Annotated in this window: 112 protein-coding genes, 2 tRNA genes and 1 other RNA gene (1 of these 115 only partly in view); 62 read left to right on the plus strand and 53 right to left on the minus strand. The window is 66.8% G+C overall.

Annotation, left to right across the window (positions count from 1 at the left end):
• Window positions 1-191 precede the first annotated feature (191 nt).
• The gene (locus IC40_RS0100005; RefSeq protein ID WP_030132731.1) at window positions 192-1,514 is read left to right on the plus strand and encodes an HNH endonuclease signature motif containing protein; all 1,323 of its coding nucleotides are present in this window, start codon (window positions 192-194) and stop codon (window positions 1,512-1,514) included.
• 58 nt (window positions 1,515-1,572) lie between these two features.
• Here the strand turns inward: IC40_RS0100005 and IC40_RS0100010 are convergent, their stop codons facing one another.
• Window positions 1,573-2,637 carry a threonine aldolase family protein gene (locus IC40_RS0100010; protein ID WP_030132732.1) on the minus strand — a complete coding sequence of 355 codons (1,065 nt, stop codon included), beginning with the start codon at window positions 2,635-2,637 and terminating at the stop codon, window positions 1,573-1,575.
• Window positions 2,638-2,695: 58 nt separating this feature from the next.
• On the opposite strand from IC40_RS0100010, the gene IC40_RS0100015 reads away from it, so the two are divergent.
• The 3 genes from IC40_RS0100015 (at window position 2,696) to ligD (ending at window position 6,030) form a co-directional block, all read left to right on the plus strand.
• Complete coding sequence (locus IC40_RS0100015) at window positions 2,696-3,850, plus strand: acyl-CoA dehydrogenase family protein (RefSeq protein ID WP_030132733.1); 1,155 nt, start codon at window positions 2,696-2,698, stop codon at window positions 3,848-3,850.
• Between the two features lie 75 nt (window positions 3,851-3,925).
• Window positions 3,926-4,978: an ATP-dependent DNA ligase gene (locus IC40_RS0100020; RefSeq protein WP_030132734.1), complete on the plus strand. Its 1,053-nt coding sequence runs from the start codon at window positions 3,926-3,928 to the stop codon at window positions 4,976-4,978.
• A complete protein-coding gene (ligD, locus tag IC40_RS0100025; protein ID WP_030132735.1) occupies window positions 4,978-6,030 on the plus strand; it encodes a non-homologous end-joining DNA ligase in 1,053 nt (350 codons plus the stop codon). The genes IC40_RS0100020 and ligD overlap by 1 nt, the downstream gene beginning before the upstream one ends.
• On the opposite strand, the gene IC40_RS0100030 is transcribed toward ligD, so the two are convergent.
• From IC40_RS0100030 to IC40_RS0100045, 4 genes are all read right to left on the minus strand, one after another.
• On the minus strand, window positions 6,027-6,290 hold the full coding sequence (locus IC40_RS0100030) for a hypothetical protein (RefSeq protein WP_138158210.1): 264 nt from the start codon (window positions 6,288-6,290) through the stop codon (window positions 6,027-6,029). The genes ligD and IC40_RS0100030 overlap by 4 nt on opposite strands.
• A 676-nt stretch (window positions 6,291-6,966) precedes the next feature.
• Window positions 6,967-7,989 (minus strand): S1C family serine protease, encoded by a 1,023-nt coding sequence (locus tag IC40_RS0100035; RefSeq protein ID WP_030132737.1) that lies wholly within the window; start codon window positions 7,987-7,989, stop codon window positions 6,967-6,969.
• Between the two features lie 80 nt (window positions 7,990-8,069).
• A complete protein-coding gene (gene lucA, locus IC40_RS0100040; RefSeq protein ID WP_030132738.1) occupies window positions 8,070-8,804 on the minus strand; it encodes a lipid uptake coordinator LucA in 735 nt (244 codons plus the stop codon).
• Window positions 8,805-8,888: 84 nt separating this feature from the next.
• Window positions 8,889-8,974 (minus strand) — tRNA-Ser (locus IC40_RS0100045).
• A gap of 81 nt (window positions 8,975-9,055) precedes the next feature.
• On the opposite strand from IC40_RS0100045, the gene ffs reads away from it, so the two are divergent.
• The 3 genes from ffs (at window position 9,056) to IC40_RS0100055 (ending at window position 12,431) form a co-directional block, all read left to right on the plus strand.
• Window positions 9,056-9,150, plus strand: an RNA gene (ffs, locus tag IC40_RS27005) — signal recognition particle sRNA small type.
• Between the two features lie 28 nt (window positions 9,151-9,178).
• Window positions 9,179-10,465: an aspartate aminotransferase type Ic gene (locus IC40_RS0100050; protein WP_030132739.1), complete on the plus strand. Its 1,287-nt coding sequence runs from the start codon at window positions 9,179-9,181 to the stop codon at window positions 10,463-10,465.
• A gap of 28 nt (window positions 10,466-10,493) precedes the next feature.
• Window positions 10,494-12,431, plus strand: coding sequence for a DNA polymerase III subunits gamma/tau (locus IC40_RS0100055; protein WP_030132740.1), 1,938 nt, complete (start codon window positions 10,494-10,496; stop codon window positions 12,429-12,431).
• 10 nt (window positions 12,432-12,441) lie between these two features.
• Here IC40_RS0100055 and IC40_RS0100060 read toward each other — a convergent pair whose 3' ends face one another.
• Together IC40_RS0100060 and IC40_RS0100065 are read right to left on the minus strand one after the other, a co-directional pair.
• The gene (locus IC40_RS0100060; protein WP_030132741.1) at window positions 12,442-13,749 is read right to left on the minus strand and encodes a class I SAM-dependent methyltransferase; all 1,308 of its coding nucleotides are present in this window, start codon (window positions 13,747-13,749) and stop codon (window positions 12,442-12,444) included.
• The gene (locus IC40_RS0100065; RefSeq protein ID WP_030132742.1) at window positions 13,746-15,116 is read right to left on the minus strand and encodes an FAD-binding oxidoreductase; all 1,371 of its coding nucleotides are present in this window, start codon (window positions 15,114-15,116) and stop codon (window positions 13,746-13,748) included. Before IC40_RS0100065 ends, IC40_RS0100060 begins: the two co-directional genes overlap by 4 nt.
• A 70-nt stretch (window positions 15,117-15,186) precedes the next feature.
• Here IC40_RS0100065 and IC40_RS0100070 point away from each other — a divergent pair, with 70 nt between their 5' ends.
• Complete coding sequence (locus IC40_RS0100070) at window positions 15,187-15,624, plus strand: SRPBCC family protein (protein WP_030132743.1); 438 nt, start codon at window positions 15,187-15,189, stop codon at window positions 15,622-15,624.
• On the opposite strand, the gene IC40_RS0100075 is transcribed toward IC40_RS0100070, so the two are convergent.
• The gene (locus IC40_RS0100075) at window positions 15,621-16,355 is read right to left on the minus strand and encodes an Rv3717 family N-acetylmuramoyl-L-alanine amidase (protein ID WP_030132744.1); all 735 of its coding nucleotides are present in this window, start codon (window positions 16,353-16,355) and stop codon (window positions 15,621-15,623) included. The two genes, IC40_RS0100070 and IC40_RS0100075, sit on opposite strands and share 4 nt — an antisense overlap.
• 141 nt (window positions 16,356-16,496) lie before the next feature.
• Here IC40_RS0100075 and IC40_RS0100080 point away from each other — a divergent pair, with 141 nt between their 5' ends.
• A complete protein-coding gene (locus IC40_RS0100080; protein WP_019513638.1) occupies window positions 16,497-16,832 on the plus strand; it encodes a YbaB/EbfC family nucleoid-associated protein in 336 nt (111 codons plus the stop codon).
• Window positions 16,833-16,843: 11 nt separating this feature from the next.
• On the plus strand, window positions 16,844-17,455 hold the full coding sequence (gene recR / locus IC40_RS0100085; RefSeq protein ID WP_030132745.1) for a recombination mediator RecR: 612 nt from the start codon (window positions 16,844-16,846) through the stop codon (window positions 17,453-17,455).
• Window position 17,456: 1 nt separating this feature from the next.
• On the opposite strand, the gene IC40_RS0100090 is transcribed toward recR, so the two are convergent.
• Complete coding sequence (locus IC40_RS0100090; protein ID WP_030132746.1) at window positions 17,457-18,161, minus strand: type 1 glutamine amidotransferase; 705 nt, start codon at window positions 18,159-18,161, stop codon at window positions 17,457-17,459.
• Window positions 18,158-19,414, minus strand: coding sequence for a Mur ligase family protein (locus IC40_RS0100095; RefSeq protein WP_051644233.1), 1,257 nt, complete (start codon window positions 19,412-19,414; stop codon window positions 18,158-18,160). The genes IC40_RS0100090 and IC40_RS0100095 overlap by 4 nt, the downstream gene beginning before the upstream one ends.
• Window positions 19,415-19,487: 73 nt before the next feature.
• On the opposite strand from IC40_RS0100095, the gene IC40_RS0100100 reads away from it, so the two are divergent.
• Complete coding sequence (locus tag IC40_RS0100100) at window positions 19,488-20,477, plus strand: DEDDh family exonuclease (RefSeq protein WP_030132748.1); 990 nt, start codon at window positions 19,488-19,490, stop codon at window positions 20,475-20,477.
• Here IC40_RS0100100 and leuA read toward each other — a convergent pair.
• Window positions 20,459-22,291: a 2-isopropylmalate synthase gene (gene leuA / locus IC40_RS0100105; RefSeq protein ID WP_030132749.1), complete on the minus strand. Its 1,833-nt coding sequence runs from the start codon at window positions 22,289-22,291 to the stop codon at window positions 20,459-20,461. The genes IC40_RS0100100 and leuA overlap by 19 nt on opposite strands.
• Before the next feature lie 234 nt (window positions 22,292-22,525).
• Between leuA and IC40_RS0100110 the strand changes: the two genes are divergently transcribed.
• The 8 genes from IC40_RS0100110 (at window position 22,526) to IC40_RS27705 (ending at window position 28,748) form a co-directional block, all read left to right on the plus strand.
• Entirely contained in the window at window positions 22,526-23,332 is an 807-nt protein-coding gene (locus tag IC40_RS0100110) for a WXG100 family type VII secretion target (protein WP_030132750.1), read from the plus strand.
• Window positions 23,332-23,622, plus strand: a complete 291-nt coding sequence (locus IC40_RS0100115; protein WP_030132751.1) for a WXG100 family type VII secretion target — start codon at window positions 23,332-23,334, stop codon at window positions 23,620-23,622. Before IC40_RS0100110 ends, IC40_RS0100115 begins: the two co-directional genes overlap by 1 nt.
• A gap of 4 nt (window positions 23,623-23,626) precedes the next feature.
• On the plus strand, window positions 23,627-26,401 hold the full coding sequence (locus IC40_RS26715) for a TNT domain-containing protein (protein ID WP_030132752.1): 2,775 nt from the start codon (window positions 23,627-23,629) through the stop codon (window positions 26,399-26,401).
• Entirely contained in the window at window positions 26,398-26,961 is a 564-nt protein-coding gene (locus tag IC40_RS0100125; protein WP_030132753.1) for an Imm61 family immunity protein, read from the plus strand. The genes IC40_RS26715 and IC40_RS0100125 overlap by 4 nt, the downstream gene beginning before the upstream one ends.
• 65 nt (window positions 26,962-27,026) lie before the next feature.
• Entirely contained in the window at window positions 27,027-27,278 is a 252-nt protein-coding gene (locus IC40_RS27695; RefSeq protein WP_138158211.1) for a hypothetical protein, read from the plus strand.
• Window positions 27,275-27,541: a hypothetical protein gene (locus tag IC40_RS0100130; RefSeq protein WP_030132754.1), complete on the plus strand. Its 267-nt coding sequence runs from the start codon at window positions 27,275-27,277 to the stop codon at window positions 27,539-27,541. The genes IC40_RS27695 and IC40_RS0100130 overlap by 4 nt, the downstream gene beginning before the upstream one ends.
• 176 nt (window positions 27,542-27,717) lie before the next feature.
• On the plus strand, window positions 27,718-28,104 hold the full coding sequence (locus IC40_RS27700) for a hypothetical protein (protein ID WP_138158212.1): 387 nt from the start codon (window positions 27,718-27,720) through the stop codon (window positions 28,102-28,104).
• 23 nt (window positions 28,105-28,127) lie between these two features.
• Window positions 28,128-28,748, plus strand: a complete 621-nt coding sequence (locus tag IC40_RS27705; RefSeq protein ID WP_138158213.1) for an Imm61 family immunity protein — start codon at window positions 28,128-28,130, stop codon at window positions 28,746-28,748.
• 87 nt (window positions 28,749-28,835) lie between these two features.
• Here the strand turns inward: IC40_RS27705 and IC40_RS0100145 are convergent, their stop codons facing one another.
• The 7 genes from IC40_RS0100145 to IC40_RS0100175 form a co-directional block, all read right to left on the minus strand.
• Window positions 28,836-29,483 (minus strand): type II toxin-antitoxin system RelB family anti-toxin, encoded by a 648-nt coding sequence (locus tag IC40_RS0100145; RefSeq protein WP_019510693.1) that lies wholly within the window; start codon window positions 29,481-29,483, stop codon window positions 28,836-28,838.
• 17 nt (window positions 29,484-29,500) lie between these two features.
• Window positions 29,501-30,697, minus strand: coding sequence for an NAD(P)/FAD-dependent oxidoreductase (locus tag IC40_RS0100150; protein ID WP_030132757.1), 1,197 nt, complete (start codon window positions 30,695-30,697; stop codon window positions 29,501-29,503).
• Complete coding sequence (locus IC40_RS0100155) at window positions 30,694-31,989, minus strand: FMN-binding glutamate synthase family protein (RefSeq protein ID WP_030132758.1); 1,296 nt, start codon at window positions 31,987-31,989, stop codon at window positions 30,694-30,696. Before IC40_RS0100155 ends, IC40_RS0100150 begins: the two co-directional genes overlap by 4 nt.
• Window positions 31,989-32,684, minus strand: coding sequence for a protein glxC (locus tag IC40_RS0100160; RefSeq protein ID WP_030132759.1), 696 nt, complete (start codon window positions 32,682-32,684; stop codon window positions 31,989-31,991). The genes IC40_RS0100155 and IC40_RS0100160 overlap by 1 nt, the downstream gene beginning before the upstream one ends.
• Window positions 32,672-33,541, minus strand: a complete 870-nt coding sequence (locus IC40_RS0100165; protein WP_030132760.1) for a class II glutamine amidotransferase domain-containing protein — start codon at window positions 33,539-33,541, stop codon at window positions 32,672-32,674. The genes IC40_RS0100160 and IC40_RS0100165 overlap by 13 nt, the downstream gene beginning before the upstream one ends.
• A gap of 20 nt (window positions 33,542-33,561) precedes the next feature.
• Window positions 33,562-34,866, minus strand: coding sequence for a type III glutamate--ammonia ligase (gene glnT / locus IC40_RS0100170; protein ID WP_030132761.1), 1,305 nt, complete (start codon window positions 34,864-34,866; stop codon window positions 33,562-33,564).
• A gap of 128 nt (window positions 34,867-34,994) precedes the next feature.
• Window positions 34,995-36,248, minus strand: a complete 1,254-nt coding sequence (locus IC40_RS0100175) for an ammonium transporter (RefSeq protein ID WP_030132762.1) — start codon at window positions 36,246-36,248, stop codon at window positions 34,995-34,997.
• A gap of 202 nt (window positions 36,249-36,450) precedes the next feature.
• Here IC40_RS0100175 and IC40_RS0100180 point away from each other — a divergent pair, with 202 nt between their 5' ends.
• From IC40_RS0100180 to egtE, 12 genes are all read left to right on the plus strand, one after another.
• Entirely contained in the window at window positions 36,451-37,716 is a 1,266-nt protein-coding gene (locus tag IC40_RS0100180) for an aspartate kinase (protein ID WP_030132763.1), read from the plus strand.
• A 5-nt stretch (window positions 37,717-37,721) separates the two neighbouring features.
• Window positions 37,722-38,762, plus strand: a complete 1,041-nt coding sequence (locus IC40_RS0100185; protein WP_030132764.1) for an aspartate-semialdehyde dehydrogenase — start codon at window positions 37,722-37,724, stop codon at window positions 38,760-38,762.
• On the plus strand, window positions 38,759-39,853 hold the full coding sequence (locus tag IC40_RS0100190; protein ID WP_030132765.1) for a DUF4185 domain-containing protein: 1,095 nt from the start codon (window positions 38,759-38,761) through the stop codon (window positions 39,851-39,853). The genes IC40_RS0100185 and IC40_RS0100190 overlap by 4 nt, the downstream gene beginning before the upstream one ends.
• A gap of 48 nt (window positions 39,854-39,901) precedes the next feature.
• Entirely contained in the window at window positions 39,902-42,142 is a 2,241-nt protein-coding gene (treS, locus tag IC40_RS0100195) for a maltose alpha-D-glucosyltransferase (RefSeq protein ID WP_030132766.1), read from the plus strand.
• A 45-nt stretch (window positions 42,143-42,187) separates the two neighbouring features.
• Window positions 42,188-42,610 carry a hypothetical protein gene (locus IC40_RS0100200; RefSeq protein ID WP_030132767.1) on the plus strand — a complete coding sequence of 141 codons (423 nt, stop codon included), beginning with the start codon at window positions 42,188-42,190 and terminating at the stop codon, window positions 42,608-42,610.
• Between the two features lie 63 nt (window positions 42,611-42,673).
• Window positions 42,674-43,198 (plus strand): hypothetical protein, encoded by a 525-nt coding sequence (locus tag IC40_RS0100205; RefSeq protein ID WP_030132768.1) that lies wholly within the window; start codon window positions 42,674-42,676, stop codon window positions 43,196-43,198.
• Between the two features lie 21 nt (window positions 43,199-43,219).
• Window positions 43,220-43,870: a sensor domain-containing protein gene (locus IC40_RS0100210; RefSeq protein WP_372494000.1), complete on the plus strand. Its 651-nt coding sequence runs from the start codon at window positions 43,220-43,222 to the stop codon at window positions 43,868-43,870.
• Window positions 43,871-43,953: 83 nt separating this feature from the next.
• Complete coding sequence (gene egtA / locus IC40_RS0100215) at window positions 43,954-45,201, plus strand: ergothioneine biosynthesis glutamate--cysteine ligase EgtA (protein ID WP_030132770.1); 1,248 nt, start codon at window positions 43,954-43,956, stop codon at window positions 45,199-45,201.
• Window positions 45,198-46,478, plus strand: coding sequence for an ergothioneine biosynthesis protein EgtB (gene egtB / locus IC40_RS0100220; protein WP_030132771.1), 1,281 nt, complete (start codon window positions 45,198-45,200; stop codon window positions 46,476-46,478). Before egtA ends, egtB begins: the two co-directional genes overlap by 4 nt.
• Window positions 46,471-47,160 carry an ergothioneine biosynthesis protein EgtC gene (gene egtC, locus IC40_RS0100225; protein ID WP_030132772.1) on the plus strand — a complete coding sequence of 230 codons (690 nt, stop codon included), beginning with the start codon at window positions 46,471-46,473 and terminating at the stop codon, window positions 47,158-47,160. Before egtB ends, egtC begins: the two co-directional genes overlap by 8 nt.
• On the plus strand, window positions 47,157-48,095 hold the full coding sequence (gene egtD, locus IC40_RS0100230) for an L-histidine N(alpha)-methyltransferase (protein ID WP_030132773.1): 939 nt from the start codon (window positions 47,157-47,159) through the stop codon (window positions 48,093-48,095). Before egtC ends, egtD begins: the two co-directional genes overlap by 4 nt.
• On the plus strand, window positions 48,092-49,174 hold the full coding sequence (gene egtE, locus IC40_RS0100235) for an ergothioneine biosynthesis PLP-dependent enzyme EgtE (protein ID WP_036469091.1): 1,083 nt from the start codon (window positions 48,092-48,094) through the stop codon (window positions 49,172-49,174). Before egtD ends, egtE begins: the two co-directional genes overlap by 4 nt.
• Here the strand turns inward: egtE and IC40_RS0100240 are convergent.
• Window positions 49,164-49,793: a winged helix-turn-helix transcriptional regulator gene (locus tag IC40_RS0100240; protein ID WP_030132775.1), complete on the minus strand. Its 630-nt coding sequence runs from the start codon at window positions 49,791-49,793 to the stop codon at window positions 49,164-49,166. The genes egtE and IC40_RS0100240 overlap by 11 nt on opposite strands.
• 54 nt (window positions 49,794-49,847) lie before the next feature.
• Here IC40_RS0100240 and IC40_RS0100245 point away from each other — a divergent pair, with 54 nt between their 5' ends.
• The 7 genes from IC40_RS0100245 to IC40_RS0100275 all read left to right on the plus strand — a co-directional run bounded on the left by IC40_RS0100245 (window position 49,848) and on the right by IC40_RS0100275 (window position 57,976).
• A complete protein-coding gene (locus tag IC40_RS0100245; RefSeq protein WP_030132776.1) occupies window positions 49,848-50,732 on the plus strand; it encodes an alpha/beta fold hydrolase in 885 nt (294 codons plus the stop codon).
• Window positions 50,733-50,892: 160 nt separating this feature from the next.
• Window positions 50,893-52,164 (plus strand): NDMA-dependent methanol dehydrogenase, encoded by a 1,272-nt coding sequence (gene mdo / locus IC40_RS0100250; protein ID WP_030132777.1) that lies wholly within the window; start codon window positions 50,893-50,895, stop codon window positions 52,162-52,164.
• A 72-nt stretch (window positions 52,165-52,236) separates the two neighbouring features.
• Window positions 52,237-53,217, plus strand: coding sequence for an AAA family ATPase (locus IC40_RS0100255; RefSeq protein ID WP_030132778.1), 981 nt, complete (start codon window positions 52,237-52,239; stop codon window positions 53,215-53,217).
• Window positions 53,214-54,707, plus strand: coding sequence for a MadC family VWA domain-containing protein (gene madC / locus IC40_RS0100260; RefSeq protein ID WP_030132779.1), 1,494 nt, complete (start codon window positions 53,214-53,216; stop codon window positions 54,705-54,707). Before IC40_RS0100255 ends, madC begins: the two co-directional genes overlap by 4 nt.
• Before the next feature lie 103 nt (window positions 54,708-54,810).
• The gene (locus IC40_RS0100265) at window positions 54,811-56,007 is read left to right on the plus strand and encodes an iron-containing alcohol dehydrogenase (protein ID WP_030132780.1); all 1,197 of its coding nucleotides are present in this window, start codon (window positions 54,811-54,813) and stop codon (window positions 56,005-56,007) included.
• Window positions 56,004-57,332 (plus strand): MadS family sensor histidine kinase, encoded by a 1,329-nt coding sequence (locus tag IC40_RS0100270; RefSeq protein WP_030132781.1) that lies wholly within the window; start codon window positions 56,004-56,006, stop codon window positions 57,330-57,332. Before IC40_RS0100265 ends, IC40_RS0100270 begins: the two co-directional genes overlap by 4 nt.
• On the plus strand, window positions 57,329-57,976 hold the full coding sequence (locus tag IC40_RS0100275; RefSeq protein WP_030132782.1) for a MadR family response regulator transcription factor: 648 nt from the start codon (window positions 57,329-57,331) through the stop codon (window positions 57,974-57,976). The genes IC40_RS0100270 and IC40_RS0100275 overlap by 4 nt, the downstream gene beginning before the upstream one ends.
• 9 nt (window positions 57,977-57,985) lie before the next feature.
• Here the strand turns inward: IC40_RS0100275 and mftM are convergent, their stop codons facing one another.
• From mftM to IC40_RS0100305, 6 genes are all read right to left on the minus strand, one after another.
• Entirely contained in the window at window positions 57,986-58,861 is an 876-nt protein-coding gene (gene mftM / locus IC40_RS0100280) for a mycofactocin oligosaccharide methyltransferase MftM (RefSeq protein ID WP_030132783.1), read from the minus strand.
• Window positions 58,862-58,953: 92 nt separating this feature from the next.
• Entirely contained in the window at window positions 58,954-60,447 is a 1,494-nt protein-coding gene (locus IC40_RS0100285; protein ID WP_030132784.1) for a glutamate-cysteine ligase family protein, read from the minus strand.
• A 9-nt stretch (window positions 60,448-60,456) separates the two neighbouring features.
• Entirely contained in the window at window positions 60,457-61,203 is a 747-nt protein-coding gene (locus IC40_RS0100290; protein WP_030132785.1) for a methyltransferase domain-containing protein, read from the minus strand.
• Window positions 61,188-61,865 carry a hypothetical protein gene (locus IC40_RS0100295; RefSeq protein WP_030132786.1) on the minus strand — a complete coding sequence of 226 codons (678 nt, stop codon included), beginning with the start codon at window positions 61,863-61,865 and terminating at the stop codon, window positions 61,188-61,190. The genes IC40_RS0100290 and IC40_RS0100295 overlap by 16 nt, the downstream gene beginning before the upstream one ends.
• 20 nt (window positions 61,866-61,885) lie before the next feature.
• Window positions 61,886-62,572 carry a PadR family transcriptional regulator gene (locus tag IC40_RS0100300; protein WP_030132787.1) on the minus strand — a complete coding sequence of 229 codons (687 nt, stop codon included), beginning with the start codon at window positions 62,570-62,572 and terminating at the stop codon, window positions 61,886-61,888.
• A 64-nt stretch (window positions 62,573-62,636) separates the two neighbouring features.
• Entirely contained in the window at window positions 62,637-63,173 is a 537-nt protein-coding gene (locus tag IC40_RS0100305) for a PadR family transcriptional regulator (RefSeq protein ID WP_030132788.1), read from the minus strand.
• Window positions 63,174-63,239: 66 nt separating this feature from the next.
• Between IC40_RS0100305 and IC40_RS0100310 the strand changes: the two genes are divergently transcribed.
• The gene (locus IC40_RS0100310) at window positions 63,240-64,553 is read left to right on the plus strand and encodes a carotenoid oxygenase family protein (RefSeq protein WP_030132789.1); all 1,314 of its coding nucleotides are present in this window, start codon (window positions 63,240-63,242) and stop codon (window positions 64,551-64,553) included.
• A gap of 504 nt (window positions 64,554-65,057) precedes the next feature.
• Window positions 65,058-66,302: a hypothetical protein gene (locus IC40_RS28090; RefSeq protein WP_162179249.1), complete on the plus strand. Its 1,245-nt coding sequence runs from the start codon at window positions 65,058-65,060 to the stop codon at window positions 66,300-66,302.
• A gap of 145 nt (window positions 66,303-66,447) precedes the next feature.
• Here the strand turns inward: IC40_RS28090 and lfrA are convergent, their stop codons facing one another.
• From lfrA to IC40_RS0100330, 3 genes are all read right to left on the minus strand, one after another.
• The gene (gene lfrA / locus IC40_RS0100320; protein ID WP_030132791.1) at window positions 66,448-68,001 is read right to left on the minus strand and encodes an efflux MFS transporter LfrA; all 1,554 of its coding nucleotides are present in this window, start codon (window positions 67,999-68,001) and stop codon (window positions 66,448-66,450) included.
• Between the two features lie 9 nt (window positions 68,002-68,010).
• Entirely contained in the window at window positions 68,011-68,580 is a 570-nt protein-coding gene (locus IC40_RS0100325; protein WP_030132792.1) for a TetR/AcrR family transcriptional regulator, read from the minus strand.
• A gap of 64 nt (window positions 68,581-68,644) precedes the next feature.
• Window positions 68,645-69,478 carry an RDD family protein gene (locus tag IC40_RS0100330; protein WP_030132793.1) on the minus strand — a complete coding sequence of 278 codons (834 nt, stop codon included), beginning with the start codon at window positions 69,476-69,478 and terminating at the stop codon, window positions 68,645-68,647.
• 27 nt (window positions 69,479-69,505) lie between these two features.
• Between IC40_RS0100330 and IC40_RS0100335 the strand changes: the two genes are divergently transcribed.
• A complete protein-coding gene (locus IC40_RS0100335; RefSeq protein WP_030132794.1) occupies window positions 69,506-70,498 on the plus strand; it encodes a stage II sporulation protein M in 993 nt (330 codons plus the stop codon).
• On the opposite strand, the gene IC40_RS0100340 is transcribed toward IC40_RS0100335, so the two are convergent.
• From IC40_RS0100340 to ponA2, 13 genes are all read right to left on the minus strand, one after another.
• On the minus strand, window positions 70,495-71,817 hold the full coding sequence (locus IC40_RS0100340) for a DUF58 domain-containing protein (protein WP_030132795.1): 1,323 nt from the start codon (window positions 71,815-71,817) through the stop codon (window positions 70,495-70,497). The genes IC40_RS0100335 and IC40_RS0100340 overlap by 4 nt on opposite strands.
• A complete protein-coding gene (locus IC40_RS0100345) occupies window positions 71,817-72,770 on the minus strand; it encodes an AAA family ATPase (RefSeq protein ID WP_030132796.1) in 954 nt (317 codons plus the stop codon). Before IC40_RS0100345 ends, IC40_RS0100340 begins: the two co-directional genes overlap by 1 nt.
• Window positions 72,767-73,879, minus strand: a complete 1,113-nt coding sequence (locus tag IC40_RS0100350; protein ID WP_030132797.1) for a DUF4350 domain-containing protein — start codon at window positions 73,877-73,879, stop codon at window positions 72,767-72,769. Before IC40_RS0100350 ends, IC40_RS0100345 begins: the two co-directional genes overlap by 4 nt.
• Window positions 73,876-74,475, minus strand: a complete 600-nt coding sequence (locus IC40_RS0100355; RefSeq protein ID WP_030132798.1) for a DUF4129 domain-containing protein — start codon at window positions 74,473-74,475, stop codon at window positions 73,876-73,878. Before IC40_RS0100355 ends, IC40_RS0100350 begins: the two co-directional genes overlap by 4 nt.
• A 4-nt stretch (window positions 74,476-74,479) precedes the next feature.
• On the minus strand, window positions 74,480-75,520 hold the full coding sequence (locus IC40_RS0100360) for a DUF7847 domain-containing protein (protein ID WP_051644234.1): 1,041 nt from the start codon (window positions 75,518-75,520) through the stop codon (window positions 74,480-74,482).
• A gap of 32 nt (window positions 75,521-75,552) precedes the next feature.
• Window positions 75,553-75,768, minus strand: a complete 216-nt coding sequence (locus IC40_RS0100365; protein ID WP_030132800.1) for a three-helix bundle dimerization domain-containing protein — start codon at window positions 75,766-75,768, stop codon at window positions 75,553-75,555.
• Between the two features lie 60 nt (window positions 75,769-75,828).
• The gene (locus IC40_RS0100370; RefSeq protein ID WP_030132801.1) at window positions 75,829-76,614 is read right to left on the minus strand and encodes an acyl-CoA thioesterase; all 786 of its coding nucleotides are present in this window, start codon (window positions 76,612-76,614) and stop codon (window positions 75,829-75,831) included.
• Between the two features lie 60 nt (window positions 76,615-76,674).
• Window positions 76,675-78,153 (minus strand): amino acid permease, encoded by a 1,479-nt coding sequence (locus IC40_RS0100375; protein ID WP_030132802.1) that lies wholly within the window; start codon window positions 78,151-78,153, stop codon window positions 76,675-76,677.
• 112 nt (window positions 78,154-78,265) lie between these two features.
• Window positions 78,266-79,150 (minus strand): serine/threonine-protein kinase, encoded by an 885-nt coding sequence (locus IC40_RS0100380; RefSeq protein WP_030132803.1) that lies wholly within the window; start codon window positions 79,148-79,150, stop codon window positions 78,266-78,268.
• Between the two features lie 105 nt (window positions 79,151-79,255).
• Window positions 79,256-79,329, minus strand: a tRNA-Pro gene (locus IC40_RS0100385).
• Between the two features lie 308 nt (window positions 79,330-79,637).
• The gene (gene cds1, locus IC40_RS0100390; protein WP_030132804.1) at window positions 79,638-80,714 is read right to left on the minus strand and encodes an L-cysteine desulfhydrase Cds1; all 1,077 of its coding nucleotides are present in this window, start codon (window positions 80,712-80,714) and stop codon (window positions 79,638-79,640) included.
• Entirely contained in the window at window positions 80,711-81,658 is a 948-nt protein-coding gene (locus tag IC40_RS0100395; protein ID WP_030132805.1) for a metallophosphoesterase, read from the minus strand. Before IC40_RS0100395 ends, cds1 begins: the two co-directional genes overlap by 4 nt.
• 21 nt (window positions 81,659-81,679) lie before the next feature.
• Complete coding sequence (gene ponA2, locus IC40_RS0100400) at window positions 81,680-84,124, minus strand: transglycosylase/D,D-transpeptidase PonA2 (RefSeq protein ID WP_030132806.1); 2,445 nt, start codon at window positions 84,122-84,124, stop codon at window positions 81,680-81,682.
• A 219-nt stretch (window positions 84,125-84,343) separates the two neighbouring features.
• Here ponA2 and IC40_RS0100405 point away from each other — a divergent pair, with 219 nt between their 5' ends.
• The gene (locus IC40_RS0100405) at window positions 84,344-84,703 is read left to right on the plus strand and encodes a WhiB family transcriptional regulator (RefSeq protein WP_090558736.1); all 360 of its coding nucleotides are present in this window, start codon (window positions 84,344-84,346) and stop codon (window positions 84,701-84,703) included.
• A 55-nt stretch (window positions 84,704-84,758) separates the two neighbouring features.
• Here the strand turns inward: IC40_RS0100405 and bagB are convergent, their stop codons facing one another.
• Entirely contained in the window at window positions 84,759-85,880 is a 1,122-nt protein-coding gene (gene bagB, locus IC40_RS0100410; protein ID WP_030132808.1) for an ArsA family ATPase, read from the minus strand.
• A 33-nt stretch (window positions 85,881-85,913) separates the two neighbouring features.
• The gene (gene bagA, locus IC40_RS0100415; protein ID WP_030132809.1) at window positions 85,914-86,951 is read right to left on the minus strand and encodes an ATPase BagA; all 1,038 of its coding nucleotides are present in this window, start codon (window positions 86,949-86,951) and stop codon (window positions 85,914-85,916) included.
• Window positions 86,952-86,999: 48 nt separating this feature from the next.
• Between bagA and IC40_RS26340 the strand changes: the two genes are divergently transcribed.
• From IC40_RS26340 to IC40_RS0100430, 3 genes are read left to right on the plus strand one after another with little or no spacing between them, the layout of a single operon-like run.
• Window positions 87,000-87,161, plus strand: coding sequence for a Sp36 family protein (locus IC40_RS26340; RefSeq protein WP_023986385.1), 162 nt, complete (start codon window positions 87,000-87,002; stop codon window positions 87,159-87,161).
• Window positions 87,158-87,613: a RidA family protein gene (locus IC40_RS0100425; protein ID WP_030132810.1), complete on the plus strand. Its 456-nt coding sequence runs from the start codon at window positions 87,158-87,160 to the stop codon at window positions 87,611-87,613. The genes IC40_RS26340 and IC40_RS0100425 overlap by 4 nt, the downstream gene beginning before the upstream one ends.
• Window positions 87,614-88,396: an MBL fold metallo-hydrolase gene (locus tag IC40_RS0100430; RefSeq protein WP_030132811.1), complete on the plus strand. Its 783-nt coding sequence runs from the start codon at window positions 87,614-87,616 to the stop codon at window positions 88,394-88,396.
• A 57-nt stretch (window positions 88,397-88,453) separates the two neighbouring features.
• Here the strand turns inward: IC40_RS0100430 and crp are convergent, their stop codons facing one another.
• Both crp and IC40_RS0100440 read right to left on the minus strand, forming a co-directional pair.
• A complete protein-coding gene (gene crp, locus IC40_RS0100435; RefSeq protein ID WP_019510750.1) occupies window positions 88,454-89,128 on the minus strand; it encodes a cAMP-activated global transcriptional regulator CRP in 675 nt (224 codons plus the stop codon).
• A gap of 104 nt (window positions 89,129-89,232) precedes the next feature.
• Window positions 89,233-89,472 (minus strand): hypothetical protein, encoded by a 240-nt coding sequence (locus IC40_RS0100440; protein ID WP_030132812.1) that lies wholly within the window; start codon window positions 89,470-89,472, stop codon window positions 89,233-89,235.
• 105 nt (window positions 89,473-89,577) lie between these two features.
• Between IC40_RS0100440 and nth the strand changes: the two genes are divergently transcribed.
• From nth to marP, 4 genes are read left to right on the plus strand one after another with little or no spacing between them, the layout of a single operon-like run.
• Entirely contained in the window at window positions 89,578-90,342 is a 765-nt protein-coding gene (gene nth / locus IC40_RS0100445) for an endonuclease III (RefSeq protein ID WP_030132813.1), read from the plus strand.
• A complete protein-coding gene (locus IC40_RS0100450; protein WP_030132814.1) occupies window positions 90,339-90,995 on the plus strand; it encodes a TlpA family protein disulfide reductase in 657 nt (218 codons plus the stop codon). Before nth ends, IC40_RS0100450 begins: the two co-directional genes overlap by 4 nt.
• The gene (locus IC40_RS0100455; protein WP_030132815.1) at window positions 90,988-91,761 is read left to right on the plus strand and encodes an NUDIX hydrolase; all 774 of its coding nucleotides are present in this window, start codon (window positions 90,988-90,990) and stop codon (window positions 91,759-91,761) included. Before IC40_RS0100450 ends, IC40_RS0100455 begins: the two co-directional genes overlap by 8 nt.
• Window positions 91,758-92,948: an acid resistance serine protease MarP gene (marP, locus tag IC40_RS0100460; protein ID WP_019510755.1), complete on the plus strand. Its 1,191-nt coding sequence runs from the start codon at window positions 91,758-91,760 to the stop codon at window positions 92,946-92,948. The genes IC40_RS0100455 and marP overlap by 4 nt, the downstream gene beginning before the upstream one ends.
• Here marP and IC40_RS0100465 read toward each other — a convergent pair.
• Both IC40_RS0100465 and IC40_RS0100470 read right to left on the minus strand, forming a co-directional pair.
• Window positions 92,936-93,886 (minus strand): alpha/beta fold hydrolase, encoded by a 951-nt coding sequence (locus IC40_RS0100465; RefSeq protein ID WP_030132816.1) that lies wholly within the window; start codon window positions 93,884-93,886, stop codon window positions 92,936-92,938. The genes marP and IC40_RS0100465 overlap by 13 nt on opposite strands.
• Before the next feature lie 10 nt (window positions 93,887-93,896).
• Complete coding sequence (locus IC40_RS0100470; RefSeq protein ID WP_030132817.1) at window positions 93,897-94,400, minus strand: phage holin family protein; 504 nt, start codon at window positions 94,398-94,400, stop codon at window positions 93,897-93,899.
• A 112-nt stretch (window positions 94,401-94,512) separates the two neighbouring features.
• On the opposite strand from IC40_RS0100470, the gene IC40_RS0100475 reads away from it, so the two are divergent.
• Entirely contained in the window at window positions 94,513-95,214 is a 702-nt protein-coding gene (locus tag IC40_RS0100475; protein WP_042510094.1) for a S1 family peptidase, read from the plus strand.
• Between the two features lie 14 nt (window positions 95,215-95,228).
• Here the strand turns inward: IC40_RS0100475 and acs are convergent, their stop codons facing one another.
• Window positions 95,229-97,202: an acetate--CoA ligase gene (gene acs / locus IC40_RS0100480; protein WP_030132819.1), complete on the minus strand. Its 1,974-nt coding sequence runs from the start codon at window positions 97,200-97,202 to the stop codon at window positions 95,229-95,231.
• A 125-nt stretch (window positions 97,203-97,327) separates the two neighbouring features.
• Between acs and IC40_RS0100485 the strand changes: the two genes are divergently transcribed.
• Complete coding sequence (locus IC40_RS0100485; RefSeq protein WP_042510093.1) at window positions 97,328-98,113, plus strand: hypothetical protein; 786 nt, start codon at window positions 97,328-97,330, stop codon at window positions 98,111-98,113.
• A 388-nt stretch (window positions 98,114-98,501) separates the two neighbouring features.
• On the opposite strand, the gene IC40_RS0100490 is transcribed toward IC40_RS0100485, so the two are convergent.
• Window positions 98,502-99,377: an HAD-IB family hydrolase gene (locus IC40_RS0100490; protein ID WP_030132821.1), complete on the minus strand. Its 876-nt coding sequence runs from the start codon at window positions 99,375-99,377 to the stop codon at window positions 98,502-98,504.
• Window positions 99,378-99,788: 411 nt separating this feature from the next.
• Between IC40_RS0100490 and ssd the strand changes: the two genes are divergently transcribed.
• From ssd to IC40_RS0100525, 7 genes are read left to right on the plus strand one after another with little or no spacing between them, the layout of a single operon-like run.
• A complete protein-coding gene (gene ssd, locus IC40_RS0100495) occupies window positions 99,789-100,853 on the plus strand; it encodes a septum site-determining protein Ssd (RefSeq protein WP_030132822.1) in 1,065 nt (354 codons plus the stop codon).
• On the plus strand, window positions 100,850-102,007 hold the full coding sequence (locus tag IC40_RS0100500; protein WP_030132823.1) for a TadA family conjugal transfer-associated ATPase: 1,158 nt from the start codon (window positions 100,850-100,852) through the stop codon (window positions 102,005-102,007). The genes ssd and IC40_RS0100500 overlap by 4 nt, the downstream gene beginning before the upstream one ends.
• Entirely contained in the window at window positions 102,004-102,786 is a 783-nt protein-coding gene (locus tag IC40_RS0100505; protein WP_030132824.1) for a type II secretion system F family protein, read from the plus strand. The genes IC40_RS0100500 and IC40_RS0100505 overlap by 4 nt, the downstream gene beginning before the upstream one ends.
• Window positions 102,783-103,331, plus strand: coding sequence for a type II secretion system F family protein (locus IC40_RS0100510; protein ID WP_030132825.1), 549 nt, complete (start codon window positions 102,783-102,785; stop codon window positions 103,329-103,331). Before IC40_RS0100505 ends, IC40_RS0100510 begins: the two co-directional genes overlap by 4 nt.
• Window positions 103,332-103,350: 19 nt before the next feature.
• Window positions 103,351-103,554, plus strand: a complete 204-nt coding sequence (locus IC40_RS0100515; RefSeq protein ID WP_030132826.1) for a DUF4244 domain-containing protein — start codon at window positions 103,351-103,353, stop codon at window positions 103,552-103,554.
• Window positions 103,555-103,613: 59 nt separating this feature from the next.
• Window positions 103,614-103,874 (plus strand): TadE family type IV pilus minor pilin, encoded by a 261-nt coding sequence (locus IC40_RS0100520; RefSeq protein WP_234882666.1) that lies wholly within the window; start codon window positions 103,614-103,616, stop codon window positions 103,872-103,874.
• Window positions 103,843-104,226 (plus strand): Rv3654c family TadE-like protein, encoded by a 384-nt coding sequence (locus IC40_RS0100525; protein ID WP_030132828.1) that lies wholly within the window; start codon window positions 103,843-103,845, stop codon window positions 104,224-104,226. Before IC40_RS0100520 ends, IC40_RS0100525 begins: the two co-directional genes overlap by 32 nt.
• Here the strand turns inward: IC40_RS0100525 and IC40_RS0100530 are convergent.
• The 3 genes from IC40_RS0100530 to IC40_RS0100535 all read right to left on the minus strand — a co-directional run bounded on the left by IC40_RS0100530 (window position 104,207) and on the right by IC40_RS0100535 (window position 107,983).
• Entirely contained in the window at window positions 104,207-105,310 is a 1,104-nt protein-coding gene (locus IC40_RS0100530; RefSeq protein ID WP_030132829.1) for a PAS domain-containing protein, read from the minus strand. The genes IC40_RS0100525 and IC40_RS0100530 overlap by 20 nt on opposite strands.
• Window positions 105,311-105,354: 44 nt before the next feature.
• A complete protein-coding gene (locus IC40_RS27710) occupies window positions 105,355-105,525 on the minus strand; it encodes a hypothetical protein (RefSeq protein WP_157837290.1) in 171 nt (56 codons plus the stop codon).
• Window positions 105,526-105,619: 94 nt separating this feature from the next.
• Window positions 105,620-107,983, minus strand: coding sequence for a DNA 3'-5' helicase SftH (locus IC40_RS0100535; RefSeq protein ID WP_042510092.1), 2,364 nt, complete (start codon window positions 107,981-107,983; stop codon window positions 105,620-105,622).
• 257 nt (window positions 107,984-108,240) lie between these two features.
• Here IC40_RS0100535 and IC40_RS0100540 point away from each other — a divergent pair, with 257 nt between their 5' ends.
• From IC40_RS0100540 to topA, 3 genes are all read left to right on the plus strand, one after another.
• Window positions 108,241-108,444: a cold-shock protein gene (locus tag IC40_RS0100540; RefSeq protein WP_006243848.1), complete on the plus strand. Its 204-nt coding sequence runs from the start codon at window positions 108,241-108,243 to the stop codon at window positions 108,442-108,444.
• 105 nt (window positions 108,445-108,549) lie between these two features.
• Window positions 108,550-109,131: a hypothetical protein gene (locus IC40_RS0100545; protein WP_030132831.1), complete on the plus strand. Its 582-nt coding sequence runs from the start codon at window positions 108,550-108,552 to the stop codon at window positions 109,129-109,131.
• 111 nt (window positions 109,132-109,242) lie between these two features.
• Window positions 109,243-112,089 (plus strand): type I DNA topoisomerase, encoded by a 2,847-nt coding sequence (gene topA / locus IC40_RS0100550; protein ID WP_030132832.1) that lies wholly within the window; start codon window positions 109,243-109,245, stop codon window positions 112,087-112,089.
• 10 nt (window positions 112,090-112,099) lie between these two features.
• On the opposite strand, the gene IC40_RS0100555 is transcribed toward topA, so the two are convergent.
• The gene (locus tag IC40_RS0100555) at window positions 112,100-113,686 is read right to left on the minus strand and encodes an adenylate/guanylate cyclase domain-containing protein (RefSeq protein ID WP_030132833.1); all 1,587 of its coding nucleotides are present in this window, start codon (window positions 113,684-113,686) and stop codon (window positions 112,100-112,102) included.
• An 80-nt stretch (window positions 113,687-113,766) separates the two neighbouring features.
• Between IC40_RS0100555 and IC40_RS0100560 the strand changes: the two genes are divergently transcribed.
• Window positions 113,767-114,459, plus strand: the 5' portion of a protein-coding gene (locus IC40_RS0100560; RefSeq protein WP_030132834.1) for a DNA polymerase III subunit delta'. 519 nt of this gene lie beyond the right edge of the window; the window shows 693 of its 1,212 coding nt (coding positions 1-693); it begins with the start codon at window positions 113,767-113,769; its stop codon lies beyond the right edge, outside the window.

Raw genomic sequence — 114,459 nt, forward strand, 5'->3', positions numbered from 1 at the left:
ACCGATGTCCTGATGCAGAACTGTCACCGATGTCCTGAGACATAGCATCCCGATCCTCGGATTCTGGTGAGCCGCAGACCGCGACTCCGGTCGCCGCGAGGTTCGACGGTCCCTGTTCCGGGGGATCGAGCGGGCTGTGCTTGTGGGGTGGTGCCCCTTGGTGGGTGCTGTGGGGGAAGTCGGTATCCGTTATGGACGCCACGTATCTTGACGCGTTTGTTGACGCTTTGATCGACGAGCTTGTTCCGGTGTCGCCGGAGGATGATGTCGGGCCGAGTCTGGGGCGGTTGGTGGATTGTCCGCGCCCGGTGGTCGATGACGAGGCCTTGCTGGGTGTGTTGGCCGCGGCGGTGTCGGCCCGCAACCTGCTGGATGTCGTGATCGCCTCGGCGGTGGCCGCGGCCGAGCGGGTCGGCGTGCCGGGGCGGCGGCACCTGCGCACGGGCACCGATCTGCTGAGGTTGGTGGGGATGGCCCCGGGTGCGGCGGCGCGGGCGGTGCGGGTGGGCCGGATGGCACCTGGGTTGCCGGCGCTGACGGCCGCGCAGCGGTTGGGTGGGATCGGTATCGAGTTCGCCGACGCCGTCGGCAAAGGCGTCACGCATATCGAGTCGCGAACGCCGTTGTCCGACGACGATCGGGCCACGGTGGTACGCGCGTTGATGGTGCAGACCACCCCGGCCGAGGTGGCCGCGAAGGCCCGCGCGATCGCCCTCGACCGCGCCGCGGCGCTACCACCTTCTGAGCGTGCGGTGCCGGTCGCCGAGGACACCACCCTCAACCAGATGACGCTGGTGCAGAACACCGAGGGCCGCTTCGAGGCCACCCTCGATCTGGACATAGCGACTGGGGAAGAGCTGTGTGCGGCGTTGGATCCGTTGTGCCGACCGGTGCCCCTGCCTGACGGCACACCGGACCCACGGCCGATCAACGCCCGGCGGGCGGAGGCGATCGGGCAGGTGCTGCGTACCTATTTGTCGCAGTCGAGGCGTCCGATGTCTGGTGGGGTGTTGCCGCACGTCACCCTCATCCGGCCCGCGGTCTCAATGGTGAGTGGTGACGGGGTGGTGGATCGGTTGGGGTTCGCCGGCCCGGTCTCCGCGGCGACCGCGGAGCTGATCGCCTGCGATGCCACGCTGACCTCGGTGATCGTCGACCATTCCGGGGTGCCGTTGGATGTCGGGCGGGCAGAAAGACTGTTCACTCCGGCCATCCGTAAAGCGTTGGCCGTCCGCGATGGTGGGTGCGCCCATCCGGGGTGCGGGCGACCGGTGTCCTGGTGCGATGCCCACCACATCCAACCCTGGAGCCAGGGCGGCACAACCAGTGTGGACAACGGGGTGCTGCTGTGTCGGCTACACCACACCCTCATCCATCACGGTGGTTGGCAGGTCTACCTCGGCCGCGACCGCCACCCGTGGTTCATCCCACCCCACACACCCGGCGGGCCCGAACCGGCACACCTGCGGTCCCACGCCCGCCGCACCATGACCGACCTACCGACCGCCGCATAACCCAAAGCCACAGCGCACCTTGACAACTGAACAGAGAAGCCGCGTCGCCGGAGTCGACTTAGCCCCGCTGCAACTCCGCCCGGATCACGCTGACGAAGTTGTCGACATCCTCGGTGGTGGTGTCCCAGGCGGTCATCCAGCGCACCTCACCGCGGGCCCGGTCCCAGTCATAGAAACGCACCTGTCCGCGGATGCGATCGGCCGCGTCGTTCGGGATGGTCGCGAAGATGGCGTTGGCCTCGGTGTCTTGCGTGAACGCGAGTCCGGGAGGCGGGTCGGCTTCCAGGACGGCGCGCAGTCGGGCCGCCATCGCATTGGCATGTCGCGCGCTGCGCAGGCCCAGCTCGTCATCGAACAGGCTCAGCAGCTGCGCAGAAGCGAAGCGCATTTTGCTCGACAGCTGCATGGTGAGCTTTCGCAAGTAGACCAATCCCGAGACGCGGTCGGGGGCCAGCACCACCACGGCCTCGGCGGCCAACAGCCCGTTCTTGGTGCCGCCGAGACTGACCACGTCCACGCCGGCATCGGTGGTGAACTCCCGGAACGGGACGTCGAGAGCGGCGGCCGCATTCCACAACCGCGCCCCGTCCACATGCACCGACATCCCGTGGGAGTGGGCAAACTCGGCGATGGCGCGGATCTCGTCAGGGGTGTAGAGCGTGCCCATCTCGGTGGACTGGGTGATGCTGACGGCCAGGGGTTGGGCACGGTGCTCGTCACCCCAGCCGTATGCCTCTTGAGCGATCAGGTCGGGGGTCAGTTTGCCGTCCGGCGTCGGCACCGTCAGCAGCTTGTGGCCCATCACCCGTTCCGGGGCGCCGGCCTCGTCGGTGTTGATGTGGGCGGTCTGTGCCGTGATCACCGCACCCCAGCGCGGAAGCAGACCGGTCAACGCCACCACATTGGCACCGGTGCCGTTGAAGACTGGGAAGGTCTCGGCGGCCGCACCGAAGTGGTCGCGGATGACCTCCTGCAGTCGGACCGTATACGCGTCCTGGCCATAGGCGATCTCGTGTCCGCCGTTGGCGGCGGTGAGCGCGGCGACGACCTCGGGGTGCACACCCGCATAGTTGTCGCTGGCAAAACCCCGCCGATCGGGATCGTGAAGTGTGGTGATGGGCACGGGATCCATCCTCCCAGCGGTCGCGGCCGGCCCGCTGCGTAGCCGATACATTGCTCTCATGGTGCTCGCGGCCGAAGAAGAGGCGATCGTCGAAACCGTCCGAGAGTTCGTCGACAAGCAGGTCAGGCCGGTGGTGCGCGAACTGGAGCACGCCAATACCTACCCCGAAGACCTCATCGGGACGATGAAGGAGATCGGAATCTTTGGGCTCTCCATCCCGGAGCCCTATGGATTCGGCGCGGTGTCCATGCCCTGTTACGTGCGTGTCGCCGAGGAATTGGCGCGCGGCTGGATGAGTCTGGCCGGTGCGATGGGCGGGCATACCGTGGTGTCCAAGCTGATTCTGCTGTTCGGCACCGAGGATCAGAAGCGGCTGTATCTACCCCGGATGGCCACCGGCGAGCTACGGGCCACGATGGCGCTCACCGAGCCCGGCGGTGGCTCGGATCTGCAAGCCATGCGCACGGTGGCACGCCGCGATGGCGACGACTATGTGATCAACGGGTCCAAGACTTGGATCTCGAATGCGCGCCGCTCGGATCTGATCGCGCTGCTGTGCAAGACCGATCCGGACGCCGACCCGGCACATAAGGGCGTGTCCATCCTGCTGGTGGAGAAGGTGCCCGGATTCAGCATTTCCAAGGACCTACCCAAACTCGGCTACAAGGGCGTCGAGGCCTGCGAGCTGAATTTCACCGACGCGCGTGTCCCCGTTGCCGCGCTGCTGGGTTCGGACGAAGGTAAGGGCTTCGCGCAGATGATGAAAGGGCTTGAGGTGGGCCGACTTCAAGTGGCCGCGCGGGCCACCGGCGTCGCTCGGGCGGCTTTCGACGATGCCCTCCGGTACGCCCAGGACCGGGAGAGCTTCGGCAAACCGATCTGGGAGCATCAGGCCGTCGGCAACATGCTCGCCGAGATGGGCACCAAACTGGCCGCGGCGCGGGCGCTGTTGCTGTCGGCGGCAGAGAAATTCGACTCGGGCCAGCGGGTGGACATGGAGGCCGGCATGGCGAAATTGTTCTGCTCGGAGACGGCCATGCAGATCGCATTGGACGCGGTGCGAGTACACGGTGGGTACGGCTACTCGACCGAGTACGACATCGAGCGCTACTTCCGAGACGCCCCGCTGATGATCGTGGGGGAGGGCACCAACGAGATCCAGAAGGGCGTCATCGCAAAGCAACTCGTCAAGCGCGGCGGACTGAGCATCTGAACCGCATGTGATCACGACGTTTTGTTCCAATCGGTGCTGCGATGAGATTGCCGGGGTACCCGGGTCTACGTGAACATGAATGTTGTGGATCTACCGGTCATGCCACCGCTGGAGCCGATGCTGGCGAAGGCGCAGACCTCGGTGCCCACCGACCCGGGCACGTGGTCCTATGAGCCCAAGTGGGACGGTTTCCGGGCGCTGGTCTTCCGCGACGGTGACGCCGTGGTGCTGCTGTCACGCAGCGGCAAGGACCTGGGCCGGTACTTCCCGGAGGTCGTCGAGGCCGTGCGTGCTGAGATCACACCGCGGTGCGTGCTGGACGGTGAGATCGTGGTGCCGCGGGATATCGCGGGCCGGACCCGGCTGGACTGGGAGTCGCTCAGCCAGCGCATCCATCCCGCCGAGAGCCGCATCACCAAACTGTCGAAGGAGACCCCGGCCCATTTCATCGGCTTCGATGCGCTCGCCCTCGGCGACACATCGCTGATGAAGGAGCCGTTCCGGCTGCGCAGGGAAGCGTTGATCGACGCCGTCGACGAGCGGGACTGGTGCCACGTCACCCGTACCACCGAGGATGCCCGCCTCGGTGCGCAGTGGTTGCGCGAGTTCGAGGGTGCCGGTCTGGACGGGGTGATCGCCAAACGAGTCGAGGGTCCCTATCTGCCGGGTAAACGGGAGATGGTGAAGGTCAAGCACCATCGCGACGCTGACTGTGTGGCCATCGGCTATCGCATGCACAAGAGCGGCGAAGGTATCGGATCCATCCTGCTGGGTCTCTATCGCGATGACGGTGAACTCCAGATGGTCGGTGGGGCAGCCTCGTTCACCGCCAAGGCGCGGTTGTCGTTGTTGGCAGAACTCGAGCCGCTGCGCATCGGCGACGACGTCCACGACGGTGAACCGAGTAGGTGGAACTCGGCGGCCGACAAGCGGTGGATTCCGGTGCGACCGGAGAGGGTGTGCGAGGTGGCCTATGACCAGATGGAGGGCAACACCGGTGAGCGCCGATTCCGGCATGCCGTGAAGTTCATGCGCTGGCGCCCCGACCGCGACCCGTCCAGCTGTACCTTCGATCAGCTCGACGTCCCGATGAACTACGACCTGCGCGACGTATTGGAGACCCGATGATGGCACGTCCTGCGACAGAACTCGACGTCGATGGAGTCGCGGTACGGCTCACCAATCCGGACAAGATCTACTTTCCCGCGCTGGGCGCCGATGGCGCGAAGGGCAAGGTGGTCGATTACTACCTGGCAGTGGCCGAGCCGATGGTGGCGCTGCTGCGTGATCGCCCGGTGCACCTGCAACGTTTTCCCGACGGTATCGACGGCGAGGAGATCTACCAGAAGCGGGTACCGCAGAAACACCCCGACTACCTGCAGACCTGCACCGTCACCTTTCCCTCCGGGCGTACCGCGGACGCGTTGAAGGTCACCCACCCGTCGGCCATCGCGTGGGCGGCGCAGATGGGGACCGTCACCATCCACCCGTGGCAGGTACGGTGCCCGGACACCGAGCACCCCGACGAACTACGCATCGATCTGGACCCACAGCCCGGTACCGGATTCGCGCAGGCGCGCGAGATCGCCGTGGACGTCCTCAAACCGGTGCTGGACTCGCTGGGCCTGGTCGGATACCCCAAGACGTCCGGAGGGCGCGGTGTGCACGTGTTCGTGCGCATCCGACCGGACTGGGACTTCATCGCGGTGCGACGGGCCGGCATCGCGCTGGCCCGCGAGGTCGAGCGCCGTGCCCCCGACGCGGTGACCACCAGCTGGTGGAAGGAGGAACGTGGCGAGCGGTTGTTCATCGACTACAACCAGAACGCCAGGGACCGGACCTTCGCGTCGGCGTACTCACTGCGCAAGACTCCGATCGCGACGGTGTCGATGCCGTTGAGTTGGGACGAACTGGCCGACGCTGATCCCGATGACTACACCATCACGACCGTGCCCGACATCGTTGCCCGGCGCGAAGACCCATGGGCCGGCATCGACGACACCGCGCATTCGCTGGAAGGGTTGTTGGAGATGGTCTCCGCCGATGAGCAGGAACGGGGTCTCGGGGACTTGCCCTACCCGCCCAGCTATCCGAAGATGCCGGGCGAACCACCGCGTGTGCAGCCGAGCAAGAAGGTCGCCGAGCACTGGGATGCCGACGGAAACCGGGTCACCGATTAGCGGAGCGGGACGACTCCGGCACCGACGAGCTCCTGCGTTTCGGTCTTCAAATGCGAGGCGGCGCTGGAGGCGACCGCGACCGAGCTGAACTCGGCCGCACCGAGCAAGAGCAGTGGCCACATGGTGCCCGCCACGGCGCTGAGGAGCAGTCCGTGCGGAACGGGATTGGCGGGGTCGTTGAGGCGTCGGCTGGCCATGAAGATGATGGCGGTACTGACCACCCAACCGATCAGGTACGCGACGACTGCCGTTTCGACCACGGTGTCTCCCCTCTCACCGGCGAAGCGGATCGTGCCGGCCACAATCCTGGCCGGCGATGTTCAGCTAAATGTAACCCCCGCCTGATCTTGGCGGAAGGGCTGTGCAGATCCTGTGTTTGCCGACATTTGCCAGGTCAAAGAGCCAAAAGGGTCTCCAGCAACCTCTCAGTCCGTTGCCAGAGCGCGCCTTGCCGGAGGTGGAAACCGGAGCTGTCTTCGAGCCCACGGCAGCGGCACCTCGTGGCCTTCGCGCCCGCTAGGACTGCCGCATCCGGGTGCCGACCGTGTGAACGCTCGCTGCCGGAACTCGAATAGCGGTTCCGACCCGACCACGGTTCGCGCCGCAATGTCTGAAACTGCTGTTCAAAGCGCTTCTGGGCGCTTCATGTCGCGTACGGTGAAGTACCGCGTCCCCGGCAGGGCCGGCGTGTGAGAGGCGTGCTCGTTGCCGCGGGTGCGACCGGGCCGTCGACCTGGGGACAGGGGCGGGTCGCGCCGCTGATCGCTGTGCGCGCCGACACCTTGTCCGGATGATGTCGCGTAGCTCACCTGTCATCGCCGGAGCGTTGCCAGCAACGGCGCCGCGGTGCCCGCGCGACAGGCCGGAAACATTGGTGGATTTCCACATGCGACATCCGTTTGCCGCGTGTCGCGGGTCGATACGGACCTGTCGAGGTCAGGCACCCGCCAGCAGGGCGGCCTTGCCGAGCCGATGTTGGCCGGCCCGGTCGACCCAGGTGAGGTCCAAGACGTCGCCCGGATAATGCCGATCGAGCACACGCGTGAGATCGGCGGCGGACTCGATCCGCACACCGTCGATCGTAAGGATCACGTCCCCGTTCGCCAAACCTGCGCCCGCCGCGGGCCCGTCGGGCATCACATCGTGGACGAGGACACCGGGGAACGACTCGTGCTGCTCGGCGCTGCTGACCCCGACTCCGAGCAGTGTGGGCGGACCGATGTGCACCGTGTCGGAGGGCGTGCCGGATCGGATCTGGTTGGCGATGCTCATCGCCTCGTTGATCGGGATGGCATAGCCCTCGCCGCCGGGACCCATCCGGAAATTGACCGACGCCGCGGTCGTCACGCCGACGATCTCTCCGGCACCGTTCACCACGGGTCCTCCGGAGTCGCCGGCGCGCACCGGTGCGGCGAATTCGAACAGACCGGTCATCTCGGTCGCTGTGCCGGACAACTCGTCCTCGGCGCTGATCGTGCGGCCGAGGGCGGAGATGGAGCCGAACTCACGGGTCAGTGGATTGGCGCTGCCCTGGGCATTTCCGATTGCCACCACCGGCTCACCGACGACCAGACGCGCCGAATCTCCCACCGGTGCCGGCGCCAGTCCGCCGGCGCCGCGGAGTTGGAGGACGGCGATATCGCGGCCGCGGTCATATCCCAGAATGTCGGCGCCATAGGTGGCGCCGCCGACCACCGCGCTGATCACGTCTGCACCCTGGACGACGTGGTAATTGGTGAGGACCTGGCCGCCGGGATCGAGCACGATGCCGGTGCCGGTACCAAGGATGTGCTGGTAGTCGACGATGGTGTCGATGCGGACCACCGACGGCTCGACCCGGTCGGCCGCGGCCGCGACATCAAGGGGTTCGGCGCCCGCAGAGCCGGGCGCAACCAGCAGGGCCAGTGATAAAGCCACCGCCGATGCCGTGATCCAACGTGTTACGTGGACTATGCCCATGTGCCGCCCATTCTGCAGGTTCTAGCTCAATACTGACTGCACCAGCGCGAACTGTCGACGTCAGCCAGGCGCAGAGCCCGTCAGTTCTCGGTCGCGACGCCGCCTCGGGTGCGGGTCCGGCGGGTCTTGCCGGTGGGCCGGCGGTTACGCAGCTTGCCCGCCGGTTCATCCGTGGCTTCCGACTCGTCGGTCGCTTCCGGCTCGGTGGCGTCAGCCGTCTTCTCGTCGGACTCGGTTTGGTCGGACTCGGTTTGGTCGGCCTCGGCCTCGTCCGTGTCGGCCTTGGGGGCGTCTGCGTCGGGCTCGGCCACCGCGGTCTCCTCGACGGCTTCCGTCTTGCGGCCGCGACCACGCTTCTCGCGCTTGGGGGCCAGCGGTTTGGGCGGCGGGGGCGGGAGTTCGGCGACGAAGGCCAGGTAGAAGGCGAACGCGCCGAGCAGTGCGAGCGCCGCCGCGGCACCGTAGATGCCGAACAGCCATTGGCCGACGTTGTCGAGGTCCAGCCAGATCTCGCTGATGCCCGCGCCGAGGATCAACAGACCTGCCGCGACGTGCCCGACGATCGACCACACCCGCAGCTGCAGGGCCAGGGTCGGGGTACCGAGTTCGGGCTTACGGGTTCGCTGCAGCGTCAGCAGCACCGGCAACGCAGTGAGGAGCACCAGCACGCCGCACACGATGCGCATGACGGTGCCCAGCGTCGCGGGCCACTGGCCGGTGAGCTCGAACCAGCGGGGCAGGACGAAGAGAAAATAGAGAGCGCCGGCGATCACCAGCGACGACGCGTGCCACAGCGATGCGATACCGCGCCGCATATTCCTCCCTAGACGTCCCCCTGGACGATGTTTGTGGTCCCGGGGCGTGACCGCGATGTTCTCGATCACGCCCCGGACCAACGGCGGAGGATAGGGGATTTGAACCCCTGAGGGCTATTAACCCAACCCGCGTTCCAGGCGAGCGCCATAGGCCACTAGGCGAATCCTCCGTCGGCCATGGTAGCCGACCGCCGGGCGACCTCCGACCAGCCACCGGTCTTGCCGATCTGCGCGGGGTACTACACTCGTCACTCGGACCCCGCGCGGCGTCCATCCTGTGAACTCCCCCAGGGCCGGAAGGCAGCAAGGGTCAATGGGCTCTGGCGGGTGCGCGGGGTCCCCTTCATGTTCACGGCTTGTCGGAAAGGCCCGCAGTGTCGTATGAGTCCCTCGGCCGTGACGAACTGTCTGCGCAGCACGAACTGCAGCAGCGCAACTATGCGGAGCTCACGGCCCAAGGCCTGAAGCTCGACCTCACCCGCGGTAAACCGTCGCCAGAGCAGCTCGACCTGTCCAACAGGCTGCTGGAGTTACCCGGGAACGACCGAGACGCCTATCGGGACGGTGAAGGCACCGACACCCGCAACTACGGGGGGCTGCACGGATTGCCGGAACTGCGCGCCATTTTCGGTGAGCTGCTCGGTATCCCGGCGTCCAACCTGATCGCCGGGAACAATGCAAGCCTGGAGTTCATGCACGACGCGGTCGTGTTCTCCCTGCTGCGCGGCGGTGTGGATTCGCCCCGTCCGTGGTCGCAGGAACCGGGCGTCAAGTTCCTCTGCCCGGCCCCGGGATACGACCGCCACTTCGCCATCACCGAGAGCTACGGCATCGAGATGATCCCGGTTCCGTTGCGCGAGGACGGACCCGACGTCGATCTCATCGAGGAACTGGTAGCCCACGATCCCGCCGTGAAGGGCATGTGGTGCGTGCCGGTCTACTCCAACCCGACCGGCACCACCTACTCACCGGAGATCGTGCGCCGGCTCGTACAGATGCCGACGGCCGCCCCGGACTTCCGGCTGTTCTGGGACAACGCCTACGCCGTGCACACCATCACGACCGAGTTCGTCGAGCCCGTCGATGTGCTCGAACTGGCGGCCGAGTCCGGCAACGAGAACCGGCCGCTGGTGTTCGCCTCGACATCGAAGATGACCTTCGCCGGTGCCGGTGTGAGCTTCTTCGGGGGCTCGGACGCCACGATCGCCTGGTATCTGCAGCACGCCGCGAAGAAGTCGATCGGTCCGGACAAGGTCAACCAGCTGCGCCATCTGCGGTTCTTCGGTGACGCCGACGGCGCCCGGGCCCACATGCAGAAGCATCGCGAGCTGCTGGCGCCGAAGTTCGCGCTGGTCGCCGAGATCCTCGAAGACCGGCTCGGCGATTCCAAGATCGCCAGCTGGACCGATCCCAAGGGCGGCTATTTCGTCAGCCTCGACGTCCTCCCGGGGACCGCCAAGCGGACCATCGCGCTGGCCAAGGACGCCGGTATCGCCGTCACGGCCGCAGGTGCGGCGTTCCCGTACGGAAAAGACCCCGAGGACAAGAACATTCGTATCGCGCCGAGCTTCCCCTCGGAGTCCGACCTGCGTTCGGCGATCGACGGTCTGTCGACCTGCGCGCTGCTGTCGGCCACCGAAGCGCTGCTGGCGCGCGACTAGTCGGCCGCGCTGGGTAACCTGGGCGACCGTGGCGCTCTACCGCAAGTACCGACCCGCAAGCTTCGCCGAGGTCGTCGGCCAGGAGCATGTCACCGACCCGTTGTCGACGGCGCTCTCGGCGGGCCGCATCAATCACGCCTACCTTTTCTCCGGTCCGCGCGGTTGCGGTAAGACGTCCTCGGCCCGCATCCTGGCGCGCTCCCTGAACTGTGAGCAGGGGCCCACCCCGACGCCGTGCGGGGTGTGCGATTCCTGCGTCGCGCTGGCCCCGAACGGCCCGGGCAATGTCGACGTGGTCGAGTTGGACGCCGCCAGCCACGGCGGTGTCGACGACACTCGTGAACTGCGTGACCGGGCGTTCTACGCGCCCGCGCAGTCCCGGTACCGCATCTTCATCGTCGACGAGGCGCACATGGTCACCACGGCCGGGTTCAACGCGCTGCTCAAGATCGTCGAGGAGCCGCCGGACCACCTGATATTCGTCTTCGCCACCACCGAACCGGAGAAGGTGCTGCCGACCATCCGGTCGCGAACCCATCACTACCCGTTCCGCTTGTTGGCGCCCAAGACCATGCGCGGTCTGCTGGAACGGATCTGCGCCGACGAGGGCGTGACGGTGGACGACGCCGTCTACCCCTTGGTGATCCGCGCCGGCGGTGGTTCTCCCCGTGACAGTCTCTCGGTGCTCGACCAGTTGGTGGCCGGTGCCGAGGGTAATCGGGTGGTGTACCAGCGGGCATTGTCCCTGCTGGGTGCAACCGATGTCGCCCTGATCGACGAGGCGGTGGACGCGTTGGCCGCAGGCGATGCGGCCGCACTGTTCGGCGCCGTCGAATCGGTGATCGACGCCGGCCACGATCCGCGACGTTTCGCCACCGACCTGCTCGAGCGGTTCCGCGACCTCATTGTGATGCAAGCGGTTCCGGATGCCGCCGACCGTGGTGTGGTGGATGCACCCGACGGTGTCCTTGAGCGGATGCGCGATCAGGCCACCCGGCTCGGTGCAGCGACCCTTGCCCGCTACGCGGAGGTCGTGCACGCGGGACTCGGCGAGATGCGCGGCGCCACCGCGCCCCGGCTGCTGCTGGAGGTGGTCTGCGCACGGCTGCTGCTTCCGTCGGCACATGACACCGAATCGGCTCTGCTGCAGCGCATCGAGCGCATCGAGACGCGGCTGGACATGGCCATCCCGGGCGCGATGCCGAATGCGGCGCCCGCCGAAACGCCACCGGCGCCGGCCCGACAGTTCGTGCGTGCCAGCCGCGCGCAGGCACAGGCCGAGGCCGAGACCAAGCCCAAGTCCGAGGCGCAGGCGGCCCCGGCTCCTGTCCCGCCGCCGCGGCCCGCGCCCGTTCCGGAACCGACCCCTGTTCCGGTTCCCGAGCCGGCGCCCGTGCCTGTTCCCGAACCCGAGCCGCAACCGCAACCGGAGCCCGCACCGACCCCGCCACCCAGACCGACCCCGCAGCCGGTTCCCGAACCGACCCCGCAGCCGCCTGCCCCGGTGCCGCCACCGGTTGCCGCCGCGGTCGGGGAGCCCGATGCCGCTGCCGTGAGAGCGTTGTGGGATACGGTGCGCGAGAAGGTCAATGCTCGCAGCAAGCCGGTCAACGCGATGCTGGCCGACGCGATCGTCCGTGCGGTCGACGGCGACACCCTGGTCTTGAGCCACCGTGCCCCACCGCTGGCCAAACGGCTCAACGAGCAGCGCAACGTCGAGGTCATCCGCGAGGCGCTCAAAGATGCGCTGGGAGTCGATTGGTCGATCCGCTGTGTACCCGACACCGGTGAGCCGGTGCCCTCCGACACCGAATCCGCGGCGCGGCCGGACCCCGCCGCCGAGGAGGAGCGGATGCTTGCCGAGGCGAGCGCCGATACCTCCGAGGTCGTTCGTCGCGATCCCGAGGAAGTGGCCATCGAGCTGCTGCAGAACGAACTCGGGGCGCGCCGGATCGAGAAGGGCTAGACAGAGACGGTCAGGCCGTCCACCACGGGCGCAGCGGCAGACCGCCGTCGTCGCCGTGATCGTCGGTCTTGACGGCCAGAACCTGATGTAGCTGAACGACATTGGATTCGAAGCCCAGACGTGAACCGGCCATGTAGAGCCCCCACACCCGCGCGGTCGACAGGCCGACTTCCGCGACCGCCTCATCCCAGTGCTCGACCAGGTTGCGGCACCAATCGCGCAGTGTCATCGCGTAGTGGTGACGCAGGTTCTCCTCGTGGACGACTTCAAGCCCGACGTTCTGTGCCTCGGTGATGATGCGTCCGGAACCCGTCAGCTCCCCGTCGGGAAAGACATACCGGTCGATGAAGAAGCCGGCCGAGGCGTCGGCGCGGTTGTCGGGCCGGGTGATGCAATGGTTGAGCAACAAGCCGCCAGGGCGCAATCGGGCCTGCAAAAAGGCAAAGTACGCCGGGTAGTTGGCCACCCCGATGTGCTCGGTCAGCCCGATGGAGGACACCGCGTCGAAACGCGATTCGGTGATATCGCGGTAATCGCCGTGGCGCACCTCGGCACATTCGGAGAGGCCCTCGTCGGCGGTGGCGCGCTGGGCCCAGCCGGCCTGCTCGGCCGAAAGCGTCACTCCGAGCGCGTGGACACCGTGCCGCGCGGCGTATCGGACCATGCCGCCCCAACCGCAACCCACGTCGAGCAGGCGATCGCCGGGACGCAGCCGAAGCTTCTCGAACACCAACCGATACTTGTTGTCCTGGGCCTGCTCCAGGGTCGCCGACTCGTCCGGATAACACGCACAGGTGTAGGTCATCGACGGGCCGAGCACATACCGGTAGAACGCATTTGATACGTCGTAATGGTGGTGGATAGCGTCCGCATCACGAGACTTGCTGTGCCGCAACCCTTCCGCGACGCGGCGCCATCGTGGTAGTGCCTCTTGGGGCGGCGGCGCCACCGGCAGGAGATGTTCCAGGCCGATCGAAGCGATGATGTTGGCCAGCACCCGCGCAGGTGGCCGCTTGAAGGCCGACGAGGCTGCCAGCGCGCGCAGCAGCTCGTAGGGATCGCCGGGGTGCACGCCCACCGGCTCGATATCGCCTGCGACGTAGGCGCGCGCCAGACCGAGTTCGCCGGGGGCGGTGGCCAGGTATGTCGTGCCGCGCGGGCGTCGCAGGTCCAGTCCGACGACGGCGTCATCGGGTCCGGTGGAACTGCCGTCGTAGGCGGTGAATTTCAACGGCAACTGTCCCGCCGCGAAGATCTCCAGGATCTCGGCAAGGCTGAGCCGGCTCCGATCGGGGGCACGGTCCTTGTAAGTGGTCATCGTCGTTGTACCGCTTTCGCGTACAGGTCGAGCAATCGGGACTGCGGGTCATAGGTCTTCTTCACGGTCCGATACGCCTCTCCACCATAGAGTTGGTCGAATTCCTCTGGGCTGAAGAACGATTCCGAGTACAGCGATTTGTGTCCGTCGAGTTCGGCGACCTTCTCCTCGATGCGCCGGTTGGTGAATCCCGGTGTGGGTCCGGCCGGTACCGACGACCAGAACCCGATGTTGACGTAGGTGTGCTGCGGACGCAGCGGGTAAAGCGGCCAATGCTCGTCGGCGCGCAGTCGCAACGGGCACAACCAGATCGGCTCGATCGGCACGTTGTCGAGGAACCAGTCCAGGAACGGCACGCACTGTTCGACGGGCACCTCGACGTCCTGCACCACGCGTTCCCGGGGAGGGCGGCCGTGATGCTTCTCGATGCGGTCGGCGATGTGGAAGCGTTGGTCATAGCCGATCAGTTTCCAGTAGAAGCTGCTACGCCGGTAGCGTCGCGGCCACAGCCTTCTGACCAACGGATGCTGGGCGCCGAAAGCCCGTGAACACCAGAACCAGTCGGTGTCCCAGCGCCACAGATAATCGGCGATGGTCAGCCGGTCGTGATCGATGTTCTGGATGGATCGGTAATAGATGTCGCGGCCGGTGTAATCGCTGACCGGGCCGGGCGTTGCGGTTTGCGTGCCCAGGCAGAGATAACTCTCGGTCGCGCTGAACACCACCCCGTCGAGGTAGTGCACGGCGGTGCCGTCGTGATCGCGGGTGTCGATGATGCGTTCCATCGTCGACACCAGATCGGTGAGCGAGTCGAAACGCAGGTGGCGCATTGCGACGAACGGGAGCACGGGTTCCAGTTCGATCTTCAACCTCACCGAATAGCCCAACGTGCCATAGGAGTTCGGGAAGGCATGGAAGAGATCGGGGTGCTGGTCGCGGCCTGCGGTCACGATCTCCCCGCCACCGGTGAGGATGTCGAGCTCGAGCACCGACTCATGCGGCAACCCGTTTCGGAAGGACGCCGACTCGATACCCAGTCCTGTGACGGCGCCACCGAGGGTGATGGTCTTGAGCTGGGGTACCACCAGCGGCGAAAGGCCGTAGGGCAGCGTGGCCGCGACCAGATCCTCGTAGGTGCACATGCCCGAGACATCGGCCGTGCGCGCCAGCGGGTCCACGGCGATGACGTCGGTGAGGCCGGTCACGTCCAGTCCTGGAGCAGCCGAGGTCTCCCGCGTCCGGAACAAGTTGGACGTGGGTTTGCTCAGCCGCACAGTCGCTGTCGCGGGGATGGCGTGGTAACTCGTCAGCAGTCGCTGCACGCCCGCCTCGTGCACAGCTTGTGCGTCCGCCGCACCGACAGACACACATATACGCTAGTCCTTGGTCGCGGACCTTGCGACCGGACAGCTACGTGATGACGGGAGTTTTGCACTCATGGGACAGGTCAGCGCCTCCAGCACTGTGTTGATCAACGCCGAGCCGGACGCTGTGCTCGCCGCGGTCGCCGATTACCAGACGGTGCGGCCGAAGATTCTCTCCTCGCACTACAGCAATTACGCGGTGCTGCAGGGGGGTCAGGGCGCGGGCACGGTGGTGACCTGGAAGCTGCAGGCCACCGAGTCGCGCTCACGCGATGTCAAGGCCAGCATCGACGTGGCAGGCAAGACCGTCATCGAAAAGGACGCCAACTCGTCGCTGATCACCAACTGGACGGTGGCACCGGCGGGCACCGGGTCAACGGTCACCGTCAAGACCTCGTGGACCGGGGCCGGCGGCATCAAGGGCTTCTTCGAGAAGACCTTCGCGCCGCTGGGTCTGCGCAAGATCCAGGCCGAGGTGCTGGAAAACCTGAAGAAGGAACTCGAGGCCTAGCCGGGCTTGTTGGCCAGCCAGGTCGCGATCCCGCGGGCCACGGCTTCGGCGAGCTTCTGGCGGCCGGCCTCGGACTCCATCAGCGCCGAGTCGGCGGGATTCTTCATGTTGCCCAGCTCGACCAGTATCGACGGGAACTGGGCCAGGTTCAGACCGGCGATATCCGACCGCGGGTTCAGCCCGCCGGAACCGATGTAGTTCGACGGCGGGATACCGGAGCCCTGCAGTTGGTCACGCATGATCGTCGCGAATTGGACCGACGGACCCGCCTGCACCGTGTTCAGCGGTGGCGAGGAGTAGAGCACGTGGAATCCGCGTCCGGTCGCGGGTCCGCCGTCGGCGTGCACGCTCACCACCGCATCGGGACGCAGGGAATTTGCCATCGCGGCGCGCTCGTCGATGCACGGACCGAGGGCGTCGTCATTGCCGCGGGACATCGCGGTACGCACGCCGTTGGCGTTCAGGATCGCCCGGATGCGCAGGGTCACGTCCCAGTTGAAGGTGTGCTCGGGATAGCCTGAGTCGCTGGTCGTGCCACTGGCCTGGCAGTCCTTGGTCCCGCCGCGCCCGTTGGGGACCTGCCGACTGATCGAGGCGTCGTTGGCACCGTTGTGGCCGGGGTCGAGGAAGACGATCTTGCCCGCGATGCTGTTGGGGGCGGCCACGGCGGTCGGGGCAGCGCCGGAGGCTGCGACGAAGACGAGCGTGGCCGCCAGGGCACCGACACGCATGCTCTTGGGGACGTGCACGCCGCCACGGTAGTCGCGGTGGCGGCTAGTGTTGAGGGGCAAATCGTGTTGGGTTCGTAGCGCAACGAAGTCGAGACCGAGCCGCAACCAACCCGCAGTGCCAGCTTTGAGAAGGGATCCCCGATGCAACCCGGTGGTGGTCAGCCCGATATGTCGGCACTGCTCGCACAGGCTCAGCAGGTGCAGCAGCAGTTGATGGAGGCGCAGGAGGCGCTGGCCAATGCCGAGGTGCACGGTCAGGGCGGTGGTGGTCTGGTGCAGGTCACGATGAAGGGCAGCGGTGAGGTGATCGGCGTCGCGATCGACCCGAAGGTCATCGACCCCGCCGATCCGGAGACGCTGCAGGACCTCATCGTCGGTGCGCTCGCCGACGCGTCCAAGCAGGTCACCATCTTGGCCCAGACCCGGCTCGGTCCGCTCGCCGGTGGGCTGGGCGGCTTCGGGATTCCCGGAACGTAACTTGTACCGCCATGTTTGAGGGACCTGTTCAGGACCTGATCGACGAGCTCGGCAAGCTGCCAGGAATCGGTCCCAAGAGCGCGCAGCGCATTGCGTTCCATCTGCTGTCGGTCGAACCACCCGATATCGACCGGCTGACCGCCGTGCTGGGCCGCATCCGCGACGGAGTGACCTTCTGCGCGGTGTGCGGCAACGTCTCCGATGCCGAGCGCTGCCGCATCTGCAACGACCAGCGACGCGACGCGTCGCTGGTGTGCGTCGTCGAGGAGCCCAAGGACATCCAGGCCGTCGAGCGGACCCGCGAGTTCCGTGGCCGCTATCACGTACTGGGTGGCGCGCTGGATCCGCTGTCGGGGGTCGGGCCGGACCAGTTGCGTATCCGCGAACTGCTCAACCGCATCGGTGAGCGGGTCGACGGAGTCGATGTCGCCGAGGTGATCATCGCCACCGACCCCAATACCGAGGGGGAGGCCACGGCCACCTACCTCATGCGCATGCTGCGCGATATCCCCGGGCTGACGGTCAGTCGGATTGCCTCGGGCCTGCCGATGGGCGGCGATCTGGAGTTTGCCGACGAGCTGACGCTGGGCCGTGCGCTGGCGGGTCGCCGCGCGATGGTCTAGGTCAGACGCGACGCGGGGCGGCGAGCCGTTCCTTGCGTAGCAGATCGACCTCCGGCAGCTGCAGTGGTGGCAACTCACCGACCACCTGGGACAGCAGATGGTCGGCCAGTTCCGGATTGCGCGCGAGGCACGGACCGTGCAGGTAGGTCGCGACGACACTGCCCTGCACGGCACCGTCGTATCCGTCACCGGCGCGGTTGCCCGCACCCTTGGTGATGGCCGCCAAGGGCTCGGCATCGGTACCGAGAACCGTTCCACCGCGGTGGTTTTCGAAACCGGTCAGCGGCTGGGTCAGTCCCGGTATCAGCGGTGTGGACGCGACCTCACCGATGGTGCGGGCGTCCTGCGGCGAGGTCGTCACGTCGAGCAGACCGACACCGTCGACGCGCTCACCGGCCGAGGTCTCATACCAGTGGCCGAGCACCTGGATGGCCGCGCAGATCGCCAGCACCGGCGCACCTCGCACGGCGGCGCGCTGCAGACCCGGATAGCGGATCAGGTGCTTGGTGGCCAGCCGCTGGGCATAGTCCTCGGCGCCGCCGAGGGTGTAGATGTCCAGCGAGTCGGGAACAGGGTCGGCCAGGGTGATCTCGATGATCTCGGCGTCGATCCCGCGCATCGCGAGGCGCTGACGCAGCACCACGGCATTACCGCTGTCACCGTAGGTGCCCATCACATCCGGTAGTACCAGGCCGATCCGAATCATGAGACCCGCCGATTCAGCTGCAGGAAGGCGGTGTAGTTCGCGATCACCTCGACATGTCCGGGGGGACAGGATTCGATGGCCGCCACCGTGTCGTGCACCAGCGTGTGTTCGACGCCGGCGTACCCGAGCCTTACGGCCAGATCCGTGCCGCGTTCGCCGGCCGCGACCACCTGCGTCTGCTCGAAATGCTCGAACCGCACATCCCACAACCAGGAAAGGTCCTCGCCGTCGGGTACCTGTCCGTTGACCGAAATGACAACGCCTGCAGCATCTTTGTCGATCATCGACAGCGCCTCCTGCCAGCCGGCGGGGTTCTTGGCCAGCAGCAGCCGCGCGGTGTGGTTGCCGATCCGCACGGTCCGGTAGCGCCCGGCAACTTCGTCCACCGCGGCGACAGCGGTGACGGCGGCGGCCGGGTCGGCGCCCAGTGCGACCGCCGCCGCGACGGCCTGGGTGGCATTGCCGCGGTTGGCCGCGCCGGGCAGGGCCAAGGCCATCGGTGCCGTGAAGCCTTGGGGGCCATGGATATCGGTCTCGTCGAAGGACCATTGGGGCGTGGGCCGCTTGAAATCCGTTCCGGTGGAGTACCAGTGGTTCCCGTCGCGGACGATGATCTCACCGCTGCGCGGGCAGCTCACCGAATCGCCGGCCCACGATCCGCCGGCAGCCACCCACACCACGTTGGGGCAGTCGTAGGCCGCTGAGGTCATCAGCACGTCGTCGCAATTGGCGATGACGACCGCGTCGGGATGTCGCGCCAGCCCGGCGCGCAGGGTCCGCTCGATGTGATTGATTTCACCGACCCGGTCGAGCTGGTCTCGCGACAGATTCAACAGGATGATCACCGCGGGGTGCACCGCATCGCTCACATGCGGGACGTGCATCTCGTCGACTTCCAATGCGGCCAGCTCCGCCTTGCGGGTACCGGCGAGCGCCGCGACGAGTCCGGCGTCCATGTTGGCGCCCTCGGCGTTGGTGGCCACCTGGCCCATGGTGGCCAGCGCCGCGGCGGTCATCCTGGTGGTGGTGGATTTGCCGTTGGTGCCGGTCACGACGACAATCCGGCGACCAGCGCCGAGTTGGCCGAGGATGGACTTGTCGATCGACATGGCGACCAGGCCGCCGATCATGGCGCCCGCGCCGCGGCCGGTCACTCTCGACGCCCAGCGGGCGGCCGCTCCCGCCCCCAGCGCCAACCGGCCCCTGGGGCTGATTGCCCGGTGGCTGCGCTCCTGCTCGCCGGTCGAGACCATGAAGCGGATTTTAGGTGCCCGACACGCGGCAGTGCGATCCGGTGTTGTCGGACCACCGTGCAACCCTGGGGTCATGAGCCAGTGCTGGGGTCGGCCTGCGGCCGACGCGGGCGCCGGATGGGCCGTCGTGGACGTCGAGACGACGGGTTTCCGGCCGGGCCAGGCTCGGGTGGTCAGCGTCGCTGCGCTGGCGGTCGGCGACGACGGCAACGTCGAGCACAGCATGTCCTCGCTGCTCAATCCCGGGGTCGATCCCGGACCGACACATGTGCATGGCCTGACCTCCGACATGCTGGCGGGGCAGCCGACGTTCGCCGATATCGTCCCGCAGCTGACGGCGGTCCTGCACGGACGCACGCTGGTCGCACACAACGTGGCCTTCGACTACGCCTTCCTGGCTGCCGAGGCGGAACTGGTCGGGGCGCAGCTGCCCACCGACACCGTGATGTGCACCGTCGAACTGGCCCGCAGGCTGAACCTGGGCACCGAGAATCTTCGGCTGGAAACACTGGCGAGGCATTGGGGTGCCACCCAGTTGCGCCCGCACGACGCCCTCGATGACGCCCTGGTGCTGGCGCAGATCCTCAAACCGGCATTGGTGCAGGCGCGTGAACGTCGATCGTGGCTGCCGATCCGGCCTGTGAGTCGACGCATCTGGCCCAACGGTCGGGTCACCCACGATGAGCTGCGCCCGTTGAAGGTGCTTGCCGCCAGGATGCCCTGCGCCTTCCAGAATCCGGGCCCCTATGTCGCCGGCCGGCCGCTGGTGCAGGGCATGCGCGTGGCGTTGTCCGCGGAGATGACCCGCACCCACGAAGAGGTCATCGAACGGATCCTCGATGCGGGGCTGGCGTACGCCGAGAACGTCGATCAGCAGACGTCGCTGGTCGTCTGCAACGCCACGGAGCCGGAACAGGGTAAGGGCTTCCAGGCGGCCGATCTGGGCATTCCGTTGGTCGGTGATGCCGAGTTCATGGCGATGATCGACCGTGTGGCCGGCGGCACCGATGTCGAGCCGTTCGTCGATGCCACCGCCGACGGAGATCAGTTCGCGTTGTTCTGACGCGCCGCCCGGTTCACCGCAGAGACCACCGCCCGCAGCGACGCGGTCGTGATCGAGGTGGCGATACCGACACCCCACACCGTGCGGCCGTCGATGGATGCCTCGACATAGGCAGCGGCTTGGGCCTCCTCGCCGGAGGACATCGCATGCTCGGAGTAGTCCAGCACGTTGACGTTGAACCCGATGGCGCCTACGGCATCCACGAAAGCCGCCAGCGGTCCGTTGCCGGCACCGACGATCTCGCGTTCCTCACCGTTGACCTTCACGACCGCGGTGATGGTGTCGGTGCCACCGTCGACCTCGGCGGCGTCCACCTTCTGCCGGATGCGTTCCAGCGGAACGATCGGCTGCAGGTACTCCTCGGAGAACGCGTCCCAGATCTCCTTTGGCGAGACCTCGCCGCCTTCGCCGTCGGTGATCTGCTGGATGGCCTGGCTGAACTCGATCTGCAGCCGACGCGGCAGCGCCAACCCGTGGTCGGCCTTCATGATGTAGGCGACGCCGCCCTTGCCGGACTGCGAGTTCACCCGGATCACGGCCTCGTAGGTGCGCCCGACGTCCTTGGGGTCGATCGGCAGGTACGGAACCTGCCACAGGATGTCGTCTACATCCGAATCTTGTTCGTCGGCAGATACTTTCATCGCGTCCAGGCCCTTGTTGATGGCGTCCTGGTGGCTTCCGGAGAAGGCGGTGTAGACCAGATCGCCACCGTAGGGATGCCGCTCGTGCACGGGCAGCTGGTTGCAGTACTCGACCGTGCGGCGGATCTCGTCGATATTGGAGAAGTCGATCTGCGGATCCACACCGCGGCTGAACATGTTCAGGCCCAGCGTCACCAGGCAGACGTTGCCGGTGCGCTCGCCGTTGCCGAACAGGCAGCCCTCGATCCGGTCCGCTCCGGCCTGGTAACCCAATTCGGCTGCCGCAACCGCGGTTCCGCGGTCATTGTGCGGGTGCAGACTCAGGATGATGGAGTCGCGCGGAGCCAGGTGCCGGTTCATCCACTCGATCGAGTCCGCGTACACGTTGGGGGTGGCCATCTCGACGGTGGCCGGCAGGTTGATGATCAGCGGTACATCGGGAGTGGGCTTGACGATGTCGGCGACGGCGTTGCAGACGTCGACGGCGTACTCCAGCTCGGTGCCGGTGTAGGACTCCGGGGAATACTCGAAGCGCCACTTGGTGTCCGGGTACTTCTTGGCCTCCTCGACGCACATCCGCGCGCCGTCGGTGGCGATCGCCTTGACCGCGTCACGGTCGGCGCGGAACACCACGCGGCGCTGCAGGATCGAGGTCGAGTTGTAGAAGTGCACGATCACCTTGGGAGCGCCCGAGCAGGCCTCGAAGGTACGGGTGATCAGTTCCGGCCGGCACTGGGTCAGCACCTGGATGGTGACATCGTCGGGGATGGCACCCTGCTCGATGATCTCGCGGACGAAGTCGAAATCGGTCTGACTGGCCGAAGGGAAACCGACCTCGATCTCCTTGTAACCCATGCGCACCAGCAGGTCGAACATGCGGCGTTTGCGGGCCGGGCTCATCGGATCGATCAGTGCCTGGTTTCCGTCACGCAGATCCACCGCACACCAGGAGGGCGCTGTGTCGATCACCTTGTCCGGCCAGGTCCGGTCGGTCAGGCGGATCGGTTCGACCTCTTCGGCGAACGATCGGTACCGGTTGACCGGCATGGACGAGCCGCGCTGGGTGTTCCACGCCGGCTGGCCGGGGTTGGGGGCGCCCGCTGGGGTGTTGATGGTGCGCACCGACGAGAAGGCGTCGGGAGAATCTACTGAGGACTTGCTGAAGCTGGTCATTGTGGTGGCTCCGGGGTCTTGTGGTTGCTATCAGACCGGCGCATCGCGAAAACCCGCGACGGGAAGCCAGTCTGGATCAGACCCCGTCGCGGCGTCCGAGAAGGAGCACCCGCTGCACGTCGGCAACTGTACTCCGGGTGGCCCGTCAGCCAAAACGGCGTCCCCGAATTGGTGCGATCCAGCGGAGTGAACCCGGCTTAGGGTGCTAAGGGAAGCGAACCAGTTGGGGGTGAGATGAGCGGGTCGGTCGAGGTGGTCACCTCGGAACTGCACGTCGCGGCTGGTCGATTGCGCGCATCCGCTCAGCGCCTCCAGGACGGTCTGTCGTCGGTCGACCTGGAGACCAGCAACCTACTGTCATCAGGCTGGAAGGGCGAGGCCGCCACCGCGTTCGGGAAGTACTGGGATCAGTGGCACAACGGGGCGGGGCAGGTGGTCCGCGCGCTGCAGACCATGTCGGATGCTCTGGATGAGGCGGGCCGGGTCTACGCGGCCCAGGACGAAGAGGCCGGTCGAGCGCTGGAGTCGTCCATGCAGGGCGGTAGCGGCAGTGGTGGCGGTACCGGCAGCGGAGGTGGGACCGGGGGTGGCAGTGCGGCGGGTGGCGGTGCGCCGGCGGGCGCTGCGTCATCGACCGGCGGCTCGGCTGCCCCGGCCGGCGCGTCGAGCGGGCAGGCCAGTGGTGCCGGGAGCCTGGCCGACTCGATGAATCTCGGCCAGGTGGTGCAGCCGTTGTCGCAGCTGGGAGCGATTCCCGCGCAGATGGCAGGCCAGTTGACCGCGGGCCTGGTCCAAGCCGGGCAGATTGCGGCCGGGGCGGCCCAGCAGGCGGTGCAGGCGGGTATCGAGATGGCGCAGCAAGCCGAGGCTGCGGCCGCTGCGGAGGCCGCCAAGGAAGAAGCCGAGGAAGAAAAGCCCGAGGCACAGGCACCCGAGGGAGCATCCGCCGGTACCGAGCCGGGTTCGGCAGCGCCGGTGGAGCCCGAGCGTGCGGATCCTGACACGTCCGGTCCCGAGTCCGCACCCGGTAGGAGGTTGTGATGACGAAGCTGGTGGTGGACTTTCCACAGTTGCAGGGCGCCATCGACCATATGGCGGAGTTCGGCCGCGAGGTGGCCGAGGTACTCGAGGAGATCGACCAGGCAGTCGCCGCGCTGCGCGCCAACTGGGAAGGGCAGGCGTCGGACACCCAGGCGCAGACCCAGCAGCAGTGGGAGGACGGGGCCGAGCAGATGAAGAAGTCGCTGGAGTCGCTGCGCCAGGTCGCTGACAACGCGCGCAAGAACTACGCCGACGCCGTCGACAAGAACGGAAAGATGTGGGCGGGCTGAGTCGGTGCGGATCGAGGTAGAACCACAGACCCTGATCGATGCCGGCAAGAACGTCGGTGCGCTGGGGACTCAACTGGGGGCGCTCTCGGATGCGCTCGGTCAGGCACTTTCCAGTGGCATCGCATCCGGCGGCGATCCGGCGGGACTGAGTTTCGGCATCAAGTACAGCCGCCAAGCGGACGACTTCGGCAAGCTTCTGGCGCAGATTACCGATGCGTTCAACAATGTCGGCGTCATGTTGGAGGCGACGGGGTTCAACTACCAACATGCCGATCAGGCTTCGGTCGCCGGTGGTGCGGGCCCGACAGGAAGTGTCAGCGGGCAACCCGAGAAGACCGCGGTGCCCGACGCGCCCTACGGCCCCAATGGAAGTCTGGTCACGCCGCCGGGGAAGTGGTACGTGATTCAGCCGTTTATCCGGATGATTCCGGTGATCGGCATTGCGGCGGGGGTTGCACTCACCTGGCCCTCCGGTAATTCCGGGATGATGAATGTGACTGCTGCGCAATGGCGCAACATTGCACGGGGGTTGAGAGTTTTCGAGCCGGCACTCAATGCGTCCAAGGCAAGCGTCGGTGCGCAGAACATTCCCGAGGGTGCGGACATCGCGAATGCGTTGTCGCAGATTGGCAGTTCGGCCACCAATTTGGCGAGCGCTGCCGATGAAATCGCCACTTCGGTAAGTGATTTCGCCAGTAGTGTGCAGCAGACCCAGGATGCGATCCGTGACCTGCTGAATCGGATCTCGCTGGACGGTTTGTGGGACACGGTCACGGGCCTGCTGTCCGGAGACGGCGACAAGGTGCTGCGCGAAATCGCCGACGATGTCAGTACCGTGCTGGAGAACTTCCAGAGTCAGGTCAAGGGTGTGCTCGGCCTCCTCGATGAGCTGGGGACCTTGCTGGGAGAAGCTTCCGATGCACTGAACAGATGGGCACGACCGATTCTGGTCGAGACTTTCGGCGAAGGTGCGGGTAATGCGATCGCCAATGTCATGGACCTCTACACCGATATCCAGGTCGGCGGCGCGGTGGCGGTCATCGGTCTGGTGTCCGGCACCGTGGCGCTTGCTGATCTCGACACGTGGAAGAACCTGGCGGACACCGCGATCATGATTGCGAAGGATCCGAGCAAGATCGACGATGTCCTCATACAGTCGGGCAGCGAATTCATCGCACTCGATGAGTGGAAGGGCGAGAATCCAGGCCGGGGCTTCGGCGAAGCCGTGGGGAACATTGCCACCCTGTTCATTCCCGGCGGTGCGCTCGCCAAGGGAGGCGCGGTGGCCAAGGGGCTGGCCGCAACCCGCAACCTGCTGGAGAAGGGCGAGCTCGGCCGGCTCGGTAGACTACCGGGATTGGGCGGTCGCGGCACTCCGGATCTTCCCGACCTGCCGGACAATCCTGGCGCACCTCACGTTCCGGAGTTCACTCCGCCGCCTGGAGTTCCGCCGTCGGTGGTGAATCCGCCGGGCGGAAGCCCAGGGTCTTCGGGTTCGCCCAACGGCAGTCCACCGGTGCGACCGCAGACCGGTGAACCGGCTGGGCCGTCGTCGCCGGGCGGTGGGTCCGGCCCAGGGACAGGAAACGCGCCGTCGCCCAATGGTTCTGGGGGCAATGCGAATGGTGCCGGCCCGGGCTCTCCGTCGACGGGTGGGCCGGCGCCCACCGGTGGCAGTCCGACCCATGGTGGCGGTGCGGGGTCCGGCGGTTCAGCATCGGGTGGCCCTGTACCGGCAGGTGGGTCGCCAACCCATGGCGGCAGTGACGGATCGAGCGGTGCGGCCTCAGGGGGTTCGTCATCAAACGGCCCTGTGCCGACGGGTGGTTCGCCCATTTCTGGTGGGGATGCACCTGCGGATGGCTCGCACTCGTCGCCGCCGGCCGAGTCGCCCGGCTCGGACGGACCGACCAAGTCCGGTGGTGACGATGGGCCGGGCCCGGTGTCCAGCGGCGGCGGGTCGGAGTCCGGAGGTGGTTCGCATTCCGGCGGAGGGGAAGGACCGGGGAGTTCGTCGGAATCGGGCGGAGGTGCGCATAACTCAGATGACGGGATGTCTCAGCGTCCCGACGAATCGCATTCTTCGAGCGGTGACGGATCTAGCAGTCCGACTGACTCCTCTCCGAACCATGCAGAGCCCGGAGATCACCATGACCCGGTGCGGACGCATGACGCCGAAGGACCGGGATGGGAGCGTCTACCAGATGAGTTCACCGGTCAAGAGCCTTATGAACCGTGGCAGTTTCCAGACGATCCGGTTGATCCGGATCGGATCACACCTGCCGTTGCGGACCTGATGCAAGATCCTTCTGCTCCGTTCGGTCGGGATGCGAACGGGGATCCTTACTCCGCTCGCAGCTATGCGGAGGAGTTCAACAAGCTGGGGCCTAAGGGAGAGCATTGGGTTAACTTTCCCGATAATGGAGGCGCGGTGGCGGGGACGCGAGTGGCCTACAGCGATTTCGAACAATTCGTCAAAGACTACGGAAATCAGTTCGACCGGATCGGCGACGACAAAGGCAAGTATCTCGGGCTTATCGAGAATGGTCGCCCGGCCAGCTGGGAGGAACGCGCAATGCATGTGGATAGTTTGCGCCAGCCGTACAACACATACACATTGGACCACCTGCCCGAAGGCTGGAAGATCGAAGTATCGGAAATTGCGTCCGGCGTAGGACAGCCTGGGGGAGGGCTGCAGGTCAGGATCATGGACGAGAATAAGCAGTTCTGGCCGATAGAACAGCTACTCACAATCGACGACGGAGTGATACGACGATGACCCAAACGTTCGATCTATCGCAAGATCTGGTGGAGTGGGCCCAGCAGGCGGGCTACCAAGTGACCCAAGGGTCGACACCGGCGAGGATAGATACTGCCGGTGGAGATGATCGGTCAGTTGTGTGGGCGAACAATGGCGAGATTCGCTACTTCATTGGGCAGCAAGCCGGCGGGTGGTACATCGTGACTTCCTCGGATCGAATGGCGCCGGAGGAGTTGGTCTTTGCGGCCGAGTCGATGGACATGATCGAGCTCTACTTTTATGGAAAGTGTGGACTGTCGATTCGTTCGTCATTGGGCCTTCCAATATTGAGGTACCCACGGTCCGCAGATGAGGTAGCGGCTGGCTACGGCATCGGAACTGCCACCTTGGAAGGGCGAGAGAGCCTCGCGCTGATCGACGCCGTGGGTTCTCCGGTCGCTATCACTGCGTCCGGAAAGATCGTGGGTACAGCGGAGTTGGTGTGCCTTTCCTACTATCTCGCGTCGTCTGTGGAGGCGCTGAAGGCGTCGTACTTAGATCCTTCGGGGCGCCCGCTTTTTACTGTCCGGGAATCGTGAGCAGGTTCGGTCAGTGACCATGCCAGTACGAAGCTCTCACGTAGGGCCTATGCGGGGCGGCGCTGATGAACCTGACTGAACTGCGCAAGGCGCTGGCCGCGATCGGTGTTCCTTCGCCGTTAGTTGCACTCGGTCGTCATGCTGATCTCGCTCGGTGCGTAGAGAGGTCTGATGAGGGACAATGGGAAGTGTTCTCGTACAAGCGGGGGAACAAGAATAGCCTGGCGTGTCTGAACACCGAATCTGAAGCTTGTTATCAATTGCTTGGCCGCTTGGCCTATAGTCAGTTGCTCGCCGGTGCGATCGGAGTCCGGTGACCAGCTTTCAGGACACCCACTTTTCGAGCGTCGATCGCTATGCGCTGGGAGTCGACACCAAGTCCGGTTGCCACTACTTTGCGATTCCGGTCAGCAACGGTGTGCTCGACTACGAAGAGCTTTCCGCGGTCACGCCGCCAGCATACAAACTGTTCATTCAAAATAGCTTTGCAGCAGCGAGATTCGCGCAAGAGTGCCGGCGCCGGGAACGCGGCGATTTGCTGCTGCAGCACCCCGGTACCAATTGTGGAACTCCGTTCTGACCATCGTGGACATTTCAGGCGATCCTGCTGCGATCAGCGCGGCATTACGATCGACAATACGTAGGGGGCAGGATCTTTCGGCACCATACGCACGAAAGTGGGAGGTGGGTGGCTGCGCTGCTACGAGGTCGCTGTACGTATACCCGTACGACGCCCTAGAAGTGTTCAGTACCGCCGTGAGTGATTTGGATGCCTCAGTTACGGCATCTACCAATGGGCTCTTGGTGTCGCGCGGATATACCCGGGCATGGATCGCAATCAACCGCAGTATTCGGGGAGAGGGCCCGCCCGACGCATACCTGATCGGCAGACACGCAGACCTGCTACCAGCGTATGTGGGGAACTCACCTCAAGTGGTCACGCAGATGCTGCAGCGCATCGCTGAACCAGCGGAACCGGTGCCGGAGTCACCAGAGCTCGTTATCGGCTTCCCCGGCATGACGGATCGAAAGATGACATACGTCGGCAGTTGGCGGTGGAACATTCATGGCGAGGCGCGAGACGACGAGTTCATCAGCCGCGCGGCGGTTGCGACGGTGGAAGCCATCAGGGCTAGAACCTAGCGATATCGAGTCGGTGATGCCCAGTGATTGATGGCTTTCCTTCCGAATACCGGCGAACGGTGCGCGCCTGGTACGAATGGCAAAGCTGCTATCTGCGGTCGCGAGGGCGCGTTCCTGGTGATGAAGGCCGGACTCCCGCCAAGTGGAAAACTGTTGGTGAGGTTTTTTGGGGCGCGGACCCACCTCGTGTACAAGACGGCATCTTCACATTCGGCAGTGCAGCAGGCGATCTGAAGTATTTCGTCGTCGCTGAGGCGGAGGCGTTCTTCATCGATGTGGAGGAACGTGGTTCGCGAGAACGGTATTGGATGTTTAGTCAGTTCGATGATCTCGAGAAGTACCTGCTGTTCATGATCAGCCAAGCTGCGCTCACCGATGCCAGCGGCGGATCGCTTCGAGCCCGATGGCAGAGGGAGGGGGCGGACCAGCGGGTCACTCTTTCGCAACCCGACCCCGAAAACTCTCCCGGAAGGATGTCCATCACCGTGAAGGGCGAAAGAGTCCCACGGTGCTGGATGGGTCGAGGCGATGCGATCACCTTCTCACACGGAATTGCGATGTCATACGAACAACTCGAGCGCTTGGTCAGAGAGGGATTATCGAGCGACGGCTTGCAAAGAAACGGCGGGGCCGAAGCTCATTAGCCACGCAATGTTCCGCTGAGAGCGTCGTCGCGCCTATATATCCATGACGGCGCTGTCAGGGGAACATTAGGGCCGGTAACCGCAGAACTACACCTGCGAATCCGGGAATGCGATGACCGACAGGAAGCGGATCGGCAACTCCACCAGGTCCACCGGGCCGTGCGCGCCCTCGCCGTCGATCTGCAGCGAGTCCCCGGGATGCAGCGTGTACACCGACCGGCTGTGGCTGTAGTCCATGACGCCTTCGAGCATGTAGATGAACTCGGTGCCGGGATGCTGGAACAACGGGTAGGTCTGACTCTTCTCGGTCAGCGTGACGTGCAGGCATTCCAGTCGCTTGTGCTCACCGCGCAGTGAGCTCAGCAGCTGGTACTCGTGGCCCTGCTTGGTGCCGTTGCGCACGATCGCCGCTCCGGTACCGGCTTTGACGAACGCCGCGGGCCGCTCCACATCCGCGCCGCGGAACAGGCTGGTCACCGGGACGTCCAGGCCGCGGGCCAACAGCGCCAAGGTGGACAGACTGCACGAGGTCTGCGCGTTCTCGATCTTGGACATCATGGCCTTGGAGATCCCCACCCGCGCCGCCATCTCGGCGACGGTCAGGCCGTGCTGCTGACGCAGTTGGCGCACGTTGCGACCGATCGCGGCCTCGAATTCCAACTCCTCGACCGGCTCCTGCGGGTCCCGCTCGCGGGCGGTCCCGGACTGGTTGCGAAGGAGCGGAACGTCGCTCACGGTGTGCCCCCTGTGCTCTAGCGCATCTCCCCGGCTCCGACGTACGGATACGGGCTCCTGAGCAGTGTGCCATCGGCGAACCGCGACAGTGCAAAGTCGGTCTCCGGAATGCGCGGGTCGGAGCTGGCACCCTCGGTCACCAGGTCGGCCACCAGCCGCCCCACCGCGGGGGCAATCTTGAACCCGTGCCCGCTGAACCCGGCCGCGACAATGAGGCCGTCCAGCCCACCGGCGGAGATCACCGGGTTCCAGTCCGGCGTGACGTCGTAGCAGCCGGCGTAGCTCCCGGAGATCGACGCGTCGACCAGGCCGGGGAAGCGGTCACCGACCTTCTGCACGGTCATCTCGACGAAGCTGTCCGTGGCCCGGTTCAGGTAATCGTCGGGATCGGCATCCTCGCAGTGTGCGAGATCGCTGTTGCCGAACAGGATCTCCCCGCCCAACTCGGGCCGCACATACTGCAGGGAGACCAGATCCGAGAACACCGGCACCGGCCCCAGGTTCAGCCCGGGGGAAATCGTGACGATCTGTTCGCGCACCACGCGGATCGGCACCTCGACGCCGACACCGGCCAGGAACGGTCGCGTCCATGCGCCGGTGGCGACCACGACGGTGCCCGCGGACACCTCCGTCCCGTCGGCCAGCCGGATGCCGGTGACCCGGTCACCGTCGAGCAGTAGCTCGGTGACGTTGGCGCCCTGCCTGATTCGTACACCGGCGGCACGGGCGGACACGGCGAAGGCCTGCGCCGTTTGGTAGGCGTCACCGTAGCCGCCGCGGGCCTCCCACCCGAACGCGGCGAACGGCTCGAGGTTCGCCGACGGCCACATCGCGGCCACCTCGTCGGCGCCGATCTCTTCGGTTTGTACACCGACCGCGCGCTGCGCGGCCAGGCTGCTGCGTAATGCCTGGACATTGGGTTCGCCGACGCCGACGACGTACCCGGTCTGCCGGAAACCGATGTCGGTCGCGTGCTCACCGAGGAACTGTTCGGGCTTCTCGAAGACGTCGAGGCTTGAGGTCGCCATCGCCGCCAGTGAGCTGACCCCGTAGTGACAGCGCACGATCCCGCTGGACTTACCGGTCATGCCCGAGCCGACCGTGTTGCGCTCGGCCACAAACACATCGGTGACCCCGCGCTGGCTCAGCGCCCACGCCGTCGCGGCGCCCTCCAACCCGCCGCCGACGATGACGACGTCTGCGGTGTCACTCACTGGCCCGGTATCCAGTTCGTTCCGGCCAACGGCACCCGGGCCATGGCGGCGGCCTCGATGGTGATGGCCACCAGGTCCTCCGGTTCCAGATGGGTGACGTGGGCCTTACCGCACGCCCGGGCGATGGTCTGCGCCTCCATGGTGAGCACCCGCAGGTAGTTGGCCAGCCGCCGGCCGCCCTCGATCGGGTCGAACCGGGCGGCCAACTCGGGATCCTGCGTGGTGATCCCCGCGGGGTCGCGCCCGTCCTGGAAATCGTCGTAGAAACCGGCCGAGCTGCCCAGCTTGCGGTACTCCTCCTCGTAGCGGGGGTGGTTGTCGCCCAGCGCGATCAGCGCCGCGGTGCCGATGGCGACGGCATCGGCGCCGAGCGCGAGCGCCTTGGCGACGTCCGCGCCGGTGCGGATGCCGCCCGAGACGATCAACTGCACGCCGTGCCGATGCACGTCGAGTTCCTGCAGAGCCTGCACGGCCTGGGGGACAGCGGCCAAGGTCGGGATCCCGACGTGTTCGATGAACACGTCCTGGGTGGCGGCGGTTCCGCCCTGCATACCGTCGACCACGACCACATCGGCACCGGCGTGGACGGCCAACTTCACGTCATAGTAGGTGCGGGTGGCACCGACCTTGACGTAGATGGGCTTCTCCCAATCGGTGATCTCCCGCAACTCGTTGATCTTGATGGTCAGATCGTCAGGGCCGGTCCAGTCGGGATGTCGGCACGCGCTGCGCTGGTCGATTCCTTCGGGGAGGGTCCGCATACCCGCGACGCGCTCGGAGATCTTCTGTCCCAGCAACATTCCGCCGCCGCCGGGCTTGGCGCCCTGGCCCAGCACGATCTCGATGGCATCGGCCTTGCGCAGATCGTCGGGATTCATCCCGTACCGCGACGGCAGGTACTGGTAGACCAGGTTCTTGCTCTGACCGCGTTCCTCGGGTGTCATCCCGCCGTCTCCGGTGGTCGTCGAGGTGCCTGCCTCGCTGGCCCCGCGGCCGAGCGCCTCCTTGGCCGGTCCGGACAGTGCGCCGAAGCTCATTCCGGCGATGGTGACCGGGATATCGAGGTGTAGAGGGTGTTTGGCGTGGCGGGAACCGAGCACCACATCGGTGCCGCAGCGCTCGCGGTAACCCTCCAGGGGGTAGCGCGACATCGACGCCCCCAGGAACAGCAGGTCGTCGAAATGCGGTAAGGGGCGTTTGGCACCCCAGCCGCGGATGTCGTAGATGCCGGTCTCGGCGGCACGCTGGATATCGGCGATGGTGTTGCGATCGAAAGTGGCGGATTCACGCATCAGTAGGCACTCGCATTGTCGACGTGGAAGTGGTACAGATTTCGGGCCGAGCCGTACCGGCTGTATTCGGACGTGTCATCGGAATATCCGGCTGCGGAGAGCAATTCAGCAAGCTCGGTGTGGTGCTCGGGACGCATGTCCTTCTTGATGCAGTCCGCGCCGAGTGAAGCGACCGCGCCGCGGACGTAGATGTGCGCCTCATAGATCGAGTCACCCAGTGCCTCACCGGCATCGCCGCGCACCACCAGCCTGCCGGCCTGGGCCATGAACGCGCTCATGTGACCGATGCTGCCGCCCACCACGATATCGACGCCCTTCATCGAGATGCCGCAGCGGGCGGCGGCATCACCCTCGATGACGAGCAGACCGCCATGCGCGGTGGCTCCGGCCGATTGCGAGGCGTTGCCCGTCACCCGGACGCTGCCGCTCATCATGTTCTCGGCCACACCGGTGCCGGCGTTTCCGTTGATGACGATCTCGGCGTGCTGGTTCATCCCGGCCGCGTAGTAGCCGACGTGTCCGTTGACGGTCACCCGCACCGGGGCGTCCAGCCCGACGGCCACATTGTGTGCGCCGTCGGGATTGTCGATGACGTAGGCGCTGCCGGGACTTGCGTTGTGCAGTGCCTTGTTGACCTCGCGCAAAGGTGTCGTGCGAAGGTCGTAATGCACTGACTGGGTCATCATCTCGTCCATGCGTAGACCACCTCCGGCTCCGGTTCCCAGATCTTTGCCGCCTCGACCCCGGGTAGCCCGGACAACGCTCGGTACTCGCTGGCCATGGCCACCCAGTCGGGCGTCTCGGCGATCACCGCCGGCTTACAGGCGATGGCATCGCGCACCACGGCGAACGAATCGTGGTTGGACACCAGCAACGTGTAGAAACCGTCGAAGGTGGCGCACAGTTCCTTCAGTGCGGTCTCGACATCCCGGCCGTCGGCCAGCTGTTGTGCGACGAAACGAGCGCCCACCTCGGTGTCGTTCTCGCTGTCGAAGACCACCCCCGCGCGTCGGAGATCGCGTCGGATCGTGGCGTGATTGGCAAAGGATCCGTTGTGCACCAGGCATTGTTGCGGTCCGACGGTGTAGGGGTGGCAACCCGACGGGGTCACCGCCGATTCCGTGGCCATCCGGGTATGCCCGACTCCCTGCCACCCGTGCGCCGCGGACAGTCCCCAGGCCTCGGTGAGCGCGCGCGGATGACCGACACCCTTGAGGACCGCCAGATCCGCACCGAAGCCGGCGATCAACGCCGTCGGGTACGCCGCGCGCACCCGTTCCAGCAGATCCTCCGACGGAGTGTCCGCCGCGAGCAGGTAGGTCGAATCGACCTGCACGACCTCGACATCGGGGCCGAGGTCGGGCGCATGGTCCAGGTCGGTCACCGACACACACCCGCGCCCCGGCGGCGACCACGCCGGATTACCGTAGACCGCGACTCCGGCCGAATCGGCTCCTCGATCGGCCATTTCGCCCAGCATCTCCGAGAGTAGTTCCCCCAGCTGGGGGTAGAGCTCCGGAGTGCGCAGGTGCAGTCCAACTATCCCGCACATACGTTGTCTTCCTTGTCTTCTCAGAATGCCGTCAGATACGAGTCGATCTCCCACGGCGTGACGGTGCCGTGGTAGGTGAAGAACTCCTCGCGCTTGATGGTCGCGAAGTAGCCGGACACGCCTTCGCCGGCCGCGTCGAGCACCCCGGCGACCACCGGGTCGGCGTCGAGTTCGTCGATGGCGTGCAGCAGTGTGGGCGGCAGGTTCGCCGGCCCCTGGGCGCCCACGGTGCCCGGATCGAGGCTGCGCTTGATGCCGTCGAGTCCGGCGCCCAGTGCGGCGGCGATCGCCAGATACGGATTGGCCGAACCGTCTCCGCCGCGCAGTTCGATGCGCTGGTTGTCCGGTACCCGGATGTAGTGGGTGCGGTCGTTACCGCCATAACTGGGCTTACGGGGCGCCCACGAGGCCCCCGAGGTGGTGCTGGTGGCCCCGGTCCGCTTGTAGGAGTTGACCGTCGGTGCGATGACCGACTGCAAAGCACAGGCGTGATCCAGGATGCCCGCGATGAACCCGTAGGCCGTCGCCGACAGTCCCAAGCCCTTATCGTCGGTGTCACAGGGGAACGCCGGTGTGCCCCCACTGGTGAGCGACAGGTGGAAGTGCAAGCCCGATCCGGTGCGATCGCCGAACGGTTTGGGCATGAAGGTGGCGATCATGTCGCGTTCGGCGGCGATCATCGACAGCAGGTAGCGCAGCGTGACCACGCGGTCGGCGGTCACCATCGCCTCGGCGAAGGCGAAGTTCTGCTCGAATTGCCCGTTACCGTCCTCGTGGTCGTTGGCGTAGTTGGACCACCCCAGGCTGTTCATCGCCGTCGAGATGTCGGTCAGGTGCTCATACATCCGGGTGACACCGCGTGCGTCGTAACAGGGTTGTGCCGCTGTGTCATCGGCGTCGGCGGTGACAAGACCGCCTTCGGGAGTGCGGCGCAGCAGGAAGTACTCGACCTCGGCGCCCACCCACGGTTCGAAACCGGCGTCGGCGGCCTGGGCCACCAGGTTCTTGAGGATGACCCGCGGTGCGTACGGCCACGGCGCACCGTTGACATGAGGGTCGCAATGCACCAGGGCCAGCCCTTCTTTGATGAAGGGGATCGGCGTGAACGACGACGGGTCCGGGATGGCGATCAGGTCGGGATCCTTGGGTTCTTGGCCCATGGCGCCGACGGCGTAGCCCGCGAAGCCGACGCCCTCGGTCGCCAGCTGGTCAACAGCTTCGACGGGAACCAGTTTGGCGCAAGGCTTTCCGCGCAGGTCGACGAACAACGCGAGGATGAATCGGGTGCCGTGTTCTTCGGCGAGGGTGGCGAGATCGGTGGTCATGGTTACCAGAACTTTCGTCATCTTGTTATGACTCGTCTCTTTGTAAGAAACAGAGTATCACTGTGTGAAACACATGCAAGCCGAGGAAACCCCGACGACCCGAAGTCGCCGGGGAATCATCGGGAACCTCAGGCCAATTCGAACTCGTAGGCCGAATCGCGGTGGAACGTGGCGTCGATACCCTTCTCCTCCTCATCGGGGGAGATGCGGATGCCCATGGTCTTCTTGATGGCGAAGGCGATGACGAAGGCGATGCCGAACGAGTAGGCCATCACCGCGCCCGCTGCCACGGCCTGCTTCCAGAGCAGATCGATACCGCCGCCGTAGAACAGCCCGTTGACGCCGTTGGGCATCCCCTCGCTGGCGAACAGGCCGATCAGCAGCGTGCCGATGACACCGCCGACGAGGTGCACGCCGACCACATCCAGAGAATCGTCGTAGCCGAACTTCTCCTTCAGCCCGACCGCGTAGACGCAGATGGCTCCGGCGATCCCGCCGACGAAGATGGCGCCGATGGGCGTGACCGCGCCGCACGCCGGGGTGATGGCGACCAGGCCGGTGATGGCGCCCGAGGCTGCACCGACGCCGGTGACGTGTCCGGTCTTGATCTTCTCGACCGCCAGCCAGGCCAGGATGGCCGCGCAGGTTGCCACGAAGGTCGTCACCATGACGATGGCCGCCGAATTGCCCGCCGCCAGTGCCGAACCGCCGTTGAAGGCGTACCACCCGGCCCACAGCATCCCGGCGCCCAACAGGGTCAGCGGGACGTTGTGCGGCTTGCGCAGCTGGCCGAACATCGCGGACTTGCCGAGCACGATGGCCAGCGCCAGGGCCGCGGCGCCCGCGTTGATGTGCACCGCGGTGCCGCCGGCGAAGTCGACCGCGCCGAGGGTGTTGGCGATCCAGCCACCCACCGAGTTCTCGGTGACGACACCGTCGAACGCGAAGACCCAGTGCGCGACCGGGAAATAGACCAGCACCGCCCAGACCGCCGCGAAGATCATCCAGGCGCCGAATTTCATCCGGTCGGCCACCGCGCCGGAGATGAGGGCGACCGTGATGGCCGCGAAGAGGGCCTGGAACAGCGCGAACAAACTGATCGGCAGTCCGGACAGGGTGGTCATGGATTCCAGCAGGTTGGTCATCCCTGCGAATTCGGTGATGTTGCCGACGAAGCCCCCGATGGACGTGCCGAACACCATCGAGAATCCGAACAGCACCCAGAGCAAGCCGACCACCGCGACGGCGCCGAACGTCATCATCATCATGTTGGTCGAGCTCTTGACCGAGACCATGCCGCCGTAGAACAACGCGAGGCCGGGGATCATCAGCGTCAGACCGATGATGCAACACAGAATGAAGGCCGTGGTTCCTGTATCCATCTACATCTCCTGGAATGCGCGGCCCGAGCGGGCCGACCACTGGCAGTAACCTCCGTTTCTGTTACGTCAACAGCATCGCCGCGTTGCGCGCCGGTAAACGGTTTCGGGCCCCGGCGGTGCGGCCACAACGGTGGAGGTGAAAAAGGGATGCGCTGACCCCTTATCCTTGTCAGGACATCCCCGGCTGGTCGAGAGGTACACAGTGGCGCTCGTCGTGCAGAAATACGGCGGATCATCGGTTGCAGATGCCGACCGGATCCGGCGCGTCGCCGAGCGCATCGTGGAGACCAAGAAGGCGGGCAACGACGTCGTCGTGGTCTGTTCGGCGATGGGGGACACCACCGACGACCTGTTGGATTTGGCCCGCCAGGTATCCCCGGCCCCGCCGGCGCGCGAGATGGACATGCTGCTCACCGCCGGTGAGCGGATCTCCAACGCGCTGGTCGCGATGGCCATCGAGTCGATGGGCGCCCAGGCGAGGTCCTTCACCGGGTCGCAGGCCGGCATCGTCACCACCGGCACCCACGGCAACGCCAAGATCATCGACGTCACCCCGGGCCGGCTGCGCGATGCGCTGGATGACGGTGTCATCGTGCTGGTCGCCGGTTTCCAGGGCGTCAGCCAGGACAGCAAGGACGTCACCACCATGGGCCGCGGCGGCTCGGATACCACCGCCGTCGCGCTGGCCGCCGCGCTGAACGCCGACGTCTGCGAGATCTACACCGACGTCGACGGCATCTTCACCGCCGACCCCCGAATCGTGCCCAATGCCCGTCACCTGGACCACGTCTCCTTCGAGGAGATGCTGGAAATGGCCGCCTGCGGGGCCAAGGTGCTGATGCTGCGTTGCGTGGAATACGCGCGCCGCTACAACGTTCCGATACACGTCCGCTCGTCGTACTCGGATAAGCCCGGAACCATCGTCAACGGATCGATCGAGGACATCCCCATGGAAGACGCCATCCTGACCGGAGTCGCCCACGACCGCAGCGAGGCCAAGGTCACCGTCGTCGGCCTGCCCGATGTACCCGGATACGCCGCCAAAGTGTTCCGCGCGGTCGCCGACGCCGACGTCAACATCGACATGGTGCTACAGAACATCAGCAAGATCGAGGACGGCAAGACCGACATCACCTTCACCTGCTCGCGGGAGAACGGCCCGTCGGCGGTGCAGAAACTCACCTCTCTGCAGAGTGAGATCGGCTTCACCCAGGTGCTCTACGACGATCACATCGGCAAGGTGTCCCTCGTCGGTGCCGGGATGCGCACCCATCCGGGCGTCACCGCCACGTTCTGCGAGACCCTGGCCGAGGCGGGTATCAACATCGAGTTGATCTCCACCTCCGAGATCCGGATCTCGGTCCTGGTCCGCGATACCGACCTGGACAAGGCCGTGGCCGTGCTGCACGAGGCCTTCGGTCTCGGTGGTGACGAGGAAGCGATCGTGTACGCAGGATCGGGGATCTAGTAACCATGGTGAACATCGGTGTGATCGGCGCCACCGGCCAGGTCGGCCAGGTCATGCGCAAGCTGCTGGACGACCGCAACTTCCCGGCCAGCTCGGTGCGGTTCTTCGCCTCGCCGCGCTCGGAGGGCAAGAAGCTGACCTTCCGCGGCCAGGAGATCGAGGTCGAGAACGCCGAGACCGCCGACCCGTCCGGGCTGGACATCGCGCTGTTCTCGGCCGGCGCGACCATGTCGCGTGTGCAGGCACCGCGGTTCGCCGCCGCCGGTGCGGTCGTGGTGGACAACTCCTCGGCCTGGCGCAAGGACCCGGACGTTCCGTTGGTGGTCAGCGAGGTCAACTTCGACCGGGACGTACGCGGTGTCCAGCTCAAGAAGGGCATCATCGCCAACCCCAACTGCACCACCATGGCCGCCATGCCGGTGCTCAAGCCCCTGCACGACGAGGCCGGCCTGACCCGGCTTATCGTGTCGAGCTATCAGGCCGTCTCCGGCACCGGTCTGGCCGGTGTCGAGGAATTGGCCACCCAGGCGCGTGCCGTCATCGACGGTGTCGAGCAGCTGGTGCACGACGGCTCGGCGCTGGATTACCCGGCCCCGGTCAAATACGTTGCGCCCATTGCCTTCAACGTGGTCCCGTTGGCCGGGTCGTTGGTCGACGACGGCTCCGGTGAGACCGACGAGGACCAGAAGCTGCGCAACGAGAGCCGCAAGATCCTCGGAATTCCCGAGCTCGCCGTCAGCGGCACCTGCGTGCGGGTTCCGGTGTTCACCGGGCACTCGCTGTCGATCAACGCCGAGTTCGCCGAGCCGCTGTCGGTGGCCCGCGCTCAGCAACTGCTGGCCGGCGCCCCCGGTGTGTCACTGGTCGACGTGCCGACGCCGCTGGCTGCCGCCGGTGCCGATGACTCGCTGGTCGGCCGCATCCGTCAGGACCCCGGCGTGCCCGACGGTCGCGGCCTGGCATTGTTCGTCTCCGGCGACAATCTGCGGAAGGGCGCCGCGCTGAACACCATCCAGATCGCCGAACTGCTGGCCGCTCAGTTGTGATCCGCGGCACGGCGGCGGTCCTGGTGGCTGCCGTGGTGCTCGCCTCCCCGGCGCACGCCGATCTGCGGCTGCAGCCCGGCCAGGTTCTGATGCTCGGACCGGTCGCCGGAACCGGCACGGCCACCGGGGATTACGGTATCGGCGCCACCGATCTGTGTGAGTTCATGGAATTCCCCAGTCGGCTGCTGCAGGTCTGTGGTGACAGTTTCGCCGGGCAGGGCGTCGGCTACGGCGGCTGGTACTCCCCGGTCGCGCTGCATGTGGATCCGGATTCCATCACCGGCGTCCTGCGCGTCACCGGCGTGTCCGGCGTCGACACGCCGCTGCTGGCGGATCCGACCCCGCCCGGCGCCTCCCAGCTGCCCGCCGGTGTGGTGGCGATCAACCGGGAGAACTATCTGCTGGTGACCACCACCCAAGCGCTCCGGCCCGCGTCGTCGCGTTTGGTGAAAGCCGATGCCGCACAGGGTAACTGGGCAACTGTCGCGGGTTCACAACGCCCCGCCGGGTACGCCGGCGGCGGCCAGTCGCAGATCAGCGGCTACTACGATCCGGTGCCGACGCCGGAATCCGAACGTGGCTGGGTGTACATCGTCGCCGACAACTTCGACAGGACCGCGCCGGTCACCCTGTATCGCGTTGCGCCTCAGCATTTCCCGGATCGTGCCGCATGGCAGGGTTGGTCGGCCGAGCGCGGATGGGGTGGCGACCCCACCCCGCTGTGGGGTGACCGGATCGGTGAGATGAGCATCCGGCAGATCGACGGTAGGACCGTGTTGTCCTACTTCAACGCCAGCACCGGCAACATGGAGGTGCGGGTGGCGAACGACCCGACGCAACTCGGATGGGCGCCGGTCACCACCGTCGTGCGCGCGGCGCCCTGGCCCGAGCGGCCCGAGGAGCTGCCCGCCCCGGACGACAACCGGCTGGCCCAGCCGTACGGTGGGTACATCTGTCCGGCATCGACGCTCGAGGAGCTCCGGGTGTTCGTCAGCCAGTGGAACACCTCACCGCGCGGCGGAACGCCGTACCGGGTACTCCAATACGCGGTCAATCCGCGTCAACCTGCGGAACGTTTCAGTGCCGGGTAGGTATGGCAATACTGGGGCAGGGGCCGTGTGGCGCCCGGGAGGAGACAGATGTCATCGCAGGCAGCCGAGCCGACAGATTCTGCGGCCGAGGGGCAGGCCAACGAGCCTGCCGATATCACCTTCGACGAACACCTGCATCCGGCCCGCCCCCGAACCCTGCGATCCCGGCCGCGGGTCCGCAGCCCCTTCGTGCGGCGGTCGTTGGCCCAGGACGGATCACCCACCGGCGACAACCCCGCGTACGTGTCCTGGCTGCTCTCGCAGTCCATGCTGTCGGACGCCAACGAAATCAGCCAGCAGTTCTCCGGGCAGGGCTCGATGTGGCAGAACCCGTTCGCCAGGCCCAACCCGCGCGGTGCTGTCGACACCGCCTCCGTGTGGTTCACGGCTTATCCGCTCTCGCTGATCACCCGACCGGACGAGTCCTTCCTCAAGGCGATGGCCGATGAGGAAATGTGGAAGGCGTTCGCGGAGATCGGAATTCAGGCGGTGCACACCGGTCCGGTGAAACGTGCCGGTGGTATTTCGGGTTGGCAGCAGACCCCCAGCGTTGATGGACACTTCGACCGGATCAGCACGCAGATCGACCCGGCGTTCGGTACCGAGGACGAGTTCCGGCAGATGTGTGGCACCGCCAACTGGTACGGCGGCACCATCATCGACGACATCGTGCCCGGCCACACCGGTAAGGGCGCGGACTTCCGGCTCGCCGAGATGAAGTACGCCGACTATCCCGGCATCTACCACATGGTCGAGATCGACGAACAGGACTGGGAGCACCTGCCGGCCGTACCTGCCGGTGCGGACTCGGTGAACGTCGACTCCGTCACCGAGGACTGGCTGGACAAGGCCGGGTACATCATCGGCAAGTTGCAGCGCGTCATCTTCTACGCCGAGGGCATCAAGGAAACCAACTGGAGCGTGACCCGCCCGATCGTCGGCGTCGACGGTATCGAGCGACGCTGGGTGTACTTGCACTACTTCAAGGACGGGCAGCCCTCGATCAACTGGCTGGATCCCAGTTTCGCCGGTATGCGGTTGGTGATCGGTGATGCGCTGCACTCGCTCAGTGATCTCGGCTCGGGCGGTCTGCGGTTGGACGCCAACGGATTTCTGGGGGCGGAGAAATCGGCAGAGGATGACGTCGGCTGGTCGGAGGGCCATCCGCTGTCGCAGGCGGCCAACCAATTCATCGGCAGCATGGTGCGCAAGCTCGGCGGATTCACCTTCCAGGAGCTCAATCTCACCATCGACGACATCCGAGACAACAGCCTCGCCGGTTCGGATCTGTCCTACGACTTCATCAACCGGCCCGCCTATCACCATGCGCTGGCGACCGCGGACACCGAGTTCCTGCGGCTGACTCTGCGGACCACACTGGACACCGACGTCGACCCGGCGTCACTGGTGCACGCACTGCAGAACCACGACGAGTTGACCTACGAGTTGGTGCACTGGTCGGCGGGCCACCGCGATGACCACTACACCTACAAAGGCCAGGACGTCACCGGTGAGCAACTGGGACAGGCGATCCGTGACGACCTCACCCATACCCTGACCGGACCGGATGCCCCGTACAACCTGGTGTTCACCACCAACGGCATCGCCTGCACCACAGCGACGGTGATAGCCGCGACGCTGGGCTACTCGGATCTGGTCGATATCGAAGATATCGACCGGATCAGGCGGGCCCATCTGCTGTTGGCCATGTTCAACGCGCTGCAGCCCGGTGTCTTCGCGCTGTCGGGATGGGATCTCTGCGGCATGTTGACGCTGCCGGCCGACCAGGTCAGCGAGCTGCTGCGCGGTGGTGACACCCGCTGGATCCACCGTGCCGCCCACGATCTGATGGGTGTCAATCCGAACGCGACGCACTCCAGCGAGGGCATGCCGCGCGGAACCAGTCTGTACGGGTCGATACCCGAGCAACTGGCCGACGAGACCAGCTTCCTGCGCCAGCTGCAGGCGATCCTGCGGGTGCGGACGCACTTCGGCATCGCCACCAGCCGCCAGATCGACATCCCTGAGGTGTCCCACCGCGGAATGCTGGTGATGGTGCATCAGCTCGATGACCCGCACCAGCTACAGCTGACGGTGCTCAACTTCGCGAACGAGGAGATAGCCGGCACCGTGCGGTCGGAGTTCCTGCCGCCGCAGGCGGTGGTGACCGACATGTTCAGCGGTAAGACGCTCGCGCACGTCGACGATCTGCACAGCTTCCCGGTCGAGATGCCGCCGCACCACGGAATGAGCCTGCTGGTGGAGCTACCGCTCACAGCGGATTCATAAGTGGCAACCAGCCAGGGCATCGGCTGGCCTCGGCATCATGAATCCATGAGCGAAAGTGAGCACGCCGATAACCCGACCGCGCCGACCGCGGTGCAGGCATCACCGCCACCGCCGCCCCCACCCGTGGCGCCTCCGCCGCCGGTGCATCCGGAGCGGGCACGTCCGAACCGGCTGATCCAGGTGGCTGCCTGGGTGGGCATCGTGGCGGGCACGGTGTTCGTGGTCGCAGTCATCTTCTTCTCCGGTTTCATCCTCGGCAAGAGCTCCGACGGTGACCGGCACCACGGGCCGCCCCGCGACGATATCGAGATGTTCCACCGGGGCGGTCCGCCCCCGATGGGGCCGCCGCATGTGCTGTTCCCCGGCGGTCCGCGCTTCCAGGGCGGCCCGGACTTCGAGATCGGACCACCCCCGGGTGCGGGTCAAGGCCAAGGCCCGATGCCCGGGCCGACGACCGTACCGCGCTGAGAACCTTAAGAAACATCTGTAACTCTTGGCACTCGCGGCCCAGTCGTGAGAGTGTCGCTAACCATGACACGCCGAACTTCGCGCCTTGCCGCGCTGATCGGAGTTTTCGTGGTAGCGGCGACGCTGGTGGCGTGTGGCGGTCGCGAACCCGATATCGCGGCCGCCACCGTCTTCGCCGTGGGTGACTGCGTCCAGATCGACGCGGGTCAGGCGCCCGACCCCGACCCGGCCCGCGCCACCGAGACATCGTGCACCGCGGATCCCAGCTACACCGTGGGCGCCACCACAGACGCCGCCGGTGAGTGCCCGACCGCCGAGTATCAGCATCTGCCCAGCGGTTACGCCGACCCGTCGACCGCGCGGTTGTGCCTGGTGCCCAACCTGGTGGCCGAGCAGTGCTATCTGATGGAGATGCCGATCGGGCTGGTCGAGAAGGCCGATTGCCGCGACCGCGGGCAGGGCGTGCTGGTGCAGGTCACGCAGCGGCTGGACGTCCGTGACCAGTCGGCATGCCCGGCGACCGCGGGCACCTATGCCTGGCCCTACCCGCAGCCGGCCCGCACCTACTGCACCCAGACGCTGTTCTGATCCGCTGGCATGATCGGTGCCATGCGCCAGACCTACGCCGTCGCGGTCATGGTGGGAGCCGTCCTGACGAGCCTCGCCGCGGTACCGGTGGCCTCGGCCAGGCCGTCGGATCCCGGGGTCGTCGGTTACGCCGTGCTGCCGAAGGGCTCGGTGAGCAATATCGTCGGCGCACCGCTGGCCTGGGAGGCCGAGTTCACCGCGCCGGGCCAGGCCTTCTACGTCGACAACCCGGCCTGCAACAACTGGGCCGATATCGGCCTGCCCGATGTGTACGCCGACCCGGACCTGGCCTCCTTCAAGAGTGCGCTCGCCCAGACATCGGCGACGGACACCACCCGCCTCGTCAAGCAGGCCGTCGGGGTGTTTGCGACCAACGAGGCCGCCACACGGGCCTACCAGCGCGTCACGGACCGGACGACCGGCTGCGCAGGCCAGACGACGGCCATGCACCTGGACAATTTCGTGACGCAGGTCTGGACGTTCACAGCGGGGACGGTCACGCCGACCGACGCGGTTTGGGTCAAACAGGAGGCGGGTATTGACCGTCGGTGCTTCACCCAGACCCGGTTACGGGAAAACGTTCTGCTGCAGGCGAAAGTCTGTCAGCCGGGAAACGGCGGACCGGCGGTGAACGTGCTGGCCGGAGCCATGCAGAACACCCTGGGCCAGTAGCGGCGAACAAATCCCTGGGAATATGTCAGACCCTTCTGGAAGATTGAGTGAGACAGGGTCCTGATCGGGGAGGGGTGGTTCCGATGTCGGCCACCACTACGTGGGATGTGGATTGTCCGTCCGGACAGACCGCGGCCGCGATCGCCGCATCCTGTCTGCACGACGGTCCGGTGGGCACGGTCGGGATGGAGGTCGAGGCGCACTGCTTCGACCTGACCGATCCGATGCGCCGACCCGGCTGGGAGGAACTGAGCGTCCTCATCGCCGCGGCACCGGCACTACCCGGGGGCAGCGCCATCACCGTCGAGCCGGGTGGGGCCGTCGAACTCTCCGGCCCGCCGTGTGCCGACGTGGTCTCCGCGATCAGCGGCATGACAGCCGACCGCCGCGTGCTGAACACCTACTTCGCCGAGCACGGATTGGGATTGGTGTTGCTCGGAACCGACCCGCTGCGGCCGACGCAGCGGGTCAACCCCGGAGCCCGTTACCAGGCTATGGAGCAGTTCTTCGCCGCGACGGGTACCGGCGCGGCCGGCGCGGCCATGATGACCTCGACGGCGTCGATGCAGCTGAATGTGGAGGCCGGCCCGCGGGCGGGGTGGGCGGACAGGGTTCGGTTGGCGCACGCGCTGGGACCCACCATGATCGCGCTGTCGGCCAATTCGCCGCTGTTGAACGGCGAGTTCACCGGCTGGCGCAGCACCAGGCAGCGCGTCTGGGGACAGCTCGATTCGGCACGTTGCGGACCGGTGCTCGGCGACCGTGGTGATGATCCGGCGGCCGACTGGGCGAACTATGCGCTGCGGGCGCCGGTGATGCTCGTACGCACCCCCGAGGCGGTTCCGATGACGGAGTTCGTCTCCTTCGCCGACTGGGCCGACGGACACGTCGTGCTGGGCGGGCGGTCTCCGACCACCGAGGATCTCGCCTATCACCTCACCACGCTGTTCCCGCCGGTGCGCCCCCGCCGCTGGCTGGAGATCCGTTATCTGGACAGCGTCCCCGACGCGGTCTGGCCTGCGGTGGCCTTCACCCTGGCGACCCTGTTGGACAACCCAGACGCAGCCGAGATCGCAAGGGCGGCAACTGAATCGGTCTCTTCGGCCTGGGACCGGGCGGCGCGGTTCGGACTGGCCGACCCGCAGTTGCACACCGCGGCCCGCCGTTGCGTGGAAGCGGCGGCCGAGTACGCGCCCGCCGAACTGGCCGTACCGATGCACCGGCTACTGATGAATGTGCACGAGGGGCGAAGCCCTGCCGACGACTTCAGCGACCGGGTACAGCTCCGGGGGTTGGCGTCGGCGATCACCGAACGTGTGGGGGATGAGTGAGCACACCTGACCTTTTGGCCGCCGAGCTCACCAGGGCGCGTGATCGCACGCTGGCGCTGGTGGACTTCGACGATGCCGAGTTGTTGCGGCAGTACGACCCGCTGATGAGTCCGCTGGTGTGGGACCTGGCCCATATCGGTCAGCAGGAGGAGTTCTGGTTGTTGCGGGGCGGGAACTCCGCCGCCCCGGGCATGCTCGCGCCCGACGTCGAGAAACTCTACGACGCCTTCGTCCATTCCCGGGCCAGCCGGGTCGACCTGCCGTTGTTGCCGCCCACCGACGCCAGGGCCTATTGCCGTGATGTGCGCAACCGTGTGCTCGACACCCTGGAACACAGCACCGAACTGTTCCCATTCGGCCTGGTCATCTCCCACGAGAACCAACACGACGAGACCATGCTGCAGGCACTGAATCTGCGCTCGGGACCACCGATCCTGCCCGCTGGATCTCCGTTGCCGGTCGGCAGGGGCGGCGTGGTGGGCACGTCGGTGCTGATCCCCGGCGGTCCGTTCACCCTGGGGGTCGATGCGTCCGCTGAACCGTACTCGTTGGACAATGAGCGCCCCGCGCACACCGTCGAGGTCGACGCCTTCCGCATCGGGCGGGTCCCGGTCACCAATGCCGAATGGCGTGTGTTCATGGCCGACGGTGGGTACCGGACACGGCAGTGGTGGTCCGATGCCGGTTGGGCGCATCGGACGCAGGCCGCCCTGGTGGCACCGGGATTCTGGAACGACGACGGTAGCCGTACCCGGTTCGGCTATCGCGAGGACATCCCCGGCGACGAGCCGGTGCAGCACATCACCTATTACGAGGCCGAGGCGTATGCCGCGTGGGCCGGTGCGCGGCTGCCCACCGAGATCGAATGGGAGAAGGCATGCGCCTGGGACCCGACGGCCGGTATGCGGCGTCGATATCCCTGGGGGGCAGCCGAACCCGACGCCGAGCGGGCCAACCTGGGTGGCCGGTCATTGCGGCCGGCACCGGTGGGGGCGTACCCCGCCGGCGCGTCCGCCTACGGGGTGGAACAAATGCTCGGTGACGTCTGGGAATGGACCTCCTCGCCGCTGCGGCCGTGGCCGGGATTCAGCCCGATGATCTACGACCGCTACAGCGTTCCCTTCTTCGAGACCGCCACATCGACAGGGGACTACCGCGTGCTGCGTGGCGGCGCGTGGTCGGTGGCCGGGGATATCCTGCGGCCCAGCTTCCGCAACTGGGACCACCCGATCCGGCGGCAGATCTTCTCGGGCCTGCGGTTGGCCTGGGATGTGTAGACATCTGGGCTGGCTCGGGGCGCCGGTTTCGGCGGCCTCGGTGGTTCTCGATCCGCCCAGCGGACTATTGGTGCAGTCCTATGCGCCACGGCGGCAGAAGCACGGCACCATCAACGCCGACGGGTGGGGTGTCGGGTTCTTCGACGAGGGCCCGCGGCGATGGCGGAGTGACAAACCGCTGTGGGGGGACGCCTCGTTCGCGTCGGTGGCCCCGGCGCTGCGCAGCGGATGCATCGTCGCGGCGGTGCGTTCGGCCACGGTGGGCATGCCGATCGAACCATCGGCATCGGCGCCGTTCACCGACGGCAGTTGGCTGCTCTCGCACAACGGTGTCGTCGACCGCGAGGTGCTCCCCGCGACCCGGGATGCGGAATCCTCGGTCGACAGTGCGGTGTTGGCGGCGCACATCTTCCAGCGCGGCATGGCGGTCCTCGGGGAGACCATCGCCGAGATCGGCGCCCGCGATCCCGGCGCGCGGCTGAATATCCTGGCAGGGGACGGTTCGCGGCTGCTCGCCACGACGTGGGGCGACACCCTGTTCGCGCTGGAACGGGCCGACGGCACCGTGCTGGCCAGCGAACCCTACGACGACGACCCGGACTGGCTCGACATCCCCGACCGGCACCTCGTCGAGGTATCGGCGACGGGCCTGATGCTCACCCCTTTGGAAGGACCACGATGACCACCCACCTGGAAAACTCGTTGCGCCGAGATGTGGCCGAAGGTCTGCGTCGGAACCCGAAGTCGTTGCCGCCCAAGTGGTTCTACGACAGCGTCGGAAGTGATCTGTTCGATCAGATCACCCGGCTGCCGGAGTACTACCCGACGCGCACCGAGGCGAAGATTCTCGGTGAGCACGCCGCGGACATCGCCGAGGTATCTGGTGCGGACACCCTCGTCGAACTGGGCAGCGGCACCTCGGAGAAGACCCGGTTGTTGCTGGACGCATTCCGCGCGCGCGGTGTGCTGCGCCGGTTCATCCCCTTCGATGTCGACCCGTCGGTGCTCGGCGCGGCCGCGACGGCGCTGCACACCGAGTATCCCGATCTCGAGATCGACACCGTGTGTGGCGATTTCGAGCAGGACCTACCGACGATCCCCAAGATCGGCAGGCGGATGGTGGTGTTCCTCGGCTCGACCATCGGCAACCTGACCGCGGGACCGCGCGCCGATTTCCTTGCTGCGGTGGCCGATACGATGCAAACGGGTGACTCGCTGCTGCTTGGCACCGATCTGGTCAAGGATGTCGATCGGCTGGTTCGCGCCTACGATGATGCCGCCGGGGTCACCGCGGCATTCAACCGCAATGTGCTGGCTGTGGTGAACCGCGAACTCGGTGCCGACTTTGACCCATCCGCGTTCGCCCACGTGGCGAAGTGGAACGACACCGAAGAACGTATCGAGATGTGGTTGAGGTCAACATTGGCTCAACGGGTTCACGTCCGCGACCTGGATCTGACGGTCGACTTCGAAGCCGGTGAGGAGATGCTGACCGAGGTCTCGTGCAAGTTCCGGCCCGCCGGCATCGCCGATGAGCTGGCGGCTGCCGGTCTGACCCGCACCCATTGGTGGACCGACCCCGCCGGCGATTTCGGTGTGTCCCTGGCGGTCAAATGAGCCTGGCCGAGCAGTGGCGTGCCGCTCGGGTGCCGGTGGCCGGTGTGCATCTGGACAGCGCGGCGTGCTCGCGGCAGAGCAACGCCGTGATCGAGGTGGCCGCGGTACATGCCCGACACGAGGCCGAGGTCGGCGGTTACGTCGCCGGTGAGGCCGCGGCTCCCGCCCTCGATGCGGGACGGGCCGCGGTCCGGGCGCTGGCCGGTATGACCGAGGCCGAGGTCGTCTTCACGACCGGATCGAACCATGCACTCGACCTCCTGTTGAGCAGCTGGCAGGGTCCCCGGACGGCGGCCTGCCTGCACGGCGAGTACGGCCCGAACCTGACGATCATGGCGGCCAACGCGTTCGAGGTCCGGTTGTTCCCGGTCGACGAGTCGGGCCGGTTGCGCATCGACGCTGCGGCCGGTGTGCTGCGTGCCGATCCGCCCGCGCTTGTTCATCTGACGGTGCTGGGCAGCCACCGCGGGATCGTCCAGCCGCTGGCCGAGCTCGCGCAGGTGTGCCGCGATCTCGGATTGCCGTTGGTGGTGGATGCTGCGCAGGGACTGGGACACGTCGACTGTGCGGTGGGGGCCGACGTCCTCTACACGTCGTCGCGTAAATGGCTGGCCGGGCCCCGGGGTGTCGGTGCGCTCGCGGTGCGGCCCGAACTGTATGCACAGTTGGTGCCCCGGTGGGCCCCGATGGAGCTGCACGAAGCCAATATCGGTTCTCGGCTGGGCTTTTCGCTGGCGCTGGGTGAGTATCTCGCCGCTGGACCTGCCGACACCCAAGCCCGGCTTGCCGAGATCGGTGCGCTGACCCGCGGCGTCCTGGCAGATATCGTGGGCTGGCAGGTCGTCGAGCCGGCCGCCGAGCCCAGCGCGATCACCACGCTGCGTCCGCTCGAGGGCGCCGAGCCGGCAGCGGTGCGGGCACGGTTGATCGCCGAGCACGGGATCATCACCACCGCATGCGAAGTGGGTCGGGCACCTCACGAGATGGACGGGCCCGTGCTGCGGGTGTCACCACACGTCGACGGCTCGGCAGCGGATCTGGAGCGATTCGCCGCGGCGTTGATGGCCGTCAGTTCGTAGTGCCGATGATCGAGCGGACGGCAGCCTCGTCGCCGTCGATCTCGATCACCCCGAGGGCGCGCGCATCGTCGATGGTCAAGGCCCCTGCGGCCAGGCCGAGGATGTATTCGGGCGCGCCGTGCAGCGTGCCGGCCAGTTCGCGACCGTCGGGTGTCCCCACCGTGAAACCCGCGCGGGAAGCGTTGAGCTGCAGAGCCATATCCTCACCGGCGAGACCGATCGACACGGCGGCACGGACCTTCACGCGGGCGGCCAGCAGGGCCGGGATCGCGACTGTCAGCCACTCGTGGCGGAACGTGTCGCCCTCGGGTCCGCGCACCATCAACGGGGTGGACCAGCGGATCAAGCCCTCGATGGGTTCGCGCAGTTCGGCGCCCCAGGCAGTGAGGGCGTATTCGACAGTGCTGCCGTCGCCGAGCCGGCGCTCGACGACGCCCGCCGATTCCAGTTCGCGCAAGCGGTCGGCGAGCAGGTTGGTGGCGATCCCCGGCAGCCCGGCGACAAGATCACGGTAACGGGCCGGTGCGATCAGCAGCTGGCGGACGATGAGCAGATTCCATCGATCGCCCACGATTTCCAGTGAGCGGGCCAGCCCGCAGTATTGGCCGTATCGACGCATCGTCCATTCTCCAATCGCTTGAGAAAATAAAGTGTATATGAGACGGTCAAGTGTATGACCGATACTGCGAATCGCGTCCGACCGGATTGGGTCGACGACGAATTGTTTCCCTTCGAAAGTCACTTCGTCGATATCGACGGGAATTCCGTGCATTACATCGACGAGGGTTGCGGCCCCATCTTGCTTCTGCTGCATGGCAATCCGACGTGGTCGTTCCTCTGGCGTGATGTCGTGCGGGAACTGCGGCGCGACTACCGCTGCATAGCGCTGGACTATCCGGGATTCGGGCTGTCGACGGCCCGGTCCGGCTACCGGTTCGCGCCGCAGGAACACGCGGAGGTGGTGGCGTCCTTCGTCGACGAGCTCGCCCTGGACGATGCGACCCTGATAGGGCAGGACTGGGGTGGACTGATCGGGCTGGCCGTCGCGCAGCGTCGCCCGGAGCTATTCCGGCGTCTGGTCCTGGCCAACACCTGGGCGTGGCCGGTCAACGGCATCCTGCACTTCGAGGCGTTCGGGCACATCATGGGCGGACCGCTGACCCGTCTGCTGGTCCGCCGGTTCAACCTTCTCGTCAGCGCCTTCATCCCGGTGGGACACAAGCGCCGCAAGCCCTCCGATTCCGAGATGGAGCACTACCGACGAGCGCTGGACACTCCGGCCCGTCGGCAGGCGAGCGCCGTGCTCCCCGGTGCGGTGCTGTCCTGTCGCACGTTCTTCGCAGCGGTCGAGGCCGGACTGCCGGCCATCGCGCACCTACCCACGCTGATCATCTGGGGCGATGCCGATATCGCCTTCCGCCCCCAGGAGCGCGAACGGCTGGAACGCGAGTTCCCCGATCATCAGACCGTGATCGTCAAGGGTGCCGGCCTCTATGTGGAGTCCGACGCGCCCGACGAGTTCGTCGCCGCGTTCCGCGGGTGGTCCGCACGCCCCTAGAGCGCCTCTGCTGACAGGTGGGCCATGACCTACCCGATCGGACGGTTTCGGCGTTCCGGACGGCGGGTCCTGAGCCGAAGCCATTGTGACGCGGACCACGCGGGTCCACGGTGGGATCTACCGGGTGCACCACCCGTCCGATACCGCGAGGAGTCGTCCGATGGCCATTGAGCTGAACCAGATTTGGGATTTTCCGATCAAGGAGTTCCACCCCTTCCCCCGTGCCCTGCTCGGTGTGGGCGCACACGACATCATCGGTGTGGAAGCCAAGAACCTCGGCTTCAAGCGCACCCTGCTGATGACCACCGGCCTGCGGGGCTCGGGCATCATCGAGGAACTGACCGGCAAGATCGAATACCAGGGTGTCGAGGTCGTGCTCTACGACAAGGTGGAGTCCAACCCCAAGGACTACAACGTCATGGAGGCCGCCGCCCTCTATCAGCAGGAAAAGTGCGACAGCATCATCTCCATCGGCGGTGGCTCCAGCCATGACGCCGCCAAGGGTGCCCGCGTCGTCATCGCCCACGACGGTCGCAACATCAACGAGTTCGAGGGCTTCGCCAAGTCCACCAACAAGGAGAACCCGCCGCACATCGCGGTATCCACCACGGCGGGAACGGGTTCGGAGACCTCCTGGGCCTACGTCATCACCGATACCTCCGATATGGAGCACCCGCACAAGTGGGTCGGCTTCGACGAGGCCACCATCGTCACTCTGGCCATCGACGATCCGCTGCTCTACTACACCTGCCCCCAGCACTTCACCGCGTACTGCGGCTTCGACGTGCTCGCCCACGGCAGTGAGCCCTTCGTGTCCCGGCTGGATTTCGCCCCGTCGCTCGGAAATGCCCTGTACTCGGTGGAACTCGTCGCCAAGCACCTGCGCGAGGCCGTCTTCGAGCCGCGCAACCTCAAGGCGCGCGAAGGCATGATGAACGCGCAGTACATCGCCGGGCAGGCATTCAACTCCGGTGGCCTCGGCATCGTGCACTCGATCAGCCACGCCGTCAGCGCGTTCTTCGACAGCCACCACGGTCTCAACAACGCCATCGCCCTGCCCCGGGTGTGGGAGTACAACCTGCCCTCGCGCTATGAGCGCTATGCCCAGTTGGCCACGGCGATGGGCGTCGACACCCGGAACATGACCACGGTGCAGGCCGCCGATGCTGCCGTGGAGGCGGCGATCCGGCTCTCCCAGGATGTCGGCATCCCGGACAACTTCTCCGCCGTCCGCACCGACTCCTATGACAAGAACCGGATGAACACCGGCAAGTACGCGGGTCGTGGCGAGGTCATCAAGGGTGACGACAAGACCGTGCTGGCCATCTCCGAGCACATCCAGGACGACTGGTGCACACCGGGCAATCCGCGCGAGGTCACCGTCGAGTCCATGATCCCCGTTGTCGGACACGCCATCAATTCGTCCTACTGATCCGGTGCCGCGGCGGGGGCCGATACGTCCACCTCGGTCTGCCCCCGCCGTGCACCCCACCCGGAGGTTGCCGTGACCACCGCATCTCTGCCCCGATCCGAAGAACCCGTGTGCGACGACCCGGTGACATTCACCGGCGCAGCCGAACTGGCCGAGGCGCTCCGTCATCAGGATTACGTCATCGACGACGACCTGGCCACCGTCGTACACCTGGCCACCGCGCTGGACCGGCCGTTGCTTCTGGAGGGCCCGGCCGGGGTCGGCAAGACCGAACTGGCCAAGGCGCTGGCCGCGGCGGGCGGCAGGCGGCTGATCCGTCTGCAGTGTTACGAGGGCCTCGACGACAACCGGGTGCTCTACGAATGGGATTACGCCAAACAGCTGCTGCATGTGCAGATGGGCAACGGTGGAGATGTCTACACCGAGGAGTTCCTGTTGCGGAGGCCGTTGCTGGAGGCGGTGCTCTCCGAACAACCGGTGGTGCTGTTGATCGACGAGGTCGACCGCACCGAAGAGGCGATGGAGGCGCTGCTGCTCGAGGTGCTGGCCGAACGCCAGGTCACCATCCCCGAGATCGGCACCTTCACCGCACGGTCGGTGCCCTGGGTGGTGCTCACCTCCAACGACACCCGCGAACTGTCGGCGGCACTGAAGCGCCGGTGCCTGCACTACCATCTGGGTTTCCCTACGCCACAACGGGAACGGGAGATCGTCGGGGTGCGGGCCCCCCAGGTCGAACCCGCGGTCGTCGCCGATGTCGTCGAACTGGCAAGGACTCTGCGCGAGCTTCCGTTGCGCAAGAGTCCGTCGATCTCCGAGGTGATCGACGGTGCCAGGGCAGCGGCGCTGCTCGGCACCGACGTCGACCGCACGGTGCTGCTCTCGGCGCTGGTCAAGTTCACCAGCGACCGCGATATCGCGTTGCGGCACTTCACCAGTGAGCCGGCACCGACCTCGATGCCGGCAGCATCGGCGGCCGAGCGGGCGACCGTGGCAGCCAGACCGGCTAACACCACCACCTCGGCGTTCCGGGGCAGGGGTGGGCGACGGTGACACCCGCGCAGCTCCTGGACTGGGTCGCCGCGGTGTTCGGGCAACTGCTGCGCCGAGCCGGGGTGGCGACCTCCCCGGCCGAGGTGATCGAGGTACGCAGGGTGCTCGCCATGCTCGGCGCCGCCGACCGGACCGCGCTGCGTGCCGGACTGCGGGCAACATGCGCCAAATACGAGCGGGAACAACACGGATTCGAGCGGGCCTTCGCCGCGATGTTCGACACCCACCCGGTCGAACCCGACGATGCGGTGGCGGGCCCGAGCCGTGCACATACCGGTTCGGGCCTGCCCGACCAGCTGGAGATCGATGACGACACTTCGATCGGCAGATATGCCGAGTACAACGAACGTGCCGCCGAGGTCGGTCAGCACTTCGATACGCCCGAGGCCACCAAGGGATTCAATCCGCACAAGGACGATGACGACTTCAGCGTGACCGGCGCCGACGATCGGCTGACCGTATCCGCCGAATCCGACGGCGGCCGGCGCGGCATGCGTTACACCGTCGAGGTCGACCGCGCCGCCGCGGCGATGGCGGGTGATCTGGCGGACTCGGTGGCGCCGATCGTCGCGGGCACCCTGAGTTTCGACGATCCCGATGCGATCCTGGCGTGGCTGGATGCCTATGACCCCGCCGCCACCTACGGCGGTGACGCCGGCGAACCGCTGACCGCCGAACAATTGCAGCAACTGACCAAGGCCGTCGAAGGATGTGTCGAGGCATTGGCGCAGCGGGCCGGTCTGGTCGCCGAGCCCGCCGAGCCCGATCACGGAGCCGAGGTCGGCCTTGCCGCCGATATCGACCTCGCCTGCCACGAGGTGCTGCGCCGCATGCGCGGCGCGCCGCGGCCTCGTCCGCGCGAACGCGGTCGCGGACGCCTGGACATGCGCCGCACCGTGCGGGCCAGCATGCGCACCGGCGGCGTTCCGTTCCGCCTGATGACCAAGACGCCGTTGCCGGATCGGATCCGGCTGCTGGTGATCGCCGACGTCTCACTCTCGGTGCGCCCGGTCACCGCGTTCACCCTGCGACTGGCCCAGGCCATGCACCGGCGCGCGCACCGTTGCCGGGTGATGGCGTTCGTCGACCGGCCCGTCGATGTCACCGACATCCTGTTGCGGGCCGGCGGCGACGACGCGCTGGCGGCCGTGTTGGCCGACGGCAGGCTGGACCTGCAGGCCAGCAGCGACTACGGGCAGGTCTTCGACGAGATGCTCGCCGGCCAGGCCGACGCACTCGATGCCCGAACCGCGGTGTTGATCGTCGGCGACGGCCGCAGCGGGGGACTGGCCCCGGGGGTGGATCAGTTGCGGGCGCTGCGGCGGCGGGTGCACCGGCTGGCTTGGGTGACACCGGAACCACAGCGATACTGGCGCCAGGCGACCTGCGCGATGCCCGATTACGCGCAGGTGTGCGACCAGGTCGTGGTGGCCAACGATGCCGATCAGCTCGTCGCCAAGGCCGCTGAGCTGGCCCACGCGCTGTCGTGACCCCGTCGCTGCGCTCGCCCGGGTACCTACCCGATCGGGTAGGTCGGTACCTGTCCACCTGCACATTGGTTGTGCCGTAACGGCGACGTAGGCTGGGCGTGTTATGTGGATCACACAACAGGCCAGTGCGACGGTGGCGGACCGGGTGCCCACCCGGCTGCTCAAGTTCCACGCACCCGAGATCGTCTTCGGGATCGACTCCATGGCCGAGGCCGCGCACTCCGCGCTGCGCCTCGGCGGTATGCGGCCGATGTTGGTCACCGATCCCGGTCTGATAGAGGCGGGCTGGGTCGACGAACTCGTCGCGCAGCTGCGCGCGCAGGGTGTGCAGCCGCAGGTGTGGAGTGCGCTGACCCCCAATCCGAAGGACCACGAGATCACCGCGGGCCACGAGTTCTACCGCTCCCAGGGCTGTGATGTGCTGATCGCCCTCGGCGGTGGCTCGGTGATCGATGCGGCCAAGGGCATCGCGATCCTGTCGGCCAACGGCGGGGACATCCTGGACTATGCGGGTGTCGACAAGGCAACGATGCCGATCCCGCCGCTGGTGGTGCTGCCCTCCACCTCGGGAACCGGTGCCGACGTATCGCAGTTCTGCATCGTCACCGACACCACCCGCAACACCAAGATCACCATCCTGGGCCGGGCACTGGTACCCGATGTCACCATCATCGATCCGCGGCTGCTGACCACGATGCCCGAATGGCTGAATGCGGCAACGGGTTTGGATGCGCTGACACACGGTATCGAGGCCTTCGTCTCGCTGGGGCACAACCAGCTGACCGACCACCACGCGCTGCGCTCGGTGGTGATGGTGACCGAGAACCTGGTCACCACCATCGACAGACCCGACGACATGAGCGCCCGCGTGCTGATGGCCCAGGCGTCCCTGGAAGCCGGATTGGCGTTCACCAACGCGATCCTGGGCGCGGCGCATGCGATGAGCCACCAGGTCGGCGGACTGCTCGACCTGCCGCACGGAGTCATCAACGGCGTGCTGCTCCCGCATGTGGTCCGATTCAACGCCGAGGCCGATCCCGCGCCGTTCGCCACCATCGCCGGTTGTCTCGGGATTGCCGACACCCGGGCGCCGGCACTGGAATCGGCACTGGCCCTTGCTGATCGACTGCAGGAGTTGGCCCGCCAGGTCGGCGTCCCGCGGGGTCTGTCGGACCTCGGCGTGCGCGAGGAGGACGTGGCGGTGCTCGCGCGCAATGCCATGGCCGACGCGTGCATCACCACCAATCCGCGCGCGGCCGACGAGGATCAGCTGCGGGCGTTGTTCCGGGCCGCGCTGTGAGGGCACGCGCCCCGGACCTGGAACGGCTCACCGGGGTACGGTCGGGAAAACCCACCTTCTATCCGGAGTTCCGGGTTGCCGCCCAACGCACCGAACGGGTCATCGCCGCCCTCGACACCATCTCGCGGGCGCTGGTGCAGACCGTCAACGGGCCGGAGAAGCTCGTGCGGGCCGCCGCCGACGCCGCCCGCGTGCACCTGGGCGCGGAATGGGTGCTGCTCGCCCTCGCCGACGGCGCACTACCCGAGGCCCGGCCACGACATCTCATCCTGGACGCGGACGGAAACGCCTATTCGTTCGAGGGTCTGTCCGGGGCCAAGCATCCCGTGCCGCACCTGCCCGACGCGGTGCTCAACCGGCTCAACGATGTTCTGCGTGGCCAATTGGCCCAGTTCCGGTTACCGGTCATCGAGTTGCACCACGCGCATGTACCGATCGAGCTCGACGGCGGCGTCATCGGTGCCTTCGCGGCGTGGACACCGACCAGCCGCACACTGGACGGCACCGACGAAACCGTCATGCGCATCCTGTCCAGCCAGACCGCGGTGGCGCTGCACAACTGCGAGTTGTTCCAACGATCCCAGGCACTGTTGGCCCAGTCCGAGGCGCGCAACGCCGAACTGCTGGCGACCCAGCGCGAACTCGGTGCCGTGCAACGGCATCAGGTGTTGGACAACGAACGTCACCGCATCGCGCGTGAATTGCACGACAGCGTGACCCAGACGGTGTTGTCGGCCGGTATGCAGATCGAGGTCTGCCGCAGCGAGATCGGGGCGCGCGGGGGTGACGGTGATCTGGTCGAGCGGCTCGATATCGCCAAGACGTTGACCCGTTCTGCCACCGAGCAACTGCGATCGGCTATCTATGCGCTCAATCACCCTGAGGATGCCGGCCGATCCACGCTGCCGGAGATGTTGGAGCAGTTGGCCACGGTGCACATGCCCGAAGACCTTCGCGTGACGCTCAAGGTCGAAGGCACGGTCGCCGAATTGCCCAGTGACATAGAGCATGCGCTGCTGCGGGTGGCGGGTGAGGCGCTGTTCAACACCGCCATGCACGGTGCGGCCACCAGGGCCATCGTTCGGTTGCGGTACCGATCCGATTCGGTACAGCTGTCGATTTCCGACGACGGGACCGGTGATCCGGACAAGCTGCGGCTGATGTTGCGACTGGCCGCTGCCGCCGATGTCGACGGCCACCACCGCGGACTGGCCAACATGCTGGCCCGCTGCCGGGAACACGGCGGATCCTTCGCGGTGCAGCGGTCCCGAATCGGTGGTGTCCGCGTGGTCGCCACCATCCCCAGGGAAGGACATCACCGATGACGCTCACGCGCGTGATCAGGCTGGCCTTGGTCGACGACCACGCCATCCTGCGCCAGGGTCTGCGCTCACTGCTGGAACGCGAAGATGACTTAGTGGTGGTGGGGGAGGCATCCTCGGAACCGGAGGCCGCCGCCATGGTGGATGCGGTTCAGCCCGACGTCGTGCTGTTGGACCTCAAGCTTTCCGCCGGTTCCGATTTCGAGGGACTGTCGTTGTGCGCCAAATTATCTGCCACCCACCCCGACCTGGGTCTGCTGGTGCTGACCACCTTCCTCGACGAGGATCTGGTGGTGCGCGCGGTACATGCCGGCGCCCGCGGGTATGTCGTCAAGGATGTCGACACCACCGAATTGGTGCGCGCCATCAGGGCCATATCCGCCGGCGAGAGCGCCTTCGATTCGCGCAGCGCCGCGGCGGTGGTGCGCTCACTCAACGGCCGGGGTGAGGCCCGTGAGCAACTTACCGACCGCGAGGTCGAGGTACTCAGGTTGCTTGCAGCGGGACTGTCCAACGCGAAAATCGGTGAGCAGCTGTTCATCTCGGCCACCACGGCCAAGTTCCACGTCAGCAACATCATGCGCAAACTCGGTGTCAGCCGTCGTGCCGAGGCGGTGTACGCCGCCAGCAAGCGCGGGTTGATCTGACTGCGTTGTCTAGTCCCGATCGAGCACCAACCATCCACCGTGGTGCTCGGACACCGTGACGTGCAGCCCCCGGTGACGGGCGGCCAGCGCGTGCAACGCGGACACGTCGAAGCGCCGGATATGGCCGTAGCAGGCCTGCGGCTCGTCCTCGAACGGGACAGCGACGACGACTCGGCGGCGGGCCAACCGCAACGCCTCGTCGAGCACGTGCGCACCGGCATCTGCGGCGAGGTGTTCGAGCAGATGTAGGACGGTCACGGTATCGGCGGTGCTGTCGGGCAGCGGAACTCGTGTCGCATTGCACACCAGCGTCTGCACGGGGCGGTCCAGCGCCGTGGCGACGCTGTCCAGCAGGCCCATGGTCGGTGCGCTCAGATCGGTGGCCACCACCTGATGACCGGACCGCCGCATTCGCAGCGGAAAGAAACCGAAGCACGAGCCGAGATCTAGCAATCGCTCACCGACGACCAACTCCTCGGCGCGCGCATGGATCGGGGAGAAGGTGGCGCCACCGGATTCCAGTGCATACAGCGAGTTGCGGTAGAAGCGCACCCAGGCGGCCAGACCGCCGGGCACGGTCGACCGGATGATCCCGGTGAACACCGCCTCGAAATCGGCTTGCGAGTGCAGTAGTCCGCTCGGACCCAGTTCACCGGTCAGCCAGAGCGTCAGTTCATCGGACAACTGCTCCGGGGTCAGGTCGTGCTCGACGGTGAGCAGATCCCCGCTGCGGTGTGCGCAGAATCGTGGCGTGCACACCGTCTGGTCGCCCGCCCGATGTGGTCGGCGACCGCGAACCACGTGTACTCCGTCTGCGCTCCACGAACCGGCCGGGGTGGGGGCCAGTGGATCGACCTGCGCCGGTCCGAGCAGCGTAACTGTCATGGTGGACAACGCTATTGACAGCGGCCTGCATATACCACGCACCGAGTGGTCGGACTTTCCTGCCCGATCGGCCAGGTGTCTGGTGAACGAACCTAGGGTGTCGGTATCTCCCAGGTGTGGACCGGGGTGTTGGAGTGCATGGCTTCGCAGTACAGCCGCAACATTTCCGCCAGCGCAGCGGGGCGCGCCAGACCGCGCTCCTGCAGCGCGTGCACGGTGCTCGTCTGCCAGGTCGCACCATTGCGTCCACTCTTGGCCCGACCTTCGATGACGCCCAGGTAGCGGTCGCGCACCTCGGCCGACACGCCCCACCGGCGCAAGCCCTCGTGGGCAAGGGGGAGCAGCTCACGCAGGACGAGCTCGTCCGGTGTCACCTCGCCCAGACCCGGCCAGTACAACCGGGCGTCCATACCGTGTCGCGCCGCAGCGGTGAAGTTGTGTTCGGCGGCAGCGAAACTCATCTTGGTCCACAGCGGTCGTTCGTCATCGGTGAGTGCGCGCAACGTCCCGTAGTAGAAGGCCGAGTTGGCCAGCATGTCGATGACGGTCGGGCCCGCTGGCAGGACCCGGTTCTCCACCCGCAGATGGGGTTTGGCCTCGGCGCCGTCACCGACGATGTCGTACACCGGCCGGTTCCACCGGTAGATGGTCCCGTTGTGCAATCGCAGTTCGGCAAGTTGCGGGGTGCGGCCCGCGGCCAACGTGGCCACCGGATCCTCGTCGGAGAGCTCCGGCAGCAGCGACGGGAAGTACCGCACATTTTCTTCGAAGAGGTCGAATATCGAGGTGATCCACCGTTCGCCGAACCACACCCTCGGACGCACGCCCTGGGTCTTGAGCTCGTCGGGTCGGGTGTCGGTGGCCTGTCCGAACAGCTCGATGCGGGTCTCGGCCCACAGCTCGTGGCCGAAGAAGTACGGCGAGTTGGCGCCGAGGGCAAGCTGTGGCCCGGCGATGACCTGCGCGGCGTTCCAGTTCTTGGCAAAATCGGCCGGTGACACCTGCAGATGCAATTGCATGCTCGTGCAGGCGGATTCGGGCGCGATATCGGCCGATTGCAGGCACAGCCGCTCGGGGCCGGCGATGTCGATGTCGATATCCTCGCCGCGGGCGGTGAAGATCGAGTCGTTGAGCGCCTGATACCGCGTGGAGTCACTCATCCACCCGGACTGCAGATGCTCCGACAGCAGCGTCGGCAGGATGCCGATCATCACGATGTGTGCGCCATGGGCGTTTGCCTTGGCCTCGGCGGCGTTGAGGCTGGCGCGCACCTCGGTCTCCAGCTCGAGCGCGGACTGACCGGGCAACGGCCGTGGCGGCACGTTGAATTCGATGTTGTAGGCGCCGAGTTCGGTCTGGTACGCGGGGTCGGCGATGGCCGCCAGCACCTCCCGGTTGCGCAACGTGGGCTGGTACTCGTCATCGACCAGGTTGCACTCGATCTCCATGCCGGTGAGTGGGCGGTCGAACTCGAAACTGGATTGCGACAGCATCGTTTCAAAGACGTCCAGGCACAGTTGCACCTTGCGCCGGTACTCCCGCCGCTGTTCGCGGCTGAACTCCGTGCCTGAGATCTCCTCGCCCACAGGTCGAGACTAGCGCCGGGTGGCCACCGCGATCTGTGGTCCGAACAGACTGTTGCGCAACTCGATGTCGACACCCGCATGATCGGCCAGTGCGCGCAACGCCGACGGGCTGTAGCTGCGCAGCGAACTGATGACACCGTCGTGCACGAACGGGATGAACGGGGCCAGCGGCAGCATGGTCGCCAACCGCAACACATGCACCGGGGCCGGCGGCCGTGGCAGGTCGATGATCAGCAGTTTGTCGGCGACTCGGGTGCCCTCGGCCAGCACGGCGGCGGCAGCGGCCGGAGGCAGATGGTGGAAGGACAATGCGAAGACCGCGAGCGCGAACTGCCGATCCGGGGTGTCGATCGACGTCGCGTCCACCACCCGCACCATCGCCCGCGGATGCTCGCCGAGTGGACCGGCGGCCATCACCGCCACCGCGTCGTCCGCGACGTCGGTGACGGTGACATGGGCGCTCGGATGGAATTCGAGCAGCTTCGTCGCGAGTGCACCGTGGCCCGCGCCGAGTTCCAGGATTTGCGGGTCGGGAACGTCGGCGATCTCTTCGAGCGCGATGGCCGCGAACTGCTCATGGCTGCCGAAGACCCGACCGGTCCAGTTCAATGCATCGACGACGCTGCGCCTCACGCCGGGATCGACATCGCTGCGGTCCAGGTATTCGGATCGGTCGGTCCACAGCAGGCGGTCCAGACACGACGCGTCGGGTCCCCCTCGCGGCATCTCGTCGATCCCGGTCACTGGGGCTTGCATTCCTTCAAAAGGGTTCCCAGCACGTCGAAGTACTCGGTGCTGATCAAGGCCTGGCGGGCCCAGTCGCCGTCTGCCGCGGCGGCAGCGATCTCGTCGGCGATACCGGCCAGCCGCTGAGCCCGGTCGCGGATGCCACCCGCGGTGACCTTGTCTGCTTCGGTGTGGATCCGCTTGGACCAATCGGCGACCTCGCCAGAGGTCGGGCCGCGGCCCGGAATCCCTGGCTGCGCGTATCCCGACTCCACCCACGCCGTCGTCATCAGCGGCTCGGCCTGGCGGCAACCCTTGCCCGCCACGTAGCTCAGCGCCACCGAGGCGACGATCACGGCCACGGCCAGACCGATCGCGATCCTGGCCAGCCGCACGGTGCGGGGTTCTGCGTCGGGAACGACACGCCGCCACAAGAAGTGGGTGCCGATCGCCGCGGCGCAGGCTGAGACTGTCAGCCCCGCCGCGGCGACCGGCTTACCGACACCGGCGGCCGAGTCCATGGCGGCCATGGTCACGATGCCGGTGGCGACCACCAACATGAACAACCACATGGCGCGCCGGCGCTCGTAGGCGTCGGCGTCGCGGAAGCTGACGCCGAGGACGCCACCGGCTGCGGTGAGGATCGCCGCCGCGACAGGCACCAAGTAGTTGACGAGAGTGTCGGTGTTCATCGTGACCCGATGCTAGCGAGTCACTCCTCGCCGAGGATCTGGTAGACCTCGCGCCGGGCGTTGTTGACGATGTCGAGAATGCGTTGCTGTTGGTCGTCGCTGGCGGCATGGTTCGCCTGCGCGACCGCCCCGAAGAGCTGGCCGAGCGCGGCCCGCAGATTCATCTCGTTCGGGTCGGCATCACCGGCGATCTCCTCCCACGGTGGGGTTTGGATCTTCTCGGCAGCGGCCCGGCCTTCCTCGGTCAGTTCGAAGGTCTTCTTGCTGCCCGCACTCTCGGTGGGGACGATCAGGCCCTCGTCGACGAGCAGTTGCAGGGTGGGGTACACCGAGCCCGGGCTGGGCTTCCACAGGTCGTTGCTGCGGGCGGCGATCTCCTGCGTCATCTCGTAGCCGTGCATCGGCCGATCGGTGAGCAGGGCGAGGATGGCCGCGCGGACGTCACCGCGCCTGCCGCGCCCGCGACCACCGCGCCCGCGGTGTCCGCCGCGGGGACCGGGGCCGAAGCCGAAGCCCGGACCGAACGAGGGGCCGAAGCCGAAGCCGGGACCGAACGGTCCCTGCGGGCCACCGGCCTGGGCGCGAACCTGCTCACGGAATTCGCGGCGGGCATGCCGGCGATCGAAGCCGAAGCGGCCGGGGGAGGCACCGAAGGAGGCGGCACCGAATGGGGAGTTCTCGGAGTGAGAGTTGAAAGGCGTGTTCATTGATGTTTCCGTTTCGGTAGGGAAATGCACGATGCACTTCGATACGTGGACGATATATCGGAAACTATCGAGATGCAACGTTCGATTCGACGATCGCGGATTCCAACCACCGCGCCCACTCGGCCTGCATCGCCTGGAAGCGCAGGCCGTACTGCAGGGCCGCGAATCCGAAGAAGTCCTTGACCGGCATATCGCGACAGGCCGGGCTGTCGCGCAGCGCGGTCAGTCTCGCGAGTTCGGACTCGGCATGCTCGGCGAGGCTGCGGACATGCTCGGCCGCCTCGGTGCGTGGCAGTTCACCGAGCAGGAAGACGCGTAAGAGTTCGGGGCTGCGATAGGGCGGATCGTCCTGGGGGCTGGCGATCCAGCGCAGGAGTTCGGATCGCCCGGCTGTCGTGACGCGATAGAGCTTGCGTCCCCGCGGGCCGATCTCGGCCACCTCGATCAATCCGTGATCGGCCAGCCGGTTCAGCTCTGCGTAGAGCTGGCTCTGGGTGGCGGGCCAGACATTGGCCATCGACATCTCGAAGCGCTTGAGCAGGTCATATCCACTGCCCGGTTGTTGTACCAGCATGCCGAGGGCGGCCATTCGCAGACTCATGCAGAGGAGCGTAGCTGCCCTCATTCCACTGTTGACATGTCACTAGTGGAATGTGATGGTGGAAGCATGTCCTCAGGCTCAGCGTTGCCAGAGACCGGTGACTTCTTCCGGCGTGGCAACTACGCACCCGTTGCCGATGAACTGACCGCCTCGGATCTGCCGGTCCGCGGGGCGATCCCGCCGGAGCTGAACGGCTGGTACCTGCGCAACGGGCCCAACCCGCGGGAGGCCGCCGGGCACTGGTTCACCGGGGAGGGGATGATCCACGGTGTGCGCATCGAGGACGGTGCGGCGAAGTGGTACCGCAACCGTTGGGTGCGCACCGACAGCTTCGATGTCGACATCCCGGTCTACAACCCCGATGGCACACGCAATCTACGGTCTTCGGTGGCCAACACTCACGTCGTCAATCACGCCGGCCGCACTCTCGCCCTGGTCGAGTCCTCCTTCCCCTATGAGATCGGCAAGGAGTTGGAGACGTTGGGCGCCTACGACTTCGGCGGAAAGCTCACCGATTCCATGACCGCCCATCCCAAGATCTGCCCGATCACGGGAGAGATGCATTTCTTCGGATACGGCAGCCTCGTCGCCCCGTATGTCACCTACCACCGGGTGGCCGCGGACGGCGAGCTGATCATCGACCGTCCTGTCGACGTCGGTGCGCTCACGATGATGCACGACTTCGCGATGACCGCCGAACATGTCATCTTCATGGATCTGCCGGTGGTCTTCGATATCGACATCGCGGCCAAGGGTGAGGGTGAGATGCCCTATCGCTGGAGCGACGAGTACGGCGCACGCTTAGGTGTGTTGCGCCGCGACGACCCTTTCGGTGAGATGCGCTGGTTCGATATCGACCCGTGCTATGTGTTCCACGTCGCCAATGCCTTCGACAACGCGAACACCATTGTGCTGCAGGCAGTTCGATATCCGGAGCTGTGGCGCAACGACGGCGGTTTCGCTGAACAGGCGGTGATGTGGGAGTGGCGCATCGATCTGGATCGGGCGGTCGTCTCGGAGCGCCAGATCGACGACCGGGCCGTCGAATTCCCACGAATCGACGATCGGCTGGCCGGGCTGCCTGCTCGCTATGCCGTGTCGGTGGGGCAGACCGAGTTGGTGCGGCACGACCTCGGCACCGGTTCGGCGGTCGTGCACTCCTTCGGGACATCGGTGTCCGGTGAGGCTGTCTTCGTCCCGGGTCCCGGGCCTGCCGACGAAAGCAACGGCTGGTACATCAGCTATGTGTACGACCCGACCCGCGATGGCAGTGAAATGGTGATCCTCGATGCCTCCGACTTCGCCGGTGATCCGGTTGCCACCGTCATGCTGCCGCAACGGGTGCCCTTCGGGTTCCATGGAAACTGGATCGACGCCTGACATTCGTCTCATCATGTGAGACACGCGATCCGTAGCCGGTGCCGGCCGTTGGGGTGGTGCGGCTACGCCGGCATCCGCGCCGGCCGCCGTTGCTGAAAGCGGCCATCGGAGTACGGCTCGTGTCCGATGGGATGGCGGTGGCTTTTTACAGAAGCATCAGTGGTGTACACCACTGACATTGTCGAGTGTGCGCCAGATCACGCAGGTCAGTACCGGTGAGTAACCTGCCGCGGCAAACGGGCGTATGGCGCCCCGCGACCTTGCTAAGGGAAGGAATTAAATTCCAGGTGGCACTATTTCCGTAGCAAAGGACCCTGATTGCTGGTGTCGCTACGGCCCGCAAAAAGCGCGTTCAACAGCAACGTTACGAATTCGTATGCTGACGATATGGGAAATTTGTCCGTCCCTGAAACTTCACATATCCGCCTTGACCGAAACTTACTTGCGGGTAAGTTCTGTCCGGTCCGGGGGATCTGCGTGAAGGGATGGCAAAGAAGAATGTCCATGCAACTGACCATGAAGCCGTATGTCACGGCCGGCGTCGCACTCGTTGGGGCCAGCGTGATCGCAGTGGCGCCGATCGCGCCAAGGGCGGATCTGCACCTGCCCACCGTCAACCTGACCGCCTCGATCGACAACCCGATCACGGTTTTCACACCGGTCGTACATGCTGCCGGCGATCTGATCAGGGAGACGTTGCAGACCGAATTCGCCGATCCGTTCCCGATCCTGCGGCAGATCTTCGCCAACCAGGAGTACACCGTCCGACAGTTGCTGGCCGCGGTCAACGGCGGCGGAGCCGCGCTCACCGAATTGGTTCAGGGGCTGCCGGCTGCCCTGCAGGCCGCCGGAGCGATCCTGCGCACCGGTGATGTCAACGGCGCGATAGACAGCTTGGTCGCCAGCGGGCTGAATCCGATCCTGAACTTCATCACCGGCGTCACCGTGCCGCTGCAGGCGGCATTGGAACGGCCCTTTGCGGTCGGGCAGGAACTGGTCGCGGCGGCGTTCGAGTCCGGGCTCGCACTCACCGTCGCCCTTGCTCAAACCTTCATCGGGATCGGGTTTCCGGTCGGTACCACCCCGGTGCTGCAGAACTTCGTGAATGTCACTCAGTCGATATTCGAGTCGATTGCCACATTGGATCCGATCAACGTGATCAATGCCCTCCAGAACGGTGTGGCCGATGTGCTGCTCAACACGATCACCCATATCAGCGATTTCATGGTCCAGACGGTGCCCTACATCCGCGGGGTGATCGTCGACGCACTCAAGGCGGGTCAACCGGCGACCGTCAACCGCACCGCCGAGGTCGCCAGTGTTCCCGAAGCGACCGCGGACACGGTGACCATCTCCATTCCCGGTACCGAGACGACCGGTGGCGGCGGTGCGCAGGCCGTCACACCTGTCGGCAATGCCGAGGTGCCGGCGAGTGAAGAGCCCGCGGCCGACGAGCCCGATCAGGAGTCGGCGTCCGATATCGGCGGCGGCATCGAGGATGCGTCGAAAGCAACGGACACCGACGCCGAGGACACCACGCCCGACCTGAAGAACGATCTCAAGGACGAGCTGAAGAATGACATCACCGATGATGTGAAGGGCGACACCAACTCAGACCAGGCTGAGTCCGCCAAGGGTGAGTCGGACCAGGGTGAGTCCGACAGGAACGAAGTGGACTCCGAGAAGGGTGATTCCGGCTCGTCCTCGGACTCGGGGTCGAGCGACTCGGGTTCCCGGGCCGCTGCCTGAGCCGACACGTCTGCGCAGAGAAGTCTCCCCCGTCGCTTTCGGCGGGGGAGACTCTCTGCGTATCAGCGGGCCTGTGCCATCGTCACCACTGTGCTCACCGGGTCCCGCCTGGATTCGTGGACCGCGTGCAACGACGGCCGCACGGTCACCGGTCTGCTGGGTGCGGGGCTTGCGGTGTGCGCCGGAACGCGACGATGACGACGACCGCAGCGGTCAGGGCAAGCACTGCGGCGATTGACGCCGTCGGCGCGATACCCGAGTCGAACGCCTGGTGCGCCGAGTTCAGCAGTCGCTGAGCGGTTTCGGGCGGCAGGTCGCGCGCCACCGACGTCGCTCCGCCGATGCTCTCGGCCGCGTCGCCGGTCTGAGCCGGTGTCAGCCCCGCGGGCACCTCGACGTTGGCCCGGTAGAACGCGGTGAAGATGGTGCCGAGGGTTGCCGCGCCGACCACCGCGCCCAGCTCATAGGCGGTCTCGGAGACCGCCGACGCCGCACCGGCTTTCGCTGCGGGCACCGACGCCACGATGGTGTCGTTGGAGATGGTCTGCGACACGCCGACACCCAGCTCGAGGACCAGGAACGACACGATGACCGCCGTCACCGACAGGTCGTGGCGGAACAACAGAATCATGATGAAGCCCGCGGCCACGAACACCAGACCGAACACGATCAGTGCCTGTGGTGAGAAGTGCTTGGCGGCCTTGACCACAGAGATTCCGGCGATCATCGACAGCACCGCACCAGGCAGGGTCACCAGACCGGCCATCAGCGGGCTGAGTCCGAGCACCAGCTGCAGGTGCTGGGACACGAAGAAGATGAAGCCGATCAAACCGACGATGGACAGAAAGTTGGCCAGGATCGACGAGGTGAACGGGCCGGACCGGAACAGCGCCATGTCGAGCATCGGTGTGGCGCTGCGCATTTGGCGCCGGACGAACAACACGCCCGCGCCGATGCCGAGCGCGAAGGCGGCCACCACGACCACCGACAGACCGTCGTGGGCGGCGGTCTTGATGGCCCAGACGAAGGGCAGCATGGCGATGAACGACAGTGCGACGCTGATCGGATCCAGGGGGCCCGGATTCGGGTCCTTGGACTCCGGGACCAGCTTCGGCGCCAGGATCAGCAGCGGTAACAGGATCGGAACCGCGATCAGAAAGACTGCGCCCCAGTGGAAATGCTCCAGCAGCGCGCCGCCGACGATCGGGCCCAGGGTGGATCCCGCGGTGAAGCACGAGGCCCAGATGGCGATCGCGAGCCGGCGCGCCGAGGCTTCGGTGAAGATGTTGCGGATAAGCGACAGTGTCGAGGGCATCAGCATGGCACCGAAGAAGCCCAGCACCGCGCGGGCAAGCACCAGCATCTCGGCGGTGGGTGCGAAGGCGGCCGCGGCCGACACGACGGCGAAGCCGGCGCCGCCGATCAGCAGCAGGCGCCGCCGACCGATCCGGTCTCCGATGCTGCCCATGGCGACCAGCAGGGCCGCCAGCACCAGGGAGTAGACATCGACGATCCACAGCTGGGTGGCCGCCGGCGGCCGGAAATCCTCGGCGATGGCGGGCAGGGCGAAGGCCAGCACGGTGTTGTCGATGGCGATCAGCATCACCGGAAGGGTGAGAACTGCCAGCGCCAGCCAGGCGCGGCGAGGCGTGGCCGCCGGTGATGTCACCGATGCGGTCGCATCGGAATGGGTGGTCATGAGGGGTCCTTATGGGGAAGTGATGGTGCCCTGGGTGAGGCTGTTCATGATGGCGTCGACGACCTGTTGGCGGGGGATGCCGTCGTCGCGGACGGCGGAGTAACCGGTCAGAAGTAGTGACCAGAAAACCCGCCGTGACCACCCTGGGGGATATGCGGGCCCTTCCGCCGTGACGCGCGAGAGGATCTCGCTGATGACCTCGTCGCCGGTGTCCAGGAAGGCCGCCAGCTCACGGTCGGACTGGATCAGCGGTTCGGTGTAGACGTACTGCATGATCGGGCCGAGATCGAGCTGACTCTCCACCACCCTGCGCAGTGCCGGGATCATCGGACCGCACTCCGGGTCGGCCGCCTCGATGGCCGCATTGCTGGCGGCGTGTACCTGCAGCGCCACCGCACGCAGCAGATCCATCCGTTCGGGGAAGTATCGGTGCAATGTGCTGCGCCCGACGCCCGCGGCATCGGCGATCTCGGACAGCGGCGCGGTCGGGTTGTCGGTCATGACGCCGATGGCAGCCTCGACGATGGCGCGCCGGGTGCGATTGCGCGCGCCGGTTTCGCCGATGTCGTGGACACTCATGACGCTAAAGCTAGCACAAACATCCCATAATGAGACATCCGTGTCCCACTTTGGGGATGTGCTTTCAGCTGGGTGCCGAGAACCCCGCGGTCGGCGGCGGCGGTGCCGGGGGCAGACCCTGCCCCGGCGGCATGCCCGGTGACTGCGGTACCTGCAGGCGGACCAGCTCGCGGCGGTGCCGCTCGGCGAGGACCGCCGCCAGCACCTCCTCGGCGGACGCACCGGGAGGCGGTGGGGGAGAAATCCTCGCGACAACCTGACCCGCGATGCGCCGGCCCATCTCCGCTCGCACCTGCGGCTGCAGCTGCGCCGACCGGGAGAGGAATTGGCGCGCCATGTTCGCCTGCTCGACACCCAGCCCGGACAGCTGCAGCGTCGCGGCCCACCACGCCAGCCCGGGTGGCATCGGCGGTGGCGGGTTCAGTTTGGGTGCGCGCTCGCTGATCACGATGGTTCCTGCGAACACGTCACCGATGCGTTTGCCCTTCGGGGAGAGCATGCTGCAGATCACGGCCGGACCGCCGGTCAGCATCCAGATCTCGATCACACTGGACAACGCCCGAAAAACCGCCTGCCGCAGCCGTTCCGGACCACCGTCATCGGACACGACCCGTAGTCCCAGCGCCATCTTGCCCAGCGAGCGCCCGCCGGAGGCCATCTCGAACGTCACCGGATAGCCGACCAGCACCAGCACCAGGAAGATGATCAGCACCGCCGCCGAGAGCGCCGGATCGAAATCGCCAAGGGTCAGCGCCCACAGCATCGACAGGATCAGGTATCCGAAGCCCATCACCATGACATCGATCAACGCCGCGGCCGCACGCACCGGCAGCTGGGCGATCGACACCTCGAGTTGCACGGCATCGCCGGTCACCACGGGCTCTGGCTGCATGACCATGCTTCGAACGCTACTAGGATCGCCAGCGTGGATGTCGATGCGTTCGTGCTCGCCCACAGCCCGGCATGGAATCGACTGGAACAGCTGCTGAAGCGGCGGCGCAATCTGACCGGGGCCGAGATCGACGAGCTGGTCGACCTGTATCAGCGCGTGTCGACGCACCTTTCGGTGGTGCGCAGTTCCGCCGGGGATGCGGTGTTGATCGCGAGGTTGTCCGGGTTGGTGGCGCGTTCCCGATCGGCCGTCACCGGGGCGCGGGCGCCGCTGTGGCGCGAGTTCATCCGGTTCTGGACGGTGTCCTTCCCGCTGGTGGCCTATGACTGTCGACGGTGGTGGCTGGGTTCCGCGCTGGGCTTCCTCGTGGTCGCGATCGTCATCGGATTCTGGGTGGCCGGCAATCCCGAGGTGCGCGCGACGTTGGGCACACCCGCCGAATTACAGCAGTTGATCAACCACGATTTCGAGGCGTATTACAGCGAGAACCCGGCCGGTTCGTTCGGTCTGCGGGTCTGGGTCAACAACGCTTGGGTCGCCGCCCAGTGCATCGCGTTCGCGGTCCTGCTCGGCCTGCCCATTCCATGGGTGCTCTTCCAGAACGCTGCCAACGTCGGGGTGTCGGGCGGTCTGATGTTCGGCGCCGGCAAGGGAGACCTGTTCCTCGGTTTGATCACCCCGCACGGCCTGCTGGAGTTGACCGCGGTTTTCCTCGCGGCCGCCGCGGGGATGCGGCTGGGGTGGTCGGTCGTCTCACCCGGTGACCGGCCGCGATCGCAGCTGCTCGCCGAGCGCGGCCGCGCGGTGGTCGCGGTGGCCGGCGGGCTGGTGGTGGTGCTGCTGATCTCCGGGTTGATCGAGGCGCTGGTCACCCCGTCGCCGCTGCCCACCTGGGCCCGCGTCACCATCGGGATGGTCGCCGAGATCGCGTTCCTCGGCTATGTCGTGCACTTCGGGAGCGCCGCCCGCCGAGCGGGCCTGACCGGCGATGTCGAGGATGCCCCGGACGTCATTCCGACGGGCTAGAGCCGACCGGTGGCCTTCATCGCCAGATAGCGATCGGCCAGTGCGGGCGCGAGATCCTGCGGCGCGGCGTCGATGACGTCGACACCGTGCCTCCGTAACCGGTCGGCGATGTCTCTGCGGTCGTTGCGGGCGCGTTCGGCCGCCGCCGCGTCGTAGATCTGCGCGGCATCGGAGCGCCCCGCTGCCAACGCATCGACCCGCGGATCGGTGACGGCGGCGACCATCACCTGGTGGCGCGCCGACAGCTGCGGCAGCACCGGCAACAGGCCCTCATCCAGGGCCGAGGCGTTCAGGTCGGTCAGCAGCACCACCAGGGCGCGCCGGCGAACGCGCCGCTGCACTGCAGCCACCATCGCCGTCGCATCGGATTCGAGCAGCGCCGGCTCCAGAGGCGCCATCGCCGAGACCAACTGCGCCAACAGTTCCCGTCGCGAGGCCCCGAACACACCGGCCCGGGTCACCCGATCGTGTGCCAGGAAGTCGACGTGGTCACCGGCCCGCGAGGCCAGCGCGGCCAACAACAGTGCCGCATCCATCGACCAATCCAGCCGCGGCCATCCCACCGGGTCGGACGACAGCGGGTCCACCCCGATCCGGCCCGCCGAGGTGCGGCCGGTGTCCAGCACGATGACCACCCGCCGGTCCCGCTCCGGGCGCCAGGTTCGCACCACGACATCACCCCGTCGCGCGGTGGCTCGCCAGTCGATGGAGCGGACGTCGTCGCCGTCGACATATTCGCGGAGTGTGTCGAATTCGGTGCCCTGCCCGCGGATCAAGACCGGAACCATTCCGTCGAGGTCGCGCAGTCTGGCCAGCCGCGACGGGAGATGCTTGCGCGACAGGAACGGCGGCAGGACGCGTACCTGCCAGTCGGCGTGCGTCGTGCGCTGGCGCCCGGCCAACCCCAACGGGCCTATCGCCCGCACGGTGACATGCGCGGCGTGCTGATCGCCACGGCGCACCGGCGCGAGTTCGGTGGCGATCCAGGCCCGCCCACCGGCGGGGATATCGAGCCGCTGGACCCGGGGCCGTGCTCGCGCGCTGGGCGCCCAGGCATCACGGATCTGCCCGCGCAGCCGCCGTTTTCCGACGTGGTGAACCTCGAGCTCGATGTGCACCGGTTGGCCCAGACGGGCGGTGGTGTCCCCGGTGCGCCGCAGCTCCAGCCGGTCGAGGCTCGCGGCCAGCAGCACATCGGCGACCAGCATCGTGCCGATCACCACCGCGACGACCACGAACATCGTTGCCGGCCATGGCGAGATGAGCACCGGCAGCACGCCGAGCACTGCCAGCAGTCCGGCCCGCCCGGTGAGAACCATTACCGCGGCACCGGCACCGACGCCAGGATTCCGTCCAGCACACCGTCGGCATCGGCACCCTCCAGTTCGGCCTCGGGCCGCAGCGCGATCCGGTGCCGCAGCGTCGGCCGTGCCATCGCCTTGACATCGTCTGGGGTGACGAAGTCGCGACCCGACAGCCACGCCCAGGATCGTGCGGTGGCCAGCAGCGCGGTCGCACCGCGCGGTGACACCCCGAGCTGAAGGGCCGGCGATGTCCTGGTGGCACCGGCGATGTCGACGATGTATCCGAGGACCTCCGGTGCGGCCAGCACCTGGCGCACGGCCGCACGGCCGGCCGCCAGATCTTCCGGACCGGCCACAGCGGTCAGCGCGGAAAGATTGCGGGGATCGAAACCCGTTGCATGCCTGTGCAATATCGCGATCTCCTGATCGCGCGGTGGCAGCGGCACATTGAGCTTCAACAGGAATCGGTCCAGCTGCGCCTCGGGCAGCTGATAGGTGCCCTCGTATTCGACCGGGTTCTGGGTGGCCGCGACGATGAACGGATCGGGCAGCGTGCGCGCCGCGCCGTCGACGGTCACCTGCCGCTCCTCCATGGCCTCCAACAGCGCCGCCTGGGTCTTGGGCGGAGTGCGGTTGATCTCATCTGCCAGCAGCAGATTGGTGAACACCGGGCCCGCGCGGAAGGCGAACTCGGCGGTGCGGGCGTCGTAGACCAGCGAACCCGTCACATCGCCGGGCATCAGATCCGGGGTGAACTGCACGCGCGTGAAGTCCAGCCGCAGGGTCGCGGCAAGGCTGCGTACCAGCAGTGTCTTGGCCACCCCGGGTACGCCCTCGAGTAGAACGTGCCCCCGGCAGAGCAGGGCGATCACCAGCCCGCTGACCACGGCGTCCTGTCCGACGACGGCCTTGGAGATTTCTGCGCGCAAGGCGAGTAACGCCTCCCGTGCGGCCTCGGGTTGTGTCACGACTGTGCGACCTGCCTTTCGATATCGTCGAGTTGCCGTGCCAGCGCGAGCAATTGCTCGTCGGTGCTGGGCGGGGTTCCGAACAGGGTGTGCGACAGCGCCTGCGCGTCGGCTCCGGTGCGACCTCCCACCGCTTGAATGATCGCTTCCGGCGACGAGCGCGGACCCAGACCCAGCCGCGGGCGCAATCGGGACAACGTCGCGGTGCGTAGTGCCGCGGCGGCGCGGTCGCGGGCCCGCCGGGAGCGATACAACCGTGCCCTGCCCTCGACGGTCTCCGACGCCCGCACCACCACGGGTAGTCGCTCGGCGACCAGCGGGCCGAGCCGACGCGAACGCCACCAGGCGACCAGCAGCACGGCGAGACCCATCTGCAGCACGGCCCAACCGACCTGCGCCGGTATCAGATCGACCAGGGACGTCGAGCCGGTCGTCTCCCCCTCGATTCGTTGCGGGGCATACCAGATGACGCGTTGGTGGGTGCCGGAAAGATTCATCGCCAGCGCGGCACTGCCCTGCCCGAGCAGCCCGGCGTTGGTCATGAAGGTGCTGCTGCCGACGAGGGTCACGGTGCGACCACCGTCCTGGTAGCGCAACAAGGCACCGCCATAACAGCGGGCGGCAGCACCGTCGTCGGCCCTGGTGAAGGTGTCGCTGAATCCCAGTTGGACATCACCGGCGGTGACTGCTTCGCGGAGATCGCAGTCCGGCCTGCCTCCGAACTCCACCGTTCCGTCCACGTCGATTCCCGGTGCCAGGTGTTCACGGGTGACACCGGACGGTGCGATGAGCAACCGATCGCCGGGAAGGGTGGCCAACCGGTTCAGAACGTCGTCGTCGAGCAGGAAGAACGTCTGGGCGACGGCGATCAACGTGTCGGGACGGGCGGCCGCGGCGACCTCGTCGAGGTCATCGGCCACCACGACATCGATACCCTGATCGCGCAGCAGTGCCAGCAGTGCGTACGCGCCGTCGGGTGCGGTCGAGTCGGCCTGCAGCAGCCCGCCCTGACGCGGCGCGGTCAGGTAGGCGCCCAGCACGGAAACCGCCACGATCAACACGATTGCCAGTCCGATGGTCCGCGCGGTGCGCCAGCGTCGTCTTGTCATCGGGTCCGGCCTCCGCGCAGGCGCTCGTCGAGTTCGACGATCTGGTGGTACTCCTCGGCGCTGCCCGGTCGGTCGCCGTAGCTGACTCCGTTGAATGTCTCGGCCGCCGAGGAGAATTCGACCCGAAGTTCGGGACGCGCGGCGCCGGCGGCGACGGCCAGTTCGGTGGCGGTGCGGCCCGGAATGGGGTCAAGGGCGCCGATCTCTTCGAGTTCACGTGCCACCGCACGCAGTCGGTGACGTATCGCCGATGTCCAGTCGCCCTGCGCGGCAGCGGTATCGGCGGTCGAGCGATGCTGGGCGGCACTGCGGTTGCGGTCGGTCAGCACGGCGGCGTGGCCGTCTCTGGTCGACCGCATGGTCCGCCGGGCCACCCGGACGATGACGATGATGGCGACGACGGTGAGGATCACGAACAGCGCCAATGTGATCCAGCCGCCGGGTAGCCAGTCGCTGCTGGAGAACGCCTTGTACAGCAACTCGTCGATCCAGCCCGTCAGGCGGTCGGTCAGCGACGGTCTGGGATAGATCGGTTTGAGGAGCTCGTGCTGTGCGGCGTCATGTGCGGCGTCGCCGTCGATATTCAGGCCGGTCACGGTGTCAGGGGTGTCGGGTCAGCCAGAGGTGATCGGTCGAATTGTCCGGTGCGGCCGGGGTGTAACCGGCCCCGGTCTGGAGGACCAGGTCGAAGGCCTCGGCGCGGATGCGCCGGTCGGTGTACTGCAGTACCACCACACCGGCGGTGAACGGCGCGGTCAGGATCTGCCCGATGGCGGCACCGACCGTCGTCAGCACCAGCCCGGTGAAGATTGCCCCGGAGCCGTCCGGGCCGGCCATGCCGATGAGGACCTGCCCGCCGATGGTGAACGGCACGGACACCGCGCCGGCGATGATCCCGGCCAGCAGCATGGCCAGCAGGCGGATGCCGAAGACCCGCCAGAAGTCGTGGCGCACCAGGGCGAACGACCGCTCGATCGCGGCGATGACCGGTAACCGCTCCAGCACGACCAGCGTGGGCGTGAAACTCAGTTTGGTGAACACGAAGGACAGCCCGACGATCATGCCGAGCACCAGTGGGATGCCGACGAAGAAGGCGATCCAGCCGTTGAGGGCGATCGCGACGACGGCGATGATGCCGGCGACCGCGGCGACCAGTAGACCGACGCCGAGGGTCTCCAGCGCTGTGACACCGAGGAGTGGAAGGAGCCGGGGACGTAGTCGTTGCCATGCCTCGCCGGCGGTGATGCCCGCACCGAAGATGGCTCGACCGATGATCACGGTGAGCATACCGCTGAGCAGGATGGCGGCGATCCAGGTCGCCAGTACGCCGGCGAGGCTGCCGATGACGGAGCCGGCCAGCAGCGCGGCATCGTCGTACTGACCGGTGATGCCTGCGGGGTCGAGCGCCCCGCCGGAGGCCAGCGGCCACACCTGCAGTGCGAAGGACAACAGCTGGGATGCCAGCACCACGATGGTCGTGAGACCGAGTGTGGTTTTCGGATTCGACCGGATGTAGCCGAATGCGCCGTTGAGGATGTCCGAGAGGTTCAGCGGTCGCAGCGGGATGATGCCGGGCTGAAATGCTTGCAGCGGTGGTGGCGCAGGGTAGTACGGCTGATGTCCGCCCGCGGTGCCGGTCATGGGAACCATCCTGCCTGGGCGGGCGGCCGGTGTCAGGAAGCGGGTGGGGCGGACTTCAAAGCGGCGAAGGCGCGGCGCTCGACGAGCAGGGCGATGTAGTCGCGCACGGCACTCTCGAGGAAGTGCTGATGGGCCGCGGCAACCGTGGTGCGAATCGTGTCGGCGGGAACATCGGTGAACTGTTTGACCAGACGATCCTCAACCGCGGCGATTTGTTCACTTTCCGGCAACTTCAGCACGGCGATCATCTTTCTCGACGGTCGACGGCACGGTCAAGGTGTCGGACTCGGCACGTGCCGAGGCGTTGCTCACAACCGCCACAAGGCCTGTTGGCTGGTGTTGGCGATGAGCGCACCCGCGACGTCATAGAACCCGCCGACCACCAATCCGCGCGAGTGACTGTTGCCCAGCGAATCGACCTCGTAGCTGTGCCACTGGCCGGGATCGAACGGCCGATGGAACCACACCGAGTGGTCCAGGCTGGTTGCGAAGCCCACGCCCGGTGTGAACGGCGTGCCCGGTGGCCGGGCTGCGGGGACCGGGCCGATATCGGATATGAACGTCAGGGTGCACGCCCTGATCAGGGGATCGTCCTCGATCGGGCCGCGACTGCGAATCCAGAAGGGCGGCAGCACGAACCGTGTGGTGTCTGCGGGATCACAGCGCAGTTCCAGCCAGTCGGCGAAGTCCAGGTCCGGTGTCTTGGGGACGGCGACTTCCAGCGGCACGCCGGGTGGCCTGGGTGGGTGCCAGTCCGCGCCGTCCTCGGGGATCTGGAAGGACGCGATCATCTCCAGGATGACCTTGCCGTTCTGACGTGCGGTCACCCGGCGGGTGTCGAAGGACCGGCCGTCGCGGGTTCGTTCGACTTCCAATTCCACGTCGACACCGAACTCACCACCGCGCACGAAGTACGCGTGCAATGACTGAGGATATTTGCCCGGATCGACGGTCGCTCCGGCCGCGCCGAGCGCCTGGGCGGCGATGAGACCGCCGAACAGCCGCATACCGGGTACACCCAGCTGCGGGGCCAGGAACAGGTCACCGTCACGGTCGAAATCGAGGAGGGCGGCCATCCAACTCGGTTCGGTCATCATCGAACTGTACCAACCGTTTGGTTGGGGGCTGGAAGTCCGGTTCAGGTCACTTGGTGACTAGTGGTCTCCATGCCCGCGTTGGGGTATCGGCGGCTGCGGCACGACAGGGTAGTCACCGGTGTACCCGAGGCGTTGCTGGGCCATGGTCATGACCTTGCTGCGCACCGCGTACCAGCCCGCCACCAGCATCGGTCCGATCACCAGGATCGCGATCAGATTCCAGATGTTCTCGTAACACATCAGCGCGGTCACCGCAGCGAGGAAGGCCAGCGTCGCGTAACTGGTGTACGGCGTGCCAGGGAGTCGGAACTTCGGTCGCGTCAAGATGCCCTTGCGCTCCCAGCGCCACAGTTGGATCTGACAGGCCATGATCATCGCCCAGGTCGAGATGATGCCCAAGGCGGACAGATCGAGCGCGATGTTGAAGGCCTCTTCTGGGACGAACAGGTTGAGCACCACGCCGAGCAAGGTGAGCACGCCGGTCAGTGCGATACCGCCGAAAGGCACACCGTTTCGGTTCATGACGCCGGTGAACGACGGTGCGGAACCGTTCATGGCCATCGAGCGCAGGATGCGCCCGGTGGAGTACAGGCCGGCATTGAGGCTGGACATCGCCGCTGTCAGCACGACGAGGTTCATGATGCCGCCGGCCGCCGGCACCCCGATCTTGGAGAAGAAGGTGACAAATGGGCTCTCGCCGGCACGGTAGGTGGTGTAGGGCAACAGCAGCGCCAGCAGGATCAGCGATCCGACGTAGAACACGGCAATGCGCAGGATCACCGAGTTTATGGCACGGGGCATCACCTTGGCCGGCTCGGCGGTCTCGCCGGCCGCGATGCCGACCAATTCGACTGCGGCATAGGCGAAAATGACGCCGGAGGTGACGATCACCAAGGAGAACATCCCGGTGGGCAGCAATCCGCCGTTATCGCTGATGACGCTGAAACCGGTTGTCGCCCCTTCGATTTCGAAACGACCGGCCAAGAACACTATCCCGACGACCAGGAACGTCACCAGTGCCGCCACCTTGATGATCGACGCCCAGAACTCCATCTCGCCGAACAGTTTCACCGAGATGATGTTCATGGTGAGAACGATGCCCAGTGCGATCAGGGCGATGAGCCACTGCGGTATCGCCTCGAACATGCCCCAGAAGTGCACGTAGAGCGCCACCGCGGTCACGTCGACGATGGCGGTTGCGGCCCAGTTGAAGAAGTACAACCACCCGGTCACGAATGCCGTCTTCTCCCCGAAGAACTCGCGTGCGTAGGAGACGAAGGATCCCGACGAGGGGCGATGGAGTACCAGCTCACCGAGGGCCCGCATGATGAAGAAGACGAAAACGCCGCAGAACGCGTACACCAGGAACAGTCCTGGCCCGGCATCATGTAGCCGGCTACCGGCGCCCATGAAGAGGCCGGTGCCGATGGCCCCGCCGATGGCGATCATCTGGATCTGACGTGGTTTGAGGGATTTGTGGTACCCCTCCTCCTCATGTGCCAGTGCCGAATTGTCATACGTGGCATCGGTCGACATATCGCTCCCTGGATGTATCGGTCTTCGACGCTCACCGTTGGGCGCGGGGTGTACTGGCCAGAGCGTATGCCCGGTCGACAGGCGCCGAAACTTTCAGCGTGTAAACATTGTGCTAACTGGCGCCACCGGTCGGGATGTCGCGCAACGTGTGAACGACGATCCCGGCGAACTCTGTGCACGAGTCATAGCGGGCTGCAGGGCTTTTCGCCAGTGCCTTGGCGAAAACCGAATCGAGGCTGCGGGGCAGCCATCGGCGCCGGCCACTCAACCGCGGTGGTGAATCATTCAGGTGCGCAAAGGTTATGGCGAAAGCGGTGGGTCGGGGGTACGGCGGCAATCCGGTGAGCCATTCGAGCACGGTGGCGGCGAACGCGTACAAGTCTGTTGCGGGCGAGAGCTGTTCACCGGTGAGCAGCTCGGGTGCGGCGTAGAATATCGATCCGCTGATGCGGCCGTTGCGGGGTAGTGCTGACACCTCGTCGATGATCTGCGCGATGCCGAAATCACTGAGATAGGCGTCGAGGCGGTCGGTGGTGAGCAGGACATTCGTGGGTTTGACATCGCGGTGCAACACGTCCATCGAATGGGCGTAGTCCAACGCTTCGGCGATCTGGGTGCAGGCGCGCAACACCGCGGCGGCGTCCGCGTCGGTGGCGGGCGCGGGGACCAGTACCGAGGAGTCCGGTCCGTCGATGTATTGCATCGCCATCCATGGCGTCGACGGCTCCGTGGGCAGCGTGCCCATCTCGTACATGGCGACGATATGCGGGTGGGTGAGCGCGGCGGCCAGTGTGAACTCTCTGGCAAAACGTTCCCGGGCGCGGTCGGCGGCGGCCGGGTCGGCGCGCAGCACCTTCAGTGCGACAGGTCCGGACGGGCCGAGCGCGCGATAGACATCGGCGCTCGAGCCCCTGCCGAGCAACGTGTCGATGGTGTAGCGCCGACGCTCCCCGTCCTCGCACTCGGCGCCGGCGATGATGTCACCGGTGCGGAACACAGGCCAAGGGTATGCGCGTCCGGATGCCTTCGCAGGGCGGCATCACAGCGGGGTGGCATGAAAAAGGCCCTGACCGATCTCCCGGTCAGGGCCTACTTCTGCGAGTCGGGGTGGCGGGATTTGAACCCACGACCTCTTCGTCCCGAACGAAGCACGCTACCAAGCTGCGCCACACCCCGAGTGAAGCCACGACAGCGTATCGCACCGGGTGGCCGGAAAGCCAAACGGCCTCCCGAGGCTGGGGAGCGGGGTTTCGAATGCGTGCCGAACGGGGCATCCACGAGCTTGAAGCAGGTTCCGGGAAGCAACCGACGCCCACCCGGCGTTGTACCACCCGAAGGACACCGTCGGGGGCGTCCGCACACAGAAACGAGGCCGATATGACCGACCTGGGAGCGTTCGTCTACATCACGTTCTTCGGCGTCGCGGCGTTGTGGCTGTACCTGTCCGGGCGTGGACCCGTGCGCGGATCCGACGCCGCCGAGGATCAGTTCCAGCGTCCCGAGGACTCGAATTCGGCCAGCTTCGCCGCCGATGTAGAGGAGTCCAACCCCTGGCTGCTGAGCCATTCCGCATCGAAGTAGGTATCGCGGTACCGGTCGCCGCTGTCGGCGAGCAGTGTCACCACCGAACCGCTCCGCCCGGCCGCCATCATGTCCGCCAGCAGCGCGAACGCGCCCCACACGTTGGTGCCTGTCGACGGCCCCACCCGGCGACCCAACACCTTGCTGACATGGTGGGCCGCGGCCACCGATGCGCAGTCGGGCACGGTCATCATCCGGTCCACCACACCGGGCATGAACGACGGCTCCACCCGTGGGCGGCCGATACCCTCTATCCGCGATGACACCCCGGTCTCGATATCGAGGCGGCCCTGCTCGTAGGCCGGGAAGAAGGCCGAGTTCTCCGGATCCACGACACAAAGCGCAGTGCGGTGACGCCGATACCGCAGATAGCGCCCGATGGTGGCGCTGGTGCCCCCGGTGCCGGCGCCGACGACGATCCAGTCCGGTATGGGATGGGCCTCCCGGGCCATCTGCTCGAAGATCGATTCGGCGATGTTGTTGTTCCCCCGCCAGTCGGTGGCCCGCTCGGCATTGGTGAACTGGTCGAGATAGTGACCGCCGGTCTCGCGGGCCAACCGTTCGGCCTCCTCGTAGACCTGCGCTGAGCGGTCCACGAAATGGCAACGGCCGCCCTGAGATTCGATCAGCGATACTTTGGCGGCACTCGTCGAGCTCGGCATCACGGCAATGAAGGGCAGTCCGAGCATCGCCGCGAAGTACGCCTCGGAGACCGCGGTGGAACCCGATGACGCCTCGATCACCGTGGTGCCGGGACCGATCCAGCCATTGCACAGGGCGTACAGGAACAGCGAACGCGCAAGCCGGTGTTTGAGACTGCCGGTGATATGGGTCGTCTCGTCCTTGAGATACAACGCCACATCGAAGCGGTCCGCCCACGCCGATGGCAGTGGGTAGCGCAACAGGTGGGTGTCCGCACTGCGATGGGCATCGGCCTCGATCAGCCGGACCGCATTGTCGACCCAGTCGCGGGCGCTCACCGTACCGATGCGGTCGGATGTGCCTGTCCGGCGTGGGTTCCGATGGCCGGTCCGGTGGCAGGCGCGGCGACCAGGGTGAGCAGGGTGGCCTCCGGGCGGCAGCAGAACCGCACCGGCGCGTACGGCGATGTGCCGAGCCCGGCCGAGACGTGCAGCTTCATGTCCGCGCCCCACTGCGACGCACCCTTGGCGCGTGAACGGTCCAGATCGCAGTTGGTGGCCACGGCCCCGTAGAACGGCAGGCACAGCTGCCCGCCATGGGTGTGCCCGGCGAGCACCAGCTGATATCCGTCGGCAGCGAAACGGTCCAGCACCCACGGCTCGGGCGAGTGCGTGACACCGAGCGAGAGATTGGCCTTCGCGCTGGGCGGCCCCGCGATGGTGTCGTAGCGATCCCGCTTCAGATGGGGGTCGTCGACGCCCGCGGCGGCGATCTGCAGGCCGGCGACCTCGAACTCGCGGCGGACATGGGTCATGTCCAGCCAGCCGCGCTCGGTGAACGCCGCGCGCAGATCCTGCCACGGCAACGGGTCTCCGTGGATGCGTCGCTTCTTGTTGAACAGGTAGTTGGTCGGATTCTTTGGCTTGGGCGCGAAGTAGTCGTTGCTGCCGAAGACGAAGACACCCGGAACCGACAGCAGATCACCGAGGGCCTGTACCACGGCCGGGACAGCCTTCTGATGGGACAGGTTGTCACCGGTGTTGACCACCAGATCCGGCTGCAAGGACACCAGCTCACGCAGCCACTCCTGCTTGCGTCGCTGACGCGGCAGCATGTGCAGATCCGACAGGTGCAGTACCCGTAGCGGGGTCGACCCCGGGGTGAGCACCGGCATGGTCAGCTCCCGAAGCGCGAACGCGTTGCGCTCGATCAACGACGCGTAACCGATGCCGGCGACCAGGCTGCCTGCGGCGATAGCGGCGGTGTTCTTCAGGTGCGACATGGCAGCAGTTTACTCACCAGATCACGGTGGCGGCGGTGGTGCAGGTGGCGGGGGTGGTCCGAGCACCGGCACGGTGATCGGCGGAAGACCCGGAATCTGAACCACCGTGGAGCCCACCATCGGCGGCAGGCCCGGGATGCCCGCCGGCGGCGGCGGAGGCGCCGGCGGGATGCCATTGCTGGTGAGGATGGTGATGATCGAGCCCGGAATGGTCTGTCCGGTCGGCGACGTGCCCACCACGGCACCGCGCGGAGAGCCGGAATTCACCTCGGTCGGCTGATCGGCCACCTGGAATCCGGCGGCGCGCAACCGGTCCCGCGCCATGCTCAGATCCATTCCGGCAACGCTGGGGACCCGTGATCCCGGACCGCCGTCGACATAACGCGGATCCGTCGGCGGCAGCACCACGGTGTCCGGTGTCAGCGGTTTCATCGCGGTGAACCAGGTGCGGGCGGGCTCGTTACCGCCGAAGAGGTTTCCGGAGCCACACTGCCGCAACGGGAACGAGCACAACTCGCTGGGCTGTGTCGAATCGTCGTAGATGTAGTTGGCGGCGGCGTATTCGCTGGTGAATCCCAGGAAGGCCGACGAGCGGTTGGACTCGGTGGTACCGGTCTTGCCCGACATCGGCAGGCTCCACCCCGCCGAACCGGCGGCCCCCGCCGCGGTGCCGGAACCCCTGTCGTCCTCGCTCATCGCGTTGGCCAGGGTGTTGGCCAACCCCTCGGGGACGACCTGCTCACAGGTCTCGGTGGTCACCGCGACCTCGTTGCCGTGCCGATCGAAGACCTGGGCGATCGGGTTCGGCGGGCACCACACCCCGCCCGAGGCGAGCGTCGCGGCGACATTGGACAGCTCAAGGCCGTTGACCTCGATCGGACCGAGGGTGAACGACCCGATGTTCTGCCGCTTCACGAAATCGGCGAGGCTCTCGTTGCTCTCCGGATCGTAGTCACGCGCGGTCCCCGGTAGCGCGTACGACCGAAGGCCCAACCGGACCGACATGTCGACGGCCCGCTGCACCCCGATCTGGGAGATCAGCTTGGCGAAGGCGGTGTTCGGCGAGGTGGCCAGCGCGTCGGTGACGCTCATCGAGTCGCGGTAGCCGCCGGCGTTACGGACGCACCAGGTGGCCGGCGGGCAACCCGGCGAGCTGCTGCTGCCCAGGCCCTTGGCCTGGAATGCCGCGGGCACGGGCAACTGGCTGTTGATGCCCATGCCCATCTCCATCGCTGCGGCGACGGTGAAGATCTTGAACACCGACCCGGCGCCGTTACCGGCCAGCGAGAAGGGTTGCGGCTGCATGGTTTCGCCGGCCTCGGTGTTGAGTCCGTAGGTGCGGTTGCTGGCCATCGCGAGCACCGGGTGTGCTTCCTTGCCCGGCCGGATCACACTCATGACGCTGGCCACCCCGGCGGTGTCGGCGGGAGCGAACTGGTTGACCGCGCTCTTGACCGTGGCCTGCACGTTGGGGTCCAGGGTGGTCTTGATCAGATATCCGCCCTTGGCGACCTGATCCTTGCTCAACCCGGCGCGCGCCAGGTAGTCCAGCGCGTAGTCACAGAAGAACGCGCGGTCCCCGGCGGCGATGCAGCCACGGGGCAGTTCCTTGGGTTGCGGGAGCACTCCGAGCGGCTGCTCGCGGGCGGCGCGCAGCGCCTCGGCCTCCTGCGGGACATTCTCGATCATGGTGTCCAGCACGACATTGCGGCGAGCCAGCGCACCCTCGGGGTTGGTGTACGGGTTGAGCACGCTGGTGGACTGCACCATGCCCGCCAGCAGGGCGGCCTGCTGCCAGTTCAGCTCGCTGGCGTTGATCCCGAAGTAGGTCTGGGCGGCGTCCTGCACGCCGAAGGCGCCGTTGCCGAAGGAGACCAGGTTCAGATACCGAGTGAGGATCTCCGGCTTGGTCAGCGTCTTGTCCAGGGTCAGCGCCATCCGGATCTCGCGCAGCTTGCGGGCCGGCGTGGTCTCGATGGCGGCGCGCTTCTCGGCGTCGGTCTGCGCGACCACCAGCAGCTGGTAGTTCTTCACGTACTGCTGCTCGATGGTCGAACCGCCGCGGGTGTCGAGGTTGCCGGACAGGTAACCCGACAGGCCGGTCAGGGTGCCCTGCCAGTCCACGCCGTTGTGTTCGGCGAACCGCTTGTCCTCGATGGACACGATGGCCAGCTTCATGGTGTTGGCGATCTGCTCGCTGGGCACCTCGAACCGGCGCTGGGTGTAGAGCCAGGCGATCGGGTTGCCCTGCGAGTCGGTCATCGTCGACACCGCGGGGATGTCACCCTCGACCAGTTGGGCCGAGCCGTTGGCAACCACATCGGAGGCGCGGTTGGACATCAGACCGATGCCGCCGACGACAGGAAACATCAGCCCGGCGGCGATCACGGCGGCCAGCAGGCAGCACCACATCAGCTTGATGACCGTCACCGGTACCGGCGGTCGACGCTGGGGCTGGTCGGACATGGGTTACAGCGTAGCCAGCGGGTCCAATCGAGGCCCTCGGGCTGCCATTTCCGGCGTTCTGAGCGGCGGACTGCACGGTCGTCCCAAAAAAGTGTGATCTGACTGTTGCGTAAAAGCCCCTCTACCACCTAGCTTGAACACACAATGCGATTCAGGTAACACTCCTGACGCAATGTGGCGCAGATTACACACGCTTAACAGGGGTCGGAGTAAAGGGGAATGCAGGTGTCGGTTACATCGTCTGCCACGTATAGGAGTGCAGGAACGCACACCCCGACGGCCACTCCGGGAGCCGAGGGCGAAGCCCGCATCGCGTGGGTCTCGCAGGCCCGCTGCCGACAGGCCGATCCCGATGAACTGTTCGTCCGCGGCGCCGCTCAGCGAAAGGCAGCGGTCATCTGCCGGCACTGCCCGGTCATCGCGGAATGCGGCGCCGATGCGCTGGACAACCGCGTCGAATTCGGTGTCTGGGGCGGCATGACCGAGCGTCAGCGCCGCGCACTGCTCAAGCAGCACCCCGAGGTCGTCTCGTGGGCTGATTTCTTCGCCGCTCAGCGTAAGCACCGCAGCGCAGTCTGAGCGGTTCGACCGCTGTTCGTCTGAGCGGTTCGACCGCTGCGCGCCGTCGGGGCGATCAGCTGCCCGTCAGCTGATCACCGATGGCGCGCAGTGCTTCCAGGTCGGACACATCGAACGGTAGCGAGGGCACGCCGACGATCGCGACGTGCGGGTTGGCCCCGGTGAACCGCGACAGCAGTCGCACTTCCCGTTTGGCCGTCGCTGCCCGTGCCGCGTGAATCCGCAGCACCGCCGAACTCACGTTGCCCTCGCCCTTGGTCGCGTCGATCGCCTCGGCGGCCTCGGTCGCCTTGTCGCCCGCCAGATTGCACAGCGTCGGATGAGTGCGGTTGAGGATCAAACCCGCCAGCGGCATGTTCTCGCTGGAAAGTCGGTCGACGAAGAACGACGCCTCGCGCAGGGCATCCGGCTCGGCGGCGGATACGACGACGAACTGGGTGCCACGTCGCTTCAACAACTCGTAGGTGCGGTCGGCCTTCTCCCGGAAACCGCCGAACGTCGCATCCAGTGACTGCACGAATCCTGCAGCGTCGGAGAGCATCTGGGAGCCCAGCACGGTCGACATGCCCTTCATGGCCAGGCCCACCGCGCCGGTGACGATGCGCCCGATGCCGCGGCCCGGCGCCAGCAGCATCCGCCAGAGTCGGCTGTCCATGAAGCTGCCCAGCCGTTTCGGCGCGTCCAGGAAATCCAGCGCGTTGCGTGACGGCGGTGTGTCCACCACCACCAGGTCCCATTTGTCCTCGGCCAGCAGTTGGCCGAGTTTCTCCATGGCCATGTACTCCTGTGTGCCGGCCAGAGACGTTGCGACCGTTTGGTAGAACTGGTTCTCCAGGATCGAGTCGGCGACCCCGGGACCCGAGTACTGCACCACCATCTCGTCGAAGGTGCGCCGCATGTCGAGCATCATCGCGTGCAATTCGCCGGTCACCTCGGGGGCCAGCGGAACACGCTGCGGGTTGTTTCCGAGACTCTCGATGCCCAGTGCCTGGGCGAGTCGCTTGGCCGGGTCGATGGTCAGCACGACGACGGTGCGTCCCAGTTCTGCTGCGCGCAGCGCCATCGCGGCGGCCGTGGTCGTCTTGCCGACACCACCGGCACCGCAGCACACGATGACCCGGTTGCTGGTATCGGCGAGGACGGCGCCCAGATCGAGGGCGGCAGGAGAAGTGCTCATATCAGCTGTTCCTTCGGCTCTTCGCGCGAGCGCTCATCGCACACCTTGGGCGGCGAGTGCTTCGGCCAGTTCGTACAGGCTGCCCAGATCGACACCGTCGGCGATCGCCGGCAGCTGCAGTCGGGCGACGTCGAGCTCTTCGAGCAGCTCGGCACTCTCGGCGCGGGCCCTGATCCGGGTGGCGTGCTGGATCGACTCGGTCAGCAGGCCCGCGAAATCGTCATCGGCCAAGGTGATTCCGGCGGAGCTCAAATCTGCACGGATGGTCTCGGCGTCGAGATCTCCCTGGGCCGCCCGACTGAGATCATCGTGGGCCAGATACGACGGGATGTTGCGGTTGACGATGACGCTGCCGATCGGCAGTTCGAGGTCACGCAGTTCGGCGATCGCCTCGATGGTCTCCTGGACCGGCAGCGCCTCCAGCAGGGTCACCAGGTGGATCGCCGTCAGCTCGGAGTGCAGGATCTTGACCACGCCCTCGGCCTGGGAGTGCACCGGCCCGCCCTTGGCAAGTTCGGAGACCGCCTTGGTGACATCCAAAAATCGGGAGATGCGCCCGGTCGGTGGCGCGTCAACGACGATCGCGTCGTAGGCGCTCTGGCCGGATTTGGCAGTCTTGGTCGGATTGTCGGAGCGGACCACGAGCTCCTTGATCTTTCCGGTCAGCAACACATCGCGCAGGCCCGGGGCGATCGTCGTGGCGAACTCGACTGCACCGATGCGGCGCATCGCGCGCCCGGCGATGCCGAGGTTGTAGAACATGTCGAGGTACTCGAGGAAGGCGGCCTCGGTGTCGATGGCCAGGGCGTTGACCTGACCGCCGCCCTCGGCGGTCGCGATCTTGACCTCCTCATAGGGCAGCGGCGGCACGTCGAAGAGCTGGGCGATGCCCTGGCGTCCCTCGACCTCCACCAGCAACACCTTGCGGCCTCCGGCGGCCAGCGTGAGCGCCAGCGCCGCGGCGATCGTCGACTTGCCCGTGCCCCCCTTGCCGGTGACGAAGTGCAGACGGGCCTTCGTCAGGCGGGACGGCCAGCCGACCGGCCTGCGGTCGTCGGATGCATGTTCCACGCCTGCATGCTATCCATCGCGGGAGCCTCGGCGGATAAGCTCTGCGTCATGACTGAAGTGAGCCGTTGGGAGTACGCCACTGTGCCGTTGCTGACGCACGCCACCAAACAGATTCTCGACCAGTGGGGCTCGGACGGCTGGGAGTTGGTGTCGGTGCTTCCCGGTCCCACCGGTGAGCAGCACGTCGCGTACCTCAAGCGGCCGAAGTGAGTCATTCGCAGCGGCTGGCCGAGCTGGGTATCGAGCTGCCCGAGGTCGTTGCGCCGCTGGCGGCCTACGTGCCCGCGGTGCGGACCGGCAACCTCGTCTACACCTCCGGACAGTTGCCGATCCGGGCCGGCGCACTGGAGGCCACCGGCAAGGTCGGCGCGGAGGTCAGTGCCGAGGACGCCAAGGAACTGGCCCGGCTCTGCGGATTGAACGCGCTGGCCGCGGTGCACGCCCTGGTGGGCATCGACGCGGCGGTGCGAGTGGTCAAGGTGGTCGGATTCGTGGCGTCGGCCAAGGATTTCGACGGACAGCCCGGCGTCATCAACGGCGCTTCCGAACTGTTCGGCGAGGTGTTCGGTGACAGCGGCGCGCATGCACGCTCGGCCGTCGGCGTCTCCGAACTGCCGCGGAACTCACCGGTCGAGGTCGAGATCATCGTCGAGGTCGCGTAGTTGCAGCATCCCGCGTACGGCGAGCTGAGGCCGGTCTGGCAGACCGACAGCGTGTCGGCCTCGGTACTGCTGTGCAACAACCCCGGGATGATGACGCTGGAAGGCACCAACACCTGGGTGTTGCGCGGGCCGGGCAGCGACGAGCTGGTGATCGTCGACCCGGGACCCGATGACGACGAGCACATCGACCGGATCGCTGCGCTGGGCACGATCTCGTTGGTGCTCATCAGTCACAAGCACGGTGACCACACCGATGGCATCGACAAGCTGGTCGATCGCACCGGCGCGGTGGTGCGCGCCATCGGCAGCGGTTTCCTGCGCGGACTCGGTGGGCCGCTGACCGACGGTGAGGTCATCGATGCCGCGGGGACGCGCATCACCGTGCTGGCGACACCGGGACACACCAGCGATTCACTGTCTTTCCTCGTCGAGGGTGCGGTGCTGACCGCCGACACCGTGCTGGGCCGCGGCACCACCGTCATCGACGACGAGGACGGCAGCCTTGGCGCGTATCTGGATTCGCTGCACCGGCTACAGGGGTTGGGGCCGCTGCATGTGCTCCCCGGGCACGGACCCGATCTGGCGAACGTGGCCGAGGTGTCGGCGCAGTACCTGGCCCATCGGCACGATCGACTCGATCAGGTCCGGGCGGCGCTGCGCGAGCTGGGGGAGGACGCCACGGCCAAGCAGATCGTGGCGCACGTCTACACCGATGTGGACGAGAAGCTGTGGCCCGCCGCGGAGAAGTCGACGCAGGCGCAGCTGGACTACCTCAGAAACTGATTTCGGCGCGGAAACGCTCGCTGAGCGAACGAAACCGCGCCGAAATCGGGTGAAGAACTACCGTGCGCGTCGAGCCAACCGCTCGGAGTCGCTGATCAGCACGCTCTTGCCCTCCAACCGGATCCACCCGCGGTGGGCGAAATCGGCGAGGGCCTTGTTCACGGTCTCGCGGGAGGCGCCGACCAGCTGGGCGATCTCCTCCTGGGTGAGGTCATGGGTGACGCGCAGTGCGCCACCTTCCTGGGTACCGAAGCGCTGGGCCAGCTGCAGCAGCTGCTTGGCCACGCGGCCGGGCACGTCGGTGAAGATCAGGTCGGCGAGGTTGTTGTTAGTGCGTCGCAGGCGACGGGCCAGCACGCGCAGCAGCTGCTCGGCGATCTCCGGGCGATCGGCGATCCAGGCGCGCAGCGCCTCACGGTCCATCGAGACCGCGCGCACCTCGGTGATCGTGGTGGCGCTGGAGGTCCGGGGTCCCGGGTCGAAGATCGACAGCTCACCGAACATGTCCGACGGGCCCATGATCGTCAGCAGGTTCTCCCGACCATCGGGGGAACGTCGGCCGATCTTCACCTTGCCGGAGGTGATGATGTACAGCCGGTCACCGGGCTCGCCCTCGGCGAACACGGTATGTCCGCGCGGAAAGTCGACGGGCTGCAGCTGTTTGGTCAGCGCAGCGACCGCGGTGGGTTCTACCCCTTGGAAGATTCCGGCCCTGGCCAGGATCTCGTCCACGTTGCCCCTCTTAAGCTCATCCAGTGATATGACATGCACAGGCCAACCGACTAGCTGGTTAGCGAATTCAGTCTAGTGGTTGGCATGTCGGCGACGAGCCAACGCTACACACGATTGGCCTGGCGGGTCGCCGGAAACTGCGGATTGGCCCGCCCCGCGGGTGCTGGGCGAGTCGGCAATCCGGCGTATTCCAGCGGCACCGGCCGGATCGGTTGGGTGCGCTCCCGAACGTCACGACGGCGAACGGCCGCCGTCTCGCGCTCGAGGCCGGATTCCAGCCGCTCGAGCCCGAAGGTCGCCAGCATGAGCAACCCCGGGATGAAGCACACCAGCAACCACGACACATCGAAGAGTAAACACGCTGAACATCTCGGTGGGATCACGTTTTGTCACCGGTCGGCACCGGCCCGTCAGGGCACGTCAGAGGCACCGTCAGTACCCTTGGTCGGGTGACCGCCAGCACCGCCCGGAGCAAATCGCAGGCCGCCTGGGATCGAGAGACCCATCTGGGCCTGGTGCGCCGCGCGCGCCGGATGAACCGAACGCTGGCGGTGGCCTTCCCGCACGTCTATTGCGAGCTGGACTTCACCAACCCGTTGGAACTCACGGTCGCGACGATCTTGTCCGCGCAATGCACCGACAAGCGCGTCAACCTGACCACGCCGGCGTTGTTCGCGCGGTACCGCAGCGCGCTGGACTACGCACAGGCCGACCGCGCGGAACTCGAGGAACTGATCCGGCCGACCGGCTTCTACCGGAACAAGGCCACCTCGCTGATAAATCTGGGCACCGAGTTGGAGGCGCGTTTCGACGGCGAGGTACCGCACACGCTGGAAGAACTGGTGACGCTGCCGGGTATCGGTCGCAAGACCGCCAACGTGGTGCTCGGCAACGCGTTCGACATCCCCGGGATCACGGTAGACACCCACTTCGGACGGTTGGTGCGGCGTTGGCGCTGGACCGCCGAGGAAGATCCGGTGAAGGTCGAGCATGCCGTCGGCGAGCTGATCGAACGGCGGGAGTGGACACTGCTCAGCCACCGGGTGATCTTTCACGGTCGCCGTGTCTGCCATGCGAGACGTCCCGCCTGCGGGGTGTGCGTGCTGGCCAAGGACTGCCCTTCCTTCGGCGCGGGTCCCACCGACAAGGCGACTGCGGCGGCGCTGGTGAAGGGACCGGAGACCGACCATCTGCTGGCGCTGGCCGGGTTGTGAGCCGTTCGGCCCGGTGGACCGTTGCGGTCCTGATCGTTTTCGTCGCGCTGGGATACGCGCTGTGGCGGGAGTTGGGCGTCACCGAACCCGGTCCCACCGGATCCGTGGCATCCGAAGTCCCCGCCGCCCGTGACCACCGGGCAGCCGACACCCCCGAGGCGCTGGTCGGGCCCAGGCAGCGGGCGGATCTGCCGCCCTGTCCCATGGGTACCGGCGACGGACCCGAGCCGCTGCGCGGGATCACCCTGGAATGCGCGGGCGACGGCACATCCGTCGACGTCGCGGCGGCGGTGGCCGGCCGTCCGGTGGTGCTCAACCTGTGGGCCTATTGGTGCGGCCCGTGTGCCGACGAACTGCCCGCCCTGCAGGAGTATCAGCGCCGGATGGGTGAGCGGGTGCTGGTGGTGACCGTGCACCAGGACGAGAACGAATCCGCCGGTCTGTTGCGATTGGCCGAGCTCGGCGTGCGGCTGCCGACGCTGCAGGACGGCCGCCGGCTGGTCGCCGCGGCGCTCAAGGTGCCCAACGTGATGCCTGCCACCGTGGTGCTGGGAGCGGACGGTAGCGTGGCCGAGATTCTGCCGCGACCGTTCGCCGACGTCGATGAGATCGCCGCGGCGGTGGATCCGTTGATAGGGGTGCCCGTTGGTTGAGCTCTCGCCGGACGCCGCGCCGGGATGGCTGCGTCCGCTGCTCGACAACGTCGCCGCCGTGCCCGACGCCTACCGAAACCGCACACCCGCCGATGTGCTGGCCGCGATCAACACCGCCAATGCCGCGGCGACGCGGGCCGGGACCAAACGCGACGCCGCCGTGCTCGTGCTGTTCTCCGGACCCGCCGACGCGCCGCGTGGCGATCTCGGCGGCCCGCCGCCGGAAACCGACCTCTTGGTCACCGTCCGCGCCTCCTCGCTGCGTAACCATTCCGGGCAGGCCGCTTTCCCCGGCGGCGTGTCCGACCCCGAGGACGACGGTCCGGTGGCGACCGCGCTGCGCGAGGCCCGTGAGGAGACCGGGGTGGATACCACCCGCCTGACGCCGCTGGCCGTCCTGGATCGGATGTTCATTCCCCCGACGGGCTTTCACGTGGTGCCGGTGCTGGCCTACTCGCCGGACCCTGGTCCGGTGGGCGTGGTGGATCCGGCCGAGGCCGCCATCGTGGCGCGGGTTCCGCTGCGGGCGTTCATCAATCCTGAGAACCGGTTGATGGTGTACCGCCAGGCCAATACCAGCCGTTTCGCCGGGCCGGCCTTCCTGCTCAACCAGATGCTGGTGTGGGGCTTCACCGGCCAGGTGATCTCGGCACTGCTGGACGTCGCGGGGTGGGCACAACCATGGAATACCGACGACGTGCGCGAACTGGAGGAGGCAATGGCCGAGGTGACGTCGCCCAGCCAGTACGGTGAAGCCCAACGATGACTCCCGCACAGTGGCTTGACCTCGCAATCCTTGCCGTCGCCTTCGTGGCCGCGGTGTCCGGCTGGCGCTCCGGCGCGCTCGGATCGCTGTTGTCCTTCATCGGTGTGGTCCTGGGCGCAGTCGCCGGCGTGCTGTTGGCGCCCCACCTGGTCGGCAACATCGACGGGCCGCGCACCAAGCTGTTCGCCACCCTCTTCCTGATCCTCGCGCTGGTCGTGATCGGCGAGATCGCCGGTGTGGTGCTGGGGCGGGCCGTGCGCGGCGCGTTGCGCAACCCGGTGCTGCGCTTTGTCGACTCGATCATCGGGTCGGCTTTGCAGTTGGTGACCGTGCTGATCGCGGCGTGGTTGCTTGCCTCACCACTGACCAGCCAGCCCACCCTGGCCGGCGCGGTGCGCGGTTCCAAGGTGCTCACCGAGGTCAACAACCTCGCGCCGGAATGGCTGCAGAAGGTGCCCGCCCGGTTGGCCGGATTACTGGACACCTCAGGTCTTCCCGCGGTGCTGGAGCCGTTCAGCCGCACCCCGGTCGTCGCGGTCGACGCACCCGATGCGGCGTTGGCGACATCGCCGGTGGTGCAGTCCGTCCGCGGCAGCGTGGTCAAGATCCGCGGTGTCGCGCCCAGTTGCCAGAAGGTCTTGGAGGGCAGCGGATTCGTCATCGCGCCCAACCGGGTGATGTCCAATGCCCACGTGGTCGCCGGCGCCGAGACGGTCACCGTCGAGGTCAACGGTGAAACCTACGACGCCACCGTGGTCTCCTACGACCCGAACCAGGACATCTCGATCCTCGCGGTGCCGGAGCTGCCGTCGGTGCCTTTGGTCTTCGACGATTCCGAGGCCGCACCGAGCACCGACGCCATCGTCATGGGGTATCCCGGCGGCGGCGATTTCACGGCAACCCCGGCGCGGGTGCGCGAGACGATCGAACTTAACGGGCCCGACATCTACAACTCGACGACGGTGAACCGGACGGTGTACACCATCCGCGGCACGGTGAAGCAGGGCAATTCCGGTGGCCCGATGGTCGACAAGGACGGCAAGGTCCTCGGCGTCGTCTTCGGTGCCGCCGTCGACGACGCAGACACCGGTTTCGTGCTGACCGCCGAGCAGGTGCTGCCTCAACGCATGCAGGTGGGTAACACCGCGCCGGTGCCGACCGGCGTCTGCATCGGTCAGGCCGGGTAGACGGCGCCCAGGAACTGGGCGAGCGCGGTGTTGACCGCCCGGGGATTCTCCTCGTGTGCAAAATGCCCTGCGCCGTCTATGGGTTCGAATCGGCCGTCGGGTGCGTACGGTCGTGACCGGCGGACCGGATCGGCCAGAACGTAGGGGTCGGCCGCGCCGCGCAGATGCAACAGCGGAACATCGATCGGCCGGGCCATCGAACGCATGAACCGGCGTCCCTCGCCGCGGACCTGGCTGCGCACCGCCCAGCGCTGGTACTCCAGCGTCGAGTGGACCGCCCCCGGGATCTGGATCGCCTGCCGCAGATGGCGCATGGTGACGGCGAAGTCCTCGGTGCCGACCCAGCCGTGGCCGGCACGGTCACGGATCAGCCGTTCCAGCTCCACGGCATTGTGTCGGGTGAGTCTGTGTTCGGGCCAGCGCGGCAGCTGGTAGCGCAGCAGCCAGGGCAGCAGCGCGCGGCGCTGGGCGGCGTCGGCCAGGACCGACGAGCGCAGTGCGACCGGGTGCGGTGAGCTGATCAATGCGACGGCGTCGACCATCCGCGGGTGCAACAGGGCCGTAGCCCAGCAGACCAGACCACCATCGGCATGGCCGACCAGGGTGGCCGAGTTGTGCCCGAGTGCACGAACCAGACCCGCGGTGTCCCCGGCGAGGGTCCAGCCGTCGTAACCGCGCGGCGGTTTGTCGCTGTCACCGTAACCGCGAAGGTCGACGGCGACGACCCGATGGTCGCTGTGAGCTTGCAGTTGGTGACGCCACGACCACCAGAACGAACCGAAACCGTGCAACAGGATCACGAGGTGGCGATCGGACCGCCCGCGGTTCTCCGGTGCATCCTCGGCCTCCACGACATGGAAGCGAATACCGTTGGCGTGGACCTGAAAATGGCGCCACGGCCCATCGATGCGCACCACCGACGGGTCCGGCGCCTGCATGGCGAAGCGGCTACCAGCCGGAGGGGTCGGTGGTGATGGCCGGCTTGACGGCCTCGGCGGGCTTGTCCGAGCCCGGCGTCAGCGCCTCCTTGGTCTCCTTGACCGAGGCGATGGTTTCGCGCGGCCCGCGGATGCGCCGCACCTTCAGATAGCCGAGCAGCGCCAATGCGATGGTGACCAGCACCATGACGCCGAACACGATCAGGAAGGCGGCCCAGCGCCACAACCAGGTATCCAGCAGCTCGGCGATGAAGAAGAAGAGGAAGAAGGTCGAGTAGAACAGCACGACCAGGGCCGCGATGAAGAACAGGCTGCCGGTGAGCCCCTTCTTCACATCGCGGGTGATCTCGGCCTTGGCGAGCTCCACCTCGGCGCGCACCAGGGTGGAAACCTGTGCGGTCGCATCCTTGACCAGATCTCCGATGGACGGGTCGGCCTTGGGTGCGTGCGGGTCGACGAGCGGAATCGACGTCACAGTGGCAGGCACGCCGTTCTTGCGGTCGCTGGTGCTCATAGGAGGCTATGTTGCCATGTTCTCGGCATCGCGAGGCGACGGGGAGAGGGCTCCGGTCCGAGGAGGTGGCCACTTCGCCACATAGGATGGCGGCCAGCCGAGGAACGGGGAGATGTTGAGACACCGCTGGCAGTCCATTGTGCGCATCGTTTCGCTCGCAGTCCTGGCGCCCCTCGCGGTGGCGCTGAGCCCGGTGGCCCACGCCGACGGCCCGGTTCCGCTCGGCGGGGGGTCGGGAATCGTCATCGACGGTCACGCCTACTGCACACTCACCGCCATCGGCCATGACTCCGCGGGCAAGTTGATCGGGTTCACCTCGGCGCACTGCGGCGGGCCGGGTGCCGTGGTCGCCGCCGAGGGGGTGCCCACCGCGGGGACGCTCGGCGTCATGGTCGCCGGTAACGACAACCTGGACTATGCCGTCATCGAGTTCGACCCGCAGCGGGTGCAACCTGTCGACACGGTCAAGGGATTCCGTATCGACGGCCTCGGGCCGGACCCGTCGTTCGGTGAAGTCGCCTGCAAGCTGGGCCGGACAACCGGCTACTCGTGCGGTGTGACGTGGGGCCCCGGCCAGGATCCGGGCACCATCCTCAACCAGGTCTGCGGGCAGCCCGGTGATTCCGGGGCGCCGGTGACGGTCAACAACAGACTGGTCGGCATGATCCACGGTGCGTTCACCGAGGATCTACCGACGTGCGTGACGCAATACATCCCGCTGCACACACCGGCGGTCACCATGTCGATGTCCTCGGTGCTCGCCGATATCACCACCAAGAATCGGCCAGGCGCCGGCTTCGTGCCGATCGCCTGACCGATCGCCGCCGGCTACTTGCTGGCGCGGATGGCCTCGAAGACGCTGGGGTCCACCAGGGTCGAGGTGTCACCGAGTTCGCGGCCTTCGGCCACGTCACGCAGCAGTCGACGCATGATCTTGCCGCTGCGGGTCTTCGGCAGTTCCGGCACGACGTGGATCTCGCGTGGCTTGGCGATCGGGGAGATCTCCTTGGAGACTTCGGCGCGCAGTTCGTCGACCATCTGCTCATGTGACAGTTCGGCGGCGTGGCTCTTGAGGATGACGAAGGCGCAGATGCCCTGGCCGGTGTGCTCGTCGGTGGCACCGACCACGGCAGCCTCGGCCACTCCGGCGTGCCCGACGAGCGCGGATTCGACCTCGGCGGTCGAGATTCGGTGTCCGGACACGTTCATCACGTCGTCGATACGGCCCAGCACCCAGATTTCACCGTCGCTGCCGTACCGCGCGCCGTCGCCGGCGAAGTACCAGCCCTGCTCGGCGAAGCGCGACCAGTAGGTTTCCTTGAACCGTTCGTCGTCGCCCCAGATGCCGCGCAGCATCGACGGCCACGGCTTGTCCAGCACCAGGTAGCCGGTCGTCTGCTCGGCGCCGTCGACGGCGGGGCTGAGATCGTTGCCGTCGTCGTCGACGATCTTGGCCGAGATGCCGGGCAGCGGTGTCATCGCCGAACCGGGCTTGCAGTGGGTGACTCCGGGCAGCGGGGAGATCATGATCGCACCGGTCTCGGTCTGCCACCAGGTGTCCACGATCGGGGTCTTGTCGGCGCCGAAGACCAGCCGGTACCACCGCCACGCCTCGGGGTTGATCGGTTCACCGACCGAGCCCAACAGGCGGATGCTGGACAGGTCGTGTTCGAAGGCGAGCTCGCGGCCCCACTTCATGAATGTCCGGACCACGGTGGGAGCGGTGTAATAGATTGACACACCGTACTTTTCGATGACCTGGAAGTGGCGGTGCTCATCCGGGGACGCTGGGGTGCCTTCGTAGACCACCTGGGTCGCTCCGTTGGACAGTGGCCCGTACACGATATAGGTGTGCCCGGTCACCCAGCCGATATCGGCTGTGCACCAATAGACATCGGTTTCGGGCTTGAGGTCGAAGACGACCGAGTGGGTGTAGGACGCCTGGGTCAGGTATCCGCCCGAGGTGTGCACGATGCCCTTGGGCTTGCCGGTGGTGCCGGAGGTGTACAGCAGGAACAGCGGGTGCTCGGAGTCGAAGGCCTCGGGCGCGTGTTCGACCGATGCCTTGGGCACCGTCTCGTCCCACCACAGATCGCGGCCTTCGGTCCACGGCGTGTCGATTCCGGTGCGGCGCACCACGAGAACATGCTCGACGGGGCTGTCGGAGCCGAGGCCGTCCAGTGCCTCGTCGACACCTGCCTTCAGCGGCGCCGCCTTGCCGCGACGGTACTGGCCGTCGGAAGTGATGACGATCTTGGCCTGGGCGTCCTCGATGCGAGCCTTGAGCGCCGAGGCGGAGAAGCCGGCGAAGACGACCGAATGCATCGCGCCAAGTCGCGCGCAGGCGAGCATCGCGATGATCGCCTCGGGCACCATCGGCATGTAGATGGCCACCCGGTCACCGGCGGTCAGACCCAACTCGGCCAGCGTGTTTGCCGCTTGGTTGACCTCGTCCTGGAGCTGGGCGTAGGTGATGGTGCGCGCATCGCCGACGGGCTCACCCTCCCAGTGGATGGCGACCCGGTCACCGTTGCCTGCCTCGACGTGGCGGTCCACACAGTTGTAGGCGACGTTGAGTTTGCCCCCGACAAACCATTTCGCGAACGGTGCGTTCGACCAGTCCAGTACCTCGGTGAACGGGGTGCCCCAGGACAGTCGGTCGGCCTGGGTGGCCCAGAACGCCAGCCGGTCGGCCTCGGCCTGATCGTAGAGATCGCTCGTGGCGTTGGCGTTGGCCGCGAACTCGGCGGGCGGGGGATAGGCTGAGGGCACGCCGGTCTGCGTCGCTGTGGTCTCGCTCATGGGTGTGAGCGTAGTCACCGAAGGTTGCAGCGGCGTTGGAGCGTCACAAGACGCGCTGCGGACGGCTGTCGAACTGCGCCGAACGTCGGGGATTGCAGGCTCAGCGGTCGGCTAGCGTTGTCCGGATGACCGACGAGCGCTCGCGCAAGGAGCCGAAGAACACCGATCCGCTCGCCCCGCTGGTGGCGCTGGAGGGTGTTGCCGCCGCCGGCGACGAGGCGCGCGAGGCGCTCGGCCGGGCGCATCGACACCGAACCAATCTGCGGGGTTGGCCCCAGACAGCAGCGGAGGCGGCGCTGCGCGCGGCGCGCGCGAGTTCGGTGCTCGATGGCGGCTCACTGAACCTGTCCGAGTCCGGGGAACCCGATCCGGTGCTGGCCGGGGCGCTGCGGGTGTCCGAGGCGCTGGAGGGTGGCGCGACCGCACTGACCCAGGTGTGGCAGCGGGCGCCGTTGCAGGCGCTGGCCCGGTTGCACTCGCTGGCGGCGGCAGACCTCGTCGACGACGACCGGTTGGGCAGGCCGCGCTCGGCACCCGAGGTGGGTCCGCGGCTGGAGATGCTGGCCGAGCTGGTCACCGGTGCCACCTCGGTGCCCGCTTTCGTGGTGGCCGCCGTCGCGCATGGCGAATTGTTGACCCTGGAGCCCTTCGGTTCGGCCGATGGCGTGGTGGCGCGCGCGGTGTCGCGCCTGATCACGATGTCCAGCGGGCTGGATCCGCACGGACTCGGTGTGCCGGAGATGTTCTGGATGAAGCAGTCCGGGAACTACCGGGCCGCCGCGCGCGGCTTCGCCTCGGGCACACCGAACGGACTGGGTGCCTGGCTGGTGTTGAGCAGTCAGGCCCTGCATGCCGGGGCGCGGGAGGCATTATCGATCGCCGAGGCGGCGCGGGACCAGCCCAGCAAATGAAGCGGGCGACGCTCCGTGACCCACTTGCGTCGGTCACGGCTCGTCGCCCGCTAGCACGGATCCCGGTTACCAAGCGTGCTGAGGTGGGTTGTGTGGGTGGCCTCGGCGTTCTCACGCTGCGCTACGGGCGCAACCCCACCCAAGGGGTTGTCACGTCATTCGCTTTTCGTAATTCCGCAGGCCCACAACGCTTCTGCCTGTATCGCGGCTTGAGCTCCGCGTGGGTTCCGGTGATCCGTGCTAGGAGTGTCGACTCGGGAGATCACACCTTCTCTTCCGGTGTGGCCTTGGCCTTGTCGAGCTCCGTGCACTCCTTTGTACTACGTGACCGCGGTCACATCAAGTATCAAACGGGGGTGAATCTCGATCGTTATGAGGACGCTCTCAGCTACCGGCGGGTAGTGGTGGGCGGCAACAACTTCCGGAGCAGTGAATAGGTCAGCGCGCCACCTGCCAGTGCGCTCAGTCCCACCGCGAGGGTGGTTGCCACCGCCGCTCCGGAGGGTGCGGGGAGTCGGTCGCGCAGGGATACCGGCCGGGTGAACGCCAGCACCGGCCAACCTCGTTGGCCGGCCTCCTTGCGCAGCGCGCGATCGGGATTGACGACCGAGGGGTGTCCGACTGCCTCCAGCATCGGTAGATCGGTGATGGAGTCCGAGTACGCGTAGCAGTGTTCCAGTGCGTAGCCCTCGCGTGCGGCCAGCTCCCGGATGGCCTCGACCTTGCCCTCGCCGAAGCAGTAGAAGCCCACCTCCCCGGTGTACTTACCGTCCTCGACGACCATGCGGGTGGCCATGGCGTGGGTCGCGCCGAGGGCTGCGGCGATCGGCGCCACGATCTCTTCGCCGGATGCCGACACCACGACGACATCGCGCCCACACAGCTTGTGGTCGGCGATCAGATTGGCCGCCTCGTCGAAGACCAGCGGATCGACGATCTCGTGCAAGGTCTCACCGACCACGGATCGCACCTGCTCCACGTCCCAACCGGCGCACATATCGGTGAGGTAGGTGCGCATCCGGTCCATCTGGTCGTGGTCCGCGCCGGACATCAGGAACAGGAACTGTGCGTACGACGACTTGAGTACTGCGCGTCTGTTCAATAGTCCCTGGTCGAAAAAAGGTTTGCTGAATGCCAGCGTGCTGGATTTCGCGATGACTGTCTTGTCGAGGTCGAAGAATGCTGCGGTGCGAACTGGCTGACCGTCCTGTACTGCGGGATCGGGCGCGGTGGCAAAATCGGCAGGACCATCGGGTACCGTCACAGGTCACAGCATAGGCGCCCGCGGCGCGGTAATACTTTCCCAACGCTGGGAAAGTGACAGCTCACGACACCTGTCGCAAACTGCAGGATTTTCGACACAACCTGCGAATTCAGTCGTCCGCTACTTGCACTGCGCGGCGAATCCGTGTGTATAGTGGCAATCACTCGGCCTTAGCCGAGTGTGGATCAGCCCGACCCCCCGGGGCTGATACACGACGACCTCCGCCTCCTCCCCCCCTGGCGGGGGTCGTCCCTTTTTCGGGACTTTTTCCTCCGCGGCTCGTCGTCGAAATTTCCCGCGAGGGTTGCGGAACGCCGTTTTCAGTCTTTTGGTCTATCCACAATCTCCGGTTCATCCACAGATGTGTGCGCGGCACTGGCGCGGTCCTGTTGGCACCCAGAGGCTAATGAGGTGACGTCGAACGCAAGCCTGTTGGCCGTGGTCGAGGGCAGGTCCCTACGCGAGGAGGTCGACCGGGTGGCCGCTGCGGCCGGCCTGCCGGTGGTGCATGCCGAACGTCCGTCCGGGCGAGCGGCCTGGCTCGGCGCCCGGGCCGTGGTTCTCGACGCCGAGTCGGCCCACCGGTTGGCGGATCTGGACCTGCCCCGACGGGATCGAGTACTGCTGGTCGGTGCGGTCGACGCCGGGGTGTGGGAGTGGCGAGGCGCGGCAGCCGTTGGCGCGCAACACTTCTTCAAGCTTCCGGACCAGGACGAGGACCTCGTCGGCGCGTTCGCCGCCGCGGCGGCAGATCCTGGTCCGGGTGGTCGCGACGGCGGGGTGCTCGCGGTCGTCGGCGGCTGTGGCGGCGCGGGGGCCTCACTGTTCGCAGCTGCAGTGGCGCAATCGGCGGATTCGGCACTGCTCGTGGACGCGGACCCCTGGGGTGGAGGCATCGACCTGGCGATGGGCACCGAGGGTGTGCCCGGTCTGCGCTGGCCGGATCTCGCGGTGCGGGCGGGCAGGCTGAGTTTCGACGCGTTGCGGGGTGCGCTGCCGACGTCGCGGGCTGTGACGGTGCTGTCGGGTGGGCGCAGCGGTGGGGAGATCGGGGCGGGCCCTGTATCGGCGGTAGTCGACGCCGGTCGTAGGGCGGGGGTCACGGTGGTCTGTGACATCCCTCGGCAGGTTACGCCGGTGACCGAAACCGCATTGTGCACAGCCGATCTGGTGGTGGTGATCGCACCAGCCGATGTGCGTGCCGCGGCCGCCACCGGGGCGCTCACCCGGTGGGTGCGGGAGGTCAATCCGAATCTCGGGCTGGTGGTGCGTGGGCCGGCGCCCGGCGGGCTGCGGGCGGTGGACCTGGCCAACGGAATAGGTCTGCCGCTGCTGGCCGCCATGCGTCCGCAGCCCGGACTGGCCGGCGCGCTGGAGCGCGGTGGACTCCGGCTCGCCGCCCGGTCGCCGTTGGCCATCGCCGCCGCACGGGTGTTGCAGGTGCTGCGCAGACAACCGGCGGGGGTGGGGTCATGAGCGACTTGATCGAGCGGGTACGGGAGCGCCTCGCCCATGACGGGGCTTCGTTGCGGCCGGCGGTGGTCGCCGAAGCCATCCGCGCGGAATCCGGCGGCCTGCTCGGTGATACCGAAGTGCTGACCAGCATGCGAAGTTTGGCCACCGAGCTCACCGGTGCCGGCCTTCTCGATCCGCTGCTGCGCGCGTCGGGTACCACCGATGTCCTTGTCACCGCGCCCGATGCGGTCTGGGTGGATGACGGTAACGGGTTGCGGCGCAGTGGCATCTGCTTTCCCGACGAGGATGCCGTGCGCAGACTCGCACAGCGTCTCGCCCTGGCCGCCGGACGCAGGCTCGACGACAGCCAACCCTGGGTGGATGGTCATTTGAGCTGTGTGGGAGTCGATCCCGTCCGGTTGCACGCGGTGCTGCCGCCCGTGGCGGCCGCGGGGACCTGCATCTCGCTGCGGGTGCTTCGTCCGGCCCGCCAGGATCTGGCTGCGCTGATCGCCGCCGGAGCGATAGCCGAACCCGCCGCGGACCTGTTGGCCGGGATCATCGCGGCACGGCTGGCCTTCCTCGTCTGCGGGGGCACCGGCGCCGGGAAGACCACGTTGTTGTCGGCGCTCCTGGGAGCCGTCGGCGAGAACGAACGTCTCGTCTGCGTGGAGGACGCGGCCGAGCTCGCGCCGCGACACCCACACGTGGTGAAGCTGGTCGCCCGCGGCGCCAACGTCGAGGGCGTCGGTGCGGTGACGGTACGTGACCTGGTTCGCCAGGCCCTCCGGATGCGACCGGATCGGATCGTGGTGGGAGAGGTCCGCGGTGCTGAGGTGGTGGACCTGTTGACCGCGTTGAACACCGGTCACGACGGCGGTGCGGGAACCGTGCATGCCAACAGCGCCGCCGAGGTGCCTGCGCGGCTCGAAGCGTTGGCGGGGCTCGGTGGTCTGGACCGCACCGCGTTGCACAGCCAGCTGGCCGCCGCGATACAAGTGGTCGTGCACGTCGGTCGCGACCGCGAGGGGATTCGGCAGGTGCGCGAGATCGCGGTCCTCGAACGCGATCACGACGGTTGGGTCGGCGCGCGCACCGCGTGGGGGCTGCGGTGCGGGTTCGGCGACGGGATCGACGCGCTGCGCGATCTGCTCGACGATGCGGGCGTCCGATGACGACTGCGGCGATCCTGTTGGCGGTGGCGCTACTCGTCTCACCGACACCGGCCGGTCATCGACTCGGACCTCCGATTCGATCTCGCCGACGACGGCGGCTCTCACCGGTGTGGGTCGGTGCGCCCGCAGCCGTGCTCACGATGCTCGTGTGGGAACCGACCGTGATGCTGGCCTGCCTTCTGGTGGGGGCCACCGTGACTCACCGGCGACGTCGGGCGGCGCGCCGACGGTCGGCCGTCGCGGAGGCGCTGCAACTGCGCGATGCGCTGGACATCCTAGTCGGGGAGCTTCGGGTCGGTGCGCACCCCGTCGCGGCCCTCACCGCGGCCGCCGGTGAGGTCGGCGGTCAGGTCGGGGACCGCCTGCGGACCGTCTCGGCGCACGGGCGCCTGGGCGCGGATATCGCCATCGGCTTGAGTTCGGTGGCCGATAGCTCCGCCATCCCCGCGCAATGGCGGCGGCTGGCGCTCTGTTGGCAGTTGGCGCATCACCACGGTCTTGCGATCGCCACACTTCTGCGCGCCGCGCAACACGACATCGTCGAACGCGACAGGTTCCGGCTCCGGCTGGACGCCGGCCTTGCCGGACCGCGCACCACCGCCGCGGTGCTGGCCGGAATGCCGGTACTGGGAATCCTGCTGGGCCAGCTCATCGGTGCCCAGCCGGTGCGATTCCTGCTCGCCGGCGGAGCCGGCGGCGTCATTCTGGTCATCGGCGTGGCCCTGTCGTGTCTGGGCCTGTATTGGTCCGACCGCATCATCACGGCGGTGGCGTCATGAGCCTGGCTGCGGTGCTGCTCGCGGCGGCGGTCCTGATCGGTGCCGGTCCCGCACGCACCGTGCGGTCACCGCTACGCCCCACGCCGGACCTGCCCGATGATCCGCTGGCCGCGGCATCATGTCTGGACGTCCTCGCCGCCTGTCTGTCCGCGGGCATGGCGACCGCGACCGCCGCGGCAGCGGCGGCGCCGCTGGCACCGGTATTGCTGCGTACGCAGCTGATACGCGCGGCGGACCTGCTTGCGCTTGGCGCCGGATCCGAGCGGGCCTGGGCAGATCCCGGTGCTACCGCCGACCCGCACGGCGCGGTGCTGGCCAGACTCGCTCGCCGCTCGGCGGTCTCCGGTGCGGCACTTGCCGACGGCATCGCCGAACTGGCCGACCAGGTGCGTATCGACGCGGGCTCGGCTGCAGATGCTGCCGCCGAGCGCGCCTCGGTATTGATCGCAGGCCCGCTCGGCCTGTGCTATCTGCCCGCCTTCGTCTGCCTGGGAATCGTCCCGGTGGTCGCCGGACTGGCCGGTGACCTGATGTCAGGTCTGTAACCGATGAGAAGGAGAAAACATGCTGCAGAACATGATCCGGAGGATGCAGGCCCGCGTCATGGTGGTCGCCACCGACGACTCCGGGATGAGCACCGTGGAATACGCGATCGGCACCATCGCCGCGGCCGCCTTCGGTGCCATCCTCTACACCGTGGTGACCGGCGACTCGATCGTCACCGCACTCTCCAACATCATCACCCGGGCACTCAACACCAATGTCTGAGCGGTGAGATCGGTGGTGTCACGGTCGAGGCGGCTTTTGCGATCGCCTCCTTGGTCGCGGTGCTGGTGCTCTGTCTGGCCGGTATCAACGCCACGGTCCTGCACATCCGGTGCGTCGACGCCGCACGGGAGGGAGCCCGGTTGCTCGCCCGCGGCGACGACGGGGTGGCGGCCGCGCGCCGGGTCGGGCCGACCGGGTCGACGATCTCGGCACAGCGCGATGGCTCGTTCGTCGTGGTGCGGGTCAGCACGGCGACGGCTCTGTTGCCAGGGGTCGTCATCTCCGGGGATGCGGTGGCGATGGCCGAGCACCCTCCGTGAGGACGGTGGGTCGGCGACACTGATCGCCACCGCGCTGATGGTCGTGCTGTTGACGACCACGGTCGGGGTGCTGGTGCTCGGCTCGGTGGTGGTGGCGCGGCATCGTGCGCAGTCGGGGGCCGACCTGGCCGCACTCGCCGGCGCCGCATCGGTACCCGCCGGTCGGCAGAGTGTCTGCGCGGCAGCACAATCCGTCGCCGAGTCGAACCGGGTCACGGTGGTCGAGTGCACCCTGGACGGCCTGGATGTGGCGATCAGCGTCACGGCCGCCACCGTGCTGCCCGGGCGCAGCGCCCGAGCCGAGGCCAGGGCGGGGCCGGCCGGCGGTGGCGTCAGTCCGTCTGGCCGGTGATCTTTCGAAGCCGCAGTAGCGATTTGAGTGCCGCCCGGGTGCCGGATTGCGCACCCTCGACCGCGGTCGCTTCCTGCTCGGCAGCGGCGATCTCCTCGTCGGTGGGCAACCGCATCGACATCAGCGCCGCGTAGGTGTCGTTGTCGAGTTCGATCCGGTTGACGGTGACATGGATGGGGGTGAACCCACCCCCGTGGGCGGGCAGCCGCAGCACCCGGGCGGTCGGTCCGTCGACGAATTCCCGTGCCATGCCCAGCACGTGGCGTTCGTCGCCGGGGTGCAGGACGGTTTCGCCCTGTTCACCGGCCCGCCAGTCGAAGAAGGGGCACGGTTTGTCCAGCCATTTGAGCAACCGCCAGTGGTTGAGATCGACGATCGCCCGGTGCACCCCGGGCGCTGCCAGGCCATTGAGAATCCGCTGTGCCAGATCATCGGGACGCACCACCGGACCCTCGACGACGCTGCGCCAGTTCATCGCTCGGCATATCAATCGCTCGGAGCCGTCGTCCTGCTCCTCGGCGATCGCCCTCGCCACGAAGCCCACGGTGATCGGCTCACCCCGGAAGTCGGTGACGTTCCAGGTGCTGCACAGCACATGACCGGGCTTGGCCCGGATCACCATGGACAACACCTTCGATTCGTTGGGATTGAGTGCCCTGGCCGGCAGATCCTCGGCGAAAGCGCGGCCCTGGGTCGCCTCGACGCTGGCGTCCCGGCCCGCGTTGTACAGCGATTCCGCAGTGTCCGTGGCGATTCCGGCCGTCAGATCCCACTTGAGCGGCCCCGGCATCGGGCGATCGGGCGGCTCGGCGCCGGGTTCGCCGATCCACAGGTGCACACCGTGGATCACCCCGTCGGACATGTGCACCACCTCGGTGCGGATCACGCGGTCGTTCTTGGGGGTGATGCTGGTCAGCGCCTGACCGGCGCGCACCGTCTCGCCGATGGCCGATTGGACGGCCATCAGGTGGGGGTTGCGGCGGAGAAAAGTGCTGATCGGGACGAGATTCTTGGTCCTCGATCCCTGGGCGACGATGGCGGGTTCGTCGCCCAGAGTCTCCACGAGCAGCCAGTCGTGGTCCATGCCCGTGAGTTTAACCGGCACCGGCTCTCCAGCCGGGTGTTTGCTCATGCTGCGGAATTCGTCGGATCTTGCTGCTGGAGCCCGATCTGGGCGGCCATCGCGACTGTCGCTGGCGTCAAAACAAGTTGCAGGGGGCCTGCTGAAAAGGTAATTTCCGACTGCACCCGGTTCGCCCGGGCTGAAAACGGATCGCGTTGTCCGACCGTTTTGACCATGCGTGAAGTGTGATCGACGTTGCTGGTGGGACCCCGCGGACGAGGGCGAGATGGCCGACGAGGGGTGGGCCTTCCGGTCGGGGACAATGCGGTGTCAGCGTGCCGCCAGCTCGTCGAGCACCACGCGGAGAACGCGGACTGCCCCGGCCTTGTCCAGTGGATCGTTGCCGTTGCCGCACTTGGGCGATTGCACACAGGACGGACAGCCGGCGGGGCATTCGCAGGCCTCGATGGCTGCGGCCGTCGCTTCCCACCACAGGAGCATCTGCCGGTATCCGCGGTCGGCGAATCCAGCGCCGCCGGGATATCCGTCGTAGACGAAGATGGTGGGCAGACCGTCCTCGGGCCCGGATGCCGTGGATACCCCGCCGATATCGCCGCGATCGCAGCTGGCCACCAGCGGTAACAGCCCGATCGCGGCGTGCTCGGCGGCGTGCAGTGAGCCCGGCACGGCCAACGGGTCGATCCCGGTGGCGTACAGCGCTTCCGGAGTTATCGTGCACATCACGGCGACGGTCTCCAGTGTCCGGGTAGGCATGTCCAGTTCGATGAAGTCGATGACCTCACCGTCGAGCCTGCGGCGCAGATATCCGGTGACGGTGTTGGATACCGAGACCGGCACGACGCCGACGGTCACCGGACCCACCGTGCGGCGCTCACCGGTCCCGGTGACCGCGATATCGGTGACTTCCCTTGCAGCCGTGGTGTATCCGGGGTCCTCGGCGTGCACGATCGCGATACCGTCCTCGAAGTCCAGGGTGTCCACGACGTAGCTCTCACCCTGGTGCAGATACACCGCCCCCGGATGCACCGAGGCCGGCGCCTGACCGGTGCCGGTGGTGCCAAGGATCCGGCCGGTCCCGGACTCCAGGATCGCGATCTGTCCACCCGAGGCGCCGCGGATATCGACCGCCGGATGCGGGTCGATCTCGGGCGCGGGGAACCAGCCGGTGGGACGCCGACGCAACAATCCGTCGTCGACCAGGGTGCGCGCGACCTCTTCGGCATCCCAGGTCCGCACCTCGGCGTCGGTCAACGGCAGTTCGGTCGCCGCGCACAACAGCTGCGGACCCAGCACATACGGATTGCCGGGGTCGATCACGACCTTCTCGATCGGCCGGGCCAGCAGGGCGCGCGGATGGTGCACCAGATAGGTGTCCAGCGGATCGTCGCGGGCGATCAGCACGATCAGTGCGCTCTGCCCGCGTCGGCCGGACCGACCCGCCTGCTGCCAGAAGGAGGTGACGGTGCCGGGGAAGCCGGCCAGTACGACCGCATCCAACCCGGCGATGTCCACGCCGAGTTCGAGGGCGTTGGTGGTGGCCACCCCGCGCAGTTCGCCCTCGCTGAGGGCGTGTTCCAGCGCGCGGCGGTCCTCGGCGAGGTAACCGGCCCGGTAGGAGGCGACCCGGCCGGCGAGATCGGGGGCGATCTCCTCCAGCCGGGCCGACGCCGCCAGCGCGGTCAGTTCGGCCCCACGTCGCGACCGCACGAAGGTCAGGGTGCGGGCCCCCTCGGCGATCAGGTCGGCCATCACGCGTGCGGATTCCGCACCGGCCGACCGCCGCACCGGGGCGCCGTTCTCCCCGACCAGGTCCTCCAGCAGTGCAGGCTCCCACAGCGCGACCGTCCGCCCACCGTGCGGGGAGCCGTCCTCGGTCACCGCCGTGACCGTCTCACCGATCAACTGGGCGGCGGTCTCGGCGGGCGCCGCGGTGGTGGCGCTGGCGAAGATGACCGTCGGCGACCCGGAGTACCGCGCGCACAGCCGCAGCAGCCTGCGCAGCACCAACGCCACGTTGGAGCCGAAAATGCCGCGGTAGTAATGGCATTCGTCGACGACGATGTACTTGAGGTGGCGCAGGAAGACCGCCCAGCGGGCGTGGTTGCGCAACAACGACAGGTGGATCATGTCCGGGTTGGAGAAGATCCAGCGGGACCGCTCACGGGCGAAGCGGCGCATATCGGTGCCTGCGTCACCGTCGTAGGCGCACGGCCCGACATCGCGCAGGCCGGGGACCTCCTCGCACAGGCCGTGCGCGGCGCGCAGCTGATCGTGTCCGAGCGCCTTGGTGGGGGACAGGTACAGCGCGCGGGCCAACGGGTCCTCGGCCAGCGTGGTCAGGATCGGCAGCTGGTAGGCCAGCGACTTCCCCGAGGCCGTGCCGGTGGACAACACCACGTGCCGACCGGCGCGGGCCAGTTCGGCCGCCGCCACCTGATGAGACCAGGGGGTATGGACCCCGCGCGCGGTGAAGGCGGCCACCACGTCGGGTTCGGCCCACGCCGGCCACGGCAGGCTCGCGCCGCGGCGGGGTGGGATGTCTTCGACATGACGGATCGGATGCTCGTCGGCCGGAGTGCCCCGCACCGCGCAGGACAGCAGGTCACGACCGAAATCGGACCCGGTATTCGGCCCTGACCCAGACACAACGCTCCCTTCGCTGTTCACCAGCATGTATCCCCAGGTGAATTGTTGACTACTTGATCGTGCCGAGACTGTCGCTGGCGCGTTGAACGTGGTTGACTGAACGTGGTCGCAGCTTCTGTGTTCGTGTTTTTGCACCCGCAGGATCGTCGTTGCGATCGCGGTTCCTGCGAGGGTTGTAGGTCGGGTCGAGTTCCGACGACACACGCGTTGGTAAGCGGTCGGAACGGGCCCGGTACACCGGACGTCGGTGAACCGCACCCGGTAAGAGAAGGAAAGTACGAAAGATGCCACAGGGAACTGTGAAGTGGTTCAACGCGGAGAAGGGCTTCGGCTTCATCGCCCCCGAGGACGGCTCCGCTGACGTTTTTGTCCACTACACGGAGATCCAGGGGTCGGGCTTCCGCACCCTGGAGGAGAACCAGAAGGTTGAGTTCGAGGTCGGCCAGAGCCCCAAGGGCCCCCAGGCGACCGGCGTCCGCGCCGTCTGAGCCAACGCAACACCGAAGACACCCCCGGCCGTGCCGGGGGTGTTTTCGTATCCGGCGCCGTGCCATTGCCCCGTCGCCTGGGCCTCCACCGATAGTGTCGAACATGTGAGCCAACTGTCCTTCTTCTCGGCGGAGTCGGTGCCCCCGACCATCGCCGACCTGACCGGCCTGCTGGCCGCCCAGGGACAGGTGGTCTCCGTCGGTGGGCAGGCGCGGCTGTCGGTGGTGGTCGACCGGGCCTGGCGGGCCCAGGGTCTTGCCGAGATGATCGCCGAGACCGGGCTGACCCCCGAGCTGACCCGCACCGACGAGGACAACCCGCTGGTGCGCACCGCGCTGGACTCCCGCGTCGTCGATATCGCCGGCGCCTGGACGCGCGGCGCGGTCAAGACCGTGCCGGGCAGTTGGCTGCCCGGCCCGCGCGCGCTGCGTGCCTGGACGCTGGCCGCCGGTGTTCCCGAGGCCGATGACCGGTACTTGCTGGGATTGGACCCGCATGCACCGGACACCCACGCCACGCTGGCATCGGCGCTGATGCGGGTGGGAATCGCGCCCACTCTGATCGGTACCCGCGGATCGCGACCGGCGTTGCGGGTGAGCGGTCGACGACGGCTGTCGCGCCTGGTGGAGAACGTCGGGGAACCCCCCGGTGATACCGAAGCGTTTGCACATTGGCCGCGAATATGAGGCCATCCGGCGGGCGAGCCAGTTTGCACAAGCCCGTCCTGGATGCGAAATTGTCAGTTGCCTGGGGTGACACATACCGCCGGGCAACACAGAAGTGGAGAGTAGAAGAAGGTGGCTGACGACGACCGGAGCCGGGGAGGCACCGGTACAGTTCGGCGGCTCGTGATTGTCGAGTCGCCGACCAAAGCGCGCAAGATCGCCGGCTATCTGGGCTCCAATTACATAGTCGAATCCTCCCGCGGCCACATCAGGGACCTGCCGCGCGCAGCCGCCGATGTCCCGGCCAAGTACAAGTCCGAGCCGTGGGCGCGGCTCGGGGTGAACGTCGACGCCGACTTCGAACCCCTCTACATCGTGAGTCCCGACAAGAAGAGCACGGTCACCGAGCTCAAGGAACTCCTCAAGGATGTCGACGAGCTCTACCTCGCCACCGACGGTGACCGCGAGGGTGAGGCCATCGCCTGGCACCTGCTGGAGACGCTGAAACCCCGCGTCCCTGTCAAGCGGATGGTCTTCCACGAGATCACCGAGCCCGCCATCCGGGCTGCCGCCGAAAGCCCACGTGACCTGGACATCGACCTTGTCGACGCGCAGGAGACCCGCCGCATCCTCGATCGCCTCTACGGCTACGAGGTGTCCCCGGTGCTGTGGAAGAAGGTTGCCCCCAAGCTTTCGGCGGGCCGGGTGCAATCAGTGGCGACCCGCATCATCGTGCAGCGCGAGCGCGAGCGCATGGCGTTCCGCAGCGCCGGCTACTGGGATGTCAGCGCCGAGCTGGACGCGTCGGTCTCCGATCCGGCCGCCTCGCCGCCGCGGTTCACCGCCCGACTCAACACCGTCGACGGCCGCCGGGTCGCCGCCGGCCGCGATTTCGACTCCCTCGGTGCGGTCAAGAAGCCCGACGAGGTGCTCGTCCTCGACGAGGCGGGCGCGACCAGCCTGGCCAACGGCCTGCGCGGCGCGCAGCTTGCGGTGTCCTCGGTGGAGCAGAAGCCCTACACCCGTAAGCCCTATGCACCGTTCATGACCTCGACGCTGCAGCAGGAGGCCGGCCGGAAACTCCGGTTCTCCTCGGAGCGCACCATGAGCATCGCGCAGCGGTTGTACGAGAACGGCTACATCACCTACATGCGTACCGACTCCACGACGCTGTCGGAGTCGGCGATCAACGCCGCGCGTAACCAGGCCCGTGACCTCTACGGCGCGGAGTACGTGCATCCCACGCCGCGGCAGTACACCCGCAAGGTCAAGAACGCGCAGGAGGCGCACGAGGCGATCCGCCCGTCCGGTGACGTTTTCCAGACCCCCGGCCAGCTGCACAGCGCGCTGGAGGCCGACGAGTTCCGGCTCTACGAGCTGATCTGGCAGCGCACCGTGGCATCGCAGATGGCCGACGCCCGCGGCACCACATTGTCCCTGCGCATCTCGGGTCAGGCCGCGGGCGGCGAACAGGTCGTCTTCAACGCGTCCGGTCGCACCATCACCTTCCCCGGCTTCCTGAAGGCCTATGTCGAGAGCATCGACGAGCAGGCCGGCGGTGAATCCGACGACGCCGAGAGCAGGCTGCCCAACCTGACCCAGGGGCAGCGCGTGGATGCCGCGGACCTGACCGCCGACGGGCACACCACCAGCCCGCCCGCGCGCTATACCGAGGCCTCGCTGATCAAGGCGCTCGAAGAACTCGGTATCGGTCGCCCATCGACGTACTCGTCGATCATCAAGACCATCCAGGACCGCGGTTACGTGCACAAGAAGGGCAGCGCCCTGGTGCCGTCCTGGGTCGCGTTCGCGGTGATCGGCCTGTTGGAACAGCATTTCGGCAGGCTGGTGGATTACGACTTCACCGCCGCGATGGAGGACGAGCTCGACGCGATCGCCTCGGGCAACGAGCGACGCACCAACTGGCTCAACAACTTCTACTTCGGTGGCGAGCATGGCGTGGACGGCTCGATCGCGCGGGCCGGCGGGCTCAAGCAGTTGGTCGGCGGCAATCTCGAGGAGATCGACGCGCGACTGGTCAACTCCATCAAGCTCTTCGACGATGACCAGGGTCGCGCCATCAACGTGCGCGTCGGGCGTAACGGTCCCTACCTGGAGCGGATGATCGAAGATCCGGACAACCCGGGTGAACTCAAGCCCCAGCGCGCGAATCTCAAGGACGAGCTCACACCCGACGAACTGACCCTCGAGCTCGCCGAAAAGGCTTTCGCGACACCGCAAGAGGGACGGTCGCTCGGTATCGATCCGGAAACCGGACACGAGATCGTGGCCAAGGACGGACGTTTCGGGCCCTATGTCACGGAGGTGTTGCCCGAGCCCGAGGATCCCGATGATGGCAGCGCGGGCTCACCGGCCAAGAAGGGTAAGAAGCCGACCGGACCCAAGCCCCGCACCGGCTCGCTGCTGCGCTCCATGGATCTGGAGACGGTGACCCTCGACGACGCCCTCAAACTGCTCTCGTTGCCCCGCGTGGTCGGTGTCGACCCCGCCAACGGCGAGGAGATCACCGCGCAGAACGGCCGTTACGGGCCATATCTCAAGCGCGGCACCGATTCTCGTTCGCTCGCGACCGAAGAGCAGATGTTCACCATCACCCTCGACGAGGCGCTCAAGATCTACGCCGAACCCAAGCGGCGCGGCCGTCAGGGCGCGGCCACCCCGCCGCTGCGGGAGCTGGGCAATGACGCCGCATCGGGTAAGCCGATGGTCATCAAGGATGGCCGATTCGGACCGTACGTCACCGATGGGGAGACCAACGCCAGCCTGCGCAAGGGTGACGATGTCCTTTCGATCACCGACGAACGCGCCTCGGAGTTGCTGGCCGACCGGCGTGCTCGTGGTCCGGTGAAGAAGGCCACCAAGAAGGCCGCGGCCAAGAAGACGGCGGCCAAGAAGACGACCGCGAAGAAGGCCCCGGCCAAGAAGGCCCCGGCCAAGAAGGCCGCCAAGAAGGGCTGACCGGAACGCTTCAGGAGCTCGGCTCGGGCTGCGGAGCGTGGGCGATGGCGCGCACCGCGGGCCTGGCCAGCTGGGTGGGCGCCGACCGGCCCCGCAGTTCGACGATCTCGCCGACGTCCCAGGCCAGTGCTTCGGCATCGACAGCGCTGCTGACTGCGTTCGCCGAGGCCAGCACGTGGCCCTCCTCGAGCTTGGCCAGTTCGGTGAGTCGAGCGGCCTCGTTGACCGGGTCTCCGATGACGGTGTACTCGAAGCGGGCCTGCGCACCGATGTGCCCGGCGATTGCCCGCCCCGCCGACACCCCGATCCCGAACTCGGTCTGGCCCAATACGTTGATCAGCTCGTCGTGCAGTTCGCGGGAGGCCGCCAGCGCCGCGCCGGAGGCGTCCGGATGCTCGATGGGCGCGCCGAAGATCGCCAGTGCGGCATCCCCCTGGAACTTGTTGACGAAGCCACCGTGCTTGTTCACGGTGTCCACGATGACCCGGAAGAACTCGTTGAGCAGGTTGACGACCTCGGCGGCCGGGATCGTGGAGGCCAGTCGTGTCGAACCGACCAGATCGACGAAAAGCACTGCCACATCGCGTTCCTGGCCGCCCAACTCGGTACCGCGCTCCAAGGCCCGACGGGCCACATCCTCGCCGACATACCGGCCGAACAGGTCGCGCAGACGCTGCCGTTCGGCCAGATCGCGGACCATGTCGTTGAAGCCGGCCTGTAGCAGGCCCAGTTCGCTGGCGTCGTAGATCTGCATGTGCGCGTTGTAATTTCCGCGCTGCACCTCGCCGAGCGCCCAGCGCAGCTGGCGCAGCGGATCGGCGATCGACATGGACACCAGCACGGTGCCGACCAGACCGATGAGCAGCGCGGCGATGGCCAGCAACAGGATCGGGGTGGCCAGTTTGTCCGCGGGCGCCTTCAGCACCTCGAACTTGCTGGCCACCACCGCCAGCACGATCGTGAGGATGGGCACGCCGGTGGACAGCACCCAGGTGAGCACCTGGCGCAGGATCACCCCGGGTGCGCGGAAGTTCTCCGGCACCCCGGTGCGCAGCGCGGCCACCGCGACCGGGCGCAGCACCCGCTCGGATTGCAGGTAGCCGATGATGGCCACCGTCGTGGCGCCCAACGCCGAGGCCACCGCGACCACCGGCGCCGACCGGCTGGCCACCGGCCAGCTCGCCACGATGAACACGACCGAGCCCAACAGCCAGTTGGTGACGTTGATGACCGAGCGGTAGAACGGCATCTTCAGCGCGCGTGCGCGGGCAACCTCGCTGATGGGGGCCACATCGCCCATCAGGGTGTCCCGGCGTTGCCAGCGGATCACCGGTAGCAGCAACCGCAACGTCACGTAGGCCGCGATGCTGAACGACACGAACAAGAAGCCGAGGAACACGGTCAGGTTGAAGGTGGGCAGCTCCTGGAGCTGCACCCGATCCTCCGGGGGCAGCGCATAACGCAGGAACCCCAGCACCATCAGCGCGCCGATGATGTCGGCCTGGACCATGCCCAGCAGGAACACCGGCCAGGGGGTACGTGCCACCCATCGCACGAACGCACTGATGCGCCCGATCGGTATGGCCTCCGCACTCACCCGTTTACCGTATCGGTCGGTTGCGACCTCTGGCGCCGCTGTCGCCGTGTCGTGTCCTGGGGTGGCACTAGGGTGCAGATGTGGGAAGCGGTGTTTTTTCGTCTCTGGTGGGTCAACACCACGTCGAGGAAGAGCTGGTGGCGGCCGCTTTGGCGGCCCGTGCCGCAGGCTCGCACAGCGCGCTGACCGCCGGCGGGATGACCCATGCCTGGTTGATCACCGGTCCACCGGGATCGGGGCGCTCGGTGGCCGCGGTGTGCTTCGCCGCGGCCCTGCAATGCACCTCCGAGGGTGTGCCGGGCTGCGGGGAATGCCGGGCGTGCACCACGACGATGGCCGGTACGCACGCCGATGTCCGTCGGATCATCCCCGAGGGACTGTCGATCGCGGTCAAGGAGATGCGGGAGATCGTGCAGATCGCCTCGCGACGGCCGGGGACCGGACGCTGGCAGATCGTGGTCGTCGAGGACGCCGACCGACTCACCGAGGGTGCGGCCAACGCCCTGCTGAAGGTGGTCGAGGAGCCGCCGCAGTCCACGGTGTTCCTGCTCTGCGCACCGTCGGTGGATCCCGAGGACATCGCGGTGACCCTGCGGTCGCGGTGCAGGCACGTCGCGCTGGTCACGCCGCCGACCGATGCGATCGCCGACGTGCTCACCGAACGGGACGGGATCGCCGCCGATATCGCGGCCTGGGCGGCCTCGGTCAGCGGTGGTCACGTTGGCCGGGCACGGCGGCTGGCCACTGATCCGGAGTCCCGGCAGCGCCGCGAG

The sequence above is a fragment of the Mycolicibacterium neoaurum ATCC 25795 genome (assembly GCF_000691525.1).
GTDB classification, from domain to species: Bacteria; Actinomycetota; Actinomycetes; order Mycobacteriales; family Mycobacteriaceae; genus Mycobacterium; species Mycobacterium neoaurum.

Coding starts and splice junctions, on each gene's coding strand:
- IC40_RS0100275 (WP_030132782.1), top strand. CDS start 57,329: ATGACGCTCACGCGCGTGATCAGGCTGGCCTTGGTCGACGACCACGCC.
- IC40_RS0100185 (WP_030132764.1), top strand. CDS start 37,722: ATGGTGAACATCGGTGTGATCGGCGCCACCGGCCAGGTCGGCCAGGTC.
- IC40_RS28090 (WP_162179249.1), top strand. CDS start 65,058: ATGCAACTGACCATGAAGCCGTATGTCACGGCCGGCGTCGCACTCGTT.
- treS (WP_030132766.1), top strand. CDS start 39,902: ATGTCATCGCAGGCAGCCGAGCCGACAGATTCTGCGGCCGAGGGGCAG.
- mftM (WP_030132783.1), bottom strand. CDS start 58,861: ATGACAGTTACGCTGCTCGGACCGGCGCAGGTCGATCCACTGGCCCCC.
- IC40_RS27695 (WP_138158211.1), top strand. CDS start 27,027: ATGAACCTGACTGAACTGCGCAAGGCGCTGGCCGCGATCGGTGTTCCT.
- IC40_RS0100095 (WP_051644233.1), bottom strand. CDS start 19,414: ATGGTCTCGACCGGCGAGCAGGAGCGCAGCCACCGGGCAATCAGCCCC.
- IC40_RS0100365 (WP_030132800.1), bottom strand. CDS start 75,768: ATGATCGCCGTGCTGAAGTTGCCGGAAAGTGAACAAATCGCCGCGGTT.
- IC40_RS0100405 (WP_090558736.1), top strand. CDS start 84,344: ATGCAGGTGTCGGTTACATCGTCTGCCACGTATAGGAGTGCAGGAACG.
- IC40_RS0100205 (WP_030132768.1), top strand. CDS start 42,674: ATGACACGCCGAACTTCGCGCCTTGCCGCGCTGATCGGAGTTTTCGTG.
- IC40_RS0100375 (WP_030132802.1), bottom strand. CDS start 78,153: ATGTCGACCGATGCCACGTATGACAATTCGGCACTGGCACATGAGGAG.
- IC40_RS0100060 (WP_030132741.1), bottom strand. CDS start 13,749: ATGACCACTTACAAGGACCGTGCCCCCGATCGGAGCCGGCTCAGCCTT.
- IC40_RS0100510 (WP_030132825.1), top strand. CDS start 102,783: ATGAGCCTGGCTGCGGTGCTGCTCGCGGCGGCGGTCCTGATCGGTGCC.
- IC40_RS27710 (WP_157837290.1), bottom strand. CDS start 105,525: ATGGTCAAAACGGTCGGACAACGCGATCCGTTTTCAGCCCGGGCGAAC.
- IC40_RS26340 (WP_023986385.1), top strand. CDS start 87,000: ATGACTGAAGTGAGCCGTTGGGAGTACGCCACTGTGCCGTTGCTGACG.
- IC40_RS0100115 (WP_030132751.1), top strand. CDS start 23,332: ATGACGAAGCTGGTGGTGGACTTTCCACAGTTGCAGGGCGCCATCGAC.
- IC40_RS0100075 (WP_030132744.1), bottom strand. CDS start 16,355: ATGCGTGTCGGTGCCCTGGCGGCCACGCTCGTCTTCGTCGCAGCCTCC.
- IC40_RS0100530 (WP_030132829.1), bottom strand. CDS start 105,310: ATGGACCACGACTGGCTGCTCGTGGAGACTCTGGGCGACGAACCCGCC.
- IC40_RS0100265 (WP_030132780.1), top strand. CDS start 54,811: ATGTGGATCACACAACAGGCCAGTGCGACGGTGGCGGACCGGGTGCCC.
- IC40_RS0100505 (WP_030132824.1), top strand. CDS start 102,004: ATGACGACTGCGGCGATCCTGTTGGCGGTGGCGCTACTCGTCTCACCG.
- IC40_RS0100305 (WP_030132788.1), bottom strand. CDS start 63,173: ATGAGTCTGCGAATGGCCGCCCTCGGCATGCTGGTACAACAACCGGGC.
- IC40_RS0100470 (WP_030132817.1), bottom strand. CDS start 94,400: ATGAGCACCAGCGACCGCAAGAACGGCGTGCCTGCCACTGTGACGTCG.
- IC40_RS0100210 (WP_372494000.1), top strand. CDS start 43,220: ATGCGCCAGACCTACGCCGTCGCGGTCATGGTGGGAGCCGTCCTGACG.
- IC40_RS0100165 (WP_030132760.1), bottom strand. CDS start 33,541: ATGTGCGGGATAGTTGGACTGCACCTGCGCACTCCGGAGCTCTACCCC.
- IC40_RS0100540 (WP_006243848.1), top strand. CDS start 108,241: ATGCCACAGGGAACTGTGAAGTGGTTCAACGCGGAGAAGGGCTTCGGC.
- marP (WP_019510755.1), top strand. CDS start 91,758: ATGACTCCCGCACAGTGGCTTGACCTCGCAATCCTTGCCGTCGCCTTC.
- egtC (WP_030132772.1), top strand. CDS start 46,471: ATGTGTAGACATCTGGGCTGGCTCGGGGCGCCGGTTTCGGCGGCCTCG.
- ligD (WP_030132735.1), top strand. CDS start 4,978: ATGGCACGTCCTGCGACAGAACTCGACGTCGATGGAGTCGCGGTACGG.
- IC40_RS0100200 (WP_030132767.1), top strand. CDS start 42,188: ATGAGCGAAAGTGAGCACGCCGATAACCCGACCGCGCCGACCGCGGTG.
- IC40_RS0100240 (WP_030132775.1), bottom strand. CDS start 49,793: ATGCGTCGATACGGCCAATACTGCGGGCTGGCCCGCTCACTGGAAATC.
- IC40_RS0100090 (WP_030132746.1), bottom strand. CDS start 18,161: ATGATTCGGATCGGCCTGGTACTACCGGATGTGATGGGCACCTACGGT.
- IC40_RS0100350 (WP_030132797.1), bottom strand. CDS start 73,879: ATGACAAGACGACGCTGGCGCACCGCGCGGACCATCGGACTGGCAATC.
- IC40_RS0100370 (WP_030132801.1), bottom strand. CDS start 76,614: ATGACCGAACCGAGTTGGATGGCCGCCCTCCTCGATTTCGACCGTGAC.
- IC40_RS0100300 (WP_030132787.1), bottom strand. CDS start 62,572: ATGAACACGCCTTTCAACTCTCACTCCGAGAACTCCCCATTCGGTGCC.
- IC40_RS0100070 (WP_030132743.1), top strand. CDS start 15,187: ATGGGACAGGTCAGCGCCTCCAGCACTGTGTTGATCAACGCCGAGCCG.
- IC40_RS0100485 (WP_042510093.1), top strand. CDS start 97,328: ATGACCGACGAGCGCTCGCGCAAGGAGCCGAAGAACACCGATCCGCTC.
- IC40_RS0100525 (WP_030132828.1), top strand. CDS start 103,843: ATGCGGTGGCGATGGCCGAGCACCCTCCGTGAGGACGGTGGGTCGGCG.
- IC40_RS0100020 (WP_030132734.1), top strand. CDS start 3,926: ATGAATGTTGTGGATCTACCGGTCATGCCACCGCTGGAGCCGATGCTG.
- IC40_RS0100245 (WP_030132776.1), top strand. CDS start 49,848: ATGACCGATACTGCGAATCGCGTCCGACCGGATTGGGTCGACGACGAA.
- IC40_RS0100465 (WP_030132816.1), bottom strand. CDS start 93,886: ATGCAGGCGCCGGACCCGTCGGTGGTGCGCATCGATGGGCCGTGGCGC.
- IC40_RS0100395 (WP_030132805.1), bottom strand. CDS start 81,658: ATGTCGCACCTGAAGAACACCGCCGCTATCGCCGCAGGCAGCCTGGTC.
- recR (WP_030132745.1), top strand. CDS start 16,844: ATGTTTGAGGGACCTGTTCAGGACCTGATCGACGAGCTCGGCAAGCTG.
- IC40_RS0100340 (WP_030132795.1), bottom strand. CDS start 71,817: ATGGTTCTCACCGGGCGGGCCGGACTGCTGGCAGTGCTCGGCGTGCTG.
- IC40_RS0100005 (WP_030132731.1), top strand. CDS start 192: ATGGACGCCACGTATCTTGACGCGTTTGTTGACGCTTTGATCGACGAG.
- egtD (WP_030132773.1), top strand. CDS start 47,157: ATGACCACCCACCTGGAAAACTCGTTGCGCCGAGATGTGGCCGAAGGT.
- acs (WP_030132819.1), bottom strand. CDS start 97,202: ATGAGCGAGACCACAGCGACGCAGACCGGCGTGCCCTCAGCCTATCCC.
- mdo (WP_030132777.1), top strand. CDS start 50,893: ATGGCCATTGAGCTGAACCAGATTTGGGATTTTCCGATCAAGGAGTTC.
- IC40_RS0100080 (WP_019513638.1), top strand. CDS start 16,497: ATGCAACCCGGTGGTGGTCAGCCCGATATGTCGGCACTGCTCGCACAG.
- IC40_RS0100295 (WP_030132786.1), bottom strand. CDS start 61,865: ATGAACACCGACACTCTCGTCAACTACTTGGTGCCTGTCGCGGCGGCG.
- egtA (WP_030132770.1), top strand. CDS start 43,954: ATGTCGGCCACCACTACGTGGGATGTGGATTGTCCGTCCGGACAGACC.
- glnT (WP_030132761.1), bottom strand. CDS start 34,866: ATGACCACCGATCTCGCCACCCTCGCCGAAGAACACGGCACCCGATTC.
- egtE (WP_036469091.1), top strand. CDS start 48,092: ATGAGCCTGGCCGAGCAGTGGCGTGCCGCTCGGGTGCCGGTGGCCGGT.
- ponA2 (WP_030132806.1), bottom strand. CDS start 84,124: ATGTCCGACCAGCCCCAGCGTCGACCGCCGGTACCGGTGACGGTCATC.
- IC40_RS0100015 (WP_030132733.1), top strand. CDS start 2,696: ATGGTGCTCGCGGCCGAAGAAGAGGCGATCGTCGAAACCGTCCGAGAG.
- IC40_RS0100500 (WP_030132823.1), top strand. CDS start 100,850: ATGAGCGACTTGATCGAGCGGGTACGGGAGCGCCTCGCCCATGACGGG.
- IC40_RS0100155 (WP_030132758.1), bottom strand. CDS start 31,989: ATGCGTGAATCCGCCACTTTCGATCGCAACACCATCGCCGATATCCAG.
- IC40_RS0100515 (WP_030132826.1), top strand. CDS start 103,351: ATGCTGCAGAACATGATCCGGAGGATGCAGGCCCGCGTCATGGTGGTC.
- IC40_RS0100100 (WP_030132748.1), top strand. CDS start 19,488: ATGAGCCAGTGCTGGGGTCGGCCTGCGGCCGACGCGGGCGCCGGATGG.
- IC40_RS0100290 (WP_030132785.1), bottom strand. CDS start 61,203: ATGCAAGCCCCAGTGACCGGGATCGACGAGATGCCGCGAGGGGGACCC.
- IC40_RS0100310 (WP_030132789.1), top strand. CDS start 63,240: ATGTCCTCAGGCTCAGCGTTGCCAGAGACCGGTGACTTCTTCCGGCGT.
- leuA (WP_030132749.1), bottom strand. CDS start 22,291: ATGACCAGCTTCAGCAAGTCCTCAGTAGATTCTCCCGACGCCTTCTCG.
- IC40_RS0100125 (WP_030132753.1), top strand. CDS start 26,398: ATGACCCAAACGTTCGATCTATCGCAAGATCTGGTGGAGTGGGCCCAG.
- IC40_RS0100110 (WP_030132750.1), top strand. CDS start 22,526: ATGAGCGGGTCGGTCGAGGTGGTCACCTCGGAACTGCACGTCGCGGCT.
- bagB (WP_030132808.1), bottom strand. CDS start 85,880: ATGAGCACTTCTCCTGCCGCCCTCGATCTGGGCGCCGTCCTCGCCGAT.
- IC40_RS0100475 (WP_042510094.1), top strand. CDS start 94,513: ATGTTGAGACACCGCTGGCAGTCCATTGTGCGCATCGTTTCGCTCGCA.
- IC40_RS0100360 (WP_051644234.1), bottom strand. CDS start 75,520: ATGACCGGCACCGCGGGCGGACATCAGCCGTACTACCCTGCGCCACCA.
- lfrA (WP_030132791.1), bottom strand. CDS start 68,001: ATGACCACCCATTCCGATGCGACCGCATCGGTGACATCACCGGCGGCC.
- IC40_RS0100160 (WP_030132759.1), bottom strand. CDS start 32,684: ATGGACGAGATGATGACCCAGTCAGTGCATTACGACCTTCGCACGACA.
- IC40_RS0100325 (WP_030132792.1), bottom strand. CDS start 68,580: ATGAGTGTCCACGACATCGGCGAAACCGGCGCGCGCAATCGCACCCGG.
- IC40_RS0100035 (WP_030132737.1), bottom strand. CDS start 7,989: ATGGGCATAGTCCACGTAACACGTTGGATCACGGCATCGGCGGTGGCT.
- IC40_RS0100175 (WP_030132762.1), bottom strand. CDS start 36,248: ATGGATACAGGAACCACGGCCTTCATTCTGTGTTGCATCATCGGTCTG.
- IC40_RS0100330 (WP_030132793.1), bottom strand. CDS start 69,478: ATGGTCATGCAGCCAGAGCCCGTGGTGACCGGCGATGCCGTGCAACTC.
- lucA (WP_030132738.1), bottom strand. CDS start 8,804: ATGCGGCGCGGTATCGCATCGCTGTGGCACGCGTCGTCGCTGGTGATC.
- IC40_RS0100535 (WP_042510092.1), bottom strand. CDS start 107,983: ATGCTGGTGAACAGCGAAGGGAGCGTTGTGTCTGGGTCAGGGCCGAAT.